81 protein-coding genes and 1 tRNA gene (1 of these 82 cut by a window edge) are annotated in these 92,514 nt (G+C 59.3%); 50 read left to right on the plus strand and 32 right to left on the minus strand.

What is annotated here, in order from left to right; genetic code table 11:
* From mreC to ABIE13_RS25050, 6 genes are all read left to right on the plus strand, one after another.
* Positions 1-646, plus strand: partial view of a rod shape-determining protein MreC gene (gene mreC / locus ABIE13_RS25025; RefSeq protein WP_354448589.1) — the 3' portion only. 326 nt of this gene lie to the left of the window's left edge; 646 of the gene's 972 nt are visible here — the last part of the coding sequence; its start codon lies beyond the left edge, outside the window; it ends in the stop codon at positions 644-646.
* Positions 643-1,161: a rod shape-determining protein MreD gene (mreD, locus tag ABIE13_RS25030; RefSeq protein WP_354448591.1), complete on the plus strand. Its 519-nt coding sequence runs from the start codon at positions 643-645 to the stop codon at positions 1,159-1,161. The genes mreC and mreD overlap by 4 nt, the downstream gene beginning before the upstream one ends.
* 6 nt (positions 1,162-1,167) lie before the next feature.
* Positions 1,168-3,117, plus strand: coding sequence for a penicillin-binding protein 2 (mrdA, locus tag ABIE13_RS25035; protein WP_354448593.1), 1,950 nt, complete (start codon positions 1,168-1,170; stop codon positions 3,115-3,117).
* 60 nt (positions 3,118-3,177) lie between these two features.
* Positions 3,178-3,894, plus strand: a complete 717-nt coding sequence (locus ABIE13_RS25040) for an MgtC/SapB family protein (protein WP_354448595.1) — start codon at positions 3,178-3,180, stop codon at positions 3,892-3,894.
* 94 nt (positions 3,895-3,988) lie between these two features.
* On the plus strand, positions 3,989-4,783 hold the full coding sequence (locus ABIE13_RS25045; RefSeq protein ID WP_354448597.1) for a hypothetical protein: 795 nt from the start codon (positions 3,989-3,991) through the stop codon (positions 4,781-4,783).
* A gap of 101 nt (positions 4,784-4,884) precedes the next feature.
* Positions 4,885-6,414 (plus strand): catalase, encoded by a 1,530-nt coding sequence (locus ABIE13_RS25050; protein WP_354448599.1) that lies wholly within the window; start codon positions 4,885-4,887, stop codon positions 6,412-6,414.
* 125 nt (positions 6,415-6,539) lie between these two features.
* Here ABIE13_RS25050 and ABIE13_RS25055 read toward each other — a convergent pair whose 3' ends face one another.
* A complete protein-coding gene (locus tag ABIE13_RS25055) occupies positions 6,540-8,522 on the minus strand; it encodes an acetyl/propionyl/methylcrotonyl-CoA carboxylase subunit alpha (protein ID WP_354448601.1) in 1,983 nt (660 codons plus the stop codon).
* Positions 8,519-10,138, minus strand: coding sequence for an acyl-CoA carboxylase subunit beta (locus ABIE13_RS25060; protein WP_354448603.1), 1,620 nt, complete (start codon positions 10,136-10,138; stop codon positions 8,519-8,521). Before ABIE13_RS25060 ends, ABIE13_RS25055 begins: the two co-directional genes overlap by 4 nt.
* Positions 10,139-10,543: 405 nt before the next feature.
* Here ABIE13_RS25060 and hutC point away from each other — a divergent pair, with 405 nt between their 5' ends.
* The 22 genes from hutC to ABIE13_RS25170 all read left to right on the plus strand — a co-directional run bounded on the left by hutC (position 10,544) and on the right by ABIE13_RS25170 (position 34,722).
* Complete coding sequence (hutC, locus tag ABIE13_RS25065; RefSeq protein ID WP_354448605.1) at positions 10,544-11,308, plus strand: histidine utilization repressor; 765 nt, start codon at positions 10,544-10,546, stop codon at positions 11,306-11,308.
* Positions 11,309-11,425: 117 nt separating this feature from the next.
* On the plus strand, positions 11,426-12,991 hold the full coding sequence (gene hutH / locus ABIE13_RS25070; RefSeq protein ID WP_354448607.1) for a histidine ammonia-lyase: 1,566 nt from the start codon (positions 11,426-11,428) through the stop codon (positions 12,989-12,991).
* Between the two features lie 25 nt (positions 12,992-13,016).
* The gene (gene hutU, locus ABIE13_RS25075) at positions 13,017-14,738 is read left to right on the plus strand and encodes a urocanate hydratase (protein WP_354448609.1); all 1,722 of its coding nucleotides are present in this window, start codon (positions 13,017-13,019) and stop codon (positions 14,736-14,738) included.
* Between the two features lie 409 nt (positions 14,739-15,147).
* Positions 15,148-16,383 (plus strand): methylaspartate ammonia-lyase, encoded by a 1,236-nt coding sequence (locus ABIE13_RS25080; protein WP_354448611.1) that lies wholly within the window; start codon positions 15,148-15,150, stop codon positions 16,381-16,383.
* A gap of 46 nt (positions 16,384-16,429) precedes the next feature.
* Positions 16,430-18,043, plus strand: coding sequence for an ABC transporter substrate-binding protein (locus ABIE13_RS25085; protein WP_354448613.1), 1,614 nt, complete (start codon positions 16,430-16,432; stop codon positions 18,041-18,043).
* The gene (locus ABIE13_RS25090; RefSeq protein ID WP_354448615.1) at positions 18,031-19,431 is read left to right on the plus strand and encodes an MmgE/PrpD family protein; all 1,401 of its coding nucleotides are present in this window, start codon (positions 18,031-18,033) and stop codon (positions 19,429-19,431) included. The genes ABIE13_RS25085 and ABIE13_RS25090 overlap by 13 nt, the downstream gene beginning before the upstream one ends.
* A 2-nt stretch (positions 19,432-19,433) precedes the next feature.
* The gene (locus ABIE13_RS25095; protein WP_354448617.1) at positions 19,434-20,411 is read left to right on the plus strand and encodes an ABC transporter permease; all 978 of its coding nucleotides are present in this window, start codon (positions 19,434-19,436) and stop codon (positions 20,409-20,411) included.
* A complete protein-coding gene (locus tag ABIE13_RS25100; RefSeq protein WP_354448619.1) occupies positions 20,398-21,231 on the plus strand; it encodes an ABC transporter permease in 834 nt (277 codons plus the stop codon). Before ABIE13_RS25095 ends, ABIE13_RS25100 begins: the two co-directional genes overlap by 14 nt.
* A 4-nt stretch (positions 21,232-21,235) precedes the next feature.
* On the plus strand, positions 21,236-22,117 hold the full coding sequence (locus tag ABIE13_RS25105; protein WP_354448621.1) for an ABC transporter ATP-binding protein: 882 nt from the start codon (positions 21,236-21,238) through the stop codon (positions 22,115-22,117).
* A gap of 8 nt (positions 22,118-22,125) precedes the next feature.
* Positions 22,126-22,932, plus strand: a complete 807-nt coding sequence (locus ABIE13_RS25110) for an ABC transporter ATP-binding protein (protein ID WP_354448623.1) — start codon at positions 22,126-22,128, stop codon at positions 22,930-22,932.
* Between the two features lie 12 nt (positions 22,933-22,944).
* Positions 22,945-23,523: a HutD/Ves family protein gene (locus tag ABIE13_RS25115; protein ID WP_354448625.1), complete on the plus strand. Its 579-nt coding sequence runs from the start codon at positions 22,945-22,947 to the stop codon at positions 23,521-23,523.
* Between the two features lie 2 nt (positions 23,524-23,525).
* On the plus strand, positions 23,526-24,749 hold the full coding sequence (gene hutI / locus ABIE13_RS25120; RefSeq protein WP_436278482.1) for an imidazolonepropionase: 1,224 nt from the start codon (positions 23,526-23,528) through the stop codon (positions 24,747-24,749).
* Positions 24,746-26,131: a formimidoylglutamate deiminase gene (locus ABIE13_RS25125; RefSeq protein ID WP_354448627.1), complete on the plus strand. Its 1,386-nt coding sequence runs from the start codon at positions 24,746-24,748 to the stop codon at positions 26,129-26,131. The genes hutI and ABIE13_RS25125 overlap by 4 nt, the downstream gene beginning before the upstream one ends.
* Positions 26,128-26,949, plus strand: a complete 822-nt coding sequence (gene hutG, locus ABIE13_RS25130; protein WP_354448629.1) for an N-formylglutamate deformylase — start codon at positions 26,128-26,130, stop codon at positions 26,947-26,949. The genes ABIE13_RS25125 and hutG overlap by 4 nt, the downstream gene beginning before the upstream one ends.
* A 590-nt stretch (positions 26,950-27,539) precedes the next feature.
* On the plus strand, positions 27,540-28,430 hold the full coding sequence (dapA, locus tag ABIE13_RS25135; RefSeq protein WP_354448631.1) for a 4-hydroxy-tetrahydrodipicolinate synthase: 891 nt from the start codon (positions 27,540-27,542) through the stop codon (positions 28,428-28,430).
* A gap of 1 nt (position 28,431) precedes the next feature.
* Positions 28,432-29,658, plus strand: a complete 1,227-nt coding sequence (locus ABIE13_RS25140) for a pyridoxal phosphate-dependent aminotransferase (RefSeq protein ID WP_354448633.1) — start codon at positions 28,432-28,434, stop codon at positions 29,656-29,658.
* Between the two features lie 83 nt (positions 29,659-29,741).
* Complete coding sequence (locus ABIE13_RS25145) at positions 29,742-30,572, plus strand: transporter substrate-binding domain-containing protein (RefSeq protein ID WP_354448635.1); 831 nt, start codon at positions 29,742-29,744, stop codon at positions 30,570-30,572.
* A complete protein-coding gene (locus ABIE13_RS25150) occupies positions 30,569-31,219 on the plus strand; it encodes an amino acid ABC transporter permease (RefSeq protein ID WP_354448637.1) in 651 nt (216 codons plus the stop codon). The genes ABIE13_RS25145 and ABIE13_RS25150 overlap by 4 nt, the downstream gene beginning before the upstream one ends.
* On the plus strand, positions 31,216-31,995 hold the full coding sequence (locus tag ABIE13_RS25155; RefSeq protein WP_354448639.1) for an amino acid ABC transporter ATP-binding protein: 780 nt from the start codon (positions 31,216-31,218) through the stop codon (positions 31,993-31,995). The genes ABIE13_RS25150 and ABIE13_RS25155 overlap by 4 nt, the downstream gene beginning before the upstream one ends.
* A complete protein-coding gene (locus ABIE13_RS25160; protein WP_354448641.1) occupies positions 31,992-33,224 on the plus strand; it encodes a M20 aminoacylase family protein in 1,233 nt (410 codons plus the stop codon). The genes ABIE13_RS25155 and ABIE13_RS25160 overlap by 4 nt, the downstream gene beginning before the upstream one ends.
* Before the next feature lie 75 nt (positions 33,225-33,299).
* Positions 33,300-34,112, plus strand: coding sequence for an IclR family transcriptional regulator (locus tag ABIE13_RS25165; protein WP_354448643.1), 813 nt, complete (start codon positions 33,300-33,302; stop codon positions 34,110-34,112).
* 145 nt (positions 34,113-34,257) lie between these two features.
* On the plus strand, positions 34,258-34,722 hold the full coding sequence (locus ABIE13_RS25170; protein ID WP_354448645.1) for a DUF2501 domain-containing protein: 465 nt from the start codon (positions 34,258-34,260) through the stop codon (positions 34,720-34,722).
* Positions 34,723-34,814: 92 nt separating this feature from the next.
* Here ABIE13_RS25170 and ABIE13_RS25175 read toward each other — a convergent pair whose 3' ends face one another.
* The 4 genes from ABIE13_RS25175 to ABIE13_RS25190 all read right to left on the minus strand — a co-directional run bounded on the left by ABIE13_RS25175 (position 34,815) and on the right by ABIE13_RS25190 (position 41,915).
* Positions 34,815-35,696: a c-type cytochrome gene (locus ABIE13_RS25175; RefSeq protein WP_354448647.1), complete on the minus strand. Its 882-nt coding sequence runs from the start codon at positions 35,694-35,696 to the stop codon at positions 34,815-34,817.
* Positions 35,697-35,824: 128 nt separating this feature from the next.
* Positions 35,825-37,348: an efflux transporter outer membrane subunit gene (locus ABIE13_RS25180; protein WP_354448649.1), complete on the minus strand. Its 1,524-nt coding sequence runs from the start codon at positions 37,346-37,348 to the stop codon at positions 35,825-35,827.
* Positions 37,341-40,607, minus strand: coding sequence for an efflux RND transporter permease subunit (locus ABIE13_RS25185; RefSeq protein ID WP_354448651.1), 3,267 nt, complete (start codon positions 40,605-40,607; stop codon positions 37,341-37,343). Before ABIE13_RS25185 ends, ABIE13_RS25180 begins: the two co-directional genes overlap by 8 nt.
* 18 nt (positions 40,608-40,625) lie before the next feature.
* Complete coding sequence (locus tag ABIE13_RS25190; protein WP_354448652.1) at positions 40,626-41,915, minus strand: efflux RND transporter periplasmic adaptor subunit; 1,290 nt, start codon at positions 41,913-41,915, stop codon at positions 40,626-40,628.
* 220 nt (positions 41,916-42,135) lie between these two features.
* On the opposite strand from ABIE13_RS25190, the gene ABIE13_RS25195 reads away from it, so the two are divergent.
* Positions 42,136-42,768, plus strand: a complete 633-nt coding sequence (locus tag ABIE13_RS25195; RefSeq protein WP_354448653.1) for a TetR family transcriptional regulator — start codon at positions 42,136-42,138, stop codon at positions 42,766-42,768.
* Positions 42,769-42,787: 19 nt separating this feature from the next.
* Positions 42,788-42,863, plus strand: a tRNA-Arg gene (locus tag ABIE13_RS25200).
* A 202-nt stretch (positions 42,864-43,065) separates the two neighbouring features.
* Here ABIE13_RS25200 and ABIE13_RS25205 read toward each other — a convergent pair.
* Positions 43,066-44,055 (minus strand): helix-turn-helix transcriptional regulator, encoded by a 990-nt coding sequence (locus ABIE13_RS25205; RefSeq protein WP_354448655.1) that lies wholly within the window; start codon positions 44,053-44,055, stop codon positions 43,066-43,068.
* Positions 44,056-44,328: 273 nt separating this feature from the next.
* Here ABIE13_RS25205 and ABIE13_RS25210 point away from each other — a divergent pair, with 273 nt between their 5' ends.
* Positions 44,329-46,425 (plus strand): IPTL-CTERM sorting domain-containing protein, encoded by a 2,097-nt coding sequence (locus tag ABIE13_RS25210; protein ID WP_354448656.1) that lies wholly within the window; start codon positions 44,329-44,331, stop codon positions 46,423-46,425.
* A gap of 216 nt (positions 46,426-46,641) precedes the next feature.
* Here ABIE13_RS25210 and soxR read toward each other — a convergent pair whose 3' ends face one another.
* The gene (soxR, locus tag ABIE13_RS25215) at positions 46,642-47,118 is read right to left on the minus strand and encodes a redox-sensitive transcriptional activator SoxR (RefSeq protein WP_354448657.1); all 477 of its coding nucleotides are present in this window, start codon (positions 47,116-47,118) and stop codon (positions 46,642-46,644) included.
* A 174-nt stretch (positions 47,119-47,292) separates the two neighbouring features.
* Between soxR and ABIE13_RS25220 the strand changes: the two genes are divergently transcribed.
* From ABIE13_RS25220 to ABIE13_RS25230, 3 genes are read left to right on the plus strand one after another with little or no spacing between them, the layout of a single operon-like run.
* Complete coding sequence (locus ABIE13_RS25220) at positions 47,293-48,510, plus strand: efflux RND transporter periplasmic adaptor subunit (protein WP_354448659.1); 1,218 nt, start codon at positions 47,293-47,295, stop codon at positions 48,508-48,510.
* Between the two features lie 12 nt (positions 48,511-48,522).
* Positions 48,523-51,723 (plus strand): efflux RND transporter permease subunit, encoded by a 3,201-nt coding sequence (locus ABIE13_RS25225; protein ID WP_354448661.1) that lies wholly within the window; start codon positions 48,523-48,525, stop codon positions 51,721-51,723.
* Complete coding sequence (locus ABIE13_RS25230) at positions 51,716-53,164, plus strand: efflux transporter outer membrane subunit (protein ID WP_436278483.1); 1,449 nt, start codon at positions 51,716-51,718, stop codon at positions 53,162-53,164. The genes ABIE13_RS25225 and ABIE13_RS25230 overlap by 8 nt, the downstream gene beginning before the upstream one ends.
* 321 nt (positions 53,165-53,485) lie before the next feature.
* On the opposite strand, the gene ABIE13_RS25235 is transcribed toward ABIE13_RS25230, so the two are convergent.
* From ABIE13_RS25235 to ABIE13_RS25285, 11 genes are all read right to left on the minus strand, one after another.
* Positions 53,486-53,788, minus strand: a complete 303-nt coding sequence (locus ABIE13_RS25235) for a hypothetical protein (protein ID WP_354448664.1) — start codon at positions 53,786-53,788, stop codon at positions 53,486-53,488.
* 1,410 nt (positions 53,789-55,198) lie between these two features.
* On the minus strand, positions 55,199-56,632 hold the full coding sequence (locus tag ABIE13_RS25240) for a leucine-rich repeat domain-containing protein (RefSeq protein WP_354448665.1): 1,434 nt from the start codon (positions 56,630-56,632) through the stop codon (positions 55,199-55,201).
* A gap of 377 nt (positions 56,633-57,009) precedes the next feature.
* Positions 57,010-57,312: a hypothetical protein gene (locus ABIE13_RS25245; protein WP_354448667.1), complete on the minus strand. Its 303-nt coding sequence runs from the start codon at positions 57,310-57,312 to the stop codon at positions 57,010-57,012.
* Positions 57,313-57,812: 500 nt separating this feature from the next.
* Complete coding sequence (locus tag ABIE13_RS25250; protein ID WP_354448669.1) at positions 57,813-59,033, minus strand: GNAT family N-acetyltransferase; 1,221 nt, start codon at positions 59,031-59,033, stop codon at positions 57,813-57,815.
* The gene (locus tag ABIE13_RS25255) at positions 59,026-60,648 is read right to left on the minus strand and encodes an AMP-binding protein (RefSeq protein ID WP_354448742.1); all 1,623 of its coding nucleotides are present in this window, start codon (positions 60,646-60,648) and stop codon (positions 59,026-59,028) included. The genes ABIE13_RS25250 and ABIE13_RS25255 overlap by 8 nt, the downstream gene beginning before the upstream one ends.
* Positions 60,641-61,393 (minus strand): SapC family protein, encoded by a 753-nt coding sequence (locus ABIE13_RS25260; RefSeq protein WP_354448671.1) that lies wholly within the window; start codon positions 61,391-61,393, stop codon positions 60,641-60,643. Before ABIE13_RS25260 ends, ABIE13_RS25255 begins: the two co-directional genes overlap by 8 nt.
* Entirely contained in the window at positions 61,390-62,646 is a 1,257-nt protein-coding gene (locus ABIE13_RS25265) for a cytochrome P450 (protein WP_354448673.1), read from the minus strand. The genes ABIE13_RS25260 and ABIE13_RS25265 overlap by 4 nt, the downstream gene beginning before the upstream one ends.
* A gap of 17 nt (positions 62,647-62,663) precedes the next feature.
* On the minus strand, positions 62,664-62,912 hold the full coding sequence (locus tag ABIE13_RS25270) for an acyl carrier protein (RefSeq protein ID WP_354448675.1): 249 nt from the start codon (positions 62,910-62,912) through the stop codon (positions 62,664-62,666).
* Positions 62,913-62,973: 61 nt separating this feature from the next.
* Positions 62,974-64,197, minus strand: a complete 1,224-nt coding sequence (locus ABIE13_RS25275; RefSeq protein ID WP_354448677.1) for an IPTL-CTERM sorting domain-containing protein — start codon at positions 64,195-64,197, stop codon at positions 62,974-62,976.
* A gap of 369 nt (positions 64,198-64,566) precedes the next feature.
* Positions 64,567-64,869 carry a hypothetical protein gene (locus tag ABIE13_RS25280; RefSeq protein WP_354448679.1) on the minus strand — a complete coding sequence of 101 codons (303 nt, stop codon included), beginning with the start codon at positions 64,867-64,869 and terminating at the stop codon, positions 64,567-64,569.
* A gap of 472 nt (positions 64,870-65,341) precedes the next feature.
* Entirely contained in the window at positions 65,342-65,662 is a 321-nt protein-coding gene (locus ABIE13_RS25285; RefSeq protein ID WP_354448681.1) for an antibiotic biosynthesis monooxygenase family protein, read from the minus strand.
* Between the two features lie 473 nt (positions 65,663-66,135).
* Between ABIE13_RS25285 and ABIE13_RS25290 the strand changes: the two genes are divergently transcribed.
* The 6 genes from ABIE13_RS25290 (at position 66,136) to ABIE13_RS25315 (ending at position 73,777) form a co-directional block, all read left to right on the plus strand.
* The gene (locus ABIE13_RS25290) at positions 66,136-67,137 is read left to right on the plus strand and encodes a Bug family tripartite tricarboxylate transporter substrate binding protein (protein ID WP_354448683.1); all 1,002 of its coding nucleotides are present in this window, start codon (positions 66,136-66,138) and stop codon (positions 67,135-67,137) included.
* Entirely contained in the window at positions 67,134-67,610 is a 477-nt protein-coding gene (locus tag ABIE13_RS25295) for a tripartite tricarboxylate transporter TctB family protein (RefSeq protein ID WP_354448684.1), read from the plus strand. The genes ABIE13_RS25290 and ABIE13_RS25295 overlap by 4 nt, the downstream gene beginning before the upstream one ends.
* Before the next feature lie 56 nt (positions 67,611-67,666).
* On the plus strand, positions 67,667-69,190 hold the full coding sequence (locus tag ABIE13_RS25300) for a tripartite tricarboxylate transporter permease (protein WP_354448686.1): 1,524 nt from the start codon (positions 67,667-67,669) through the stop codon (positions 69,188-69,190).
* 11 nt (positions 69,191-69,201) lie between these two features.
* Positions 69,202-70,818: a rhodanese-like domain-containing protein gene (locus ABIE13_RS25305; RefSeq protein WP_354448687.1), complete on the plus strand. Its 1,617-nt coding sequence runs from the start codon at positions 69,202-69,204 to the stop codon at positions 70,816-70,818.
* Between the two features lie 146 nt (positions 70,819-70,964).
* A complete protein-coding gene (locus ABIE13_RS25310) occupies positions 70,965-72,059 on the plus strand; it encodes an RCC1 domain-containing protein (protein ID WP_354448689.1) in 1,095 nt (364 codons plus the stop codon).
* A gap of 11 nt (positions 72,060-72,070) precedes the next feature.
* Positions 72,071-73,777 (plus strand): multicopper oxidase family protein, encoded by a 1,707-nt coding sequence (locus ABIE13_RS25315; RefSeq protein ID WP_354448691.1) that lies wholly within the window; start codon positions 72,071-72,073, stop codon positions 73,775-73,777.
* 93 nt (positions 73,778-73,870) lie between these two features.
* On the opposite strand, the gene ABIE13_RS25320 is transcribed toward ABIE13_RS25315, so the two are convergent.
* A complete protein-coding gene (locus tag ABIE13_RS25320; RefSeq protein WP_354448693.1) occupies positions 73,871-74,848 on the minus strand; it encodes a tripartite tricarboxylate transporter substrate-binding protein in 978 nt (325 codons plus the stop codon).
* Between the two features lie 353 nt (positions 74,849-75,201).
* Between ABIE13_RS25320 and ABIE13_RS25325 the strand changes: the two genes are divergently transcribed.
* A complete protein-coding gene (locus ABIE13_RS25325) occupies positions 75,202-75,741 on the plus strand; it encodes a MarR family winged helix-turn-helix transcriptional regulator (RefSeq protein WP_354448695.1) in 540 nt (179 codons plus the stop codon).
* Positions 75,742-75,844: 103 nt separating this feature from the next.
* A complete protein-coding gene (locus ABIE13_RS25330; protein WP_354448697.1) occupies positions 75,845-76,066 on the plus strand; it encodes a hypothetical protein in 222 nt (73 codons plus the stop codon).
* A gap of 79 nt (positions 76,067-76,145) precedes the next feature.
* On the opposite strand, the gene ABIE13_RS25335 is transcribed toward ABIE13_RS25330, so the two are convergent.
* From ABIE13_RS25335 to ABIE13_RS25345, 3 genes are read right to left on the minus strand one after another with little or no spacing between them, the layout of a single operon-like run.
* Complete coding sequence (locus ABIE13_RS25335) at positions 76,146-76,682, minus strand: DUF2946 family protein (RefSeq protein ID WP_354448699.1); 537 nt, start codon at positions 76,680-76,682, stop codon at positions 76,146-76,148.
* A gap of 41 nt (positions 76,683-76,723) precedes the next feature.
* Positions 76,724-77,722 carry a YheT family hydrolase gene (locus ABIE13_RS25340; RefSeq protein ID WP_354448700.1) on the minus strand — a complete coding sequence of 333 codons (999 nt, stop codon included), beginning with the start codon at positions 77,720-77,722 and terminating at the stop codon, positions 76,724-76,726.
* Between the two features lie 25 nt (positions 77,723-77,747).
* Complete coding sequence (locus tag ABIE13_RS25345; protein WP_354448702.1) at positions 77,748-78,194, minus strand: YybH family protein; 447 nt, start codon at positions 78,192-78,194, stop codon at positions 77,748-77,750.
* 167 nt (positions 78,195-78,361) lie between these two features.
* Here ABIE13_RS25345 and ABIE13_RS25350 point away from each other — a divergent pair, with 167 nt between their 5' ends.
* From ABIE13_RS25350 to ABIE13_RS25370, 5 genes are all read left to right on the plus strand, one after another.
* Complete coding sequence (locus tag ABIE13_RS25350) at positions 78,362-78,982, plus strand: LemA family protein (RefSeq protein ID WP_354448703.1); 621 nt, start codon at positions 78,362-78,364, stop codon at positions 78,980-78,982.
* A 43-nt stretch (positions 78,983-79,025) separates the two neighbouring features.
* Complete coding sequence (locus ABIE13_RS25355) at positions 79,026-79,946, plus strand: TPM domain-containing protein (protein ID WP_354448705.1); 921 nt, start codon at positions 79,026-79,028, stop codon at positions 79,944-79,946.
* A gap of 8 nt (positions 79,947-79,954) precedes the next feature.
* Entirely contained in the window at positions 79,955-80,509 is a 555-nt protein-coding gene (locus tag ABIE13_RS25360) for a TPM domain-containing protein (protein WP_354448707.1), read from the plus strand.
* A 54-nt stretch (positions 80,510-80,563) separates the two neighbouring features.
* Positions 80,564-81,094: a hypothetical protein gene (locus tag ABIE13_RS25365; protein ID WP_354448709.1), complete on the plus strand. Its 531-nt coding sequence runs from the start codon at positions 80,564-80,566 to the stop codon at positions 81,092-81,094.
* Positions 81,095-81,473: 379 nt separating this feature from the next.
* Positions 81,474-82,271 carry an MHYT domain-containing protein gene (locus ABIE13_RS25370; RefSeq protein WP_354448711.1) on the plus strand — a complete coding sequence of 266 codons (798 nt, stop codon included), beginning with the start codon at positions 81,474-81,476 and terminating at the stop codon, positions 82,269-82,271.
* A gap of 126 nt (positions 82,272-82,397) precedes the next feature.
* Here ABIE13_RS25370 and ABIE13_RS25375 read toward each other — a convergent pair whose 3' ends face one another.
* The 9 genes from ABIE13_RS25375 to ABIE13_RS25415 form a co-directional block, all read right to left on the minus strand.
* Entirely contained in the window at positions 82,398-82,817 is a 420-nt protein-coding gene (locus ABIE13_RS25375; protein WP_354448713.1) for a F0F1 ATP synthase subunit epsilon, read from the minus strand.
* Between the two features lie 90 nt (positions 82,818-82,907).
* Positions 82,908-84,335: a F0F1 ATP synthase subunit beta gene (gene atpD / locus ABIE13_RS25380; protein WP_354448715.1), complete on the minus strand. Its 1,428-nt coding sequence runs from the start codon at positions 84,333-84,335 to the stop codon at positions 82,908-82,910.
* Between the two features lie 39 nt (positions 84,336-84,374).
* Positions 84,375-85,253 (minus strand): F0F1 ATP synthase subunit gamma, encoded by an 879-nt coding sequence (gene atpG, locus ABIE13_RS25385; RefSeq protein WP_354448717.1) that lies wholly within the window; start codon positions 85,251-85,253, stop codon positions 84,375-84,377.
* Positions 85,254-85,277: 24 nt separating this feature from the next.
* Entirely contained in the window at positions 85,278-86,837 is a 1,560-nt protein-coding gene (gene atpA, locus ABIE13_RS25390; protein WP_354448719.1) for a F0F1 ATP synthase subunit alpha, read from the minus strand.
* A 56-nt stretch (positions 86,838-86,893) separates the two neighbouring features.
* Positions 86,894-87,424 (minus strand): F0F1 ATP synthase subunit delta, encoded by a 531-nt coding sequence (locus ABIE13_RS25395; RefSeq protein ID WP_354448722.1) that lies wholly within the window; start codon positions 87,422-87,424, stop codon positions 86,894-86,896.
* Positions 87,425-87,454: 30 nt separating this feature from the next.
* Positions 87,455-87,925 (minus strand): F0F1 ATP synthase subunit B, encoded by a 471-nt coding sequence (locus ABIE13_RS25400; RefSeq protein WP_354448724.1) that lies wholly within the window; start codon positions 87,923-87,925, stop codon positions 87,455-87,457.
* Positions 87,926-87,960: 35 nt separating this feature from the next.
* On the minus strand, positions 87,961-88,209 hold the full coding sequence (gene atpE / locus ABIE13_RS25405) for a F0F1 ATP synthase subunit C (RefSeq protein WP_028603996.1): 249 nt from the start codon (positions 88,207-88,209) through the stop codon (positions 87,961-87,963).
* Positions 88,210-88,287: 78 nt separating this feature from the next.
* Entirely contained in the window at positions 88,288-89,166 is an 879-nt protein-coding gene (gene atpB, locus ABIE13_RS25410) for a F0F1 ATP synthase subunit A (protein ID WP_354448726.1), read from the minus strand.
* Between the two features lie 21 nt (positions 89,167-89,187).
* Positions 89,188-89,703 carry an ATP synthase subunit I gene (locus ABIE13_RS25415; RefSeq protein WP_354448728.1) on the minus strand — a complete coding sequence of 172 codons (516 nt, stop codon included), beginning with the start codon at positions 89,701-89,703 and terminating at the stop codon, positions 89,188-89,190.
* A gap of 461 nt (positions 89,704-90,164) precedes the next feature.
* On the opposite strand from ABIE13_RS25415, the gene ABIE13_RS25420 reads away from it, so the two are divergent.
* From ABIE13_RS25420 to lipA, 3 genes are all read left to right on the plus strand, one after another.
* Positions 90,165-90,512 (plus strand): YbeD family protein, encoded by a 348-nt coding sequence (locus tag ABIE13_RS25420; protein ID WP_354448730.1) that lies wholly within the window; start codon positions 90,165-90,167, stop codon positions 90,510-90,512.
* 68 nt (positions 90,513-90,580) lie between these two features.
* Positions 90,581-91,273, plus strand: coding sequence for a lipoyl(octanoyl) transferase LipB (lipB, locus tag ABIE13_RS25425; RefSeq protein ID WP_354448732.1), 693 nt, complete (start codon positions 90,581-90,583; stop codon positions 91,271-91,273).
* Between the two features lie 12 nt (positions 91,274-91,285).
* Complete coding sequence (gene lipA / locus ABIE13_RS25430; protein WP_354448734.1) at positions 91,286-92,296, plus strand: lipoyl synthase; 1,011 nt, start codon at positions 91,286-91,288, stop codon at positions 92,294-92,296.
* Positions 92,297-92,514 lie beyond the last annotated feature (218 nt).

Genomic DNA, 92,514 nt, shown 5'->3' on the forward strand with positions numbered 1-92,514 from the left:
AAACGAACGCCTGCGCCAATTGCTGGCGTTGAAAGACCGCGTTCAGGCGCAGGCGATTGCTGCCCAGGTGCTGTACGACGCCACAGACCCCTACAGCCGCCGGGTGGTCATAGACAAAGGGCAACTGCAGGGTATTGAGCCCGGCTCCCCGGTCATGGATGAGCATGGCGTACTGGGGCAAGTGACGCGGGTCTATCCCTTTGTGAGCGAAATGACGCTGCTGATCGATCGCGATCAGGTGATTCCGGTCATGAATGCGCGTACCGGCACCCGGAGCGTGGTCTATGGCGCCCCCACCCCTCATGGCGGCCTGCTTGAGCTTCGCTATATGTCAGTGACTGAAGATGTCAAGGAAGACGACCTTCTGACCACCAGCGGCGTGGACGGGGTCTATCCGCCTGGTTTGCCAGTGGCCCGCGTCATCTCAGTCGATAGACGCAGTGACTCGAGCTTCGCGCGTATTCAGGGCAGGCCTCTGGCTCAGATGCAAGGCGTCATGCACGTGATGGTGCTGTCTCCGGTCAGCCGACCCGAGATACCGGACGGCAGTACGGGCGCACCCAATGCCCGACCCGCGCCATCCGGCTCGCCGGCTGCTACGCGGCCCGGCACACCCCGCACGCCTGCTCCAGGAGTCAGCCCATGATCATGCCCCAAGGCCGCCAACTGCTGCTGCCGGCCAGCCCCGTTTTCATATGGGGTAGCTTGCTGGTGGCGTTGATGTTCAACCTGCTTCCGCTGGGAAGAGTCGCCTGGATGCCGGACTTTCTGGCCGTCGTGCTGGTGTTCTGGAGCGTGCATCAACCGCGCCGCGTAGGCCTGGGAGCAGCCTTCCTTTTCGGCCTGTGCCTGGATGTGCACCAAGCCTCTCTCCTGGGCCAGCATGCACTGGCCTACACGGTGCTGATCTATTTCGCCATCATGATCCACCGGCGAATCCTGTGGTTTTCCGTACCGGGGCAAGCGGTTCAGCTCCTGCCGCTGTTTTTTGCCGCGCACGCCATCACCATCGTGCTGAGATTGATCGGCGGTGCGGCATTTCCCGGCTGGCAAGTGTTGCTGTCCCCCCTGCTCGAAGCTGCGCTTTGGCCCATTATCGGCGCGCTGCTGTTGGCGCCCCAACGCCGCGCGCCCAATCCTGACGCCAACAGGCCACTCTGAAGCACCATGACCGAACTTCGTAACGTCGAAGCGGATATCAAGCGTTTTCGCCTGCGCCTTCTGGTGGTGGGGCTGGTGATGCTCTTCGGCTTTGGCTTGGTGGTCGCTCGCCTCTATGTGCTGCAGGTGGTGCGCCATGATTCTTATGCCGAGCGCGCGGAAACCAACCGGACGGCCGTGGTGCCCATCGTCCCCAACCGCGGCCAGATCCTGGATCGCAACGGCGTCGTGCTGGCCACCAACTACAAGGCCTACACACTGGAGATCACGCCTTCACGGGCTCGCCCGCTGGAAGAGACGATAGACGCCATCAGTGAAGTGGTGGAGATTACGCAGCGCGACCGGCGCCGTTTCAAACGGCTCATGGAAGACTCCCGCAGCTTTGAATCTCTGCCTATACGCATGCGACTGTCAGACGAAGAAGTTGCGCGTTTTGCGGCTCAGCGCTACCGATTTCCCGGCGTTGAGATCAAGGCGCGGCTGTTCAGGACCTACCCCCTTGGCGAAGCGGGGGCGCACGTCGTGGGCTACATCGGCCGCATCAACCAGTCTGAAAAGGAGCGCATAGACGATTCCGAGGACGAAGCCAACTACCGCGGCACCGACTACATCGGCAAGCTTGGCATCGAAAGCAGCTTTGAAAAAGTGCTGCACGGCACAACCGGCGTAGAGCAAATGGAAACGTCCGCGGGTGGGCGAGCGATTCGGCGGCTGGCCAGCCACCCCGCAACACCGGGCGACTCGGTTCGCCTGTCGATTGACATCACCTTGCAAAAGCTCGTGGAAGATCTCTACGGCGAACGGCGTGGCGCGCTGGTGGCGCTCGATCCGCGCAATGGCGAGATTCTGGCCTTCGTCAGCAAGCCCACATACAACCCCAACTTGTTTGTCGAAGGTATTGACCACGAGACCTGGGGCGAATTGAACGGGTCCCTGGACAAGCCTCTGCTCAATCGCGCTCTGCGCGGCACCTATCCGCCGGGTTCCACCTACAAACCCTTCATGGGCCTGGCGGCGCTTGAAACTGGGAAGCGCGCGGCAGGTACAGTCGTGATGGATGGCGGCTCCTGGACCTTTGGGGGCCACACTTTCCGCTCAGGTCATGCACTGGGTCCGGTCGACCTCAGACGCGCCATCACGTTATCCAGCAACGTCTACTTCTATCAACTCGCCAACGACATGGGTGTCAATGCCATCCATGACTTCATGAAGCCACTGGGTTTTGGTCAGGTGACAGGCATAGACATCCCCGGCGAAACGCGTGGCGTGCTCCCCTCTACCGATTGGAAGCGCAACGCCTACAGACGTCCTGAACAACAGAAATGGTTTGCGGGAGAAACCATTTCACTGGGTATTGGGCAGGGCTACAACAACTTCACCATGCTGCAGTTGGCACAAGCCACCTCTACCCTGGCCAATGGCGGCGTGTGGCATACGCCTCACCTGGTGAAGGCGCGACAGGATTCGGTCACTCAGGAAGTCATAGACATCCCGCGGCCGCCGGGCAAAAGCCTGGGCTATCAACCCGAGAACGTCGCCCTGGTTCTGCGCTCCATGGTGGGCGTCACCCAGGAAGGCACTTCCACCCGCGTCTTTGCAGGTGCGCAATATGTATCGGGGGGTAAGACGGGAACTGCTCAGGCCATCACCATCGGCCAGAAAGGCCGCTACAACGCCGCCCGGTTGTCCGAGTACCAGCGTGACCACTCGCTCTACATTGGCTTCGCGCCAGCAGACAACCCAAGGATCGCGGTGGCTGCCATCGTCGAGAACGCAGGCTTCGGTGCCGCACATGCTGCGCCGCTGGTACGAAGAACCATGGATTATTGGCTGTCAGGCCTCTACCCGAGCGAACAAGACATGGCAGCTGTCCAGAAAGGCCAGGCCGGAGCGCCCCTGGGCACCCCGCGGCGCGTAGCGGATATGGCCATTGCTCCGCCCCAGATAGCCCATTGACCGAGCGTCATTGCCCCGCGGTCACCGACTGATCACACGCCCACCGCCACCCGACGCTCCATGCACTTCATACAGAACATTGATTTCGCATCTTTCCTGGACACCTTGGTCAGCCTCACGGCGGCATTCGTGTTGGGAGGGGCCATTGGCCTTGAACGCCAATACCGCCAGCGTACCGCTGGCCTGCGCACCAATGTGCTGGTGGCCGTGGGTGCTGCCATCTTCGTCGACATCGCCTACCGTCTGGCCGGGGCCGAAGGGGCCACCCGGGTGATCTCCTACGTGGTCTCGGGCATTGGCTTTCTGGGCGCGGGCGTCATCATGCGCGAAGACGGAAATGTCCGAGGCCTGAACACCGCTGCCACCATTTGGTGCTCCGCTGCCGTGGGCGCATGCGCGGGGTCCGATCTGATCATGGAAGCTGCGCTCGGCACCGTGTTCGTGCTGGCGGCCAATACGCTACTCCGGCCCATCGTCAACCGAATTAACCGCCAGCCACTGGACACAGAATCGGTCGAAGTGACCAACACCATTCACCTGATTGCACCCAAGAACTGGCAGAAGCAGGCCATGCAGCTGCTCGAAGCGGAGCTTGAGCAAGCACGCTATCCTGCCCGCGATCTGGATGCACACGCCTTCGGAGACGATTCCGTAGAGATTGAAGCAGTGCTGTCTGCAACCGGTGTTGACGGCGAGGCATTGGATGCCATGGTGGCTCGTTTGGTGGCCAACCCCTACGTCACCCAGGCTTTCTGGAGCCCCAGCACTACAGATTGAGCTTCATTGGCTTTTCGCGTCTCAGGGAATAGGGGGCTTGCAACTCCGTTTGCCCTGCAAATGTCGATGTGATTTTTGAAGGAAGCATTGGACAGTGATTTCAGTCGTTCAATATTGGCATCAACCGGACTACTGCCCCCCAGCCATCCGTTCTCGCCAAAATCAGTGGCGAAGCGCATTTCCTGAACAGTACGAACTGTTTGATCGAAGGACCGCCGCTGATTGCCTTCACGCACATTTCGGGCAAGAAGTCGTATCCGGATTTTTAGCCTGCGGCGTGCCCGCCATGGCATCCGATTACTTCCGCTACCACCGCCTGGCAATCACGGGGGGACTCTACGTCGATTCATCTTTTCTGCCGGGGGATCTGGCACGGATCATCTCGCTGACTGGCCATCCCTTGTTCGCCCTTTCCGTACCAAAAGTGGACTTGACCCCGGGCATTGCCCAAGCGAGGCAGGTTCTGGGAAAGGTCTTATTGAACGGCGTCCTTTGGACGAAGTCGGCACCAAGCCCCTACTTTTCGCTGTTGTCTGCCCTCGTACGCCGTCTGGTGCACGAGCGATCATCGAACCAGATTCCAATGGTCACTGGGATAGCGGTGCTCACCATGTTCGACTACGCCGTTTCGGCTTCGGAAAAAAATTCGGTGCGATCATTGGAGAATATACGGCTCGCGCTACCACCCGGTAACGAACGATTCCTGGCTGTCACCCTGGAGTTTCTGCAGCAACATACAAAGCAATTGAGCGAGCTGACTCCCTGTGCTTGGGCAGATTCCGAAGACATGAAAGATGTCTTTCACCGACCAGCTGAAGACCACAGTCGGCTGGCCGATCCCGCCCATTGGACCAATCATCAAGGTGATATTTTCACCGCAACAAGCTGAAGTAAGGCTCCGTCTATCGTGGTCTTAACCGGAATCAATTGGTAGGATTGCACTGGGTCTCTTATAGTGGCAACACTCCCACTACAAAGAGGACCTGCCTCATGAGCGACGATACCAAGAAGTGCCCCGTGACTCACCTGACCACGGACTTTGGCGCCCCCGTATCCACCAACCGCAACAGCCTGACTGCCGGACCCCGCGGCCCGCTGTTGGCTCAGGATGTGTGGCTGCAAGAGCGCCTGGCCAACTTCGTGCGCGAGGTCATCCCTGAACGCCGTATGCATGCCAAGGGCTCTGGCGCATTTGGCACCTTCACAGTGACGCAGGACATCACACGGTACACCCGTGCCAAGATCTTCAGCCAAGTGGGCAAAAAAACCGAGATGTTTGCCCGTTTCACGACCGTGGCGGGCGAGCGCGGCGCGGCCGACGCCGAGCGCGATATCCGAGGCTTTGCTCTCAAGTTCTATACTGAAGAGGGCAATTGGGACATGGTTGGCAACAACACGCCCGTTTTCTTCATACGCGACCCACGCCAGTTTCCTGATTTGAACAAGGCTGTTAAACGCGATCCCCGCACCAATCTGCGCAGCGCGCTCAATAACTGGGACTGGTGGACGCTCAACCCGGAAGCCTTGCATCAGATCACTGTGGTCATGAGCGATCGCGGTATCCCTGCCAGCTACCGGCACATGCACGGATTCTCCTCGCACACCTACAGCTTCTGGAATGAGTCAGGGGAGCGCTTCTGGGTGAAGATGCACTTCCGCACACAGCAAGGGATCAAGAACCTGACCGATGCCGAAGCTGAGGCACTGGTCGGCAAGGATCGTGAAAGCCACCAGCGCGACCTGTACGAAGCCATCGAACGCGGTGAATTTCCGAAATGGAAGTTATTCGTACAAATCATGCCGGAAGCAGACGCCGAGAAATACCGCCTGCATCCATTCGATCTCACCAAGGTTTGGTACAAGGGTGACTATCCGCTGATCGAAGTAGGCGAATTCGAGCTGAACAAGAACCCTGAGAATTTCTTTGCCGACGTCGAGCAAGTGGCGTTCGCTCCCGGCAACCTGGTTCCCGGCATCGGCGCCAGCCCAGACCGCATGCTGCAGTCACGGCTCTTCAACTATGCAGACGCACAGCGCTACCGCCTGGGCACCAACTACCAACAAATCCCGGTGAACCAGGCGCGCTGCCCGGTCCATAGCAACCACCGGGACGGTGCCGGCCGTGTCGATGGCAACTACGGCGGCCTGCCTCACTACGAACCCAATAGCTTCGGACAATGGCAATCGCAGCCGGAATTCATGGAGCCGCCGCTCAAGCTGACCGGTAACGCCGACCATTGGGACTACGACAAGGACGACAACAACTACTTCGAGCAGCCAGGCAAATTGTTCCGCTTGATGAATGACGAGCAGAAAGAAGTGTTGTTCGGCAATACGGGCCGTGCCATGGGCGATGCGCCGGAGTTCGTCAAGTTCCGCCACATCCGCAACTGCAATGCCGCCGACCCGGCCTATGGCGCTGGCGTTGCCAAAGCCTTGGGCCTGGATCTGGCCAAAGCACTGGCTTCCAAGCAAGACGATCCAATGTTTGGCAGTCCGCTGGTAGCGCTGCCGGCCTGACGTAGCCGCAGCAAAGGACATGTTGTCGATCTACCGCTTCGACAACACGCCCCAGGAGTCAACGCCCCTGCTAAACACAGGGGCGTTTTCTTTTGAAGCGCTAAGAGGCTGTCGGACTACCAGTATCAGGAAGTTGCCGGAGCGGTAATTTCCACCAGCACGCGGCGCAAGGTGACCTGCTCACCCAAGGCTGCACTCAGAGCGCTGACACGGCCACTGACGGGCGCCAAGTGAACATGCTCCATCTTCATTGCTTCAAGCGTGATGATGGGCTGACCGGCCTCGACCAGATCGCCCTGCGCCACCAGCACAGCCACCACGCGTCCATTCATGGAGGCACGCACCTTGCCATCACCCTCACCGGGGGCGGCACGCTCGGCAGCACTGCGCGTGCGATCGTTCACGGCTATCGGCTGCCCGCGGTAGTGCAGCCACAGCTCTGAGCCATCGCGCAGGAAGGCGGCACTCTCCATGACCCCGTCTATCACCAGGCGAGCCTGATTCTCCGTGAGCTCCACAAGATCAATGGCATGCTGCCGAGCTTGCACTTCAACCTCAAAGCGGTAGGAGCCGCTCTGGGTGATCAGAACCTTGTGCTGTGCATTCTCCATCTCCAGACTCATGGCCACCGGTAGCGAATGCGCCAAACGCCGCAAGCCGCCCTGCGTGGTGCGTTCATTGGCTGTTTCAAAAAGCAGCACGGCGGCCACAGCAACCGCGCGCTCGCGCGCACGGCCTTCCGTTTCCATCAATTCATCCTGATGCCGGGCGATGAAGCCTGTCGTGGCTTCTCCAGCCGCGAACGCCGGATGCCGCAAACAATTGCCCAGGAACACCTGATTGGTGGTCACCCCCAACGCCACTGTCTGATGAAGGCCCAGCATCAGGCGGCGCCGAGCCTCATCGCGGTCCCCACCGTGCGCAATGATCTTGGCAATCATTGAATCGTAGTAAGGCGGAATCTCCGCCCCGGAACTCAGCGCGTGTTCCACCCGCAGACTCTCTGGTGCCTGCCACTGCAGCATGGTGCCGCTTTGCGGCATGAATCCTTTGCTCACGTCTTCGGCACACAGGCGCACTTCAATGGCATGGCCTTGAAAGACAACATCGTCCTGCTTCAACGTCAGGCTCTCTCCGGCCGCCACGCGCAACTGCAGCTCGACCAGATCCAGGCCCGTGACGGCCTCGGTGACGGGGTGCTCCACCTGCAGGCGAGTGTTCATCTCCATGAAGTAGAAATGGCCCTGCTGATCGAGCAGAAACTCCAGCGTGCCTGCGCCTTCATAGCCAATGGCCTTGACCGCGGCCACGGCTGTGGCGCCCATGCGATCACGCAATTGAGCATCAACTGCCGGAGAAGGCGCCTCTTCAATCACCTTTTGATGGCGCCGCTGCACGGAGCAATCGCGCTCGCCAAGGTGAATGGCATGGCCGTAGCGATCAGCAAACACCTGAATCTCGATATGGCGCGGCTCCGTGATCGCGCGCTCCAGAATGACTTCAGGATCGCCAAACGCATTCCGGGCCTCAGACTGGGCGCTGCGCAGCAGATCGGGAAACTCCTTGGCGGTGCTGACCAGGCGCATGCCTCGGCCCCCTCCCCCAGCCGTCGCCTTGATCATCACCGGAAAACCGATGCGCTCGGCCTCCGTCTGCAGCCTTTCTTCACTCTGATCGTCGCCTTGATAACCTGGAATGCAAGGCACACCCGCATCCATCATGATTTGCTTGGCGCCCGCCTTGTGGCCCATGGCGATGATGGCGTCGGGAGACGGGCCAATGAATACCAGGCCAGCGTCTCTGCAAGCGCGCGCAAAGCTGGCGTTTTCGGCCAGAAAGCCATAACCAGGGTGCACGGCATCTGCGCCAGTCTGGCGTGCCGCCTCGATGATGGCGTCCATGTTCAGGTAGGACTGTGCCGGCAAAGGATCGCCTATGCACACGGCTTGATCCGCCTCCAGCACGTGACGCGAACGAAGATCTGCCGTGGAATACACCGCCACCGTCATGTAGCCCATGGCGCGTGCCGTGCGGATCACCCGCAGCGCAATCTCGCCGCGGTTGGCAATGAGGATCTTGTGGAAAGGCGTGGACGTGATCTTGGTCATGGCCGGGCAACGGAAAACTGCATGGACTGAGGTTGGCGTGCCGCCGCTTCCCGGCAGATGGCCAGCACGTTGGCCAGAACAGAGCGCGTGTCACGCGGATCAATGACGCCATCGTCCAGCAATTGCGCACTGGTCGTGAACACACTCATCTGGCGATCGAACCGGTCAATGATGCTCTGCTTGAGCGCGTCGATGCGCGCTTGATCCACTTCACCCTTGCGCCGCATGGCCGCCTCCGTGACGATGGCCATGGTCTCTGCAGCTTGCTCGCCGCCCATCACAGCGGTCTTGGCGTTGGGCCAGGAGAAGCAAAAGCGCGGATGAAAGCCACGTCCGCACATGCCGTAATTGCCTGCGCCAAAGGAAGCGCCGCAGTACAAGGTGATCTGCGGTACCGTGGCATTGGTCACCGCCTGAATCATCTTGGATCCGTGCTTGATGATCCCCCCTTCCTCATAGGCCTTGCCCACCATGAACCCGGTGGTATTGTTCAAATAGAGAATGGGAGTTTTGGACTGGCAGCAAGCTTGAATGAAGTGGGTGGCTTTCGTAGCGCCAGCGGGATCGATCGGGCCGTTGTTGGTGATCACCCCCAGCGGCCAGCCCTCGATCTTGATATGTCCGCACACGGTCGCGCCGCCATAGTTCTCACCAAACTCCAGGAACTCCGAATCGTCGGCAATGCGCGCCAGGACCTCTTTCATATTCACCGGGCGCTTGTGATCCATGGGCATGATGCCCAGCAGCTCTTCGTCGTCATACCGCGGGGGCTTGAAGTGTCGGCTTGCGTCGGCCGGCTGACCTTGATTCCAGTCTATCTGGCTCATCACTTCGCGGGCTATGCGCAAAGCGTCTCGGTCATCTTCAGCAAGGTAGTCTCCAAGGCCTGAGATGGATGCATGCATCTCAGCGCCACCCAGTTCTTCCTCGGTGGCAATCTCGCCCGTCGCAGCCTTGAGCAAAGGCGGCCCGGCCAGGAAGGCCCTGGAGCGTCCACGCACTAGGATGATGTAGTCGGACAGGCCGGTCTGATAGGCCCCTCCGGCTGTGGAAGATCCGTGTGTCACGGTGACCACCGGCAGGCCAGCGGCCGAGAGCCTGGCGAGATTGCGAAAAGTATTGCCTCCGCGAATGAAATCCTCCACTCGGTAGGCCATCAGATTGGCGCCCGCGCTTTCCACGAGTTGGACGTAGGGCAACTTGTTTTCCAGCGCCAATTCCTGCGCCCGCAAAATCTTGTCGAGGCCCATCGGCTGAAGAGCACCTGCATCGATCCCGGAATCAGAAGCCATCACCATGCATCGGATGCCACTCACAAACCCTATACCGGCGATGACTCCTCCCCCCGGAACGCTCTTTTCCAGATCGGCGTTGTCCAGACCCAGGCCTGCCAGCGTGGAGAGCTCAAGAAACGGCGTGCCCGGATCCAGCAGCAGTGCCAGGCGCTCGCGCGGCAACATCTGACCTCGCTTGTCGAATCTCTCACGCGAAGCCGCTGACTTCTGGCGCGTGCGCTCTTCATATTGCCTGACTCTGCCCAGCAACGCCTGCATGCCTTCCCGGTTGGCCTTGTAGGCGTCGTTGACGACGGATAAAGAAGATTCGATGGTTGCCATGGCTTCCTGATGGATACGCTGGGCACCACACACTCACGAGGTGTGGTGAAATTTTGGTGGCCAGCGCACACGACGCGCCAGCATGAAGTGCATCGTAGTCGCACGGAGCCCGGGCGACTGGCAGAAATGAGGTCTATTGAATGAGGGTTGTCCCTCAACTTGTTCCCTCACCTCGTGAACCTCACGGCCTCGGCGCTGAAAACCTGCGGGACACATCCTTCCGAAGCCCAGAATTTCCCTAGGTACTGACCCTGTATAGACATTTGAAGCAAGCACATTAAACTCCAGGCTCCGTAATTGTCTTTCAGACTTGTCTGAACCTCCTTAAATGGCTTCCCGTCGTCTTGTGACCTCATGCCTTCGTTTGACCCGGGCCCCAAGCTCCTGCACATTCGGATGTGAGCAATGAGTGGTTCTCGCACCGAGACCACAGCCCCCCAGGCCACCATGGGCCTGGCCCTGTATGAGCAGGTCAGGGAATACATCACTCGCCGCATTCAGAGCGGTGAATGGCCCTCCGGACACCGGCTACCCTCGGAACACGAATTCGTAGCCCTTTTTGGCATTTCCCGCATGACGGTGAACCGCGCTTTGCGTGAACTCGCCGAGCAAGGCCGGGTGGTCCGCATTGCAGGCGTCGGCAGCTTCGTTGCAGAAGAAAAGCCCCAGTCCACCTTGCTGCAAATTCCCAATCTAGCGGGCGAGATCCGTCAGCGCGGGCACGACTATCTCTACAAGGTCCTTCGCGTGGAGAGGCTGTCGGCGACGATAGACGTGGCCACTGCCTTGGACTTGCGCGCTGGCGCTTCTGTGTTTCACACGGTGTGTGTTCATCTGGAAAACGGTGTCCCGATTCAGCTGGAAGACCGGTACGTCAGCCCCAAGATGGCGCCAGGTTTTGGGGAGCAGGATTTTTCCGTGATCCAACCCTCGGAATACCTGGTTCGCAACATACCTTTCGATCAAATCGAACACGTGGTGGACGCTGTGCTGCCTACACCCGAACAAGCCCAGTTGCTTGAAACCGGCCCCACAGACCCCTGCCTTCTGCTCACCCGCCGAACCTGGTACCGCGGGGCGCCTGTCACGCTGGTACGCTGCCTTCACCCTGGGCAAAGGTACCGCTTGGGAAGCCGCTTTGGTGCAGACGGCAACCCTAAAGTAAGCTGAAATTGAGCTGAAAGTATTAAAGGGTTTAACTGTATATACATGACTATATGACAATGCTGTAATTTCGCCGAAATGTGAGGCGATCTTTGTCAAACTTGAATGTATATACAGGAATATATGAGGACTGAATCGACATCCCTGGTACTGCGCCCTGGCCAGGTGACTCTCGGCGAGTTGCGTCGCATCAGCGCAGGAGGATTGAGCTTGTCTCTGGATGAGGCGGCCTATGCCGAAGTGGCCGCAGCTCAGGCCGTCGTTGATCGCATCGTGGCCAACGACGAGGTGGTCTACGGCATCAACACCGGTTTTGGCAAGCTCGCCAGCACCAAAATCGCGTCAGCTCGTCTGGAAGAGTTGCAGCGCAATCTCGTGCTCTCGCATAGCGTGGGCACGGGAGACCCGCTGCCTGATCACGTGGTTCGTCTGATCCTGGCAACCAAGGCCGTCAGCCTGGCGCGGGGTCATTCGGGGGTCCGCAGGGAAATCATTGACGCTCTGCTGGCTCTGGCCAATGCGGAAGTCCTGCCCGTCATCCCTTGCAAAGGATCTGTAGGCGCGTCTGGCGACCTGGCTCCGCTGGCCCATCTGGCTTGCGTGCTCATCGGCGAAGGGCAAGCCAAGGTCAAGGGCAAGGTCGTTTCCGGACATGCCGCCATGGAGGCCGTCGGTCTGGCGCCCTTCGTGCTGGGCCCCAAGGAAGGCCTGGCCTTGCTCAACGGCACCCAGGCCTCTACGGCCCTGGCCTTGGCAGGTCTGTTTGGCGCGGAAAGCGTGTTTGCCGCCGGCCTCATGTCGGGTGCCCTGACACTGGAAGCCATCAAGGGCTCGATCAAGCCTTTTGATGCACGGATTCACGCAGCGCGGGGTCAGCCCGGACAGATCGCCGTTGCGGCTGCGGTGCGCAGTTTGCTGGACGGGAGCGAAATCGACTATTCCCACCCGAATTGTGGCCGCGTGCAAGACCCCTACTCCATACGCTGTGTGCCGCAGGTGATGGGGGCCTGCCTGGACAACCTCGCGCATGCCGCCCGTGTCCTGGGGATAGAGGCCAACGCCGCATCGGACAACCCCCTGGTATTTACCGAAACCGGTGAAGTGATTTCGGGAGGCAACTTCCATGCCGAACCGGTGGCTTTCGCAGCAGACATCATCGCCCTGGCCGTGGCAGAAATTGGCGCGATTTCGGAGCGCAGGCTGTCGTTGCTGCTGGACCCGGGTCTTTCAGGCCTGCCACCTTTCTTGATCCAGGACAGCGGCGTGAACTCCGGCTTCATGATCGCGCAGGTCACTGCCGCGGCACTGGCCGCTGAGAACCAATGCCTGGCCCACCCCAGCAGCGTCACCAGCCTTCCCACCTCCGCCAACCAGGAAGACCACGTCTCCATGGCCACTTACGCCGCACGGCGCCTGGGCGACATGGTGCGCAATGCGGCCGTGATGGTGGGGATCGAAGCCATGGCGGCCGCACAGGGGATCGACTTCGATCGCCCACCCCACAAGTCTTCGACGGCCCTGCTCAAGAGTTCACCACTGGTGGAAGCAGAACTCACTGCGATCCGCAGCCGGGTCGCCTTCCTGGAGCAGGACCGCTATCTCGCGACCGACATAGAGCACATGCGCATATGGGCGCAAGAGACTGCATGGCCAGAGCCGCTGACCGCCTGCCTGCCCAGCCACCAATGAACAGCGATCGCCAAGGAGATATGAGATGAACGCCCCTGAAGCCATTGAAAAGATGACCGCCATGGATCCCCGTCACGATGCAAGCCGCGTCATCCGAGCCCCCCGCGGCAGCCAGCTGAATTGCAAGAACTGGCTGATTGAAGCGCCCTTTCGCATGATCCAGAACAACCTGGACGCTGAAGTGGCCGAACGCCCCCAGGATCTGGTGGTGTACGGCGGCATTGGTCGCGCCGCCCGCAACTGGGAATGCTTCGATCAGATTCTGACGTCCCTCAAGGAACTTGAAGCCGACGAAACCCTGCTGGTCCAGTCTGGCAAGCCCGTGGGCGTTTTCAAGACCCACACCGATGCACCGCGTGTGCTGATCGCGAACTCCAACCTCGTACCCAAATGGGGGACGTGGGAGCATTTCAACGAGCTGGACCGTCAAGGGCTTTTCATGTACGGCCAGATGACGGCTGGCAGCTGGATCTACATCGGTAGCCAGGGCATCGTGCAAGGCACCTTCGAGACTTTCGTGGAAGCCGGACGCCAGCACTATGGCAACAGTCTCTCAGGCAGGTGGATACTGACCGCCGGGCTGGGCGGCATGGGGGGCGCGCAGCCGCTGGCAGCCACGCTCGCGGGGGCCTGCTCACTGACCATCGAATGCCAGCAAAGCAGCATCGATTTCCGTCTGCGCACACGCTATGTAGACAAGCAGGCCAAAGACATCGACGATGCCTTGGCACTGATCAAACACCATACCGAAAAGGGCGATGCCGTCTCGATCGCCCTGCTGGGCAATGCGGCAGAAGTCTTGCCGGAGCTGGTCAAACGCGCCAAGTCACAAGGTATTCGCCCTGACATCGTGACCGACCAGACTTCAGCCCACGATCTCATCAACGGCTATCTGCCCATAGGATGGACAACGCAGCAGTGGAAATCAGCCATGGCGGATCCCGCGCAGCACAAGGCCTTGGAAAAAGCAGCAGCAGCAAGCTGCAAGTTGCATGTGCAGGCCATGCTGGATTTTCACGCCATGGGCGTGCCCACGGTCGACTACGGCAACAACATCAGGCAGGTAGCCTTCGACGAAGGCCTGCAAAACGCCTTCGACTTCCCCGGCTTCGTGCCTGCCTACATCCGCCCTATGTTCTGCGAAGGCAAAGGTCCCTTCCGCTGGGTAGCTCTGTCGGGTGATCCGGAAGACATCTACAAGACGGACGCGAAGATCAAGGAACTCTTTCCGCAGAACAAGCACACGCACCGCTGGCTTGACATGGCCAGGGAACGCATCAGCTTTCAGGGCTTGCCCGCACGCATCTGCTGGCTGGGTCTGGGTGAACGGCACATCGCAGGCCTGGCATTCAATGAGATGGTCCGCACCGGCGAGCTCAAGGCGCCCATCGTGATCGGCCGCGACCACCTCGACACGGGCTCGGTGGCCAGCCCCAACCGCGAAACCGAAAGCATGAAGGACGGCACCGACGCCGTGAGCGACTGGCCTCTGCTGAACGCCATGCTCAACACGGCAGGCGGCGCCACGTGGGTCAGTCTTCACCATGGTGGTGGCGTAGGCATGGGCTACTCGCAGCACGCCGGGATGGTCATCGTGTGCGATGGGACGCAAGAGGCAGAAAAACGCCTTTCACGTGTCCTCATCAACGACTGCGGCTCAGGGGTGATGCGCCACGCCGATGCGGGCTATGAGTTGGCAATAGAAAAGGCCAAGAAATTTGGCCTCAAGCTGCCCATGGTGAAGTAAACGGGCGCAAAGGGTCTGTTCATGCTTGCGATGACAACCATTCATCGAGCCGATGATAATAAGCAGCCGTCCTCATTGAGAGCGGCGCAAGCAGTTCAGCCTGTACGCCAGCCTCTAAAGCAGCCTGCCCGCATGGCGACGCTCCAGCGCTTCCACCTTCGAAATGGCGCGCTGACGGCGTCAGCCAGCCTGACCCGCTTGAGGCGCCCGCGAGAAATAACCAAGGGAGACTTTCATTCGCCGCTGCGGTCGGCAGACCACTGCGCATGTCCAAAGGATGCTTTGCCATCAGCACAAGAGCTCGCCCCTAGAGGGCGTAGCAACTCTGCCGATACCCAGAGTCACGCGTGCGAGCTTCGCGGCAAGCCGGGAGCTGCACCTTAAAACCACATTTGTAGGGAGAAGTTATATGAAGATCAAGGACGTCATTTACTCCGTAGGCCGTTCCGGCTATTTCAACAAGGACCTGGTGGCCGTGAAGGCCCATGGCCGCAACAACGGCAGCTTCGTCGAGGGCGCGCCCATCACCCCGGGCTACAAAGCCATCGTGCAGCCGGGAGCCATACTCTCCGTCATGCTGGTGCTGGAAGACGAAAGCATCGTCGTAGGTGAATGCGCCGATGTGATCTTCTCGGGCGTGGCTGGACGTGACCCCCTGTTTGTGCCCGAACAACACCTGCCCTTCATGGAATCCACGGTGCGCCCCTGGCTTGTCGGGCGTGACGCCAAGACGTTCCGCGCACATGCCAACGAAATTGACAGCATGCAAGCCGATGGGCGCCGCCTGCACACCTCGCTGCGCTATGGCATTACACAAGCCTTGCTGGCCGCAACGGCGCATGCCAATCGGAAGACTGCAGCGGAGATCATTGCCGCTGAATACGGCTCCACGGTAGGCACCAAGCCCGTCGACTTGCTGGCCTCCTGTCACCGAGGCGACAACCTGCAACTCGATCGGGTGATCATGAAGCAAGCGGCTGTACTGCCCCACGCTTCGTTCACCATGGCTGTGGATCTGGGGCCGAACGCCATTGTGCTGACCGAATATGCGCGCTCCATCGTCAAACGCATCAAGGAAGTGGGCGCCCCAGGCTACAAGCCACGCATCCACCTGGACCTCTACGGCACACTGGGCGATCTGTTCGGTGACAACCTCGAAGGCTTGGCCGACTACCTGGCCGGCCTGGAAAAGGATGTCGCGCCTTTCGACCTGTTGATCGAATCCCCCGTGATAGCGCCCACGCAAGCTGAACAGATCGTCATCTTCAAGAAGCTCAAGACTTTGCTGGCCGCCCGTGGCGCCCGGCTGGGTCTGATTGCCGATGAATGGTGCAACACCCTGGAAGATATTCGCTTGTTCATCGAAGCTGGTGCCAGCGACTATGTTCAGATCAAGGCACCTGATCTCGGTGGTATCAACAACACTATCGAAGCCGTGCTGTTCTGCAAGGCCAACGGCATGGGCTGCTGCCTTGGCGGTACGGCCAATGAAACCGATCTTTCCGCGCGCATCACTGCGCAAATGGCGCTGGCCACAGGACCGGACTTCATTCTGTCCAAGCCCGGCATAGGCGCCGACGAAGGCATCATGATCCTGACCAACGAAATGCTGCGCACCCTTGCCATCATCAAGCACCGCGCCTGATAACCTGATACCCAGCCCCTGAACGACCAACCCTACGGAGACAACAATGACTCTTTCACATCTTCTTTCGAAGATTCTGAGCCGGCCCCTAGCCCTCGGCGCGCTCGTCGCGACCGGTGCGCTGATGGCCTCCTTCTCTGGTGCAGCCACGGCTCAGACTCCCAAGCGCGGTGGCACTGCGGTGATGGTGTTGGGTACCGACCCCCTTAGCCTCAGCCCCAATACGACCAACTCCGTGCCCGATGTGGCCGCCAGTTGCCTCATCTATGACGGCCTGGTCCGTTTCAAACCGGGTTTTGAGATCGTGCCCGGCCTGGCGAAGTCCTGGAACATCTCACCCGACGGCCTTGTCTACAAGTTCGAGCTCGAGAACGCCAAGTGGCATGACGGAAAACCCGTGACGTCCGAGGACGTGAAGTTCACGCTCGAAGAAATCAGCAGCAAGTTCGGCCCCCGTTTCAACGCAGCGTCGAAGTTCATTGACAGCATCGAGACGCCTTCGCCACAGAGCGTGACGATCAAGCTCAAAAAGCCTTTTGCGCCGTTCCTGTTCTCGCTGGCGTGCGAACAGAACGCGGCCGTGATGCCAGCCCACGTACTGCGCGGTGCCGATATCCTGCGCAGTCCTGCCATCTTGACGCAACCTGTGGGTAACGGGCCATTCAAGATCTCGGAATGGGTTCGCGGCAGCCATGTCACGCTGACCCGCAATACGGACTACTGGCGCAAGAACGAACCGTATCTTGACCGGGTCGTGCTGAAGATCATGCCCGATGCCGCTTCCCGCGTGCTCGCTTTGCGTGCCGGTGAAGTCGACTACATCGTGCCTGACTACATGCCGCTGAACGCCGTGCAGATGCTTCAAAAGAACCCGCAGTTCCAGATGCGTGAAGTCAGCTACCCAGGCAGCGACATCATCATCCTGAACACCAAGCACCCTGCTCTGTCCAAACCAGAAGTACGCCAGGCCTTGATGGTGGCCATGGACCGCGACTTCATCCACAGCAAGGTCTATTACAACCTGGGTGGTGTGCCAAAAAGCGCGTTCGACACACGCCTGTGGGCCTACAACAAAGCGGTCAACTACGACAAGATGTACAAGTTTGATCCGGCTCGCGCACGCAAGATGCTCGACGACGCAGGTCTCAAGCCTGGCCCCGACGGTAACCGCATGACCATGCGACTGCTGTTTGAAACCGGCCGTCCGGAATGGCTCCCAGCCGCGCAGGCCCTGCAACGCTTCTGGCAAGCCGTCGGCGTGAAAGTGGTGCTGGAAGGTGCCGAACGCCCCGTCATTCTCAAACGCGTCTATTCCGACTACGACTTCGAAGCCACTCTGCAGACCTACACCACACTGGGCGATCCAGCGCTGGGTATTGCACGTACCTACGTGACCGAGTCCATCGTCAAGGGCACGACCTTCAACAACGCGTCTCAATACTCGAACCCAGAGGTCGACCGCCTGTTCGACGCCGGCCGTGACGCTCACCAACAAGCAGATCGCCAACGCGCCTATGACCGCATCCAGGAAATTCTGGCCAAGGACCTGCCTGTACTGAACCTGCACCAGCAGCCACAGTTTGCAGTTGCCAGCACGCGCTTGCAAGGCCTGTGGCAAGCCGCCAACCAGCAGTGGTGGGGTAGCGTGTGGATGAAGTGAAGTCTCGGGCAGAGGCCAGTGACACGTTGAGCGAGCAGCTCGCGCGCTACTGGGCGCAAGCCCGCTATGAAGACCTCCCCGCGGAGGTCATCCACGCAGCCAAGCGTTTTCTGCTGGACACCGTGGCCGCCGGGGCCGCGGGAGGACTCACCGAGGTGGTCGAGTCGGTCGCCAAGGGTGCTCGTGCGGGTTCGGGCAGTGGTACCTCCGTCTTGTGGGGGCGCAGTGACACGCTGGCTCCCGCAGCAGCCGCCCTGGTCAACGGAACGGCCGCTCACGCCCTGGAACTGGATGACTTTGGCGGATGTGGACACTCAGGGGCTGTGGTGATCCCTGCGGTCTGCGCGCTCGCTCCCACGGTCAAGCTCAGTGGCCGCGAGGCCATGGTCGCCATCGCGGCCGGGTATGACCTGGCAGGGCGAGTGCTGGAAGGCAGTGGGGGCTACCGGCCACACAATGAGCGTGGCTGGCATTCAACCGGCACCTGCGGCAGCTTCGGTGCGGCCGCAGCCTCTGCGCGACTGCTTGGACTGGATGCCAGGGAGTTTGCACATGCGCTGGGTATCGCCGGCACCTTTACAGGCGGTACCTGGGCTTTCCTGGCCGACGGTGCGCTCGTCAAGCGTTTCCATCCGGGCAAGGCCGCCGAGACTGGCGTGAGTGCCGCCTTGCTCGCGCAGTCAGGCCTGACAGGACCTGCCCACGTGCTGGATGCGCAGTGGGGTGGTTTCTACAACACCTACGCTCCTGACGTAGCCACGCCGGAGCAGGCGGTGGCGGGACTGGGTACGGATTTCCACATACTCAACTCCGGTATCAAGCCCTATGCCTGCTGCCGTACCATTCATTCGGCAGTCGATGCGATTCTGTCCATCATGGCAGGGGCGCCCGAGGACAGCCGCAGCATTGCCCGGCTTGTAGTGCACGGAAATGCACAAACCAAGCGGCAGTTCGAGCGCACCGACGTACGCAGCCTTCTGGAAGCCCAGTTCAGCATGCCGTACTGCCTGGCAGTGGCGGCCGAAAGCGGGCGCGCGACGCTCGAGCAGTTCCAACCGCTGCGCACCCAGGAACCAGAAATACAGCGCCTGATGGGGCTCACCCATATCCGCACAGACCGCGTTCTGGGCTCCAAGGATTACCCATCACTGGAAGTGGTGTTCCAGGATGGTCGCAGTGAATACCTGGACGTGCCTTTTGCCAAAGGCGCTCCTGAAGCGCCGCTTAGCGACCATGAACTAAGTGACAAGGCAGCAACCCTGCTTGAACCGGTTCTGGGCGAGTCAGCTGCGAAAGCGCTGGCCGATGAGATCTGGTCCCTTGAGAGTTGCGAGGACTTCGGTGCCCTCGTCGCCCGACTGACGCCCAAGACGCAAGAAAGAAGTTGAAGATGCGCCGTTACATCCTCTCCCGCCTGGCCTGGGGAGCACTGATCGTGCTTGCCATTCTGGTGTTGAACTTTCTCATCGTGCACATGGTGCCCGGTGACCCTATCGACGCCTTGCTTGGCGACTTCCCCGTGCCCCCTGGCTACGCAGAGAAGATCAGAGCCGAATTTGGCCTCGACAAGCCCATCCTCACGCAGTTGGGCCTGTACCTCTGGAATCTGATGCAGGGCAACCTGGGCTTCTCGTTTGCCAACCGTATGCCGGTGCTCGATCTCATCCTGGCGCGGCTGGGGCCCACTGTTTTGCTGATGGTGCCTGCACTTTTCTTTGCTGCCGTCGTCGGTGTCGTGCTGGGCGTGACCGCAGCACCGCGCGCCGGATCGGCTCAGGACAGTGCCATCACCGCCCTGTCACTGTTTGGCTACTCGGTTCCGGTGTTCTGGCTAGGCCAGATGCTCGTGATCGTTTTCGCCATCCAACTGGGCTGGCTGCCCGTTCAGGGCATGCGGAGCATGCGAGAGGAGTACACGGGCATCGACCTGGTGCTGAACATCCTTCGCCACCTTGCCATGCCGGCCTTCTGCGTGATGATTTTCTACATCGCGATTGTGGCCCGGGTTGCGCGCGCCAGCGTGTCTGAAGCGTTGCACCACGACTATGTGCTCACAGCCAAGGCCAAGGGACTTTCGCGCCGCACCATCCTCTGGAAGCACGTGTTGCCCAACGCGATGATTCCAGTGATCACTGTGATTGGCTACAACTTCGGGCACTCGCTTACGGGCGCCATTCTGGTGGAAACGGTGTTCGCATGGCCTGGCATCGGCAGCCTGTTCATCACCTCGATCACCAACCGTGACTATCCAGTCCTTCAGGGCATTTTCCTGCTCGCCGCCGTCTCTGTGGTCGTGATCAATATCTTTACCGACCTGTTGTACGCCCTTCTCGACCCACGAGTGAAGACAAGCAATGAAGCCCGCTAACAAGTTCTTCCAGGGCATGGCCCACCATCCGAGCGGCATGATCGCCGGGGTGTTCATCGCCGCACTGGTGCTCATCGCCTTGACGGTGGGATTCTTCCCCAGTCTGGATCCGCATGTCATCAGCAACGATTCATTCGTCGCCCCTTCAGCCGAATTTCTGATTGGCTCCGATGAGTTGGGACGCAGCGTCGCAGCAGGTGTATTGCACGGTGCCAGAGTCTCACTGACCGTTGGATTCTTCGCGGCACTCATGGCCACCGGCCTGGGTATTTTGATCGGCTCGGCTGCGGGCTTCTATGGCGGCTGGTTCGATGTCGTCGTCATGCGCGTGTCCGAGTTCTTCCAGGTGATCCCCAGCTTCATTCTGGCAGCGGTGATCGTGGCCATGACCGGTACAGGCCTGCCGCAGATCATCGCGGTGGTCGGTATGCTCGCATGGCCTCAGGTTGCACGGGTGATGCGGGGCGAAGTGATGCGCGTGAAAGAGCTCGAATTCGTCGATGCCGTGCGTTGTCTGGGCATGAGCGAGCGCCGTGTACTGTTTGGTGAAGTCATTCCCAACGCGGTAGCGCCCGTGCTCGCCGTAGGCACGCTCATCATTGGTCAGGCCATCCTGCTCGAGGCCTCACTCAGCTTTCTGGGCTTGTCCAGCGCCGAACTGGTGAGCTGGGGCCGCATGCTCAATAGCGGCCAGCGCTTCCTGTTCAATGCCTGGTGGCTGTCCTTCTTCCCCGGCATGGCGATCTTCATCACTGTGCTTGCGTTCAACCTGTTCGGTGATGCCGTGGCCGCCGTGCTCAACCCACGCAATGCGAGGTAAGTCCATGTCCAATGAACATCAACCTGACCACGGCGTAGCCAAGAACGGCGCCAAGCCTCTGCTGCAAACAGAAGGACTTCGCGTGGAATACCGCTCTCGCAACGACAGCGTGACGGCCGTGCAGAACGTCTCCATCGTTGTTCGCGAAGGTGAATCCGTCGCTCTGGTAGGTGAATCGGGCTCCGGTAAATCCACGGTGGCCCGGGCCATGCTGGGCCTGCTCCCGGAACGTATTGCCCGCATCGAAGCCGGACGCATCACCATCGACGGCCACGACGTGACCCGCTATTCCAATCGCCAATGGGAAGATATGCGCGGTCATCCCGTGGCCATGGTGTTTCAGGATCCGTTGAGCTACCTGAACCCCGTCATGCGTGTCGGACGGCAAATCGCTGAAAGCGTTGAACGCCACGACAAAGCCACCAAGGACGTACAGGCTCGGGTGGCAGAACTGCTGGAACTGGTGCGGCTGCCGAGCACTGCGGCGCGCTCTTACCCTCACGAGCTTTCAGGGGGGATGCGTCAGCGGGTGCTGCTGGCCATCGCGCTGGGTTGCCGCCCACGCCTGTTGATCGCGGACGAACCGACCACGGCCCTGGATGTCACCACGCAAGCAGAAATCCTGACGCTGCTGCGCGATCTACGCCAACGTCTGGGCATGGCCATGCTGCTTATCAGCCACGATCTTGGGGTGGTGTGGGAAGAATGTGAACGCGTCTACGTGATGTTCCGCAGCCGTATCGTCGAATCAGGCGCGACACAGCAGGTCTTGGCGACCCCAGAACACCCCTACACGCGGGGACTGATACAGGCGGCCCAGGCAGCGCGCAGCGCGGATGGCCGTTTCGCGACCATCGAAGGCGAATATTCCACCGCCCAGGACTAAAGACAGGCATGCCAAATACCAACCCCTCCCATCTGGCGAATGCAGCTGACCCGCTGTTGGTGCTCGACAACGTCAGCAAGAGCTTCAAGTCACCTGGCGGTGGCCTCTTCCATGCCGTCAGATCGGTGAGTCTCACGGTTCATTCTGGAGAGATCGTCGCTCTGGTTGGCGAAAGCGGATCCGGCAAATCCACGCTGGGACGCATCGCCCTCGGTCTATTGCAACCGGACGTGGGCAGCGTCTCGTTTGACCACCAGCGCCTGACGGGTATGCCGCCCGAAGTCTTTCGCGACGTGCGCACGCGAATGCAGCCCATCTTCCAGGATTCGACGGCTGCTTTGAATCCGCGCAAATCGGTTAGAGAGTTGCTGATGCAAGCGCTCTGGAAGCAACCCGGCGAGGGTGAAGCGCGCTGCCTGCGCCTGCTTGAAGACGTAGGCCTTCGGCCCGCCAGCCGCTTCATTGACCGCTATTCGCACGAGCTCAGCGGGGGGCAACGCCAGCGCGTGTCCATTGCGCGTTCGCTGGCCATGGAGCCGCGGCTGATCATTGCGGACGAACCACTCTCGGGTGCTGACGTCTCCATCCGCGGCCAGGTGCTGAACCTCATGTTGGATATCCAGCGCTCCCGCCAGGTCGCCTACCTCATGATCACCCATGACATTTCCATCGCACGGGCCTTTGCCGACCGGGTGGCGGTCATGATGAAGGGCGAGATCGTGGAAATGGGCTCTGCGCAGGAGGTGCTTACCAACCCTCAGCATGCTTATACCCAGCGTCTGGTTGCAGCCGTGCCTGTCCTGGGCAGTGTCTGAGTCAGTCATATCGTGCCGCCCGAGCCCATCTTCCAGCGCTTCGATGTAGCGCAGATACCCGACATGCCCTGGAAGAACAAGGGTGGGCAAACACGGGAAATCGCCACTTGGCCGCCAGGTGCTGATATGGATGGTTTCGACTGGCGAATTTCGATCGCCAGCATTGACGCCGACGGTCCGTTTTCGGTATTCGAAGACGTGGACCGCATCATCACCTTGCTGGACGGCGACGGCGTGCATTTGAGTGGCCGAGGCATAGACCACGACCTTACCATTGCACTTGAGCCGTTTGAGTTCAGCGGAGATGCAAGCATTGACTGCCGCCTGAAAGGCCAGTCGTCTCGCGATTTCAATGTCATGACTCGGCGAAGCCGGCTCAAGGCCGAGCTGCAGGTGATCCGCGGAGCCACTGAGCTGCCTTGCACGCCATACGGCTTGTTGCTTGCGCAAAGCGGCCATTGGCAAGCCGGCGACCAGTCCCTCCTACCCGGACAAGGCTTGTGGTGGGCGTCGGCTCCTGCACAGTGGAGCCTGAAAACCTCCGATCCGAACGCCGCCATGCTGGCGGTGCAATGGCGCGCGGCCCCATAGACATGAACATGCTTTCCTCAGCCACTTCCTCTTCTGCCGATGGCCTGTGGACCGACTTGCAAGGCATCGATGGGCAGCCATGCGCGCTCGTCGTCGAGAAAGGCCTCCTGGCCTGGATCGGCTCTACCCATGCGGTTCCGGAACAATATGCGTCATCCAAGAGGCACGATGGGCGCGGCGCGCTGGTCACCCCCGGCCTGGTGGACTGTCACACCCATCTGGTCTATGGCGGCCAGCGGGCCAACGAATTTGCCATGCGCCTGGCCGGCGCCAGCTACGAAGAGATCGCCAGAGCCGGCGGGGGCATTGTTTCCAGCGTGCGCGCCACGCGAGAAGCCAGCGAAGACGAGCTCTTCAACAGCGCGTCGGCACGATTGCAGCAGCTGTTGAGTGAAGGCGTTTGCGCGATAGAGATCAAATCGGGCTACGGCTTGTCGTTGGAACACGAGCGCAAGCAACTGCGTGTGGCCCGCCGCCTGGCCACTGCGCACAACGTGACCGTGCGCACGACGTTCCTGGGTGCGCACGCCTTGCCACCCGAGTACGCTGGCCGCAGTCAGGCCTACATCGACCTTGTGTGCAATGAAATGATGCCCGCGCTTCATGACGAAGGTCTGGTCGATGCGGTAGACGTATTTTGTGAAAGCATCGCCTTCTCCCTGGCGGAGACGGAGCAGGTTTTTCTAGCCGCGCAAGCCTTGGGTATTCCGGTGAAGCTGCATGCAGAGCAGTTGTCCGACATGGGGGGCGCGGCACTGGCAGCGCGCTTCGGAGCGCTCTCTTGCGACCACATTGAGCACTTGTCTCAAGATGGCATTGACGCCATGGCAGCGGCGGGCACGGTGGCCGTACTTTTACCAGGCGCCTATTACACGCTCCGGGACACCCACCTTCCCCCGATTGAAGCCCTGCGGGCGGCAGGAGTGCCCATGGCCGTCTCAACCGACCACAACCCCGGCACCTCGCCTGCTCTCAGCCTGCTGCTGATGGCGAATATGGCGTGCACGCTTTTCAGGCTGACTGTTCCTGAAGCGATTGCGGGTATCACCACCCATGCGGCACGCGCGCTCGGCTTGCAGCAAACCCACGGGGAGCTCGCCCCAGGCCGGCCTGCCAACTTCGTGCTGTGGAATTTGAAGGACGCTGCAGAGATGGCCTATTGGTTTGGCCAGAAGCCGGTGCGCTGTGTCGTCCGCCACGGGCGTATCGAAGAAGGCGGCGTATGAGCAGTGTGTTTGCAGACGACGCCTTGCTACCCACCGGCTGGGCTCGCCACGTTCTGCTTCGTTGGGACAGCCTGGGCACGCTGGTAGCGGTTCAGACTGACACGACTTGCCCTGATAGCACAGTGCAAGCAAAAGGCCCCGTGCTGCCCGGCCTGCCTAACCTGCATTCCCACGCATTTCAGCGCGGCATGGCGGGCCTTACTGAATACCGCGGCGCTGCGCAAGACAGCTTCTGGAGTTGGCGCACGCTGATGTACCGCTTCGCGAGCCGTCTCGATCCCGCCTTGCTCGAGGACATTGCCTTCGGCCTGTACGTGGAGATGCTGGAGGCTGGCTATACCAGCGTCTGTGAATTCCACTATCTGCATCACGACCGAGACGGAACGCCCTATGCAGACGACGCGGAACTCGCATGGGCTCTTATTCGGGCAGCGCAGCGCGCAGGCATAGGCCTGACGCTTTTGCCGGTGCTCTATCAGGCCAGCGGCTTTGGCGGCAAGTCTCCCAATGACGGGCAACGCCGTTTCATCCGCTCCACTGACAACATGCTCAGGCTGTTGGAGCGCTTGCAGCCATTCAATGGCGCGCAAGGCGTACGCGTGGGACTGGCGCCGCATTCGCTGCGGGCCGTACCGCCGCAAGCGCTGCACGAGGTGGTCTCAGGCCTGCACGCACTCGATGCAACTGCGCCCGTGCACATCCACATCGCCGAGCAAACCCAGGAAGTTGAAGACTGCCTTGCATGGAGTGGCCAGCGCCCCGTGGCGTGGCTGCTCGAACACGCGCCAGTGGACGCTCGCTGGTGCCTGGTGCATGCCACGCACATGGACGCAGGCGAGTACCGTCGCGCCGCCGCCAGCGGCGCTGTGGCGGGTTTGTGTCCCAGTACTGAAGCCAACCTCGGCGACGGTCTGTTCGACTGGCCTGCATGGCAATCTGCAGGGGGTGCGTGGGGCATAGGTTCAGACAGCCATGCCTGCGTCAATGCCGCTGAAGAATTGATGCTGCTGGAGTACGGGCAGCGCCTGGCTACGCGCCGCCGCAATGTCATGGCGACGGCCGCGCATCCGCAGGTCGCCTCCGCCATGCTGCTGGCCGCCGTGGCTGGTGGCGCGCAGGCTGCAGGTCGGCCTGTGGCAGGCCTTGCCGCAGGTCAGCAGGCCGACCTGGTTATTCTGGACGCACAGCACCCGTCCATGGCGGGTTTGCAGGGCCCTGAAATGCTGTCGGCACACGTGTTTGCCAGCCACCGCACCAGTGCCATTGAAAGCGTCTACGTGGCAGGCCAGACCCGCGTGCGCGGCACGCGCCACGAAGCGCATGCCGCCGCCGCCAGAGGCCTTGTGGCCGCCCGTTCCGAGCTCCTGAAGGACAGTCCATGAAATTCTCCACCAACGAACCCCCGTTTCATTTCCGACAAGGAACCAGCCCTTTGCTGGTCTCCATGCCGCACGCGGGTACCCATGTACCGCCAGAACTCGCGGCGCGCTTCACAGCTGAAGCCCGCCATGTACCTGATACAGACTGGCATCTGGAACGTTTGTACGATTTTGCAGAGGCCATGGGTGCTTCCATTCTGGTGGCCACGCATTCGCGCTATGTGATCGATCTGAACCGTCCTCCGGATGGGGCCAGCCTGTACCCTGGCCAAAGCGTGACAGGCCTGTGCCCGATCGACACCTTCGACGACACCCCCATCTACTCCAGCCCTTCTGACCAACCGGACAACGCTGAAGTGGCCGCGCGCCGCGATGCGATCTGGCACCCCTATCACGCCAAGCTCGCCAGCGAATTGGCACGCATCAAGGCACAGCACGGCATTGCCATGTTGTGGGACGCCCATTCGATCCGCTCCGTCCTGCCGCGTTTTTTCGAAGGCAAACTGACCGATCTGAACCTGGGCACCGCCAAGGGCGCCAGCTGTGACCCCACCCTTGCCGATCGGCTGCTGGCGATCGCCAAAGAAGCCACCGGCTACACCAGTGTGCTCAATGGGCGCTTTACCGGTGGGTACATCACGCGTCACCACGGGCGGCCCCACGATGGGCAGCATGCGGTGCAACTGGAGATGACGCAGTGCAGCTACATGCAGGAAACGCTGCCATTCGCTTTTACGCCAGACTTGGCAGCCCAGGTGCAGCCGCACCTTCAGCGCATGCTGCAGGCGGTGCTCGATCATGCGCAGGAAGCTGCTCGTTGACGAGCTTGAACCGTCCTGGACCAGATTGACGTCACTCAGGCACCCCCTATCTCGCCTACTTATGCCCGTCCGAGGCGCCCGATGATCTGATCGGGCGTTCTGCAACTCTGCGGACTGACACGGCCTCTGCCGGTTGTAGGGCTCCATGAGATTGGTCCGCGCCCGTGCGACCTGGTGTTCTTTACCGCTGCCTCCAATGCCTGGCAGACCTGTTGAATTCATCCAGCATTGGAAGAGCTGCATGGAGCCCAAGCCTGAGCCCCCGGTCACCACGTCGGCTATTTCTTCGGACGACTGCACCCTGAACGTCGCTCCTGCTAAAGACGCCACAAATCAACGCGCACAGCCATAGCGTTCAAGTCCGCCGTACTTGGTGTCTCGCGTATCAAGGGATTTGGATGTAGGTGCCAACGGCAACCCTGACACGGCAAGTCGACGCTTTATCGGAGTCTCTCTCTGACTTTCCGTTGCCTGCCTGAACATTTCCCGCTTTGCATAGTAGATAAAACCCTCATTGCAAACCTAAGTTTCGAAACTTTAAAATTGCTCTGTAATTCAATTGAATTGCAATGCAATTTTAAGAAGGTTTTATGTCCATCAGTACGGAGAGTTTGCGAGGCATCATTTGCGCCACAGCGACGCCCTTTGATTCGCAAGGCAAGATCAATCGGGATGCCATCCATGCACACGTTCAATATCTCATTGAAAAGGGCGCTGCAGGCTTAGCGCCCCTTGGTGGCACGGGCGAATACCCCGCGCTATCCCCCCAAGAGCGACAAAATGTGGTGCGCTGGACAGTGGAAGCAGCGAGTGGGCGTATTCCTGTCATCGCGGGCGTTCTGGCAACCGGCTACGAGGACGCCGTCCAATCAGGACTTGCTGCCAGAGACGCCGGAGCGGATGGGCTGATGGTGGTCACGCCCTACTACGCCTTAGGCACCGACGAAGGCGTGCGCGCCTACTTTTCCAACTACAAGGCGGCTTTGCAGCTCCCCATCGTCCTGTATGAGATTCCGCGCCGCACCCAGATCGAATTGCGCGCCGACACCATCGCCCAAATGGCTGAGGATGGGACGATCATCGGCATCAAATACAGTGGGTCCGACTTTGCGAAGTTGACCCGTCTTGTGCAACTGGCCGGCAACAAGCTTGCCGTATTGTCCGGCGAAGAACCTTTGTTCCCCGCACAGATTGCATTGGGTGCCGTTGGAGGTGTCCTGGCACTTTCCAATCTGGACCCTGCCCCGTGGAACCAGATGCAGGCGCTCGTGCAGGCCGGCGACATGCAAGGCGCCATGAAGATCCACCAACGCTACGCCAACTTGGCCGACGCCGTCTATTCCGAGATGAATCCTTCTGGCCTGAAAGCCGCTCTGCAGCTGAAGGGATTTGACTTTGGCCATCCGCGCCTTCCCCTTCTGCCGGCACGCCAGCAAACCATGTCCCGCTTGCAGCAGGCATTTGAACAATTGGGTGAATGAAATGAACATGATCTCCGACATCAAAGCACTCCATCCGCAAAAACGCGTCGCCGACCGCATGGCCATGGTGACCACGTCCAAGATCTATGAAGCGATTGCCAAAGTCGCTGACATGCAAGCCCAGGGGATCAAGGTCGATTCATTGACAGCCGGTGAGCCAGATTTTGATACCCCGGCGCATGTCATCGACGCGGCAATCAAGGCCATGCGCGAAGGGGACACCCACTACACCGCAGTGCGGGGAACCTTGGCGGTGCGCGAAGCCGTGAGGCAGAAGTTCCTGAGGGAGAACGGCCTGTCTTTCAGCGATGACGAAGTCATGGTTGGAAATGGCTCCAAGCAAGTCATCTCCAACGCCCTCGCTGTCACCTTGGAGCCAGGCGACGAAGTGCTCCTGCCCGTTCCGTACTGGGCTGCGTACACAGGGATGGTTTACGCGGCGGGCGGCGTGCCTGCATTTGTGCGCCCCAGCGGCGACCGATTGACCGCGCAAGAACTACGCGCGGCCATGGGCCCGCGTACGCGCTGGTTCATATTGAACACGCCCAGCAATCCTTCGGGCCTGGTCTACACAAAAGACGAACTCCTGGCTCTGGGCGAGGCCCTCCGCGAGCGGCCTGACGTCTTGATCCTCTCTGATGAGATCTACGAGCATCTGCACTACACACCCGAACGCCCAGAGTCCTTGCTGAAACTCTGCCCAGATCTCGCGGGACGCATTCTTGTCGCCAACGGCGTTTCCAAGGCGTTTGCCATGACGGGATGGAGGCTCGGTTTTGCAGCCGGCCCGGCCGACATCATCGAGGCCATGGCCAACCTTCAGGCTCAAACGACCCTCGGCCCAAGCTCCATCAGCCAAGCGGCTACGGTAGCAGCCCTCAACGGCCCACGGGAATCCATCGACAACATGGTCACGGCATACCATCGGCGCCGTGATCTGGTGATGCAAATCGCAAAGAGTCATCCCGGCGTGAAGATCCCGCGACCCGATGGAGCGTTTTACGCCATGCTGGATTTGAATGAAGCGTTCTCGGGCGGCACACGCTTTCGCAAGATCGCAGAACCGGACATGGCTTTCTGTGAATGGCTACTGGCAACCCAACACGTGGCCGCGGTTCCCGGGTCCGTCTTTGGCGCGCCTGGATGGGTCAGGATTTCATTTGCCACCGACGAAAAGACGATCGAGCAAGGCCTGAGCCGGCTTCTGACGGCGGCCGTGCAGAGCTAAAAAATCTTGTTCTCGTGTTCGTTTTAGTGTTCGTGCAAGTCAACTCTGGCCTTTACGGCCTGCAATTTTCATAGGAGATAGAAATGAGCCACATGACCCAAAAAATGTCTGTGCTTTTCAAATGGACTACCGTTCTTGCCTTGACGGCCGGGACAGTTTTTGCCCACGGACAGACCGTGTTGCAGAAGACACGTACAAAAAATGAGATCCGGATTGCAACGACGGACACCCTCAAACCGTGGGGGTTTATGGACGAGGCCAACCAGCCCACCGGATACAACGTAGACGTATCACGTGAGTTGGCCAAGCGCCTGAACATTCCCAAAATCACGTTTGTCGCCGACACCTATAAAAACTTTATCTCTGGCCTGAACTCGGACCGGTACGACATCGTCGTGGCCATCCTTACACCCACGGAAGAACGCCGCAAGTCCGCTGACTTCTCGATTCCGTACATGGTCACCTCCAAGAACCTCTTTGTGCATGCCGACAACGACACCATACGTGGGCCGGAGGACATGAAAGGCAAGCGACTGGCAGTCGCAGGAGGCACATCGGATGAAGCCTGGGCGCGCAAGAATCTGGCGGACTCGAACATCCGCGTCTACGACAACTTCATCCTCGCCTTTCAGGACCTAGGACTCAAACGAGTTGACGCCCGCCTCACTGACCGCATCACAGGCATGACAGCCGCCAGAGAGGGACGCTTCCCGGTCAAGATTGCCGGGCCGAATCTTGACTATGAGATCGGCACCATTGGCTGGAAAAAAGGAGAAGCGGACATGGCTTTGGCTGTGAACAAGGTGGTTCAGGAAATGATCGACGACGGCACCTTGAACCGCATCTCGCGCAAATGGCTCCCCGGCATTGATATGGGAGACGACATCAAGAAGATGCCCAAGGACGCCAAATGATTGACCTGGTGGTCAAGGCAGGCCCGCTGATTCAAGGGGCCTTGGTGATGACGGTGTTTCTCGGCCTCAGCTCAGCGGTCATTGGGACCGGGCTGGGGCTGGTCATCGCGCTGTGTCGTCTGTCCTCCATCAGGCTGCTGCGATGGGTGGCGTTCTCGTTTGTATCGATCTTCTGCGGAACGCCGTTGCTATTGCAACTGTTGCTGATTTACTTCGGCCTGCCTCACTACGGTATTGATCTTGCCCCCGTGCCCACAGCCATCCTGGCCCTCTCCCTGTGCGCGGGCGCCTACATCTCGGAGAATTTCCGCTCGGGCATTCTCGGGGTTGACAAGGGACAAATTGAAGCAGCGCAGTCCATTGGCATGGGACCGGTTCGCACGTTGTTTCGCATTGTGCTGCCCCAGGCAGTTCGGATAGCCGCCCCTAGCCTGGGAACGCGTTACATCGCATTGATGAAAGACACGTCCTTGGCATCGACCATCACCGTGGTGGAACTTACCAAAGTCGCTGAGCAAATTGGCTCCAATACCTTCCGATATATGGAAATGTTCATCATCGCCGGCGTTCTGTATTGGTTGATCAATCAGGTTCTGACCTTCTTCCAGCTCTGGGTTGAAAGTCGCTTGAGCAAGGGAATCAAATGAGTCAGCAAGAAGCCAGCCAAGCTGTGGTTCAGGTTGAAGGACTTTACAAGGCCTTTGGAACGAATGCAGTATTGAAAGGAGTTTGTGTCACCATTGGGCGTGGTGAAGTCGTCGTGGTCATGGGGCCATCGGGTTCTGGAAAAACGACGTTCGTGCGCAGTCTCAACTTCCTTGAGGTTCCAGACAAGGGCGACATCACCATCTGCGGCACTCATGTGTCAGTGCAAAACGGCGCAGCGGGACTCAAGCGCGCTCAACACAAGCAGGTGAGAGACATACGGCGCAAGACGGCCATGGTGTTCCAGTCCTTCAACTTGTTTGCGCACATGACCGCCCTGAAAAACATCATCGAGGGTCCTGTCCAGATCAAGGGCGTGCGCAGGGAAGATGCCATCGTTCAAGCGCGCGCCTTATTGAGCCAGGTGGGCCTGGCTGAAAAAGAGAATGAGTATCCGAGTCGACTTTCAGGAGGTCAGAAGCAACGGGTGGCCATCGCGCGCGCCTTGGCCATGAATCCAGACGTCATTCTGTTCGACGAACCGACCTCTGCACTGGACCCCGAACTTCGGGACGAAGTTCTGACGGTCATGCGCAAGCTCGCCGAAGGGGGGATGACCATGATCATCGTCACGCACGAAGTCCGGTTTGCCCGTGAGGTCGCTGATCGCGTGATTTTCATGGAAGGTGGCGTCATCGTCGAAGATGCATCGTCGGAGAACTTTTTCAACCAGCCATCGAACGATCGCATCCGGCAGTTTCTCAGGCGGGTTGAATGATGGATACGAATCAATCGGAATGGACCTCAAATCCTTTGGTTGAGGCTGTGCGACGCGAAGCCGGCGATTTGATGCGGACCATCCGCCACGACTTGCACGCCCACCCGGAGCTGAGCTTCGAAGAACACCGCACCGCGGCGAAAGTCCGCGAGCTGCTGAAGACCTGGGGAATTCCGATGCTTGACGGGCTGGGTGACACCACCGTCGTCGGTGTCCTGCGATCTGGAACCGGGACGGCAGCGATCGGACTCAGGGCCGACATGGATGCATTGCCCATCATGGAGACCAACACGTTCGAGCATGCATCACGCCATCCAGGACGCATGCACGCCTGCGGGCATGACGGCCATACAACCATGCTTCTGGGTGCCGCTCTTTATCTTAATCAGCACCGGGATTTCGACGGAACCGTCTATCTCATCTTCCAGCCAGCGGAAGAGAATGGACGCGGCGCGCGCGCCGCGATCGATGCCGGGCTGTTTCGGGACCACCCGATGCAAGCCGTATTCGGCATGCACAATTGGCCGGGCCTGGCCGCCGGTCAGTTCGCATTGACGTCAGGCCCTATCATGGCATCGTCTTCACGGGTCAAGGTGACCTACCGGGGCAAGGGTGGTCATGCGGCCCTGCCTGAGCAAACCTCTGATCCAGTCGCTGCGGTCGCTACCCTCTACCAGGCGCTGCAGACGGTAGTTAGCCGAAACACGGCTGCACAAGACAGCGTTGTACTTTCCATTACCCAGCTTCAAGGCAGTGACAATCATTGCGTCATACCCGAGCAGGCTTGGCTGGGAGGGTCGTTGCGCACGCTCTCTCCCCAAGTGCTCGAGAGGACTTGTGCTCGAATTCAAGAGTTAGCCCAAGGCATTGCCGCTGCTTTCTCATGCACCGCACAGGTCGACATTGAGCATACCGTCCCGGCGACGATCAACGACACACATGCCACATCACTTTGCCGGGACACGATCCTGAGCTGGTTAGGTCCGAAATGGTTGATCGACGATTTCACTCCGACGATGGGCGCGGAGGATTTTGCATTTATGCTTCAAGCTGTTCCTGGCTGCTATTTGATGCTAGGCAATGGCCTTGGGCAGGCAGGTGACGCCAAGACAGTCTGCGGGCTCCACAACCCTGCCTACGACTTCAATGATGAAGTTGCACCTGTCGGTGCGGCCTACTGGGTCAGCCTGGTCAACAACTGCATGCCCCTGGCCACTCCCAGTGCATAGCAACCGCGAGCGGCGCACCACATCGCCCACCATGAATCAGAAGAAATCGCACCACATATCCGGAGATCTGTACGTATGACAAAGAAGACGAGCCCTGATGCGGACAGAGATCCCCTTTTCGTCAACAGCGTCGCCAAGGCTTTTCAGTTGCTGGAGATTTTCGACAAGGCCCGGCCTTCCGCCAGTTTCTCGCAAGCCGCTCGAGAACTGGGAATGGAAAAAAGCGCAGCCCAGCGCGCGGCCCACACCTTGTGGCGGCTAGGGTACTTGGACAAAGTGGGCCGAGATGGTGAATACAGGCTGTCGCGCCGCTGCCTCGATATGGGCCAGCGTTATCTCGAAGCCAACAGGCTCATTGCCTCCGCAAGCCCCTTCCTTAAATTCCTGCGGCGCAAAACAAGCGCCTCGGTCAATCTGGCCATGCTGGACGGCACCGACACCGTGTTCCCCGTCCGCTACACGAGCCTGGAAATGCTAGGCAATGATCTGGGCGAACGCCCCCGGCTTCCGGCGTACTGCACGGCCACAGGCATCGCCATCCTGGCTGCCATGCCGGACGAAAAGGTTCAGGAAGTTCTCAACAAGTCCGAACTTAAGCCCTTGATGCCCAAGAGTATCTGGCAGATGGACAAGATCCTTGAACGAATCGCGAAGACCAGGGAAGACGGGTATGCGCTGGGCGTCGAAGAGGACTTCGCAAGTGACATCACTGTCGCTTGCTCGATTCGGGATGCTCATACCAATGACGTTGCGGCGTTGGGCGTCTCTTATTCAAGCGAAGCCATGACCGTAGAGTCCATCTTGAAGGACTGGAGCCCCCTGATTGTTTCCGTCGCTCGGGAAATCAACACACGTTTGGCAGAAGGGGCGTTCGGCCTCGATGCGTGAGCCCACTGCGGCGCGCCCCATTTTTGTACGGCCTGGCCTCTCCTGGTAAGAGGCCTGCTGAATTAGGCCCGAAGGAGGCAAGTCCTTGCTTTGTCAGCTTTCAGCTTAGACTGCTTTCATCCGTAGATTTTTCAGGAAGCGTCTTATGAAAAAACGTGTCATCTTCGTGACCTTGGCATGGATAGCTGCAACGGCCTCCCCGTTGGCTCAAAGCCAGATGCTGGATGCGCTCAAGGACAGGCTGAACCAGTCCAACGCGACGTCCGGCACCGGTGGAGACGGCGCCAAAGCAGGTGGCGCAGCCGCTTTGGCGAGCGGGTTGGGCTTGTCCATGCCAAGTATTGGCAGCAGCGCCATGGGCAACGCCGCCGGGATTTTGCAATACTGCATCAAGAATAATTATCTGAGCGCTGATGCTGCCAGTGGCGTCAAAGACAAGTTGCTCGGCATGGTCACAGGCCAACAACCCCAGAAATCGGGCTATGAGACCGGAGTCAAAGGCTTGTTGCAAGGCAGCGACGGTAAATCTCTGAGTCTCGACAAGGTGGGCAGCCAGATCAAGACCAAGGCCTGCGACTACGTGCTGGCCCATGCCAAATCACTGATCTAAGGCGTGGTCAACTCACGCCAACGTTGAAAATGCAAAAAGCCGGTCAGAGACCGGCTTTTTGTTTGGAAGGTGTCGGGTGTGTAAACCGCGGCTTACTTGACCGAATCCACCATGTACTGAACTGCGGCCCGGAAGTCTGCGTCCGACGCAGTGACTGCACCACCTTTGGGAGGCATGGCGCCTTTGCCCGTGGTAGCGATCTTCAGCACCTCTTCAAAGCCGACCGTCAGGCGGGGCGCCCAAGCCGCTTTGTCACCAAACTTGGGGGCACCGGCCACGCCTGCGCCGTGGCAAACCACGCAAGCGCTGTCATACAAAGCCTTGCCCGCGCCTGCAGACGCTGCGGCAGGAGCTGCCGGGGCTGCTGCCGCTGGAGCCGCTGCCGCCACGGTTTCGGCCGCGGGTGCAGGGGTTGCTGCCGGTGCTGCTGCAGCGGCTTGTGGTGCTGCTTCAGAGGCTGCTGCACTGGCAGCAGCAGCGGGAGCTGCTGGTTCAGCAAACTTGGCGCCAGCGGCGTTGGCCATGTAAGCCACGGCACGACCAATTTCCACATCAGTGAAGTTGCCGCCGCCCTGTGGTGCCATGCCGCCTTTACCAGCGAGGGCAGAGTGCAAGAGCTTGTCAAAGCCAGTGGCAATGCGAGAAGCCCACTGCCCCACGTCCTGGAACTTGGGCGCACCGGCCAGGCCCGCAGCATGACAAGCCGCGCATTGAGCCTTGTAGACCTCTTCGCCGCCGGCCAATGGCCGGTTGGCATCGCGGATCTCCACGGTGCCGATCTTCTGAATACGTTGGGCGACCGCGCGTTCAGTATCCGTGGCTCCAGGCGACAACTTGTTCGCCGAGGTAACGTAGTAAACGAGGCCGATGATGATGAACACCGGAATCACGAATGCCGCGAAACTAATCCAGAATAACTGCTTAGGCGTTTTGACCGGGCCTGTATGTGCTTCCTCGTGCATGTTGTCGCTCATGGCGTCCTCGGGGGGGATCGTGGTGATTTTCTGTTGCGGAGCACGCGCGTCGTCATGCACGGCCACGCTGCAAGCCTATGATTATAGGACGGCTGACGCCCGCACCTCCGCGCGGGCATCAGATCATCTCAACTTGCGGGGCGCGGAGCCTCGCCAGCAGGCTCACTCCAGCCACCGCCAAGCGCTTTGTACAGCTGCACTTCATTGGTTCTTTGAGCAAGCCGCGTCTGCGCGAGCGCTTGTTCGGTAGCGAACAGGGAGCGCTGCGCATCCAGCAGATCCAGGTAGTTGGCAATACCGTTGCGATAACGCAAATCCGCCAGACGGAAACGATCCCGTTCAGCGGTGGCCTGGGCCTCCAGAGCCTTCAGTTGTTCGCCCAGCGTGGCACGGCCCGCCAGGGCATCGGCGGCTTCCCGGAAGGCGGTCTGAATGGCCTTTTCGTACTGCGCCACCGTGATCTCCTGGGCTGCCTTGGCGGAGTCCAGGTTGGCTTGATTGCGCCCCATGTCAAAGATCGGTAGCGTAATGCTGGGAGCCAGCGACCATGCACCCACGCCGCCTGAACCCACCAGACCGTCCAGCGTCGTACTCGCCCGTCCGGCGCTTGCAGTCAGGGAAAAACGAGGGAAGAAGGCTGCGCGCGCCGCGCCAATGTTGGCATTGGCAGCGATCAACTGCTGTTCGGCAGCGCGGATATCCGGCCGACGCAGCAGCAGGTCAGAAGGCAACCCAGCCGGCACCTCGGTGAAGGTGGAAAGCTCTCCTGTGGGCGCGACTGCAGGTGTGGGCTGAGTCAGATCATTGGAGGGTGGTGCCACAGAGACCACAGGCAAGGGGGGCAACAAGTTCTCAGGAATCGCCTGACCCACCAGCAAGGTGAGCAGGTTGATGTCCTGTGCACGAAGCCGCAGTTGTTGAGCGCGTGCAGCTTGCGCAGAGGCGCTGAGCGACTCGGCCTGCCGCAAATCCAGCGCCGATGACGCGCCGTTGTCAAAGCGCAGCTTGGTCAGCCGCAGTGATTGATCTCTGGTGGCCAGGGTGCGCTCTGCCAGCAGAAGCAACTCGGTATCGGCCTGGAGTGACAGCCAGGCTGTACTCACAGAACTGACCAGGCTGATCTGGGCTGACTTGCGCGCCTCTTCAGTAGCCAGGTATTGCGCCAACGCCACATCCTTCAGCGCTGAGACGCGGCCAAAGAAATCCAGCTCCCAGGCGGAAATGCCCACGCCGAGGGTGTAGACAGAACTGACGCTGGGGGCGTTTTCGCCGCCTGACGCGTTGGGCGCCTGGCGAGTCCCGGTCAGGGATCCGGCCAGGGTAGGCACCTGATCGGCGCGGCGGATCTGATACTGGGCTCGCGCTTGCTCAATATTCAAGATAGAGACGCGCAGGTCGCGGTTATTGGCCAGCGCCAACTCGATCACTTGCCGCAGGCGAACGTCGTGCACGAACTCTTGCCAAGGCAGGTCAGCAGCGGCTGTGCCGCCCACCATTTGCGCACCGGCGGTATCTGGCCATTGCGTTGAGACTGGCGTGGCTGGCCGTTCATACGCAGGGATGAACGAGCAGCCCGCCAGCACGCTGGCCAGGGCCAGTGCCGTGAACGGCCGGATTGCGCCAGTAACGCGTGAATTACGGTGCTTAGTCATGTGAATCCTTTTTGGCGCCTGAGGCAGGTGGCTCGGCACCTTCATGCATGGCGCGCCGCTCCTCAGCGGAGAGGCCTTCCTCTGCCGCTTCGACATAGGCGTGCGCAGCCTCAGGCGTAATGCCCGCTTGCGCCGCATGCTCGGCATAACGTTCGCGTTCGCGCTGGCTGCTCTTGAAGATTTTCCGCACGACCACGAAGAAGATCGGCACGAAAAACACCGCCAGTGTGGTGCCCACAATCATGCCGCCGATCACGCCAGTACCAATGGCACGTTGGCTGGCGGAGCTGGCTCCGGTAGCAATTGCCAACGGCAGCACGCCCAGAATGAACGCGAGCGAGGTCATGATGATCGGGCGGAACCGCAGGTGCGCGGCAGCCAGCGCTGATTCGATCGCGCTCATCCCCTGCGCCTGCAGATCCTTGGCGAACTCGATGATCAGAATCGCGTTCTTGGCCGATAGCCCGATGATCGTGATCAGACCCACCTGGAAGTACACGTCATTCAAGAGACCTCGCCCGGTAATGGCCAGCAGCACACCGAGTACCCCCAGCGGAACCACCAGGATCACGGCCAGCGGGATGGACCAGCTCTCATACAGCGCAGCGAGCGCCAGCAGCACGGCCAGGATAGCGAAGGCATACAGAATCAACGCCTGGTTGCCTGCGAGCTTTTCTTCCCGCGACTGGCCAGTCCATTCAAAACCGAAGCCCGCGGGCAATTTAGCTGCCAACGTCTCCATCTCTTTCATGGCTTCACCCGTACTGAAACCTTGCCCGGGTCCGCCTGCGATGCGCATCGCGGGATAGCCGTTGTAGCGGATGGTCTGCATAGGGCCGGTGATCCAGCGGGTAGTCGCAAACGCTGACAGCGGCACGGCCTCGCCTTTGCTATTGAGTGCCGTCAGCCGGAGGATGTCATCTGGCTCCATGCGGGCCTGGGCATCCGCTTGCACCACCACGCGCTGCATGCGGCCTGCGTTCGGGAAATCGTTCACGTAAGCCGAGCCCAGTGATGCGGAGATCGCGCTATTGATCGCTGCAAAGCTCACGCCTTGCGCAGCGGCCTTGTCCCGGTCAATGTCGACCTGCAATTGAGGCGCATCTTCAAGACCGTCTGGACGCACGCCTGCCAGCACTTTGCTCTGCATCGCCATGCCCAGCATCTGATTGCGGGCGCCGACCAAAGCATCATGTCCATGGCCCCCGCGATCTTGCAGGCGGAAAGTAAAACCAGAGCTATTGCCCAAGTCCGGGATGGGAGGCGGATTGAGTGCGAAGATAAAGGCATCTCGAACGCCCGAGAGCGCCCCCATCGCACGGCCCGCAAGGGCGTCAGCACTGTGTTCCGCGCCTTTTCGCTCATCCCAGGATTTCAGTGGGACAAATGCCAAAGCCGCATTCTGGCCTTGGCCGGAAAAGGAGAAGCCCAGCACGGACACAATGTTGGCCACCTCGGGCTGCTTTTTCATGAACTCTTCCATTTGCTCCACGACGCTCTGTGTGCGTTCCATGGTGGCGCCAGGAGGCAATTGCATGTTCACGATAATGTAGCCTTGGTCTTCCGAAGGCAGGAAGGACGTGGGCAGCCGTGTGTACATGATGGCCACCACAGCTCCAAGCGCCAGGTAAACCAGCATCAACCGCCCAGAGCGACGCAGCAGTTTGGCCACAAAACCTTCATAACCCTTGGCTGTGCGGCTGAAGCCTCGGTTGAACCAACCGAAGAATCCACGTTTTTCATGGTGATGCCCGGCCTCAACTGGCTTGAGCAAGGTCGCGCAGAGCGCTGGCGTGAGCGAAAGCGCCATGAATGCCGAGAAGAAAATCGACACGGCCATGACCGCCGAGAACTGGCGGTAAATATTACCTACCGAGCCGGCGAAGAATGCCAGTGGCACGAACACGGCAATCAGCACGACCGTCACGCCGATGATGGCGCCAGAAATCTGGCTCATGGCCTTGCGCGTGGCGAGCAAGGGCGATAACCCTTCCTCCGCCATGATCCGCTCTACGTTTTCGACCACCACGATGGCATCATCCACCACGATACCGATCACCAGCACCATGCCGAACATGGTCAGCACGTTGATGGACATGCCGAACGCCAGCAGCGCGGCGAACGTACCCAACAGTGCCACCGGAACCACAATGGTCGGAATCACCGTGTAGCGCCAGTTCTGCAGGAACAGGAACATCACCAGGAACACGAGCACGATGGCCTCGAGCAACGTTTTGACCACTTCGTTGATCGAGATCTTCACGAACTCAGAACTGTCGTATGGAATGGTCCAATGCATGCCAGCCGGGAAGTACGGCTCCAGCTCTTTCATGCGCACTTTGATTGCCTCGGCGGCAGCCAAGGCATTGCCTGAAGGAGAGAGCATGACGCCCAAGCCTGCACCAGGCTCACCGTTCAGGCGAGCGCTCGTGGCGTAGCTTTGTGCGCCCAGCTCGATGCGCGCCACATCTTTCAGGCGCACGGAACTACCATCAGAGAGGCCGCGCAACACAATATTGCCGAATTCTTCTACGCTGTTGATCTGCCCAGGCACCACGACCGTCGCTGCGACGGTTTGTCCAGCGACCAACGGCAAATCACCAATCGAGCCCGCCGACACCTGGGCGTTCTGCGCCTGAATAGCGCTGCTCACGTCGCCGGCGGAGAGGTTGAAGCTTTGCAGCTTGGCAGGGTCGATCCATATCCGCATGGCGCGCTCTGCACCGAACAACTGGACCTGGCCAATGCCAGCTACGCGCTGCAGCTCCGGCATGACGTTGCGAGAGGCGTAGTCTGTCAATTGAGCCACGTCCAGATCCGGACTGGACGAGGACAGCATCACGAACAGCAGGAAGTTGGAACGCGATTTGTCTACGCGCACACCCTGCTGAACCACCGAGGTGGGTAGGCGAGGCGTGGCGCGTGAGAGTCGGTTCTGCACGTCGACCTGGGCCAGATCGTCGTCGGTGCCGGGCTCAAACGACAGCGTAATGCTGCCGGAGCCGTCGGCTTGCGCCACGGACTCCATGTAAGCCAGCCCAGGAGAGCCGTTCATTTCGCGCTCGATCACCGACAGCACCGCGTCTTCCATCGTTTTTGCCGAAGCGCCAGGGTAGACGGCGTTCAGCACGATGGTGGGTGGGGCCACCTGTGGATACTGCGCGATGGGCAGTTGAGTGATTGCGGTTACCCCAATCACCATGATGAAGAGAGCGATCACCCACGCGAAGATGGGGCGATCAATAAAAAACTTGGCCATGCCTTGTGTCCTCGCTGCTTACTTGGAAGCTGCTGAAGCCGGTGCTTGCGCGGCGGGGGCGCCGGAAGCTGGATTTTGGGGGGCGGAGGCGGGCTGGGCTGGAGCAGCTGCGGCAGGCTTGCCTTCCTGCCACGGCACCGCCTTCACGGTTTTCACGCCTGGCATCAGCTTCATCACGCCATCGACGATCACTTGCTCACCGGCCTTGAGGCCGTCCAGAATCACCCAGGACTTGCCTTGCGCTTCACCCACTTTGACTGGGCGCGGTGCAAACGACCCATCGGCCGCGACCACCAGGACTGAATCGCCCTTGCCGCCGCGTGTGACAGCTTGCTGAGGCAGCAAGATGGCGTTGTTGACTTGCGCCTGCTCAATACGAGCGCGTACATACATGCCGGGCAACAGCATGCCTTGCGGATTGGGCACTTCAGCGCGCAAGCTGATCTGACCAGTGGCAGGGTCCACCGACAGATCGGAGAACAACAACCGGCCTGGACTGCCATAGACGCTGCCGTCTTCAAGCAACACTTGTACTTTGACCGCTTCTCCGCCACCGGCGCGAGACAGCTGGCCGCTTTGCAGTGCCTGGCGCAGCTTCATCACTTCATTGGCAGATTGCGTCACATTGACGTAGAGCGGGTTGATCTGCTGGATGACGGCCAGTTGGGTGGCCTCACCCTGCCCCACCAGCGCGCCTTCTGTGACCAGCGCGCGACCAATGCGACCGCTGATTGGTGCGGTGACGGAGGCGTAGCCCAGGTTGATGCGCGCGGTTTCCACCGCCGCACGGCCAGCTTGCACATCAGCCTCTGCTTGGGCACGTGCGGCCACTGCATTGGCGTATTCCTGCTTGCTGACTGCGTTGGCCTCTACCAGCGGCTTGTAGCGATCGGCCAGAGCAGCCGCTTGCTGCAGATTGGCTTGAGCGCGGGCGACCGTGGCTTGCGAGCTCATGAGTGCGGCGTTGTAAGGCGCTGGGTCGATGGCAAACAGGGCCTGGCCTGCTTTGACATCACTTCCTTCCTGGAAGAGCCTTTTCTGCAGGATGCCCGCTGCTCGAGCACGCACCTGAGCGACACGGGAGGCCTCAAGCCTGCCTGGAAGTTCCGTTACCAGGGCCACAGAGCCTGGCTGCACAGTAACGACGCCCACTTGAGGTGGAGGCATTCCACCACCGGGAGCTCCTCCGGCTGGCGCGCCTTCGTCCTTCTTGCCGCAAGCAGCCAAAGACAAGGCCAGCAGCACAGCAGCGCCCACAGGCAGCAGGCGTGGTGGCAACGAGAAGCGGACGGCACGCGTATCTGACATGTTGATTTCTCTTGCTATTTTTGGAAATAGGGAGTGCTGTCCCGGCAGGGGACAAACACTGGGTAGACATTCGGGCGAATGCAGCCATGCCGCGTAAATCTAGCAGCAACTTGGACATTAGCCGAGTGAAACCGTTCGGAATTATACATACATTCAAGAATGTATATGCTAATATCGAAGCAAGTCTCATCTCTGTCCCATCTTCTCACCCATTTATTACATGGCCCGCCGTACCAAGGAAGACGCCCAAGCCACGCGCACCGCGTTGCTTGACGCGGCCGAGTGCGTTTTTCAGAAACGAGGCGTCTCGCGCACCTCGCTGAATGACATTGCTCAAGCCGCAGGCGTCACGCGTGGCGCGCTGTATTGGCATTTCAAGGACAAGGCTGACCTGTACAACGCGATGATGGAGCGCGTCACCTTGCCGCTGGAGAGCACGCTGCCAGATGTGAGCGGTGAAAACCCTGTTGCTGCGCTGCGACAGGGGCTCAGGAAAGCGCTCCGCCAGATCGCCAGCGACGAGCAGACTCGGCGCGTGCTGGAAATCGCTACATTGATGGTGGAACACACAGAAGAGTTGGGTGCTGTGCGCGATCGTCTGCTGCAATCTCAGCGCGAACATATGCAGTGCGTACAGACTGCGCTCGAGAGCGCCAGCAAGCAACATGGCATTGCATTTCCGGCGCCTCTGGGCCAATTGGCTCAAGGCATGCACGCCATGGTGCACGGACTCATCTTCAGTTGGCTGCTGGAGCCTTCTTTCGACCTGGAAGCCGCAGGATTGAGTTCTCTCGATGCCTTTTTACGCGGGATCGGCCTGTCTTCCGAAATAGACACCGACAATCAGGGATAATGCAGGGCTAACTTCAAAAGCGGCTGTAGCTCAGTGGATAGAGTATCGGCCTCCGAAGCCGAGGGTCGTGGGTTCGATCCCCGCCAGCCGCACCAAGAATTATCCAGAAAATCCCACAGGATTTCCACGCCCGCATGCAGCGACTGCATGCGGGCTTTTTCTTGTTCAATGTACTCCTGCGTAGTCTTTAGAGGTCCAGGGATCCTCTGCATAAATCGATCGACAAGCTGCTAGCGTGGATCGGAGCCCATCAAGGCCGTTAACACTTATGAAGTAGCTGCAATCAGTGCTTGTTGATCAGTGGCGCTCTCCCGGCGCACAACGCCGTGCTTCGGACGGCGTCAGCCCATAGCGGATGCGAAAGCTCTTGTTGAAGTGCGATAGATCGCCAAAGCCCACGTCGAACGCAATGGCGCTGATGGCGTACTTGGCCATACGAGGGTCTTGCAGCATGCGTCGCGCCAGCGCCAGGCGCCGCTCCAGTACTAGCGCGGTGAAGGTAAGACCGTCTTGCTCCAATAGCATCTGCAGATAGCGTGGTGTGATGTTTTGGCGCCGCGCCACATCGATCACCGAGATCGCGGGGTCGGTGAAGCGCGCAGCAATATCGTTTTTGATGGTCAATAGCCGCGCACCGCGCACGCCACGCCCGCATGCCCGGTGCGACATGTCGCCCGAGGCACCGGCCAGCAGCGCGGCCAGATCGTGCAGGTGCAAGGTGGCTGCGCGACGCAACTCAGGCGATGCCAGCGCGCTGTGGTCGCACAGCAAATGGGCATATTGGGTGAACAACGCCGCCGTCGGGTTGTCGCGCAGCGGGCGCAGCAGTATCGCATCCACGTCGATACCCATCGACGACAGCAGCGAGCGAGAGAGCAACACTGAGCACAGGTGCGCTGGCGTATAGGCGACGACCGATTGCATTTGGCCGGGGCGAGCGAAAACCATGTCTTTGTCCACCATGTCCCACGTTTTGCTGCGAACCTGCAGCCGGCATTTGCCCACCGGCATCCCCATCAAGAGCACGCCATCGTCGATGGGCTCCTCGTCAGGGTGAGTGCAACGCGTTGGCGTTGTCCGGGCAATGCTGATGACCATGCTGTCGAAGCTGGTGATGGTGCTCTCCAGCGCCAGTGGCTGGTCATGCAATGGCTCGACATGGACGCCTTGGAGGAACTGCGTGAGTTGCCGCTGGAAGGCGGCCAACGGCTGTGCATGGCCGATTGGGTTAGTACGTATCCGATGCGTGCGGGGTTCGCCACTGAAGCGCGAGTTATTGCTGTCCATGTCAGCCTCCTCTTTGCGATGCCATTGCGCTTTTAGATATTGCCCAGTATTGCCGAGCATTGCGGTGCCAGGTGTTTGGATTCTTTACAAAGACATTTGATGGATCTTTCGCAATCCATTTTTTTTCAAGAAATAGCGAAAAATTTATTTCTGAAAAAGGGACAGAAGCGACTTCTATGAATTTTTCAGGTGGTATTTCGCTCTAGCCCCAGCCTACTTCGTTGTAGGCAAAGATCGAGTTGGCAGATTTTCTTATCGTGGTTCAGTCCATTTTTGAAAAGGCCCCGCCATGCCGTCACCCCTGACCACCGCCCTTCCAGACTGGGCCCATGGAGCTTGCTGCTGCTGGGCCTGCCGGTGGCGGGCCTGGGCACGCGGCGCCTGCTCAAAAAACACTTGATTCATTCGCTGGAGGAAGTCACCATGCCATTGCCAACACCTCTTACTGCCCGCCCCGTGCGCCAATTGCTGTGGATTGCCGCACTGCTGACCCTGGCCAGCAGTGCGCAAGCCGACATTTGCCGTGTCGCGGCTATCGGCACCGCCGCCGCCAACGGCAGCACCTGGACGCAGCCCACCACGTTGCGCGACGCGATCGCCAACAGCAACGGCAAGAACTGCACCGAGATCTGGGTGCAGCGCGGCAGTTATGCGCAGAGCAGCGAATATGTCATCAACCGCACCTTGGTGCTGCGCGGTGACTTCATAGGTAACGAGGCTACGGCGGACGCGCGTGCCCTGCCGCTGGACCCGGGCCGCACCACGCTCGACGGTGGTAATGCCACGCGCATCCTGTACATCGATGGCACCACGGGCAGTGGGCCCATCATCAACAGCACGTTGATCGAAGGCTTCACGCTGACCCGTGGCAATGGCGTTGGCACCGTTAACGGTTACGGTGGTGCTGTGTTCTGCAATGGGACTGGCACTGGCGGTGAATGCAGCCCCCGCTTCAGCTACGTCGCCTTCAACGGCAACGTCAACATCAGCTTGACCGGCGGCGACGGCGGGGCCATCTACAACGACGGCAATGGAGCCGGTCGCAGCAATCCCGTCTTCAGCGATGTCCACTTCAACCAGAACAAAGCGTCGGGATCGGGTGGCGGGATTTTCAACGCCGGGATCGGCGGTGGCACCAGCAGCCCCACGTTCACCAACGTCACCTTCAGTGGCAACAATGCTTGGTACGGCGGGGCTGTCTACAACTCAGCTAAATCCAACGGTTCGAGCAACCCCACATTCACCAACGTCACCTTCAGTGGCAACAATGCAGGCCAGGACGGCGGGGCTGTGGCAAGCTGGGGCCTCTCCGGAGGCACCATCAACCAGGTCTTCACCCACGTCACCATGCACGGCAACAAAGTGCCCAATCTCGGCGGCGCGATTCGTCACTATGCGGCGGCAGGCGCCACCAGCAACGCAATCTTCCGCAACAGCATCCTGTGGGGCAACACCTCTTCCACAGGCGCAGCCATCGCCAACGACGGCAACGGCAACGGCAACGCCACTGTCGGGCTTGGCACCAGCATCCTGCAGGGCGGCTGCGCAGGCGCTGGCATCAGTTGCGACAGCTTCACCGGCGCCAGCGGCGCCGCCGACCCGCTTCTGGCCGCTTTGCAAGACAACGGTGGCCCCACGCGCACCCACCTGCCCGGCACCGGCAGCCCGGCCATTGACAGAGCCGACGCCAGCGGTTGCCCCGCGACCGACCAGCGCGGCATCACACGCCCACAAGGCGCGGGATGCGACATCGGCGCGGTGGAGGTGCAGGCCGCGCCTGTCACCTACACCATCACCCCCGATACCGATGCCAACGGCACCATCAGTCCCAACACGCCGCAAATCACCCCCGCGGGCGCCACTCAAACCTTCACGCTCTCAACTGTCGCTGGCTGGGAGATCGACCAAGTCACCGGCTGCGGAGGCACACTAACTGGCACCACATACACCACCGCACCGGCCACAGCCGATTGCAGGGTGCTGGCCACCTTCAAGCCCAAGTCCGTGGAGCCGACCAGCTACACCATTACTCCCGGCAGCGGTCCCAATGGCACGATCGACCCGGCCACGCCGCAAACCGCCGTCGCAGGCAGTACGCAAGCCTTCGCGCTCACACCCGCAGCGGGCTATGTGATTGACCAAGTCACTGGCTGCGGCGGCACCTTGGCAGGCACGACCTACACCACCGCCCCCGCCACGGCCGATTGCAGCGTGCAAGCCAGCTTCAGGCTGCGTGACACCGCCCCGCCGTCGGCAGGCGCCATTACGCCTGTGCCTACCCTGGGCACCTGGGGTATGCTGCTGCTGAGTCTGTTGGCGGCGTGCGTTGGCGCATGCAAGCTGCAACCGCGAGTATCACAGCGACGCTAACGCTAACTGTGGCTACCTGCGGCCAGCGGTGGGGGCTTTTTGTCTTCGCCCCCACAACAAAGACGAGACCGCGATGCGACCGCCTGTTCACCACCCCATTCGCAGCTCGAATCTGCAAAAAATCCCATAGGATTGCAAAGCCCGCATGCAGCGACTGCATGCGGGCCTCGCTTCTTCTTGCGGAGCCTGCCCACGCCCGGCCCCCTAAAGACCAATTCATTGGCTGTCTTCGTCAGCTGTCGGCGTGTCACCTAGCCAAAGCCTGGGTCCTGCGCCTTTTTCGGCAAGGCGGTCTTCCCGGTTGAAAACCTTGCATACCTTCATAGACAGGCAACCGCATCCGATGCAGTTATCCAGGCTATTGCGCAGGTGGACAAGCTCCTGAATCCGCTCATCCACGCGCTTGATCCAGATTTGCGACAAGCTGCTCCACTCATCGCCCTTGGGCGCATGGTGCTTGGATAGCCCATTCAATTGCGCTGCGATTTCTTCGAGTTGAAACCCCAGGCGTTGTGCAAAAACGATGTAGGCCACCCTGCGCAAGGTAGAGCGTCTATAGCGGCGATGCCCAGCAGTCGTGCGGACAGATTCGATCAGTCCAAGTGACTCGTAGTACCGCAATGCTGACGCGTTCACGCCACCGCGCTGGGCAATGGCTCCGATCAGCAGCAACTCATCATCCCTAGTGTTCATGGTGGCAATTCTCACTGTTGCTTGACTTGAAGTTCACTTTAACTTGAACAATCATCTTTGGCAACGAGCAAAGCGAAGGCCTTTCTATCGCGGGATGACTGAAACCCATCCTCGTTCCAAGTTTTGTCCACGGGCGCCCAGAAAACAAGCGCCTTCGCAACAAGGGATTTCAAAATGAATTCAACCATCAACTCGCACTTGAGGCTGCGCGTAGCGGCGTCGAGCGCTGCTGCCATGCTGCTAGCCATGCTAACTGCCTGTGGCCAGGCCCAGGGTAGCAAGCAAGAAGGGGCATCAGCCGAGCCGCCCCCGGCTTCGGTCAATGTTTCTCCTGTGCAAGCGAAGAAGGTGCAGCAGTGGGACACCTTCAATGGCCGCATTGCCGCGCAGGAATCGGTGGAGATTCGCCCACGGGTGAACGGATACATAGAGAGTGTAAATTTCAGCGAAGGCCAGCTCGTGCGCAAAGGACAGTTGCTGTTCACCATAGACGCGCGCTCCTACAAGGCCGCGCTGGCCAGCGCTCAATCACATCTGCAGCGCGCGAACGCCGTTGTCAATTTGGCAAAGACACAGGATGTGCGGGCTCGCGAATTGCTGGCAGATCGGGCCATCTCCGCAGAGGAGGCAGACAACCGGGCAGGCAGCCTGGCTCAGGCCCTGGCCAACGTGAGTGCCGCAGAAGCGGCTGTGACCAGCGCCCGGCTTGAGCTGGGCTTTACCGAGGTGCGCTCTCCCATTACAGGTTTGGCAGGGCGTGCCCTGCTGACCACAGGCAATCTGGCACAGGCCAACCAAAGCGTATTGTCCACTGTGGTGTCCCAAAATCCGGTCCACGTCTATTTCGATGCCGACGAGCAAAGCTTTCTGCGCAGCAGGCAGGCCATGCGCTCCACCAGCGGCGACAGAGCCGCCATGGCGATTCGAGTGGGGTTGGCCAACGACGAAGGATTCCCCCATACAGGCCAGGTGGGATTCACCGACAACCGTCTGGATCCGCAGACGGGCACCATCAGCGTCAGGGCGACGATGAAAAATGATCACGGGCTGTTCACGCCCGGCATGTTCGCGCGCGTGCAGATGCAGGGCCGAACTGAATTTGAAGCGGTGCTGATTGACGACAAGGCGGTGCTCACGGATCAGGATCGAAAGTACGTCTACGTGGTGGGCGAAAACAACCGGGCAGAGCGGCGTGAGCTCAAACTGGGACGAATGTTCGAAGGACGTCGTATCGTGGAATCGGGCCTCGAAGCAGGTGACCAATTGGTGGTGGCTGGCATGCAGCGCATCTACTACCCGGGCATGCCCATAGCGCCCAAAGTCATCGCTGATGAAACGCCATCAGCGTCTCCAAAAGCACAAGAAAAAATGGCCCTGTCGGGCCAACGGTAGGCAGAGGGCGCCATGGATTTTTCCAAGTTCTTCATAGACCGACCGATCTTCGCCATCGTACTGTCGGTCATCATTTTTGCCGTCGGCCTGATAGCCATTCCGCAACTGCCCACGGGAGAGTATCCGGAAGTGGTGCCCCCCAGCGTGGTGGTGCGCGCTGTCTATCCCGGAGCCAACCCCAAGGAGATTGCAGAGTCGGTCGCAGTCCCGCTGGAAGAAGCCATCAATGGCGTGGAGGGACTGATGTACATGAAGTCTGTCGCCGCCTCGGATGGAAGTCTGCAGGTGGTGGCGACTTTCCGTCACGGCACCGATCCAGATGCTGCCGCGGTCCGGGTGCAGAATCGGGTGAGTCAGGCCCAAAGCAGGCTGCCTGAAGAAGTACGGCAGTACGGGATCACAACCCAGAAACGGTCGGCGACACCGCTGATGTATGTGGGCCTGGCTTCTTTCGATGGCAAGCTGGACACGCTGTACCTGCGCAACTACGTCACCTTGAAGGTCAAGGATGAGCTGGCCCGCATACCAGGGATCGGGGATGTCGTTGTATACGGCTCCGGTGACTACGCCATGCGTATATGGCTCGATCCGGACAAGGCCGCAGCCCGTCAATTGACAGTCAATCAGATCATTGCAGCCATTCGCGAACAGAACGTGCAGGTCTCCGCCGGCCAGCTCGGCGCAGAGCCCAGTACCAAGGGCACAGACAAACTACTGTCTATCAATGTGCAAGGCCGACTGAAAAGCACCGAGGAATTCGGAGACATTGTGCTCAAGGCGGGTGCCGACGGTCAGTTGGTTCGGCTGTCTGACGTCGCGCGGCTTGAACTGGGTGCCAGTGACTACACACTGCGGGCCTCGTTCGACAGCAAGAACATGGCTGCCATCGGCATCTTTCTATCACCAGGTGCGAACGCCTTGGGCGTGGCCGACAAGGTCTACGAAACCTTGAACCGCCTCAGCCAGAATCTGCCTCAAGCCACGCAATTCAAGTACCTCTGGGACCCTACCGTCTTCGTTCGCGATTCCATCAAGGCGGTGCAAACCACCCTCATTGAAGCGGTCGTGCTCGTGGTATTGGTCGTACTTGTGTTCTTGCAAACCTGGCGTGCGTCCATCATTCCGCTGCTGGCCGTACCCGTGTCCATCGTAGGTACGTTCGCGTGGCTCTATCTGCTGGGATACTCGATCAACACACTGACGCTTTTTGGGCTCGTGCTTGCTATTGGCATCGTGGTGGACGATGCCATCGTCGTAGTGGAAAACGTTGAGCGATTCATTGAAAAAGGCCACACGCCGCGCGAAGCGGCCCACCTGGCCATGAAGGAGGTCTCAGGGCCCATCATCGCCATCGCACTGGTGTTGTGCGCCGTGTTTGTGCCCATGGCATTCCTGGACGGCATCACCGGCCAGTTCTACAAGCAGTTTGCCGTGACGATTGCAATCTCCACGGTCATTTCCGCCATCAACTCTCTGACCTTGTCACCAGCGCTGGCGGCGAAACTTCTCCAGGGGCATGGGACGCGACCAGATAGACTGACCAGAGCCATGCAAGCAGGGTTCGGCTGGTTCTTCAAACGGTTCAACAGAGCATTCGATCGCAGCGCGAATCGATATGAACGCGCCGTCGGTCGCTCCTTCAAGCTGCGTGGTCTGGTGTTCCTGGTGTACGTCGCGCTGCTGGGAGGCACAGCACTTCTTTTCAACCAGGTGCCGGGTGGCTTCATTCCCATGCAGGACAAGCTTTACCTGTTTGCAGGAGCCAAACTGCCTGAAGGGTCCTCGCTCGGCCGAACGGACGACATCACCCAGGAACTCACGCGCCATGCGTTGTCTATCGAAGACGTGGATTCGGTCCCCGCATTTGCCGGTCTGAATGCCTTGCAAGGCACCAACACGCCCAATCTGACCAGCGCATACGTCATTCTCAAGCCCTTTTCGGAGCGCCAACGCAGCGCGACAGACATCAACGCCGAACTCAATGCGAAGCTGGCGGGCATGGACGGAGGTTTTGGCTACGCGCTGATGCCGCCACCCATTGAAGGCTTGGGAAATGGGTCCGGCTATTCACTTTTTCTGGAAGATCGCGCCGGGTTGGGCTATGCGGCCTTGCAACAAGCACTCAACGCGTTTCAGGCAGAAATAGCCAAGACGCCGGGTATGCACTATCCAGTCAGCTCCTACCAGTCCAATATTCCGCAGCTGGAAGTGAAAGTCGATCGAACCAAGGCCAAGGCGCAGGGCGTTGCGCTCAACGATCTATTTCAAACCTTGCAGGGCTACCTGGGCTCCATCTACGTGAATGACTTCAACGCCTTTGGTCGTGTGTACCGGGTCATGCTGCAGGCCGATGCCGACTACCGCCAGTCGGCAGAGGACATAGGCAAACTGCAGACGCGCAATCATCGTGGCGAGATGGTTCCGCTCGCCTCCATGGTGACGGTCACCCCCAGCTACGGCCCGGATCCGGTTTTGCGCTTCAACGGCTTTCCGGCGGCAGATTTGATAGGTGACGCAGACCCGCGCATCATGTCTTCCTCTGAGACCTTGGCCCAGTTGCGCGAGATCGCAGACAGGACCCTGCCTGCGGGCATCGAGCTGGCATGGACGGACATGAGTTACCAGCAAGTCGAGCAAAGCCACGCAGCAGTGGTGATGTTTGCACTGGCAGTGATGCTGGCATTTCTTGTGCTCGCGGCGCTGTATGAGAGCTGGACCATGCCGCTCGCAGTGATTCTGATCGTGCCGGTGTGCATCTGCGCTGCGCTGTTCGGCGTCTGGCTCTCAGGTGGCGACAACAACGTCTTCGTGCAAGTTGGGCTGGTGGTACTGATGGGACTTGCGTGCAAGAACGCCATCCTGATCGTCGAGTTTGCCCGCGAGCTGGAGATGAAGGGAGCCAGCATTCAAGACGCAGCGCGCGAGGCTTGCCGACTGCGCCTGCGCCCGATCGTGATGACATCGATCGCTTTCATCGCGGGCGCCCTGCCCTTGCTCATAGGGACGGGCGCAGGTTCGGAAGTGCGCGCGGCCACCGGCGTTACGGTTTTCTCCGGCATGTTGGGTGTCACGCTTTTCGGCTTGTTTCTCACCCCTGTGTTTTACGTGACCCTGCGCAAGCTGAGCGGCACCCAACTACAAGTGCATTCTTCGAATATCCCGATGCCAAGGGCACCGCAACCTGGCCTTTCAGACGAGCATGCCCATGTTTAAGACCTCATCCCTCAGCGCCGCAGCACTCGCCTGCACCCTCTTGATTTCCGGATGCGCGTCCGTCGGACCAGATTTCCAACGTCCCCCGGCTGACAGCACGGTTCCTGCGCAATTTGCGCGACAGGAGGCAGGTCTCGGGGAAGACCGCTCGACGTTAACCTCCACAGACGTTCGCGAAGCGGATTTCTGGCGTCAATTTGGTGATGCGCAGCTCACACGTTTGGTACAACAAGCGTTACAGGGCAATCACGATGTACGTGCGGCCATAGCAAGACTTGAATCTGCGCAAGCTTTGCTGGTGCATTCGCAGATGGATCGTTTGCCTACGGTGAAAATGGCAGGAGATGCTACGCAGCAGAAGCTCAGCATAGACCAACTCAGTCCGGGTCAGGCGCGATCTACGCGCGCTTACAGTGCGGGCATCGCCGCCAATTGGGAAGTCGATTGGGTGGGTCGCGTCAAGCGAGCCATCGAAGTCCAACAGGCTGAGGTTCAAGCCTCTCACGCAGACGTTGCGGCCTTGCAGGTCCTGATTGCAGCTCAGGTGGCAGACACCTATACGCAACTGCGTGGCGCGCAATGGCGTCTTCGGATAGCACAAGCGGCTGATCAGAATCAACGCGACACCTTGCAACTGGTCGAACGTCGATTCGCAGCGGGAAGTGGCACCGCATTGGACGTGACGCGCGCTCGAGCTCAACTGAACAGTACTCAGGCGCGCATTCCCCCGTGGCATCTTCAGGTCGCCACGCTTGAGCATCGCCTTGCAGTGTTGCTGGGCCTTTCACCTGGCGCGTTGATCGCCCAGTTGGAAAGTCCCGGTGCATTGCCGAAAGTCCCTGCCAGCCTCACGCCTGGCACACCCGCTGAACTGTTGCGCAGAAGACCCGACTTGGCAGCAGCAGAGGCGCGCCTGCACGCAGCCACCGCGCGGATTGGCGTCGTAACGGCCGATCTGTTCCCCCGCGTATCTCTTGGCGGAGTGCTGGGTAGCTTCACGCTGGCAGGTGGTGACTTGTTCACCGGTAGCTCCGCCAACCACAGGGCCTTTCTGGGCATTGACTGGTCGTTTCTCGACGTCGGCCGCGTCCGGGCTCGCATTGCCGCAAGCGAAGCCGGCGCTGCCCAGGCCCTTGCCCAGTATCAGCAAGGGGTTCTGCTCGCGCTGGAAGAAGCAGAAAACGCTCTGATTCAAACCCAGCGAACCAGGCAGGAGTGGGTTATGTGGGGCGCCACGTCAGTTCAACGCGACGAGGCGGAAGCGCTAGCACAGCGCATGTACCGGGGCGGCACTCTGAGCCTGTATGAAGTGCTGGACGCCCAGCGTGAGCAACTTATTGCACAGGAGGCCCAGGCGCAAAGCCAAGTCAATGCCGTGAGGTCGAATATTGCACTCTACAAGGCTCTGGCCGGAGGGTGGCCCAGACCCAGTGACTCCTGATTGCTCCACCCGCCAGTGAGCGGCGGGTGGAACGGCATATGCGTTCCGGCCGACTCCAGCCTCCCAGAAAAAAGCAGCGCCACTGGTGGTCTTAACACGAATGCGATCGCGTTGGCATGGGCCAATCGGCTAATGGCAATCTGGCTGCTTGCTTGCGAGCATGCGTCTGATCTGCATTGGCGTTATAAGGGAGTTCTCATGCCGCATGCCCCACGTGGCTTTTTCACTCCGCTGTGTCGATGGCTGGCAAAAAAAAACGAGACGACAAGCATCTCGTTTTATTTCTTGCGCTGCCTTGTTGCAGGCCCGCTTCAATTGCCATTAGGCAAATTCGCCGCTTTTCACGCGGAAACCATGTGCGAGGGCGTCCTGAGTTGAGGCACGCACTTCAGCACGGCTGACATCGCTATGCACAGCAGTATCGACTGCGAATGCGTTATAGGCATCCGTAGCAGGTGGGGTGGCAATGGCTTGCTGACGCACGGCTTCGCGAGTCAGTGTGCTGACACCCGAGGCTTCGTTCAGAAACAAAGGGCCTTCGCCCGATGCAGGTTGCGCTGCAAAAGCGTTGCCAGAGAGAACCACGGCGAACAGGGAAGCGAGGGCGATGTTTTTAACTTGCATGATCTTTTCCTTTGAATTGAATCTTGGTCCAGCGAGACCGCCTATCTGACGGCCTCCTCTTCAATGAACCCGCTTTTGTCGGGCTCATCGCGGAGGAGGTTTTTGCTTTGAAAGGCTAGTGCCGGCTCCGTAAGACGTAGTTTGCTCCAGAGAGGGGGTGTTTAAAACCACCAACTCAGAACAAGTCTTTCACCGGTTTGGAAACAATGGTTTGTTGACGTCGGGTTCGCGCAAGCCCTGAACTTCTCTGATCCTGGTACACGGATCACATGCATTGGCGGGAAAAGCGCCGCCTAAGGGGGGTGACTTAGCCTTGCTGTTGCTAAATCAAATACGCGCCCAGTGCCCCTCAAAAGCTAGAGTACAGAGTGCTACCCCTTAAAGCTGCATATCCACCAATTCGAGGCAACACAATGGCTGCCACTGGCAGACGGAGTGCTCGCATGAAGAAAGAAACCGGATTTGCGATCCGGGAGCGCCGGAATCGTTGATGCAGCCCGGCGCCACAACCGCTAAAAATCTGATGCAAGAAGTGTGCGCAGTGGATAGCCCCGCCTCGCGCGGCTTATTTCTGGCGCCTGCGCCTTGCGACAAACCCAAGTACCGTTATAGCGAAGCTTGCAAGGACCAGGGCCAATGGACCCGTCGCAGGTACTGGATGCGACGAGGCTACGACGCCATTCGACGTCCCTCGGAGAGTAAGTGCAATCGTACTGACGCCAGACCCTTCCACCCGGACAAAGCCCTCGGACGTCCCTGCGGCCGCTGGAGCAGTGAATGTACCCGTGATCTGGCAACTGGATCCGCCGGCGAGGACCAAGGGCGCCAAAGGACAATTGTGAGTGATATTGAAAGGCGGGTTGGGCGGGAGCACTACGGCGGTGATGGTGACATCCGCTGCCGATGGGTTGATCACTGACCGAACAATAGGAGCAGAAGTGCTACCTGGTGCTGTGTTCGTGAAAGTCATGCCCCAAACATCGAATTCAAGGCTCTGAGCACTGGCCAATGTACAGGCGCCCAACATAACGGAGCCAAGCATCGCCTTCCGCAAAACTCTGGAACTAGCTCTCATCTCTTCCCTCCTGGATTTTTGAATGAATCTCAGCCACACCATTTTGCATGATCCGCCTCGCCCCATGTGGACACTTCAAAACAGGAGCCTCTGGCAAGGCCAACAATGAATGAAGCGAGTCCGCTGTAGGAAATAAAAAGTACGAGACTCGCATTTTCCGGTCTCGTAGGTATGGTTTTTATGGCGCTGCTGGCAGCAGTGGATGAGCAACCGCACTTGCCTGCTCTCACTCACTGAGAGAAATGCGAGAGAAATGCTCACCAGTCAGCGTGCCAATGCGCATCGCGCTTTGACTAAGCGGCCATTGACGGCCAGCCTAGTCAAGCCGAATTCATTCACATCCGCTCAAGGCGCTTGACGCGGAGCCGACGCACACCCAATCCGCCCAGCAGGAGACCTAGCGCGATAACCGCCCATTCACCCAGCGTGGGCACCGCTACGGGACCGGGCTGCACCGCTGGGGTCACCGCTTGGAAAGTCACTGACACCATGCATGTACCGGTCATGGGAGCCGTGGTGTACGGGCTGGTGGAACCGGGCGTGCCCCCGCAGCCTTCGATGCGCAGCAACCGGAAGCCGGGTGCCGGCGTGGCCGTGCAGGTTGAACTAGCCTCAGGCATTTCTGGCGTGCATCTCGCATCGCCTCCATCAACCGGGGTGACAAAGACCGTCGGCCTGATGGCCCCCGGGGCCAACCTGAAGGAGGCGCGGACGGTGCAGTCGGCGTTAACGGGGCCGGTGGTGAAGGTGTTGCCGGCGAGCGAACCGCCGCAGGTGCTGAAGGCGGTGTCGATGACGAAGTTGGGATCTGGCGTAATGACGACTGTGGCAGTCTGGCCGGCCTGCACACCTTGAGGCGGCCCTATGCGACCGCCCGAGCCTGCCGTGCTGCTGACCAGGTAACCTGGCGTGCAGTCACTAGACCAGGTGCCGTTTCGTGCGGTGTCCCAGGCCGCGTCGGTTGGGGACGGGGTGTGGAGGAAGTTGGGGCACAGGGCGGTGCCACCTGGCAGCAAAGAGGCGGGTGCGGCCGGCGGAGTGCCACTCAATTGGTTGTTTTCAACGCGTAGGGATTCCAGCGCCGGCAGCCCAGCGAGATCGGGGATGGGCCCACTGAGTTGGTTGTCCCCGACGTAGAAGGTCCGCAGCATCGACAGGCCACTCAAGCTGGGGATGGGCCCACTCAGCTGATTGACGGAAACTTCGAAATACTCGAGCGCAGTCAATCCGCTGATGCTGGGAATGGCGCCTGTCAGCTGGTTGTCATAGAGCGAGAAGTCTGTCAATGCCGTCAGCGTGTTCAGCGTCGCCGGCAGTTGGCCAACCAGGTTGTTGGAACTCATAATGATCCGAGTAACCCGGTTGCCCGCGACATCACATCGCACGCCATACCACGTGCACTCGGTGCCAGGTGCGCTGAAATTGCCAGCTGTCTTCCAACCTGTATTGGTGGTCCAGCCATCACCCGCCGTGCCGTTGTAAAGGTCAATCAGCACCTGGCGCTCAGCGGCCGGCACGGCCGCATGCGCTGGCAGCGCAAGACACATGGTCCCCACGGCCAAGGCCAGACTTGTGACCGCGGCGCAAGCGCGATTCACTGCGCGACTCACTGCGCTTATTGAAAGGTATGACATATCGAACTCCCTGGTGTTGTTCTGCTGTACAGCGTGATCGGTGCGCTTGCTGCACACCCGGCCCACCTGCTCAACTATGGTTTTGGCAAGGCCAAATCCAGGATAGGGAAGTTCAATGCATCTGGCTTGCTTCATAGTGAAGCGATCTAGGACTAGAGTGAAATCGACGCCATGATTGGGGTTTACAAAGCGCTTCGGGACTTACATGGCAAACGGATTTTTGCTATGTTTTTGAAAGCACCATAAATAAACAAACCAATCGCATCTTTTGTAAGAAATTAAATCCGCCCAAAGCGGAAAAATTCTTCAAAGTAGTCTTTTTTGCTCAGAGATCCTATCGAATTGGCGAAGCGGTTAATTTTTTCTCGCGCTGACGAGGATCCCAGCATGTAAGACTCGTCGGGCCCAGTTAGACCTGGAAACTCCGATCGCCAAATGCAAAAAACGAGATGACAAGCATCTCGTTTTTTGTAGTTCGCGCGGCCTTTTGGCAGGCCCGCTTCAACTTGCCGTTAGGCAAATTCGCCGCTTTTCACACGGAAGCCATGGGCAATGGAATCACGAGTTGTCTCACGCACTTCAGCACGGGTGACATCGCTATGCACAGAGGTATCGGCTGCGAACGCGTTGTAGCCATCCGTAGCAGGTGGGGTGGCAATGGCTTGCTGACGCACAGCTTCGCGAGTCAGTGTGCTGACACCCGAGGCTTCATTCAGAAACAGAGGGCCTTCGCCCGATGCAGGTTGCGCTGCAAAAGCGTTGCCAGAGAGAACCACTGCGAACAGGGAAGCGAGGGCGATGTTTTTAACTTGCATGATCTTTTCCTTTGAATTGAATCTTTGTCCAGCGAGACCGCCTATCTGACGACCTCCTCTTCAATGAATCCGCTTTATCTTTTCGGACTCATCGCGGAGGAGGCTTTTGCTTTGAAAGGCTAGTGCCGGCTCCGTAAGACGTAGTTTGCTCCGACAAGGGGGTGTTTAAAACCACCAAACCAGAACAACACTTTCTCCAGATCGGAAACAATGATTCTGCGAACTCGGGATCTAGCGCGCCCAACTTGTGAGAGCCTGGCACCCGCATCTCCTACATCGGTGGAATGATCACTGCCTGAGGTAGGTGACTCAGCCGTGCTCTTGTTGCATCACCGTGGGCGTCAAGCGGCCAGCCCATGAAATGACGACTGCCAACGCTGCAAGCTGCGCCCTCAGGCGGGTGAAGCGCCAGGATGTCCCGCACCTCTTCTGCGCAAGGCAATCTCTCCTGATAGCAAATCTACGAGATGGTCACATCCAGTCTTTCGAATTGATGTGATTTACGTCTCGACTGGCACGGGTGTAAGTCTCCCTAACCTGGGACGTAGAGCTAAATCCCGGAAAGTGGAGAACACCACCACATCCAGTCGGCCTTGGTCACTGACACATTCTTGACGCAACACAGCCTCGAACAGGAACGTGTAGTTGTGCGGAAGACTGAGAAGCATCCGGCGGTTCGAAACAAGCACGTTGCCAACAATCTTCTGAATTGCAAAGCGCTCGAAGTAGCTGTCCGTCAACGGCGTGATGGTGTCCACCATGACGCGCGACGCAGCAGCTTCACTGGAATGGATACCGAGGGCTAGATGGGCTTGTCGAGCACGCTCGTTGACCAGAACGGTGTAGAAACCGATGAGTTCGCCATCCGTTCGTTTGAATATGCCGATGAACTGATTGAAGTTCCGGTCGAAGCTTGCCAACAGCGCCCGTGCACTGGGTAAGTTGAATGTAAAGCGCGGCAGATTCATACTTCCCACCAACTGTGGGGAGTTCAGCAAGCGAACCAGGGTCTCGTTAACGTCCTTGGCGGCAAGTGTGCGCAATTGATATTCTGGGGTGTCGACAAGCGTAGGGCCCCGTACATTGGTTTCGGGCAGCGGGTCGCTAGCTTGAGAAGTAGTCCAATTGCTGAAGAAGCGGTGGCCTGAAGTTCTTGCATGGGTGTTCAACCACAATGTTCCCGGTTCTGGCCGCATACCTTCCTGTGCCAGCGCTGAGATGATGAACACGTCTTCATTGCGTTGCAGAGCAGGCTGCCACTCCTGGCGCAGTCGGCCTTCGAGAAAGAACCGCTTGTTCAGGCGCAACAGGGGCCACAGCCGCCGGATCATTGCTGCAAACAGATGAACCGATATTTTTTGCGCACCAGCAGACAAGAGAATTTCCGTCAGCTGCCCAAAGGTGTGCTCAAGCAGCCAGAGGCCGGACGCCTGAGGATGAGACGCGAATGCAACGCGTGTCACCTGATGCTGGGCATGAGCGCTGCAAAGGTATGCGCCCTGCAACCGACCGGCGACATAGACGCCCCAGATCTGTATGCCTGGACGTGTCAGAAGTGCGGGCACCTGATCGGTCTCTGCCAAGGGCACAGCGGTATTCAGGCTGGCCCGTGCGTCAGGGCCTATCCATGACCAGTCTTCGGGTGCGTCGTGTGCCTGCAGACGGACCAGTTGCGGTAAGGCTTGGCCCTCCGGTCCTGTGGATGCAACAGAATCAGTCATGGACTTTTAGGATCTGGTCTAAGGTAGTTTGCCGGGCAATCTTTCCGGAGGTGGTCAGTTTCACCGTCCGCGGCGGGACCAGCCGGATTTCGGTAGCGTCCCCGCTAACGTGGAATGCAGCTTTTCGCGCAGTCACCATCCACTGCTCGCGCTGTTCAGCGTCCTGTAATGAGCACTCTACCAATACAACCAGTCCGGTGGATAAAGACTGCTGTGGAACTTCCTGGTAGGCCAACACCGTGCCATGGGGCAAGTGCAAGGCGGCGCACACTGCGTCCTCTATGGCCTCCGCGTGGACATTGCGCCCACGTAAGACCAGCAGCGATTGCAGCCGGCCGGTCACAACCAGTTCGCCTGTGGAAGCAAGGTAGCCGAGATCTTCGGTCAGGAACCATTCGTCTGGCTGCACGGGCGAGAGGTGACCACTTTGCCAGTATCCGGTCATCAATGCGGGGCCTCGAATCTGGATGCGGCCGACCTGCCGTGCGGGCAGCGCCGCACCGGTTTCATCAACAATTCGAACCTCCCATCCAGGTAAGGGTTTTCCGCTTGCAAGTTGGCCCTGTGTGTCCGTACTGACCGGTCCCATACTTACGGCCAACGTGGCCTCGGCCAAGCCATAGCAAGGCTGAAACTGCTTTGCCGAGAAGCCACCGGCTTCAAACCGCTCTGCAAACCGGTTCAGCTCATGCATGCGCACAGCGTCGCCCCCCACACCTGCCACGCGCAAATTCAAGCGAATACGCTCTGCCTCGTCCGGTGGCGTTCTGTCTGCGGCAAGACTCCATGCGAAACTGGGCGCAAAGCAAATCGTGCTTTGCAGTTCCGCCATGAGCCTGGGCCAAAGTTGAGGCCTGCGCGCAAAAACCTGAGGGGGGAGCAAGTCCAGGGGCACGGCACCCATAATTGGCGCGAGCAGAAAACCCACCAAGCCCATGTCGTGGTAGAGCGGCAGCCATGAGAACGCGCGATCACCAGGTGTGATGCAGAGGCCTGCATGCAGGATAGCGTTCAGGTTGTGGCATATCGCACGTTGCGATATTTCTATGCCTTTGGGATCGCTTGTGGTGCCGGACGAAAATTGAATGTAGGCGCCCTCGCTGCCTTGAAGTGGCCGCAAATCCACGGTCTCGTCGACTGCTGGCAAGGTGCGCGTTGTCATTAACGACAGGCCCTTGATTTCCGGCTCTGCGACACGCTCGAAATGGCTCTGTAGCGATGCATGGGTGTCATCGAGCAGCAATGCCTTAGCCTGCACCGCTGATAACATGCGACTGACGCGTTGGACATAAGTTTCGATGCCCAGAGCCACCGTGGGCGGCGGTATTGGACACGGCAGCAGGCCAGCCCACTGACAGGCCATGAAGTCAACGATGAACGACAGGTGGGTGTGGGCTATCAGCCCGACCACTGGCGGAATCAGTTCAGTCCGGGCGAGGCAACGCAATTGCGTTGCCCGTGCCCGCGCCTGCACATACAGCTCCTTGTAGCTTGCCTGTGCCGCCAATGCGCCCCTACCGTCGAAGATCCGCAAACCCGCCGGGCTGGCCGCAGCGCGCTCCAGGGCCTCAGCCAAGCTGTGAATCGGCGGGCGCACTGAGCCCGCTTCAGTCATTTGCACGCGAAGCGGAGGCTAAGGCCTTCACATGGAGCTGCTGCCTTTCATACAGCTGAACCCAGCGCCTGAGACTGGACAGATGCAGCGCAACGGCATCTGTCCAGCCTTGGCGGAACCAACGCTCCAATTCAGACGTCGCCAAATTTCGAAACTTCGACCCGCTCACACTGCGGAAGGTGCGGGTTCTGTGGGTGGTGCCATCGGGTGTGCGGATATCTGCATGCATATCCTCCAGCAGGCCGCTTTGCTGCAGGGCAAGACCCAGGGCGGAAGCCTCTTTCAGCGCAAACGCGTGTGCTCCCAGTCGCTGGGTGATGGAAGACAGCGTGGGCGATGGCTTGCCATCAAACGTAAAGAGCGGCTGCGCAGCGTCATCTTCTTCCAGGGGAACCAGGCGCGGGTCCGCCAAATCCACCATCACTACAGTCCTCTGGGCATCTGCGGCGTCAACACCCAGGGAGAACGGATGAAGCTTGAGTGCGGTGGGAGGCTCGTGGTGCGCAGGCCATTGGCAGGACATATCCAGAAAATTATTTTGGCCTTGCTGAGTACCTAGCACGGCCAGCGGCATGGGCACTGGTCCGGTGGAAAAAACGATGGGGTGCCACCCCGCCAAGTCTGCGAATTCAGACAAGGCAATGGGAACGGCATCCCGCGTCTTGCAAAAGGCCCAATTGCTGGCTGGACGCAGCCCAAGGCCCAGATGCTGATCGGGGGAAAGAAGCTGAAGGGGCGAAGTCATGAATGAGGCCGCAAAGGCTGAATATGAACGCGATGACCGCCGAGCCTGACCATGAGCGAGCACCACTGCATGTCCAAAGGCTGTTCCAGAGGTTCGTTGGCAGTGGGTAGAACACGCGCTTGCAGCAGCAATTCTTGCAACAAGGTGCGCATTTCTGTGATGGCGAAAAGCCTTCCTCCACACACCCTCTCCCCTATCCCAAAGGCGGTCCCGAAGCCGCGCTCCGCGCGACCGGGTAGGTCTCGGGACGCAGGCAGATCGAGCTGCCATGGATGCTTGCGGGAAGATTCCTGTGTTTGCAAGCCGACCAGCGATACGAGGGCCACATCACCAGGCAGCACCGGCCCGGCACTCAGGCGGTCATCGGTCAGCGCGTACCGGGCGAGGATAGGATTGGCGGGAAACAACCGCATGGTCTCACCGAGGAAATCGTCCATCAACGTGGGTACGGCTTCTGCCCGACGTGCTTCATCACGCAGTTGATCCTGCGCATCAAGATGTTGTGCCAGCAAGTGGCAGGCCCAGCCAAAGGTGCTGGCGCTGGTCTCTGAGCCGGTAGCCAGCAGGGTGATCAGCTCCTGCTCCAGAATAAAGCGGTCCGTCTGATCGCGGGCGGATGCCTCGGCAGCCAACATCTCCTGGATAACCGGCTTGCAGGCGAATTCGGCGCTGCGAAACACCCGCAAGTCCTGCATGAGCTGTGCCTTGGCCGCATTCAGCAGGCTCAGGTGTTGCCGCCGCGTATCACCGGTCAGGCCGCCGGCCGGCACAAAAGCGTACTGCGCGCTAAGCTCCAACAGGCGGAACAGATGTTGTGGGTCAATGCCGGTCTGGCGAAAGTCGATATCGAAAAGCACTTCCGTGAGGACCTGCAGGGTCATGGTGCGAAGCAGGTGATCGGGCAGCGTGCCGATGGCAGTCTGCCCGATCAATTGGGGCAGCGCTTCACGCAATGCCCTGCGTGAGGCATCAACCGTTTTGTCCACGTCATAGTGATTGAGGTGCGGCTGCGTCAACTGTCTGCGGGAAGTCCATGCGTCATGGTTCTCGGACATGCGCGAAGGTCCCAGGGTCTGGCGCATCCAGGCCATATGCTTGGGCCAGTTACCCGCATTGGCCTTAAGGATCAGATGGGCGTCTTGCGGATTCTGCACCACCCAAATCCTGCGGCCACTGTGGTGATCCAGCAGAGTCTCGCCTGGCCGAGTACGGGCTAGGCGGTACAGTTCATTGCAGATATCGGACGGATCCATCCGCGAAAGTGCCGATGTCAGTTCGTAATGTTCAAGGATTGACCATCCAGAATCTTGGCCACATCACGGACGGTTCTGAGTTGCAGTAAATCCATTACATCCACTGCAGATCCAGTGGCATTCTCGATCTCGATCACGATACCTTCAAACATCAGACTGTCCACATCGCGCAGATCGCCCACGTCCGCATCGTCATCAATGTGTTCGACGGGAATCAGCAAGCAATGTGAGAGCAGCGTCTTGGCGCGCAGCAGACTGGTGGTCATGATCAAACAGAAGAAAAAGCAATGCGCCGGCCTGCACTTGCGAGCGACGTCAGGAAGGGCCTCAGCCCCGACGCGTCAACGAGCGCCGCCTCAGAGCTGCGAAACCAGCCAGCAGCGCGCCCAGCAGACCCAGGCCCCACTCATTGATGGTAGGGACAGCGGTCGGCGGCTTGGGTTCCGGGGGCTGGACGATGGGTTTGTCCAGTACCACCTTGAAGTCAATGACGTTGGTGGGACTGGTCTGAGTAAACACCCCTGCATCGCCTGGCGTCACCAAATTAACGAGGGTTGTAGGCTCTATCGTTGTGGCCACGGGGAGTGGCGTGGTTTTGACGAGAATGGGGCTGTTGACGATGTTGAAGCCATTTTGACTCACTGGCGTAATGGTGACCTGCGAGCCGGGCAAGATATTGGGGATGGACACCTGGGCGGTGGTGGATCCTGCAGGAATTGTGACGGTCACCGTCTTCGGGGTCGTATATTCGGGCTGCTGATAGCCGCCAGCGGTCGGGTCATATTGCGTGCCGTAGGCTTGCGGTTCGGCTTCTACAGTGAATGTGATGGTGGTGTCGGTCGGTTGTGGTTGGGTCAGCTCATACTCGACCGTGGCCGCGGTCGTCTTGCCATTCATGAACAGATTCGTTGTGGCAGGCCCGCTATCGGTTATAGGGCCGGAGCTTATCTGCGAACCGATTGCAGGACCGCCAACGGTTGGGTCTAAAAATAGGGTGTTGCTTGTTGATCCCGTGTTGGTCGGCGAGAACGACAACTGCCAGCCTGCTGGATCCTCGTTGGCGAAGATGCCGTGCACCCAGCCATCGCGGATGTTGGCATGAATGTTGTACTGAGGGGCACTGCCTGAACCTGGGCTGTAGCTCGTCGGAACAGTATCGAGCGTGCAGTTGACCGCGCCGCCGGGGGTATCAGGTGTTACCGTTACAGCGACACTAGATGGCGCCGCATAAACGTTTGCAAATTGAACAAAGGCTCGGTGAACGGGGGGACCATCCAACCCGTAGACAGCCATGCCGGGACCTGGTAGCGCTGAGATAGCACCGCCAGTGCAGTCAATGACGGTCCCAAACATGGTGTTGGCATCCGGCGGAGTCCAACTGAACACAGGCTCTAAGGGTGTGCTTGTCGTTTGCTTGGGGGTAAAGTTAATGTTCCATGTGGCGGCCCACGCACCGTGGGCGCTCAAGAGACCTACCAGCACCAAAGAACTCACCAAAGGACGCCGAATGCGAAGCGAAGACGGCAGAGAGCGATCGAAAGAAGCGTTCATGGTGAGATAAAAGAATTACCAATATCCCAAAGTGTAAAGTTTGAATTGCGATTACGCAATCTTTTGCCTAGAGATAGTTACTGACAATAACTACACTTCGACCAGTCGCCACCCAAACAAACAGCGGGATGGCTCAGGTGAACTCACTGGGCGAACAGTAGCCGCAGGTGTTACACGACGGCATCTGAGCAATGGGCACAAGAACCAGTGTCGCCGACGACCAGACGCTTGCTCAATTCGAAGCATCTTCGAGGTGCTGGATCCTGTAAGTACACGCTAATTTCAACGCAATCCAAAAAAAACGAGATGACAAGCATCTCGTTTTTTGTAGTTCGCGCGGCCTTTTGGCAGGCCCGCTTCAACTTGCCGTTAGGCAAATTCGCCGCTTTTCACACGGAAGCCGTGTGCGAGGGCATCCTGAGTTGACGCACGCACTTCAGCACGGGTGACATCACTATGCACAGAGGTATCGACTGCGAATGCGTTGTAGCCATCCGTAGCAGGTGGGGTGGCGATGGCTTGCTGACGCACGGCTTCGCGAGTCAGTGTGCTGACACCCGAGGCTTCATTCAGAAACAGAGGGCCTTCGCCAGAAGCAGGTTGCGCTGCAAAAGCGTTGCCAGAGAGAACCACGGCGAACAGGGAAGCGAGGGCGATGTTTTTAACTTGCATGATCTTTTCCTTTGATTGAATCTTTTGTCCAGCGAGGCTGCCCAACAGGCTGCCTCCTCTTCAATGAACCCACTTTATTCATCGGGCTCATCGCGGAGGAGGCTTTTGGCTTGAAAGGCTAGTGGCCGGCTCCGTAAGACGTAGTTTGCTCCAGAGACGGGGTGTTTAAAACCACCAAACCAGAACAAGACTTTATCCAAATTGGAAACAATCTTTTAGTAAGCCCGGGATCTGGCACGCTGCCAGGTTGCCAGGTTGCCAGGTTGCCAGGTTGCCAGGTTGCCAGGTTGCCAGGTTGCTAGAGACTAACTCCAACACCAGCACCGAATAAGTTCAAACCCCTCCCAAACAAGACCACCGCTTCGATCCGGCTGTTCCCCCTGTGAGCGCCAAGCTCCCAGGCAGTACCACTTGAGATCAACACCGACCATTCGGTGTGGACCGAGCGTTGTTCGACGTTCCCCCGGAGGTTTTACTTGCCCCGCAACGGATGAGACATGCGCTCGTCTCCGTAAGTGCGCAGGACCTCCGCAATCACCACTTGATAGCCCTTGAGCCATTCGTCCTGCCGTGCCTTCGCGATCTGGTGAGAGGGGTGGTGCACCAATTGCATGAGTGCTTCCATCGACTCCCAGTAATAGACGTTTGAGACCAGGCCTGTCGACGAGTTTTCCCATGCCTCTTCTCCAAGGTAGCCAGGGATGGACTTCGCGACCTCGGCAATGCGCTGATCCAGCCGATGGAACTCTTCCGTGAAGTTGCCGGGCGCGAAAGTGAACGTGGATGTGAACATGGCCGCGAGCCTAACAGCAGTTCCGCAGAAACCCGCCAGCGCCTTCAGACGAGGGGCGTTAACTCAGATTTCAGATATTCAAGCTCGTAAATAGAACATTCAAAGTGTCTGAATGGCGGGAGAATTTCATGCATGTCGTGGACCTCCTCACTGATTGCGCTTGAAAAGTCCTTGCCCGCTTTGTACGGGCGAATCGACCTTGCCGCATCGCAGATCGGCTACTTGAGAACGGTCAAGCATGCGCTGATGACTGCTCGTCCATTTTGCTTGCGGATCGTCCGCACGGGCGCTCCGCTGTTATTGAGGAGCAGGCCCTTGAGCTCTCACAACTGCTGTTGTTGACGCGCCCTCCGCGACCACGCTTTTCACACTCACTCTCAGTTTCCATCTGACCGGATCAAGGCAACACGCACCCAGGGTGCGTGGCTGCCTCGGGCCCGCTCGCCTCTTTGTACCTGTCTTTGAACTTCATCATGAAAAAAAGAAACTTCATTCAGTCCAGCGCCCTGGCCCTTGGCGCCGCACTGTCTTTGTCGGCTCTCGGCACCACGGCAACCTTGGCAGCGGAAACACAGTTTCCGACCAAAACTGTGCGCATTCTGGTGGGCTTCGCGCCCGGTGGCAGCGCCGACAAACTCTCACGTGCCTTGAGCCAGAAACTCAGCGAGCGCTGGGGACAGACCGTGGTGGTTGAAAACGTCTCGGGGGCGGGTGGGACGCTCGCGGTGGCAGCGGCCGCGCGCGCCGCACCAGATGGCTACACATTGCTGTTGTCTGGTACCGGCAATGTGCTGAGCGCTCTGCATCACAAGGATCTGGCCCATAACACCATCAAGGATTTCACCGGTGTCGCCAAAGCAGCCATCAGCCCGCAGTTGATTGCCGTCAGCCCCAAACTGGGCGTGAAGAATTTTCAGGAGTATGTGGCGCTGTTGAAAAAGCGCCCCGGCCAGGTCACCATTGGCCTACCTGACGGGATAGGCGGACTGCAGCATCTTGCGCACGAAATCATTTCCAAGCAGATCGGCGCGAGCCCGAACTACATACCCTACCCTGGTGGTGGCCCTGCCACACTGGACGTGCTGGGCGGTCATATCGATGGCGAATACATTACCCTGGCTGCTGTCACGGACCATGTGCGCTCAGGTAAGTTGATCGGCCTCGGCGTCTCCACGGCTACCCGCTCCCCAGCACTTCCGGATGTGCCCACCATTGCCGAATCGGGTGTTCCTGGCTATGTGGTGGACACCTGGCAGGGCTTTGTGGCACCCAAGGGCACACCCAAAGCCACAGTCGACAAGCTGAACCGCGACATCAACTCCGTACTACAGCAACCGGAAGTGCGCGCACAACTTGAAGGCCTGGGCTTCACGGTGGTCAGCAATAGCAAGCCTGCTGAAGTTGACAAGGCACTGGGCGATGAATACGACCGCTACAGCAAGATCCTGGCTGAAACCGGGATCAAGTTGAAGTGAGCACTCTCCGACAGATCAGGAACCAAAACGACTTTGCGGTCGGGTTCTTCTACATCCTGGTCGGCGGGTTGGCCGCCGGCATCGCAGCTACCCGCTACGACCTGGGAACCGCTGGCCGCATGGGGCCTGGTTACTTTCCACTCATTCTGGGTGTGATCTTGTGCCTGCTCGGCGCGGTCGTCCTGTTGCGGGCCTTGAGCCGGAACGCCGAGCGCACCGTGCTTGAGCGCTGGGACTTGCGGTCACTGCTCTGGATGGTCGGCTCCTTGCTTCTGTTCTCTCTTGCACTCAAGCCCCTGGGCCTGGTGCTGTCGCTCGCTTTGTTGATCATCGTATCGAGTCTGGCCAGCCATGAGTTCACATGGAGAGGCACGCTGCTCAATACGCTGTTTCAGCTGGCACTCAACGTGGGGCTGTTCATCTATTTCCTGGGATTGCCGTTCGAGCTATGGCCGTCATTCCTGGCTTCCTGACCTTATGAATTCTTGACTGCCTGAGTCGCGATGAAAAAAACAGACTGGAGCTCAAGATGGAGCTGATTGATCACCTGACGCTGGGATTCTCCACAGCGCTGACTTTGCAGAATGTGCTCTACGCCTTGGCAGGCTGCCTGGTGGGGACCCTGGTCGGCATCTTGCCGGGCCTGGGGCCGGTGGCCACGATCGCCATGTTGCTGCCGGTGACCTATACCCTGCCGCCAACGTCGGCCCTCATCATGCTTGCCAGCATTTACTACGGGGCGCAGTACGGTGGCTCCACCACGGCGATCCTGATGAAGATTCCTGGCGAGTCTTCATCTGTCGTGACCACCATAGACGGCTACGAAATGGCCAAGAAGGGCCGCGCCGGGCCAGCGCTTGCAGCGTCCGCGCTTGGCTCATTCGTCGCGGGCAGCTTCGGCACCTTGCTGGTGGCGGCCTTGGCAATGCCCTTGACGGAGATCGCCTTCAAGTTCGGTCCGGCCGAATATTTCTCACTGATGGTGCTGGGCCTGGTGGGCGCTGTGGCCATGTCTCCTGATTCCATAGACAAATCGCTGGGACTGATGGTGGTGGGAGTCCTGCTGAGCCTGGTGGGCACTGACGTCAATTCGGGTGCCACACGGTATACCTTCGATGTACTGGAACTGCTGAGCGGCATTGAATTCACGGCAATTGCCATGGGCTTGTTTGGTATTGGCGAAATCGTGGCCAATCTGGAGAACCAGCGCCGCAGCAGAGCCGAGGAGATCGTTCCGGTGGCCAAGGTGCACGGCTTGATGCCCACGCGAGAGGATTGGCGCCGCATGGCGCCATCCATCCTGCGCGGAACGGCGGTCGGCTCTATCCTCGGCATCTTGCCCGGTGCAGGGGTCACCATCGCATCCTTTGCCGGCTACACCGTGGAAAAGAAGTTCTCCAGGCACCGGCATGAACTTGGCAAGGGAGCCATTGAAGGCGTAGCTGGCCCTGAGTCGGCGAACAATTCGGCCGCACAGACGAATTTCATATCGCTGCTGACGCTGGGCGTGCCTGGCAGTGCTGTGATGGCCTTGATGCTGGGAGCCATGATCATCCAGAACATCCAGCCGGGTCCGCAAGCCATCAGCAGCCACCCCCAGGTGTTCTGGGGACTGATTGCGTCTATGTGGATAGGCAATGCCATGCTGGTCGTGCTGAACCTGCCCTTGATCGGTGTCTGGATCAAACTGCTGAGCGTGCCTTACCGGTTCATGTATCCGGCCATTCTCGTCTTCTGCGCCATCGGTGCCTACTCGGTGCAGAACTCCACCTTCGATGTGGCTTTGCTCAGCCTGTTTGGTGTGTTGGGTTACGCCATGCTCAAGCTGAAGGTGTCACCTGTGCCCCTGCTGCTGGGTTTCGTGCTCGGGCCCATGCTGGAGACCAGCTTCCGCCGCACGCTGATGGTCTCAAGAGGTGATTTCAGCGTGTTCTACAACCGTCCACTGTCGCTGTCTCTTCTGCTGGTGGCCGTGGTCCTTGTGATCGCCACCCTCGTTCCCACACTTCGCCGCCGCAAACACGAAGTGCTTACCGAATCCGCTGACTTTTAAGGTCTCCCTCCATGTCTCAAAACACCTTTCCTGTCCTGAGCCCCGCAGCCTTGCGCGAGCGCTTGTCCACCCGCAACGAGATTGCCGTCATCGATGTGCGCGAAGCCGGCTTGTTCGCCGAAAAGCATTTGCTCCTTGCAGTGAATGCACCGCTCTGGCGCTTGGGGCAACGCATCGACGACCTGGTGCCGCGTCGCTCTACCCCTATCGTGCTGGTCGATCTGGACGGCAGCGCCCTGCAAGTGGCGGCCGAGAAGCTGCAGCGCCTGGGTTACACCGAACTGAGCATTCTCGAAGGTGGCACCCTGGGTTGGGAAGCCGCTGGCTATGAGGTTTTCACGGGTGACAACGTGCCCAGCAAAGCCTTGGGCGAAGTCATCGAAGTGCAAGCGAAGACGCCGCACATCGATGTCGCCACGTTGAGAGCCAAGCTGCAGGCTGGTGAGAACCTGGTGATTGTCGATGGCCGCACGCCAGAGGAGTTCTACAACTTCAGCTTGCCAGGAGCGCACAGCGTCCCCAATGCGGAGCTGCCTTATCGTATCCGCGAACTGGCGCCAGATCCGAAAACCCTGGTCGTTGTGAACTGCGCAGGCCGCACTCGCAGCATCATTGGCGCGCAGACACTTCTGGATGCCGGCATTCCCAACCCGGTGGTGTCGCTGCAAGACGGCACCATGGCCTGGCTTCTGGCAGGCCACGAGCTCAAGCACGGCCGTCGCACCGCTCTGCCCGAGCCTGGCGCGCAGCACCTGGAAGCCGCTCGGGAGAAAGCACGCGCGCTGTCACAACGCTCGGGGGTGAAGACCATCGATGACGCCCAGTTGGCCGCCTTTGCCCAAGACGACAGCCGCAACCTTTATCGCCTGGACATTCGCACGATCGACGAATACCGCTCTGGCCATCTGCCAGGCTGGCGCTGGGCACCTGGAGGTCAGTTGGTGCAGGCCACTGACGCCTATGTAGGCACCCTCCATGCGCGCGTTGTGCTGGCCGACTGGGATGGCGTGCGTGCGCACAGCACGGCTGCGTGGCTGGTGCAGTTGGGTGCGTACGAGGTGTATCTTTATCAACCTGCGACGCAGGCCGCGCTGGAAACGGGTGATCCGGCCTATCGCCTCTTGCACGACCCTGAGTACCCTGCTGCCCCAACGGTTTCAGTGCATGACGTGGCCGGTTTGCAGCAAAGCGCCCATGCCCAAGTCTTCGATGTGGACCACAACCACGCCTATGGCAGGCGACATATCTCCGGCGCACGCTTTGTAGCGCCGAGCCGTGTGTTTGACGTCGTGCGCAATCTGAAGTCAGGCACGCCCGTGCTGCTGACCTCGCGTGACGGCGTGCTCGCGCAAATACTGGCTGCGGCGCTCCGCGCACAAGGTGCCGATGCCAGGTCCATCCTTGGGGGCAACCGCGCATGGTTCGAAGCCGAGCTCCCCACCGAAACAGGGCGCGAAGGGATTCTCTCGGGTCATGACGACTGGCCTTTCACAGGCTATCTCGCCACTGACCTGGCCGAACGTGATCACGACTTCCGTACGTACCTGCAGTGGGAATTGGACCTGGTCGCGCAACTTGAGAAAACCGGCGGTGAAGCACCCTTCAAAGTGCTGAGCCAAGCTGCTTAAGCACTGGGCATCGGCAAGCACGGCTTATATAAAAATTAATTAATTGGTTCACATCACACTACGCAACTTCACACTTCGGGTGCAATTGATGTCAAACTCTGTTACATCGGCATGCAATTGCATGCCGCACAGGAGGATGGCAGATCATGGCAACGAAGATCGAACAGGTCAGCGCCGGGCGCGACCGCTCCATCGCGCTTGACAGCAATGGGCAAGCGTGGGGCTGGGGAAGCGTCAAGGTACTGGGCGCCAAGTTGCCACCTGGCTACCCAGGTGATTTGTGTTTATCCAACCCTACGGAGATAGGCCATAACCGGTATGCGCAGCCGGTGCCGCAGCGCTTGAATCCCCCAAGCCTCCCATTTGCGCTGGTGGCTGACGGCCATGCCGACACCATCGCTGTACGCGCGGAAGGACCGGTCTTGTCTTGTCGCCCGGTGGTGTCGCCTGAAAACGGCATACAGCGCGCACCGATCGCTGGTGTGCCTGCGTCGCCCACCCAGGTCGTGCAGACGGAATCGGCCACCATCGCGGTGTACGCCGATGGCACCGTCTGGTCTTGGGGCATGCGTGTGCAGGGGCAGTTGGGGCGCGTTAGTGATGGACTGGTTGCACAGCCCGCCCGCATTCAAGCGCTGCCTCCCATTGCTTTGCTGGCTGCTGGGCATAGCCATGTCATGGCGCTGGACCGCAAAGGCCACGTATGGACCTGGGGCGCCAACGCTGCTGGACAATTGGGCCAGGGCGATCTTCTCGAAAAATCCCTGCCGCGCAAACTGGACATACCCGCGCGCATAACGCGCATTGCGGCGGGCGACACTCATAGCCTTGCGGTCGACGAAGCCGCTCGGCTATGGGCCTGGGGCTCCAACCACTACGGACAAGCCGGAGATGTCAGTGCACGCCATCTCACACGCCCTACCCGCGTAGGAACCCGGTTTCCGGTCGCCCAGATCGACGGTGGCATGTTCTACACGGTGGCCACTTCAGTGCATGGTGATGTTTTCGCCTGGGGCTGGAACGGCCTGGGGCAATTGGGCGCTGAGGCACCTTCGGCTTCCGCGCGTCCGGTGCGCCTGGCCGGCCTGCGCCGCGTCACGCAGCTGTCCGCTGGGGTCGGGCATGTGCTGGCGCTCAGCGACCAGGGTGTGCATGCATGGGGAAATAACCGTTGTTCAGCCTGCGGCGACTTTCCATCGATACAGGTTCAGCCTCGTCCCCACCTCCTGGCATTTGCTTGAAAGACGGCACCATGATCGAATCAAATTCACCCAAAGACACCCATCCGGCGCTCAATCAACCGCGCCGGCGTGCAGCTCTTCAATGGATGTTCACTCTGGCGACCGGGACAACGATGTTGCCGCTAGCGGGTTGCGGCAGCGCAGGCGACGACGGCACCGAAGACACCTTGCCTGAACCGCAAGTTTTGACATCCGCGAATGGCAAACTGGAGATGGAGCTCAACGCTCAATACACCACGCAAACTTTGGACATTGCGCAAGTTCAGGATCCTGCATACCCCGGCAAGGCGACGCCAACTCAAACCCATTTGCGCAGTTTCAACGGCCAATACGCGGCCCCGACACTCATAGTCAACCAGGGAGACACGCTCAGAATTCTGCTCAACAACCGGCTGCCTGACAACACCCGGCAAACGGGCGTGGAATACCTCAACTTCCAGAACAGCACGAACCTCCACTTCCATGGCCTGCATGTGGATCCACGCGAGATCCGCCCTGGCGTGTTTGGCGACTACGTGGTCGACACAGCGGAGGGCGGCGTATTGCCTGGAAAGAGCAGGCAACATGAGTTGGCCATTCCTGCGGACCACCAAAACGGAATCTACTGGTATCACCCGCACTTGCATGGCTCGTCCAACGGACAGGTCTCCAGCGGCATGTTCGGCGCCATCATCATTCGCGACCTGTCAGACCGGTTCATCACCTCGCCCGACATTCGTGAGCGCGTGATCTTTGTACACAAGCTGAATTTGAACGAGGCGGGGCGCACGGACTCCTTCAAGGATTCTGTCAACGCCCCGACATCGGCCTTCCTGCTCAATGGTGCCTATCAGCCGACCATTGTGATGCGACCCGGCGAAGTACAGAACTGGCACTTGATCAACTCGTCTTCGTTCTACCCATTCAACCCCGTACTGGACGACCACACGCTCTGGGCGTATGCCAAGGACGGGAACGTCTACGATCGTCTGTTCAAGCCGATGAACGCGGGCAACGCAAGCCAGTTCACTGACGCCAACTGGCCAGGCAATGCACTCTTTCCTGGTAACCGCCATTCCATTGTGGTGAAAGCCAGTGACACACCCGGGACGTATTACTTACGTGCCGTGAAGGCACCCTCGAGTGAGGTTGACGAAGAAATCGTGGCGCGCATCGTGGTGGAAGGCTCACCCGTCGACACGCCAATGCCTTCCGCATCGGACCTGCCCAGATACAAGGACCACGAGGCGATCACCGACCAGGAGCTGGCGGCCCATGGAGGCAAGCAGCGCAATCTGGTCCTGGCCGTGCTCAACAAGGATGATGACCGGATCTTGAAGCCTATCCCGGAAGGTGAGGATTGGTTCGTGCCCCCCGAAGAAGGCTTCATGGCCAACACGGTCTTTGCGGCGGGCGCAGTGGGGGCCAAGCTCGTGCCGTTTCAGTCGTCACTCACGGTCACTCAGACGGTGGCGCTCGAAGCCGTCGAGGAATGGACCATCCATAGCCTCAATGGATATCCGCATCCGTTTCACATTCATGTAAACGACAGCTACATCGTCAGGGTCAACGGCCTGCCTATCACCCCGTTCTGGGCAGACACCATTCCGGTCCCCCCCAATGGGAACGTGACATTCCGCATGCGATTCGCAGACTTCAAGGGCAAGTTCGTCTGGCACTGCCATGCGCTCGACCACGAAGACATGGGCATGATGCAGTTGGTCGATGTCGTCGCATGACAGTGGGCGTGTTCGGTTCAGCGCTTTGTTGGGCCTGAAGCGCCGAGCAGGACAGCTCGCCCCCAACAGTACTGGGGGGGCGCTGCGAGGCAATCAGCTTTCGGGGGTGAATCCGGACGCCTTGACCACTGGGCCCCATCGCAGGGTTTCAGCCTGTATCCGCTTGGCAAACTCTGTCTGGTCAAGCGTGTAAGGATCAAAGCCTGCTTTTTCCAAAGACTCTGCGACCACCGGTTCCTTGACGGCTGCGATCGCATTGGCGTGAAGCTTGTCGACCAGGGCCTGTGGTGTTTTCGCAGGAACAAAAAGGCCATACCAATCCACGCCAGTCACTTCGCCGAAACCCAACTCTGCGAAAGTAGGCACCGCGGGAAGAAAGCGCGAGCGCTTCTCGCTGGTGACGGCCAAGGCACGCAGCCTTCCATTGGCAATGTACTGGGTGACATCGCCCATCACCGCCATCGAACTGGGCAGATTCCCACTGATCAGATCCGGCACCACGGCAGCCATACCTCTATAGGCCACGTGCGTCAGTTGAATGCCCGCTTGCTTCTGAAATACCAGGCCCTGGAAATGCATGATGGACCCCGCGGCAGGTGTGCCGTAAGACCCTGCCGAAGGATTCGCCTTGGCCCAATCAATGAATTGGCTCAAGGTTCGCACCGATTCCGGTACGCTGGGCCCCACAACGAACACCTGCGCATTGGAGCAAATCGGGGTCACCGCTTTCAGATCCTTTTGAGGATCGTAGGAGAGCTTGCTGTAGACGTGCGGAAAAATCACGATGGGTGAAGATGGAGACAACACCATCGTTCCACCATCAGGCGCAGCGTTCTTCACAGCTTCATTCGCAATGCGTCCACCCGCTCCCACCTTGGACTCGACAATCACGGTCTCGGCATAACGGCCCTTGAATTGATCTGCCAGCCGGCGGGCAATCACGTCCAGGGTACCGCCAGCGGCAAAACCGACGTTGATGCGGCTCGGGCTAGGCTGGGCCCACACCGGAATGCCAGACAGCGCGGCCGAGCCGGCCATGCTTTGAATGAGGACTCTGCGAGATAAAGACATGGACCACCCCTCCGTTTTGAAAGCTTGAGCTGGCGCAATCACCCGTTCACCGCTGATCTGGCCAATTTGGCCAACGCGAACCGCAGCGCTCGAAAGCCACCACCGCGATGATGATGCTGCAGGACATGCGGTGGGGCGCAATAGCCGCGGTTGTTCGGCCAGTGTGAAATACGACGAACACGTACTATGCGGGACGCATCCTCCTGGCCGAAATAGGTATCAACCCCTATTCGATCGCTATATCCATGAGGCTGGATCGGGTTCTCAAAAAATATGAGGTTCTACGCAATTCATCTCATATGCTAGGACCCCACCTAATAGTCTAAATTTCCATCCAGCCCGGTTTGGCCCGCATGCCCCGCACTCGTCCAGCTCGAAACGTGCCTTCCAATCGCTCGCCGCAAGGCGTGACGAAAGAAGTTCAATCCATCCTGGACAGCTTCCGGCTCGAAGACGTGCCATCTCATCTGCTGCGACGTGCCCATTTCAAGGCGGAGGAGATTTTCGCGCACACGTTCTCGGAAGAAGGCGTCACGCCGCGGCAAAAAGCTACGCTGGTGCTGCTCCATCAGGAGCCCGGCCTTAATCAGAACGCCCTTTCTGCGCGCCTGGCCATGGACCGTAACACCGTCGCGGATATGGTGCGCCGCATGTGCAGCAGTGAATTGATTGAGCGCAGGGCTTCCCCGGTAGATGCGCGCGCCTATGAACTCTTTGTAGCGCCCGCAGGCGTGCATTTGCTCAACAGGATCATGCCGCGTGATGCAGCCGTAGAAGATCGTCTTCTCACGTGCTTGCCGCAAGAATACCGGGCTCTCTTTGTCAAATGCCTGCGCTTGATCGCAGAAGATGTACATGAACGCCCCTCCCCGGCAACGGCCAAGACCAAGTGAAGCGCTCAGCGGGCAGCCGCGGCGCTCGCTACTGCATGCACCCGTGCATCTGCGGCACAATCCCAGCCATGACCGCTAGACAAGCCACGGGAAGGTGTGCCATATGAAGGCAATATTCGGTTTTTTGGGCTTACTCATCGCGCTGGCGATTGTCGTGACCGTCGTCAAACAGCAAATGGGCAGCGTCAGCAAAACACTGGGCGAGCCAGCCTCGACTGCCCAGGGTGAATCGGTGCGTGTGCAAGGCCAAGCGGTTCAGCAACAGTTTCGACAGGCGGTCGAAGCGGCCATGGTCCCTGCCCGCAGTGCCTCTGAAGAGCAATAGGAAGAGCGGCCTCAGATTCCGCTCATGCAGGCAACGGCCCGGACCACAATGGCCCAGAGCATTCAGGCCATGTGCCGCGTCAGCGACTCTCAGCCTCCGGACTGAGCACATAGCCGTAGCGCACAGGCAAATCCCCCGCCTGCACCGATTCAGGCATCCAGTCGCCGCGCTCGACAGCCTCCGCAGCATGCAGGACGTCTTGTGTATGGACCAGGCCCAAGCCTTTATCTGTCACCAGAAATACGCGGCCCGACTCATCCGTCAAAGCTTGCTGGACTTGAACGGATTGGCCCGTGTGTGAGTGCACCAAGCCATTCTCGTGCACTCTCCAGACCCAGGGGGCAGCCTCCAACTCCACGTAGACGCGTTGAGGACCATTCTGGAAGAACCACCGACCGGCGTCATCCGCCTCGTAATTGCGCTCAATGAAAGCGATGAGCTTCTCATGTTGCAGAAGTTGTCCCTTGGCGCCCTCGACCCCACTGGTAAAGCCGCCCAGTGCCTGAGCCTGATCATCACGCATGTACCAGTTGCCGCGCGCATCCAGTCCCAACCAGCCAAAACAATTCGGCACATTGGGCCACTTGGCCATGGCCTGTTTCACAATGTCGTCCATACTCCCATGATAGACGGCATGGAATGGATCTGTTGTAGTCCTTACCCGCTTCCAAGTTGTGCCAGCAACCAGCCACCCACGGCTCCTGGAAGCCAGAACACATTGCCCGGCGGCGCAGCGCCTTGAGGAAATCCCACGTGGCCGCCCTCATCGGGTTGCCAAAGAGTCACGTAGGCCCCCACTTCGTCTTTCCCTGGCAGACTGGCAGCAGGCACGAAGGGATCGTTTTTTGCGTTCAGTGCAAGGGCCGGAACCCGGATATCGGCCAGGTGCGGTTTGGCGGAGGCGCGCCTCCAGTAATCTTCGACCCCTGCAAATCCGTGCAGCGGTGCAGTGAAGAGGTCGTCAAAGGCGTAAAGGTCACGCGCCGAACGCAGGCGAGCGGAATCGAACAGACCGGGGTGCTGCGCCAGCTTGTCGTAGGCCTTGGCCTTCATGGTGCGCAGGAACATGCGGGTGTAGACCTGCCGATTGAAGCCCCGGCCTATCGCGTGCCCGCCCGCCGCAAGGTCCAGCGGTGAGCACACGGCCGCGACCGCGCTCACACTGCTGGAAGCCGAGGTGCCAACCTCACCCGCCCAACGCAGCAGTGCGTTGCCGCCCAGGGACACGCCCACCGCCAGTGTGGGCCCACCGCCACGCGCGGTATGCCAGGTGCGCAGGCGTGCGAGGATCCATCCAATCTCTTCCACATCGCCCGAATGGTAGGCACGGGGCGCCCGGTTGATCTCGCCAGAGCACCCCCGAAAATGGGGCACAGCAAATGCAAGCCCGTGGTCACGGGCCCAATCAGCGAATGCTTCTGCGTAATGGCTCCGAGAGGAGCCTTCCAACCCATGGAACAGCACGAGCAAAGGCATGCCGGGCTTGCACGAGCCATGATCAAGAAAATCCACGTCCACAAAATCGCCATCTGGCGTTTCCCAGCGCTCTCGCTGGTACTCCACGCGCGGCCCGCTCACGCGGCGCCCAAAAAGTGCTGGCCATATGGTCTGAAGATGGCCGCCTGGTAACCAGGGCGGTGCGCGGTAGCTCGTCAAGATATCAGGATCAAGTTGGGGCGTGCTAGTGCAGCAACTGTCCTGGCACCGTGGCTTCTGCCACTTCAGCTCGTCCCGGGCTGGCATGGTGAGCCACCAGGCGCCAGCCTTGAGCGGTCTTCAGAAAGACATTGGTTGCAACAGCCCAAGCGTGCTGCTGCCCTTCCGCCGTCTGGACGTCAATGCGCTCCAGAACGCTGTGCACGCTGGCCGAGAGCGATTCGACTTTGCGCGTGCGCTCAACCGTGACACGAATTCTGCCGCCGGTGAGCATGGTTTCGAAAGATGAACGGATGGCGGCGGCGCCCACCACACGTGCACCCGCTGGGTGAACGCAAACAATGTCGTCTTCATCTGCCCAGCAGGCCATCAACTGCTCAATGTCGCCCGCTTGCAGGGCTTCATAGAAGGCCGCTTCAACATCGTCGGCAGAGGCCGCCATCTCGGCAGGCCGGTAGCGTGGCTTAGGCATGGCAGGAATGGAAAAGTGCTGCGATTGGTGCCGTGAATCCTTGGATTGCGAGTATTCAGGCCAGATGTGTGGAATTTGTCCCAGGGACGGCGTTGTCCCACAAACAAAAACCTTAACCTATGATAGCTTCTCCGATGCTCCATTTTTTGGCGAGAGAGGACTTCATCATGAGAAACTGGCTTTTCAAGGCCGTCGGTGCCCTGACCCTGCTGCTGAGCCTGACCGGCTGCGGCTACAACGACTTTCAACGCCTGGACGAGGGCACCAAGTCCGCCTGGAGCGAAGTGGTTAACCAGTACCAGCGCCGCGCAGATCTGATCGACAACCTGGTCAACACCGTCAAAGGTGAGGCTAAGTTCGAGCAAGATACCCTCAATCAGGTGATTCAGGCCCGCGCCAAGGCCACCAGCATCCAGGTCACGCCTGAAACGCTGAACAACCCCGAGGCGTTCAAGCAGTTCCAGGCGGCGCAGGGCGAGTTGTCTGGTGCTCTCAGCCGTCTGCTGGTTTCAGTGGAACGCTACCCGGACCTGAAGGCCAACAAAGCCTTTGCTGACCTGCGCGTGGCACTGGAAGGTACAGAAAACCGGATTGCAGTGGCCCGTGACCGCTACATCAAGGCGGTACAGGAGTACAACGTGCTGGCGCGCAGCTTCCCCACCAATCTGACAGGCATGATTTTTGGCTACAAGCCCAAGGAAAACTTCACCGTCGCCAATGAAGCGCAGATTTCCAATGCGCCGAAAGTTGACTTCGGCACTTCGCCAACCGCGCCAGCATCCAGATAAATTGGCGCGCACGCCAATCCCTGATCCGGATATGCCCTCTTCCATGATGCTCCGAGTTCTGCTCGCGCTGGTCTTCGTACTGGGCATGGGCGGCATTGCCAATGCACAGCCGCTGCAAGCGGTGCCGGCCCTGACTGCACGCGTCGTGGACACCTCCGGGACGCTGGACGATGCGCAGAAAGCCGGACTGGAAGCCAAGCTCAAGAGCCTCGAAGACGAAAAGGGGTCGCAAGTTGTGGTGCTGCTGGTGCCCACTACGGCGCCGGAAGACATTGCGGCATACGCCCAGCGAGTAGGCGACACCTGGAAGATCGGCCGCAAGGATGTGGGCGACGGCCTCATTCTTCTCGTGGCAGTCAAAGACCGGCGGGTGCGCATTGAAGTGGCCAAGACCTTGGAAGGCGCGGTGCCAGATATCGCTGCCAGCCACATCATCAATGAGGCCATCACTCCATTCTTCCGTCAGGGTGACTATGCCGGCGGCGTGAACGCGGGGGTAGACCAGTTGTCGGCACGCATCCGCGGAGAGGCATTACCTCCGGTGGTGATCAATGGGACGCCCTCCTCGCAGGGCATTGGGGGCGGCTTCAGTTGGGTAGAGGGGGCCATCTTTCTATTCGTCGCTTTCCCCATCATCAGTGCCTTCGCACGCGGAATTTTTGGTCGCAAGCTGGGCGCGCTTGTAACCGGAGCGGGTGTGGGCGGCGTGGCGTTCGTGATCACTGCCAGCCTGGTCATAGGTATTGGGGCCGGTGTAGCTGCACTTGTCTTCGCTTTTTTCGCAAGCGCCTTGTCTGGCCTTCCTCGATCAGGGGGCCGAAGCGGCGGAGGCCCGATTTTTCTTCCCCCCAGCGGTGGCTGGGGAGGCGGTAGAGGCGGTGGTGGTTTTGGCGGCGGCGGCGGTGGCTTCAGTTCAGGCGGTGGTGGCAATTTCGGTGGCGGCGGTGCCAGCGGAAGTTGGTAAGGACGCCCATGAAAATCTCTGCCTTTAGCCGCGTACTGCGGCACCGCTGGATGGACGAGACCGATGCACACCGTGCATTGCCGCCCGACCTCCTGGAACGATTGCACCGCCGCGTGTCCGCAAGCGAACGCCGACACACCGGTGAGGTGCGCATCTATGTCGAAGGGTCGCTGCCGCTGAGCTATCTCTGGCGCCATTTCCGTGACAGGGTACCGATCGATCAGATCGTTCGGGAGCGCGCTGTCATGATGTTCTCCAAGCTGCGCATGTGGGATACAGCGCACAGCAATGGCGTGTTGATCTATCTTCTGTTGGCGGAGCACTCGATCGAGCTGGTCGCAGACCGGGGAGTCAACAGGCTTGTGCCGCCCAACGAATGGAAAGCCATGGTAGACCGCCTGGGCACAGCCATGCGCGAGAAGCGGTTTGAAGACGGTTTGACACAGGCACTTGAAGAAGTCTCCGCCGTTTTGGTTGAGCACTTCCCCAAAACGCCAGATGCCGATATGCCATCGGCGGCAGAGCGCATCAATCAACTTCCAGACGCGCCTGTGTTGCGATAAATCGTCGGGTGAAAAATAACGCGTTCTTGATAGATAACGCGTTCTAATAGGCGCATGAAACCCAATATTTCGTCGCGCCGTCAAATCTTCACAGCCATCCTCCTGGTACTGGCCGTTGGTGGTGGACTGGTTCGCTGGCTGGTTCCGCCGCCCTCTCTCGCGCGCGATCTGGGTACGCTGCTGTTGGTTCTGTGGTTGCCTATCGTAGGCAACATCATCGGCTGGCTCATGGGACGCGCGCGCGCGCCTAAAGTGGCCCCGCCCGGCTTTGCACCCAACGCCGACTTCGTGCCCTCGGCGCTGGTCGAAATCACCTTGCTTGCGGCAGCCACCCCTTCCGAAAGCCGGCCTGTGCGCGCCGGGTTGTTCCCTTGTTTGGTCGTGTTGGGCGAAGAGGCCTTCTCCGCGCGCATGCTGGTTCCCGTGGGCGCCGAACCCCTGCCTGAGGTGGCGCGGGAACTGCAGATGGAATTCCTGCGGCCTGAACTGGCCCTGCCCAAACTTCATACTGCCGGGGAATTCACCCTGCTGTCCGGTCGGAAGCTGCTCGGGCGGGGGCGCCTGCTCGCGACCCCGGCGACCTGAAAGGCCTGCCGGGTCCAGTGGGGACCTGCAGATGACATCGCGCGTTCCCACACAAGTCCGAATTCAAAGCCTCGTTTCGGGCAATTCGGGTAAATCCCAATCATTAGACAACTTAAGTTCGCCTCCAACAGGCGAAATTGAGGTGTAATGGTCTTGCAACAAAGTCAATCTTAGTTACATTGACCGCGTTTGTCTATGCTCCAGCCACTGACAGGAGAGACGAATGTGCACTCGCGTGGTGCACGTTCACTGTGTGAATGTTGTCTTACAACGTTCAGATACACGAATTGGATGCAATAGCTCCCATTCTGCCGTCGTCATGCTGGGCAAGGCCTCCGCCCCGCGCAGACGCTTTCAACGGGGGCGTGAGGATAATCCGATGAACTTCAATGTGGGCGACGTTCTTTCCCCGCGGTACGACATGCTGCTTGTCGTACTCTCCTACATCATCTCCGTCCTCGGCTCCTATGCCGCATTGGCTCATACGAAACGACTGTACCGACCCGACGGCACGATCAACCGTTCCATGGCCGCGGGCGCGGCAGTTGCTTTAGGCGGCGTCGGCATCTGGTCCATGCATTTTGTCGGGATGATGGGCTACCGGCTTCCATTGCGCGTGGTGTATGACGGTTTCTGGACACTCATCTCACTGATTGCTGCCATCGTTATCGCCGGAATCGCCCTGCTCCTCGCGGGCAGCGGCGGCCAATTCAGCAAGCGTGGCTGGCTACTTGGAAGCGTGCTGGCTGGCGTTGGCGTGTGCGTGATGCACTACATGGGGATGTACGCGATGAATCTCCGCGCCGATATGACGTTGGATCCCCTCCTGGTCTTGGTGTCGTTTGTGATTGCCTTCACTGCCTCGGCCGCGGCGCTTTGGCTGGCATTCCACGTGCGCAAGACCTGGCATCGTGTGCTAGCCTCGCTGACGATGGGATTGGCCGTCTGTGCAATGCACTACACCGGAATGCAGGCAGCGGAATTCGTCTGCGTTGCTAGCAAATCCCCTCCCATATTGAGCATCGGCGGCCACTATCTTTCGCAGTTGGTCTTCCTGGTGGTGGGCTTGGTGTTGGTATATCTCCTGTGGAACGTGCTCGCCCCGCCGGAGTCGACAGCCTCAGGCAACCGGAGCCTTGGGCGCATGAATGACGCGAGTCACGCCCTGCAGAAATAAGCACACGGCCAAGCCTCGGACTGGGGCGAACGTAAAAAAACCCTGCAGGGCGAGTGCAGGGTTTTTTACTTTCCGCTGGCTAGACAGACGTCCATGCCGGCTTTGACGGCTTGGACGCGTCTCAACTCAACGCTTTTGGCGGTACTTGCGCAATGCAGCAATCTGCGCAGCCAGCACAGCAAGCTCTGACGAGGCGCGAGCCATGTCAATCTCGCTCTTGGCGTTTTTCAGCGCTTCTTCCGCAGCAAGCTTGGCCTCATTGGCCTTCTCATCGTCCAGATCCTTGCCGCGAATAGCGGTGTCGGACAGCACGGTCACGTGGTTAGGCTGCACCTCAAGGATACCGCCGGCCACGAATACAAACTCTTCTTCCCCGCCCACCGTCTGAATACGCACTGAGCCAGGCTTGATGCGCGTAATGAGCGGTGTGTGGCGTGGGTAAATACCCAGTTCGCCAGCTTCGCCTGGGAGGGCAACAAACGTGGCCTCGCCCGAGAAGATGGACTCCTCGGCGCTGACCACGTCGACGTGAATGGTGTTGGCCATGTTATCTCCTGGTTAAACACAGTGCCCCGGTCCATGGAGAGAAAACCCCTCCGGTTGACCGGGTGCCCGATGCTGAACGCTGATTGAAAATCAGATCTTCTTGGCCTTTTCCATCGCTTCTTCGATGGTGCCGACCATGTAGAACGCTTGCTCGGGCATGTGATCGCACTCACCGTTCGCAATCATCTTGAAGCCGTTGATGGTGTCCTTGAGGGACACGTATTTTCCAGGAGAGCCCGTGAACACTTCGGCCACGTGGAATGGCTGGCTCAGGAAACGCTGGATCTTACGAGCACGTGCCACAGCCAGTTTGTCTTCTGGGCTGAGTTCGTCCATACCCAGAATGGCGATGATGTCGCGCAGTTCTTTATAGCGCTGCAGCGTCCCTTGCACTTGGCGGGCTACGCTGTAGTGCTCTTCACCAACAACCAGCGGATCCAGCTGACGGCTGGTGGAGTCCAGTGGGTCCACGGCAGGGTAGATACCCAGCGCCGCGATGTCACGCGAAAGCACCACGGTGGAGTCCAAGTGGGCGAAGGTGGTCGCTGGAGAAGGATCGGTCAAGTCATCGGCAGGGACGTAAACGGCCTGAATGGATGTGATCGAACCGACTTTGGTGGAAGTAATGCGTTCTTGCAGACGGCCCATTTCTTCGGCCAGAGTAGGCTGGTAACCCACGGCTGAAGGCATACGACCCAGCAGAGCGGACACTTCGGTACCGGCCAGCGTATAGCGATAGATGTTGTCCACGAAGAACAGCACGTCACGGCCTTCGTCACGGAAGGACTCGGCGATGGTCAAGCCGGTCAGCGCCACGCGCAGACGGTTGCCTGGAGGCTCGTTCATCTGGCCGTAGACCATGGCCACTTTCGACTCCCCCAGGTTCTCCAGGTTCACGACGCCGGAATCGGCCATCTCGTGATAGAAGTCGTTACCTTCACGGGTACGCTCACCCACGCCAGCAAACACGGACAAACCGGAGTGTGCCTTCGCGATGTTGTTGATGAGTTCCATCATGTTCACGGTCTTGCCCACGCCAGCGCCGCCGAACAGGCCCACCTTGCCGCCTTTGGCGAAGGGGCAGACCAGGTCAATCACCTTGATGCCGGTTTCCAGCAGCTCTTGCGAAGGGCTGAGCTCTTCGTAAGTAGGTGCCTTGCGGTGGATGGAGGCCGTTTTTTCCTGGGACACCGGACCGCGCTCGTCGATCGGGTTGCCCAGCACGTCCATGATGCGGCCCAGCGTAGCTGGACCGACTGGAACAGTGATAGGTTGGCTGGTGTTGGTCACCATTTTGCCGCGGCGCAGGCCGTCGCTGGAACCCAGCGCGATCGTACGCACAATGCCGTCGCCCAGCTGCTGCTGGACTTCCAGCGTCAGGCTGGTGCCGTCCATTTTGAGGGCGTCGTACACCCGGGGCATCTTGTCGCGTGGAAACTCCACGTCAACCACGGCGCCGATGCACTGAACGATTTTTCCCTGAACGCCAGCGTTCGATGTGATGTTCTCTTGAGCCATTTGTCTTGCTCCAATAACTTGTATGCGTTGTGAACCGTGTCAGACCGCCGCAGCGCCCGCCACGATCTCGGACAATTCCTGGGTGATGGCTGCCTGGCGGGTCTTGTTGTAGACCAGCTTCAGCTCGCTAATCACGTTGCCTGCGTTGTCGGTAGCGGCCTTCATGGCCACCATGCGGGCAGAATGCTCAGAAGCCATGTTTTCGGCTACAGCCTGGTAAGCCAGCGATTCGACGTAGCGCACCAGAAGCTCGTCGATGACGGTCTGCGCGTCAGGCTCGTAGATGTAGTCCCAGTCATGTTGCGTGCCGCTGGCACGCGTCTCTTCCTGCATCTTGCCATTCGACAGAGGCAGCAATTGCTCAAGCACCGCCTCTTGCTTCATGGTGTTGATGAAGCGGGTGTACGCGATGTAGACCGCGTTCAACTCGCCCTTCTCGTACTGGTCGAGCAGCACCTTGACCGGACCGATGAGCTTGTCCAGGTGGGGTGTATCACCCAACTGCACGACCTGCGAGACCACTCTGGCCCCGATGCGGGTCAGAAAGCCCAGTCCCTTGCTGCCGATGGCAGTCACGTCGACTTCGTTGCCGGCGCTTTGAAGCTCCCGCAACTTGGCCGTCACAGCGCGCAGCACGTTGGTGTTCAAACCGCCGCACATGGCCTTGTCTGTCGTCACCACGATCACGCCAGCCTTCTTGACGTCATTCACCTTCATGAAGGGATGGACGTAATCAGGATTGGCCTGACCCAGGTGCGCTGCGATGTTACGCACTTTCTCAGCGTAAGGCCGGGCCGCCCACATGCGATCCTGCGCCTTGCGCATCTTAGAGGCGGACACCATTTCCATGGCTTTGGTGATCTTCTTGGTGTTTTCCACCGATTTGATCTTGCCGCGAATTTCCTTACCGACTGCCATTGCGTTAGTCCTTTCGAGGAAGGATCAAGCGAAGGTTTTCTTGAAGGCTTCGATGGCGGCCGTCAGAGCTGCTTCCAGCTCCTTGTCCTTGTCGAGCGCCTTGCCGGCATCCATCTTGCTGAGCAGATCAGCATGCTTGTCCTTGAGGTAGCTGTGCAGACCTGACTCGAAAGACAGGATCTTGGCAACTTCCACGTCGTCCATGAAGCCTTTGTTCACCGCGAACAGCGTAGCAGCCATCAAGCTGATAGGCAGTGGGCTGTACTGTGCTTGCTTGAGCAACTCGGTCACGCGGGCACCGCGGTCGAGCTGCTTTTTGGTGGCGGCATCGAGATCGGAGGCGAACTGCGCGAACGCGGCCAGTTCACGGTACTGAGCCAAGTCGGTACGGATACCGCCGGAGAGCTTCTTGATCAGATCTGTCTGAGCGGCACCACCCACGCGAGACACCGAGATACCGGCGTTGATGGCGGGGCGGATACCTGCGTTGAACAAGCTGGTTTCCAGGAAGATCTGTCCGTCGGTGATCGAGATCACGTTGGTTGGAACGAAGGCAGACACGTCGCCGGCTTGCGTTTCAATGATGGGCAGTGCGGTCAGTGAGCCGGTCTTGCCTTTGACTTCACCCTTGGTGAAGGCTTCGACGTAGTCGGCGTTCACGCGAGCAGCACGCTCCAGCAGACGCGAGTGGAGATAGAACACGTCGCCAGGGTAGGCTTCACGGCCTGGAGGACGGCGCAGCAGCAGCGAAACCTGACGGTAAGCCACAGCTTGTTTGGACAGATCGTCATAGATGATCAAGGCATCTTCGCCGCGATCACGGAAGTACTCACCCATGGTGCAGCCAGAGTAGGCTGACACGTACTGCATGGCTGCAGACTCGGAAGCAGATGCTGCCACCACGATGGTGTATTCCATGGCGCCAGCTTGCTCCAGGGAGCGAACCACGTTCTTGATGGACGACGCCTTCTGACCGATGGCGACGTACACGCAGGTCATGTTCTGACCCTTCTGATTGATGATGGCGTCGATCGCGACAGCCGTCTTACCAGTCTGGCGGTCACCAATGATCAGCTCGCGCTGGCCACGGCCCACTGGCACCATGGAGTCAATCGACTTCAGGCCAGTTTGCACAGGTTGGCTCACCGATTGGCGCGCAATAACGCCTGGCGCGACCTTCTCGATCACGTCGGTCATCTTGGCGTTGATGGGGCCTTTGCCGTCGATAGGCTGACCCAGTGCGTTCACCACGCGGCCGATCAGTTCGGGGCCCACGGGCACTTCCAGAATGCGGCCCGTGCACTTGACGACGTCGCCTTCGGAGATGTGTTCGTATTCACCCAGGATCACGGAGCCGACGGAGTCGCGCTCGAGGTTCAGGGCGAGGCCGAAAGTGGGAACACCAGCGGCGGTGGCTGGGAATTCCAGCATCTCACCTTGCATGGCGTCAGAGAGGCCATGAATACGCACGATGCCGTCGGTCACCGACACCACGGTGCCCTGGTTGCGCACGTCGGCGCTGACACCCAGGCCCTCGATGCGGCTCTTGATCAGTTCTGAAATTTCTGCGGGATTGAGTTGCATGACTCTTTCCTTGTCCTAAAGGGTTGTATCGAGGAGCCTGGCGCCTGATGATTGCATCAGGCCGTCAGAGCCATCTTCATTTGTTCCAGGCGGGCTTTTACCGAGGTGTCCAGCACCTCGTCACCCACCTTGACGCGTACGCCACCGATCAGCGCCGGATCGATTTGCACCTGGGCCTGCAGTTTGCGGCCAAAACGCTTTTCGAGCGTAGTAACCAAGCTGTTCAGCTCAGAATCATCAATCGGGAAGGCGCTTTGAATCAGTGCGTCCGAACTGCCGCTGACCGCATTGGCCAGATCACGGAACTGGCGTGCCACTTCGGGCAGCGCAGCAAGGCGTGAGTTGTCGATGATGGCGCGCAGGAAATTCGCGCCACGCTCTGGCAACGAATTCTTGAGCACGCCAGTGACGACTTCAAACACCTGACGGGCATTGACCCGAGGATCAGCGGCGAACTGCAGCAGCTCATCGCTGGCCGCCGCGCCCGCCAGCCCATCCAGCCAGGACTGTGTCGCGGCCAGATCGGCACGCGAGACCTGGAACAGGGCTTCAGCGTAGGGTCTTGCAATGGTGGCGAGTTCTGCCATAGACGTTTTCCTTTGGGCGAGCTTTGAGGATCAGAGCTCGGTCTTCAGGCGTGTCAGCAGATCAGCATGGACAGTCGGATTGACTTCCTTGCGAAGAATCTGCTCGGCGCCTTTAACGGCCAAAACAGCCACCTGCTCGCGCAAAGCCTCACGGGCCCGCACCACCTGTTGCTCGGCATCAGCCTGGGCAGCAGCAACAATCTTGCTGGCTTCCTCATTGGCTCGCACCTTGGCTTCTTCGATGATGTGCTGCGCACGGCGTTCGGCGTCAGCCAAACGTGCCGAAGTCTCATTGCGCGAACTGGCCAACTCCTGCTCGACGCGCGAATTGGCCGCGGCGAGTTCGGTTTTGGCTTTGTCGGCGGCAGCGAGGCCGTCGGCGATTTTCTGAGCCCGCTCGTCCAGTGCCTTCGTGATCGGTGGCCACACGAACTTCATCGTGAACCAAACCAGGATCGCGAAAACAACGGCCTGCAGGAACAGGGTCGCGTTGATATTCACAGTTCGACTCCTTTCAGTCTAGAAAGGCCAGCCGCTTAACCAAGGGTGAAGGGGTTAGCGAATGCGAACAGCAGGGCAATAGCAACACCGATCAGGAAGGCGGCGTCGATCAGACCAGCCAAAACGAACATTTTGGTTTGCAGTTCGTTCATGAGCTCAGGCTGACGTGCAGAAGACTCGAGAAATTTTCCGCCCATCAATGCGATACCGATGGAAGCGCCGATAGCGCCCAAGCCGACGATCAAACCACAAGCCAGTGCGACGAGGCCGAGAACGTTTTCCATGATTGCTCCTAGAGAAAAAAGAAAGAATGGTTAAAGGAAAAGAAAAAACGAAACTAGATCACAAGACCAGACACGGACTCAGTGAGCGTCGTGCGACTGACCCACGTAAATCAGCGTCAGCATCATGAAGATGAACGCCTGCAGCGTAATGATCAGGATGTGGAAGATTGCCCACACAGAACCCGCAATCACGTGCCCGATACCCAGCCAGAAACCGCCCGTGAGGGGGTTGAATTGCCAGGCCCATACGCCGCCCATCAAGGCGATCAACATGAAGACGAGTTCGCCGGCAAACATGTTGCCGAACAATCGCATGCCGTGCGAGACGGTCTTGGCGACATATTCGATGATCTGCATCAACAGGTTGATGGGCCACAGCACTGGGTGCGCGCCGAAAGGCGCAGTCACCAGCTCATGAGACCAGCCGCCCAGGCCTTTGATCTTGAGGTTATAGAACAGGCACACCACCAGCACGCTCAGGGAAAGACCCAGCGTAGTGGAGAGATCCGCAGTAGGGACCACGCGATGGTAGGCATGGCTATCGCCAACGGCCGCCTGATAACCCAAAGGCAACAGATCCACTGGCAGCAGATCCATGGCGTTCATCATGAAAATCCAGAAGAACACCGTCAGTGCCAGAGGCGAAACGAGTTTGCGGCTCTTGGCATTGTGAATCACGCCCTTGGCCTGATTTTCCACCAGCTCAGCCAGAATCTCCACCGCCGCCTGGAAGCGCCCAGGCACACCAGAAGTGGCCTTGCGAGCAGCCAGCCACAAGAGCCAGCAACCCACAGCACCCAGAAGAACAGACCAGAACACCGAGTCCGCATTGAACAGACTGAAGTCGATGATCGACTTCTGTTTGACGGGCTCGAGATTGAAATTTAACTGCAAGTGTTGCAGGTGATGCTGGATATATTCACCAGCAGTCTGCCCTTGCGCGCCTTCAGCAGCCATACGTTACCACTTATCCAAAGGTCAGTTCATCGGCACAGTTGACCGGCGTTTCACCGACATCAACCACATAGCCGCCCAAGCGGCCTTGATAGTCACCACAAATCCGGCCAACAAAGCCAGCCATTGCACTTGCGCCAAGATCTTCGGCGCCGCCAGCAGTAACGCCAGCGTCAATACAATTTTGATCCCCTCCCACACCATCAGCGCCGTCAAGGCACTTGCAGCATTGGATTCGATTCGCATCCGGCGAGCCACCATGCGGGCAAACAGCACCGCGGGCAACCACGCAGCCAAGACACCATACCCAGCGGACCAAACCACGGACACAGCACCCCTGGATACAAACCAGGCCACCACCACAACCATCAGCCCCATCCCCGCTTGCACCCAGACCACCGGCCAGGGAGACAAAGGAGGATGCTCAGCTCGCCATTGGCGAGCTTCTTCGGCACTCAGAGGCTTGAAATCCTCGGGGGTGACTCCATCTGCATTTTCAGCAGGCAGGGGCCTCGCCTTGACGGGTGCTATTGTGACCATTTCCGCTTTCGAGCAAATGACAGCCGATTTCTTGCGGTTACCCACAATTGACTGCAATCTTCCGCTGCGACTGCAAAGCCTCTTATTATAGGGTTACTCCGAGGGTAATCCGTCGGTTTCCTGAAAAACGGTTAACTTGCCGCAACACTTGGGCTTGAGCCCAGGGGGTAGTGCGCGGCTTTTTTTCTCAGAAGCCGTTTGGAAGCGCTTTCAACATACCCAATGATCGCCCCTCCCATTTGCCAGAGTTTTCAGGCGGTGTTCACGGGAAAAGCAAGATTGTTTGCCATGCGTACGCATACCCATCCCCGGCACGGTCCGGTGAAGACCTGCCGTGGCGCAACAACATCAGCTCGATTGACAGCCTGGCACGACTCGCGCCCTGCTCTATACGACAATTATCGTGCACCTCGGCGCACCCCCGGCAGCCTGAGCCATTCTATTCTTCAAGAAAGTTCGATATGACCACTCCTGCGTCCCCCCCTCAAGACGGCGGCACCGGCCCATCGGCGGAGTTGCCGCCGGAAGACATCAAGCTCACGCCCGAAGCGCGCGAGTCGCTTATTGAGTACCCCAGTGCATTCCCCATCAAGGTGGTGGGCGTCAATGAAGAAGGGTTCGTGCACGCTGTGACCCATATTGCCAAGCAATTTGATCCGGCTTTCGATGCTACTAATATAGAACTCCGCGAAAGCGGGGGCGGCAAGTATTTGGGCGTCACCATCACGGTTACCGCGACAAGCCGCGAGCAGCTCGATGAGCTGTATCGCACATTGTCGACCCACCCCTCTGCCAAATGGGTGCTTTGATGAGAGCGGGCGTGCAGGCCACGGGGCTTGCGACCGCATCCTCCTGACCATGGAACAGGCGATCTAGCATGGACGTCACCTACCTGGGACGGGTCGAATACGCACCCACATTCGAAGCCATGAAGCAGTTCACTGCTTCGGCAGCGAATGCCCCATCCGACCAGCTTTGGATTTGTGAGCATCCCGGTGTATTTACCCTGGGCCTGGCGGGCAAGCCCGAACACGTGTTGGCGGCAGGCGACATCCCAGTCGTGCCCACGGACCGAGGCGGCCAGGTCACCTACCACGGACCCGGGCAAGTGGTCGCCTATCCTCTTATTGACTTGAAATCACGCGCCATCTTCGTCAAGGAATACGTGCACCGACTGGAGGAGGCGGCGATTCGCACCTTGGCCCATTTTGGAGTCACCGGGCATAGACTGGCTGGCGCACCGGGTATCTATGTGCGCCTGGACGACCCTTTCAGCCATGCCATGCTCACCCAGCGCCCGCAGCATCGAGTGCCGGGCTCACCACCGCCCCAACCGGATTTCACTGGCTTGGGGAAAATTGCCGCTTTAGGGATCAAGGTGAGCAATCACCGCGCCTACCATGGCTTGTCCCTGAACGTAGGAATGGACCTGGAACCCTTTTCGCGTATCAACCCTTGCGGTTACTCCAACTTGACAACCGTAGATCTTTCTACAATTGGCGTATCTGCAAGCTGTGAAGATGCCGCCCACGAATTGGCCAAGCAGCTCACCCGCCTACTGCAGGGTTAGAAAGAAAGTCTCATGTCCACCACCACCCTCGGCCCCAATGCACCCGTCGTGCGCGAAGCACAGCCCGCTGGCGCCTATGACGCCACTGCCAAGCAAAAGGCCGGCGCCAAGCTTTCCCGCATTCCGATCAAGGTGCAAAACGACGGCCCGGCGTTGAAAAAACCTGACTGGATCCGAGTCAAGGCGGGCAGCCCGAGCACTCGGTTCTACGAGATCAAGGATATTTTGCGCAAGAACAACCTGGTGACCGTGTGCGAGGAAGCCAGTTGCCCGAATATCGGTGAATGCTTTGGGCATGGCACGGCCACATTCATGATCATGGGAGACAAATGCACGCGGCGGTGTCCGTTCTGCGATGTGGGTCACGGCAGGCCTGACCCACTGGATCCCAACGAGCCGGCCAACCTGGGCAACACGATTGCCCAGCTTCGGCTGAAATATGTGGTGATCACCAGCGTCGACCGGGATGACCTCCGTGATGGCGGAAGCCAGCATTTCGTCGACTGCATTCGCTCCACGCGCGAAAAATCACCGGGCACACAGATCGAGATTCTCACGCCAGATTTCCGCGGCCGCGATGACCGGGCGCTGGAAATCCTGAAGGCCGCTCCGCCAGATGTGATGAACCATAACCTCGAAACCGTGCCGCGCCTGTACAAGCAGGCACGGCCAGGCAGCGATTACGCGTTCTCGCTCAATCTTCTCAAGAAGTTCAAGGCGCTTCACCCATCTGTTCCCACCAAGAGTGGCTTGATGGTAGGCCTGGGAGAAACTGACGAGGAAATTCTGCAGGCCATGCGCGATATGCGCGATCACGGCGTGGAAATGCTCACCATTGGGCAATATCTCGCCCCGTCTTCAGCCCATATTCCGGTGCAGCGCTACGTCCATCCTGACACCTTCAAGATGTTCGAGGACGAGGCCTACAAAATGGGCTTCACCCATGCAGCCGTGGGTGCCATGGTGCGCTCGAGCTACCACGCAGACAAACAGGCAGAGGCTGCAGGCTTACAGGTCAGCTAGCCGAAGCTGGTTGCGTTTTGCGTTCTTTAAATGAAACGGGGACGCAGAGAAAGGCATACAGCCGGAAGTTCAGATCAGCCGACCATCGCTCCCGATTTCAGAGCACGCAGATTCTCATCACCGCTAGGGCGTGTTAACACTAAATTCACCCCCGCGTGAGGCACTGGCGAGCCGCAATCAAGGCGCAAACCGCAGTCGGGTTGGACACCCGGCGAGGT

The organism is Ottowia thiooxydans, from assembly GCF_040548795.1.
Lineage (GTDB): Bacteria > Pseudomonadota > Gammaproteobacteria > Burkholderiales > Burkholderiaceae_C > Ottowia > Ottowia thiooxydans_A.

Excerpts from the sequence above, each read along its gene's own strand:
- ABIE13_RS25345 (WP_354448702.1), bottom strand. The coding sequence starts at position 78,194 with ATGCCTAAGCCACGCTACCGGCCTGCCGAGATGGCGGCCTCTGCCGAC.
- ABIE13_RS25140 (WP_354448633.1), top strand. The coding sequence starts at position 28,432 with ATGAACATGATCTCCGACATCAAAGCACTCCATCCGCAAAAACGCGTC.
- dapA (WP_354448631.1), top strand. The coding sequence starts at position 27,540 with ATGTCCATCAGTACGGAGAGTTTGCGAGGCATCATTTGCGCCACAGCG.
- atpE (WP_028603996.1), bottom strand. The coding sequence starts at position 88,209 with ATGGAAAACGTTCTCGGCCTCGTCGCACTGGCTTGTGGTTTGATCGTC.
- ABIE13_RS25105 (WP_354448621.1), top strand. The coding sequence starts at position 21,236 with ATGTCCAATGAACATCAACCTGACCACGGCGTAGCCAAGAACGGCGCC.
- ABIE13_RS25150 (WP_354448637.1), top strand. The coding sequence starts at position 30,569 with ATGATTGACCTGGTGGTCAAGGCAGGCCCGCTGATTCAAGGGGCCTTG.
- ABIE13_RS25300 (WP_354448686.1), top strand. The coding sequence starts at position 67,667 with ATGGAGCTGATTGATCACCTGACGCTGGGATTCTCCACAGCGCTGACT.
- ABIE13_RS25335 (WP_354448699.1), bottom strand. The coding sequence starts at position 76,682 with ATGGACGACATTGTGAAACAGGCCATGGCCAAGTGGCCCAATGTGCCG.
- ABIE13_RS25350 (WP_354448703.1), top strand. The coding sequence starts at position 78,362 with ATGAGAAACTGGCTTTTCAAGGCCGTCGGTGCCCTGACCCTGCTGCTG.
- ABIE13_RS25205 (WP_354448655.1), bottom strand. The coding sequence starts at position 44,055 with ATGGACAGCAATAACTCGCGCTTCAGTGGCGAACCCCGCACGCATCGG.
- hutI (WP_436278482.1), top strand. The coding sequence starts at position 23,526 with ATGAACATGCTTTCCTCAGCCACTTCCTCTTCTGCCGATGGCCTGTGG.
- ABIE13_RS25310 (WP_354448689.1), top strand. The coding sequence starts at position 70,965 with ATGGCAACGAAGATCGAACAGGTCAGCGCCGGGCGCGACCGCTCCATC.
- ABIE13_RS25160 (WP_354448641.1), top strand. The coding sequence starts at position 31,992 with ATGATGGATACGAATCAATCGGAATGGACCTCAAATCCTTTGGTTGAG.
- ABIE13_RS25040 (WP_354448595.1), top strand. The coding sequence starts at position 3,178 with ATGCACTTCATACAGAACATTGATTTCGCATCTTTCCTGGACACCTTG.
- ABIE13_RS25285 (WP_354448681.1), bottom strand. The coding sequence starts at position 65,662 with ATGTTCACATCCACGTTCACTTTCGCGCCCGGCAACTTCACGGAAGAG.
- ABIE13_RS25220 (WP_354448659.1), top strand. The coding sequence starts at position 47,293 with ATGAATTCAACCATCAACTCGCACTTGAGGCTGCGCGTAGCGGCGTCG.
- ABIE13_RS25290 (WP_354448683.1), top strand. The coding sequence starts at position 66,136 with ATGAAAAAAAGAAACTTCATTCAGTCCAGCGCCCTGGCCCTTGGCGCC.
- ABIE13_RS25280 (WP_354448679.1), bottom strand. The coding sequence starts at position 64,869 with ATGCAAGTTAAAAACATCGCCCTCGCTTCCCTGTTCGCCGTGGTTCTC.
- ABIE13_RS25080 (WP_354448611.1), top strand. The coding sequence starts at position 15,148 with ATGAAGATCAAGGACGTCATTTACTCCGTAGGCCGTTCCGGCTATTTC.
- atpG (WP_354448717.1), bottom strand. The coding sequence starts at position 85,253 with ATGGCAGTCGGTAAGGAAATTCGCGGCAAGATCAAATCGGTGGAAAAC.
- ABIE13_RS25190 (WP_354448652.1), bottom strand. The coding sequence starts at position 41,915 with ATGTCAGATACGCGTGCCGTCCGCTTCTCGTTGCCACCACGCCTGCTG.
- ABIE13_RS25270 (WP_354448675.1), bottom strand. The coding sequence starts at position 62,912 with ATGACCACCAGTCTGCTGCGCGCCAAGACGCTGCTCTCACATTGCTTG.
- ABIE13_RS25260 (WP_354448671.1), bottom strand. The coding sequence starts at position 61,393 with ATGACTTCGCCCCTTCAGCTTCTTTCCCCCGATCAGCATCTGGGCCTT.
- hutC (WP_354448605.1), top strand. The coding sequence starts at position 10,544 with ATGAGTGGTTCTCGCACCGAGACCACAGCCCCCCAGGCCACCATGGGC.
- ABIE13_RS25175 (WP_354448647.1), bottom strand. The coding sequence starts at position 35,696 with ATGAGCGACAACATGCACGAGGAAGCACATACAGGCCCGGTCAAAACG.
- ABIE13_RS25110 (WP_354448623.1), top strand. The coding sequence starts at position 22,126 with ATGCCAAATACCAACCCCTCCCATCTGGCGAATGCAGCTGACCCGCTG.
- atpA (WP_354448719.1), bottom strand. The coding sequence starts at position 86,837 with ATGCAACTCAATCCCGCAGAAATTTCAGAACTGATCAAGAGCCGCATC.
- ABIE13_RS25250 (WP_354448669.1), bottom strand. The coding sequence starts at position 59,033 with ATGACTGATTCTGTTGCATCCACAGGACCGGAGGGCCAAGCCTTACCG.
- ABIE13_RS25125 (WP_354448627.1), top strand. The coding sequence starts at position 24,746 with ATGAGCAGTGTGTTTGCAGACGACGCCTTGCTACCCACCGGCTGGGCT.
- ABIE13_RS25330 (WP_354448697.1), top strand. The coding sequence starts at position 75,845 with ATGAAGGCAATATTCGGTTTTTTGGGCTTACTCATCGCGCTGGCGATT.
- lipB (WP_354448732.1), top strand. The coding sequence starts at position 90,581 with ATGGACGTCACCTACCTGGGACGGGTCGAATACGCACCCACATTCGAA.
- ABIE13_RS25050 (WP_354448599.1), top strand. The coding sequence starts at position 4,885 with ATGAGCGACGATACCAAGAAGTGCCCCGTGACTCACCTGACCACGGAC.
- hutH (WP_354448607.1), top strand. The coding sequence starts at position 11,426 with ATGAGGACTGAATCGACATCCCTGGTACTGCGCCCTGGCCAGGTGACT.
- soxR (WP_354448657.1), bottom strand. The coding sequence starts at position 47,118 with ATGAACACTAGGGATGATGAGTTGCTGCTGATCGGAGCCATTGCCCAG.
- ABIE13_RS25060 (WP_354448603.1), bottom strand. The coding sequence starts at position 10,138 with ATGGCAACCATCGAATCTTCTTTATCCGTCGTCAACGACGCCTACAAG.
- hutU (WP_354448609.1), top strand. The coding sequence starts at position 13,017 with ATGAACGCCCCTGAAGCCATTGAAAAGATGACCGCCATGGATCCCCGT.
- ABIE13_RS25315 (WP_354448691.1), top strand. The coding sequence starts at position 72,071 with ATGATCGAATCAAATTCACCCAAAGACACCCATCCGGCGCTCAATCAA.
- ABIE13_RS25155 (WP_354448639.1), top strand. The coding sequence starts at position 31,216 with ATGAGTCAGCAAGAAGCCAGCCAAGCTGTGGTTCAGGTTGAAGGACTT.
- ABIE13_RS25375 (WP_354448713.1), bottom strand. The coding sequence starts at position 82,817 with ATGGCCAACACCATTCACGTCGACGTGGTCAGCGCCGAGGAGTCCATC.
- atpD (WP_354448715.1), bottom strand. The coding sequence starts at position 84,335 with ATGGCTCAAGAGAACATCACATCGAACGCTGGCGTTCAGGGAAAAATC.
- ABIE13_RS25365 (WP_354448709.1), top strand. The coding sequence starts at position 80,564 with ATGAAACCCAATATTTCGTCGCGCCGTCAAATCTTCACAGCCATCCTC.
- lipA (WP_354448734.1), top strand. The coding sequence starts at position 91,286 with ATGTCCACCACCACCCTCGGCCCCAATGCACCCGTCGTGCGCGAAGCA.
- ABIE13_RS25245 (WP_354448667.1), bottom strand. The coding sequence starts at position 57,312 with ATGCAAGTTAAAAACATCGCCCTCGCTTCCCTGTTCGCAGTGGTTCTC.
- ABIE13_RS25185 (WP_354448651.1), bottom strand. The coding sequence starts at position 40,607 with ATGGCCAAGTTTTTTATTGATCGCCCCATCTTCGCGTGGGTGATCGCT.
- ABIE13_RS25195 (WP_354448653.1), top strand. The coding sequence starts at position 42,136 with ATGGCCCGCCGTACCAAGGAAGACGCCCAAGCCACGCGCACCGCGTTG.
- ABIE13_RS25275 (WP_354448677.1), bottom strand. The coding sequence starts at position 64,197 with ATGAACGCTTCTTTCGATCGCTCTCTGCCGTCTTCGCTTCGCATTCGG.
- ABIE13_RS25095 (WP_354448617.1), top strand. The coding sequence starts at position 19,434 with ATGCGCCGTTACATCCTCTCCCGCCTGGCCTGGGGAGCACTGATCGTG.
- ABIE13_RS25085 (WP_354448613.1), top strand. The coding sequence starts at position 16,430 with ATGACTCTTTCACATCTTCTTTCGAAGATTCTGAGCCGGCCCCTAGCC.
- ABIE13_RS25240 (WP_354448665.1), bottom strand. The coding sequence starts at position 56,632 with ATGAAGCAAGCCAGATGCATTGAACTTCCCTATCCTGGATTTGGCCTT.
- ABIE13_RS25360 (WP_354448707.1), top strand. The coding sequence starts at position 79,955 with ATGAAAATCTCTGCCTTTAGCCGCGTACTGCGGCACCGCTGGATGGAC.
- ABIE13_RS25370 (WP_354448711.1), top strand. The coding sequence starts at position 81,474 with ATGAACTTCAATGTGGGCGACGTTCTTTCCCCGCGGTACGACATGCTG.
- ABIE13_RS25170 (WP_354448645.1), top strand. The coding sequence starts at position 34,258 with ATGAAAAAACGTGTCATCTTCGTGACCTTGGCATGGATAGCTGCAACG.
- ABIE13_RS25145 (WP_354448635.1), top strand. The coding sequence starts at position 29,742 with ATGAGCCACATGACCCAAAAAATGTCTGTGCTTTTCAAATGGACTACC.
- mreD (WP_354448591.1), top strand. The coding sequence starts at position 643 with ATGATCATGCCCCAAGGCCGCCAACTGCTGCTGCCGGCCAGCCCCGTT.
- atpB (WP_354448726.1), bottom strand. The coding sequence starts at position 89,166 with ATGGCTGCTGAAGGCGCGCAAGGGCAGACTGCTGGTGAATATATCCAG.
- ABIE13_RS25055 (WP_354448601.1), bottom strand. The coding sequence starts at position 8,522 with ATGACCAAGATCACGTCCACGCCTTTCCACAAGATCCTCATTGCCAAC.
- ABIE13_RS25255 (WP_354448742.1), bottom strand. The coding sequence starts at position 60,648 with ATGACTGAAGCGGGCTCAGTGCGCCCGCCGATTCACAGCTTGGCTGAG.
- ABIE13_RS25355 (WP_354448705.1), top strand. The coding sequence starts at position 79,026 with ATGATGCTCCGAGTTCTGCTCGCGCTGGTCTTCGTACTGGGCATGGGC.
- ABIE13_RS25320 (WP_354448693.1), bottom strand. The coding sequence starts at position 74,848 with ATGTCTTTATCTCGCAGAGTCCTCATTCAAAGCATGGCCGGCTCGGCC.
- ABIE13_RS25235 (WP_354448664.1), bottom strand. The coding sequence starts at position 53,788 with ATGCAAGTTAAAAACATCGCCCTCGCTTCCCTGTTCGCCGTGGTTCTC.
- ABIE13_RS25305 (WP_354448687.1), top strand. The coding sequence starts at position 69,202 with ATGTCTCAAAACACCTTTCCTGTCCTGAGCCCCGCAGCCTTGCGCGAG.
- mrdA (WP_354448593.1), top strand. The coding sequence starts at position 1,168 with ATGACCGAACTTCGTAACGTCGAAGCGGATATCAAGCGTTTTCGCCTG.
- ABIE13_RS25100 (WP_354448619.1), top strand. The coding sequence starts at position 20,398 with ATGAAGCCCGCTAACAAGTTCTTCCAGGGCATGGCCCACCATCCGAGC.
- ABIE13_RS25265 (WP_354448673.1), bottom strand. The coding sequence starts at position 62,646 with ATGGATCCGTCCGATATCTGCAATGAACTGTACCGCCTAGCCCGTACT.
- hutG (WP_354448629.1), top strand. The coding sequence starts at position 26,128 with ATGAAATTCTCCACCAACGAACCCCCGTTTCATTTCCGACAAGGAACC.
- ABIE13_RS25165 (WP_354448643.1), top strand. The coding sequence starts at position 33,300 with ATGACAAAGAAGACGAGCCCTGATGCGGACAGAGATCCCCTTTTCGTC.
- ABIE13_RS25325 (WP_354448695.1), top strand. The coding sequence starts at position 75,202 with ATGCCCCGCACTCGTCCAGCTCGAAACGTGCCTTCCAATCGCTCGCCG.
- ABIE13_RS25415 (WP_354448728.1), bottom strand. The coding sequence starts at position 89,703 with ATGGTCACAATAGCACCCGTCAAGGCGAGGCCCCTGCCTGCTGAAAAT.
- ABIE13_RS25230 (WP_436278483.1), top strand. The coding sequence starts at position 51,716 with ATGTTTAAGACCTCATCCCTCAGCGCCGCAGCACTCGCCTGCACCCTC.
- ABIE13_RS25420 (WP_354448730.1), top strand. The coding sequence starts at position 90,165 with ATGACCACTCCTGCGTCCCCCCCTCAAGACGGCGGCACCGGCCCATCG.
- ABIE13_RS25180 (WP_354448649.1), bottom strand. The coding sequence starts at position 37,348 with ATGACTAAGCACCGTAATTCACGCGTTACTGGCGCAATCCGGCCGTTC.
- ABIE13_RS25395 (WP_354448722.1), bottom strand. The coding sequence starts at position 87,424 with ATGGCAGAACTCGCCACCATTGCAAGACCCTACGCTGAAGCCCTGTTC.
- ABIE13_RS25225 (WP_354448661.1), top strand. The coding sequence starts at position 48,523 with ATGGATTTTTCCAAGTTCTTCATAGACCGACCGATCTTCGCCATCGTA.